This is a genomic window from Meiothermus cerbereus DSM 11376 (genome assembly GCF_000620065.1).
Classification (GTDB): domain Bacteria; phylum Deinococcota; class Deinococci; order Deinococcales; family Thermaceae; genus Meiothermus; species Meiothermus cerbereus.
The window spans coordinates 111,653-223,664 of sequence record NZ_JHVI01000001.1 but is presented as its reverse complement, the minus strand read 5'-3'; the positions used below and the strand labels follow the sequence as shown (position 1 = coordinate 223,664).

Here is a 112,012-nt window from a genome sequence, read left to right as displayed (position 1 = left end):
AGCGGCAGCTTTAAGGTGAATGTACAAGACACCACCCCTCCGGTGTTCTCGGGGGTGCCCACCGGCCAGGTCAACCTGATTGCGGCCAACATCCACGGCGCGGTGCTGGACATTGCGGGGCTGGGCATTACGGCCACCGACGTGAACAATGTCTCGCCTCTGGTAAGCATCCAGTGCACTCCGGCCGACGGCAGCACGCTAGCCATTGGAAGCCTGACCACCGTAAGCTGCACGGCCACCGACTCCTCGGCCTATCCCAGCCCCAACACCAGCGCGCCGGTCTCGTTTAACGTGTTTGTGGGCCTGAATACCAGTGGGGTAGGGTTCCTGCCGCCGCTGCGGGAGGTCGCGCCTTACAGCGCCCACAAGCGCGGCTCCACCATCCCCCACAAGTTCTATCCGCCCCGCTACGCGGATGGCACCCCCGCCACCGACCTGGCTGCTGGCCTGCGGCTGAAGCTCGTCAACACGGGCGCTGCCACCGAAACCTACGAACAAACCACCTCGGATGACTTCAGCGCCGGTTCCACGGCCTGGCGCTACGACCCCGACAGTGGGCACTACATCTTCAACCTCAAGACCGGCTCCAGCTGGGGCACCGGCCAGTACAAGACCACGGTCTCCTACGCGGGCATTCCCCTGGCCGAGACCTACTTTGAGTTGCGCCGATAGGCGCTGAGGCTTGAACGAGAGGGGGCCATGCCCCCTCTTTTGCTGTTTGGGCGGGGGGAGGTTGTGCCTGCGGGAGGCCGAGTGTGTGCGAAAATAAAAAAACCCAGGTTTCCCTGGGTTTTCTGGCTCCGCGAGCAGGGCTCGAACCTGCGACCACTCGATTAACAGTCGAGCGCTCTACCAGCTGAGCTATCGCGGACCGATGCGCCGGTAGCAGGTAAGAATATAACAGAGCTTGACCGACTTGGCAAGTGTAATCGGTCAACCCATCTGAGACTCTTGGGGAACCGACTCCGCCTGTAGTTTAGCCAGGAACTCCAGGGGAGCCAAGCCCTTGTAATCGGCCTAGTTAAGGAGCCTTTGCCAAACCTCTGCGAATTGAATAGAGTAGAAACTCGCTGAATAGGGTTTTGCTTTAGGAGAATTGCAATGGCAACCACACCGCTCGAGGGCCGTGTTCCGCCCCACAACTTGGATGCCGAGGCCAGCGTGCTGGGCTCGGTGCTGCTGGACAGCGAGGTTTTGGATCGGCTCGAGGGCTTGCTGGCCGCCGATGCCTTTTACAAAGAAGCCCATCGCAAAATTTGGGAAGCCATGGTGGCGCTGCGGGCCCGGCGCGACCCGGTGGATCTGGTAACGCTCTCGGAGGAGTTGCGCCAGAACGGCGAACTCGAGAACGTGGGGGGGCTTTCGTACCTGGTGGGCCTTTCGGAACACACCCCTACGGCCGCTTATGCCGACTACTACGGGCGCATTGTGGCCGAGAAGTGGACCTTGCGCAAGCTGATAGCTGCTGCGGGTGAGGCCATGAAGATGGCCTATGACGAAGAAGGGAGCCTCGAGGACATCCTCGACACGGCTGGGCGCAAGGTGCTCGAGGTCTCTACCCAGGGGGCCAGGTCTGAGTTCCAGAGCATGAAGGAGCTTGTTCATGAAACCTTCGAGCACATCCAGCTGCTCTACGAGAACAAGGGCCAGGTTGATGGGGTCAGGACTGGCTTCCGCGAGCTCGATGCTATGATTGGCGGTCTTACCAGCGGCTCACTCAACATCATTGCCGCCCGACCCAGTATGGGTAAGACCAGCTTTGCTCTTACCATCGCGCAAAACGTGGCCTTGCGGGGCGAGGGGGCCGGGGTGGCCATCTTCTCGCTGGAGATGCCAGCGGTGCAGCTGGTTACCCGGATGCTCTGTTCCGAGGCCCGCATTGACATGAACCGGCTGCGCCAGGGACAGCTCACCGACCGCGACTTTTCCCGCTTAGTAGATGTGGCGGGCCGCATCTCCGAGGCCGCCATCCTGATTGACGACACCTCCGACATGACCTTGATGGAACTCAGGGCTCGTGCCCGTCGCCTGCACACCCAGCATAAGCTAAGCCTGATTGTGATTGACTACTTGCAGTTGATGTCTGGCCCCGGAGGAAGCAAAAACGGCGGCGAGAACCGCCAGCAGGAGATCGCCCAGATTTCCCGTGGCCTCAAGGGCCTGGCCCGCGAGCTGAATGTCCCGGTAATCGCGCTTTCGCAGCTTTCGCGGGCGGTGGAGTCGCGCCCCAACAAGCGACCCATGCTCTCCGACCTGAGGGAATCGGGATCAATTGAGCAAGATGCCGACCTGGTGATGTTTATCTACCGCGATGACTACTACAACCCCCACTCCGAGAAGGCGGGCATCGCAGAAATAATTGTGGGCAAACAGCGCAACGGCCCCACCGGCACGGTAGAGCTGCAATTCCACGCCCAGCACGTGCGCTTCAACGACCTGGCCAAGGACGAAATCTGACCCCTGGCACTGCCGACAGTCCAAAAATTTTGTGTACAGCGACCTTTTCATGGCGCTCCCTGCGCCTGGGGCACTAAACGCAGAGGTACAATCATCGAACTTTGGGAGACTCCATAGCTTGTGGGGGGTCGTGATTGGCTTCGCAGCGGGCCTTTGACCAAGCTTGCCGCTCCATCCTGGCTACACTGCAAAGGTGCGGCTGGTTTGGTTGCTCCTGATCTTGGTTGGCGGAACCTTCTGGTTCATCCGGGAGGTGCAGGCCCGCCCCATAGCACGCCCACCGGGGGTGCTGGCCCCCCATGCCCCTTTTCAGGCCCAGCTAACCCCCGAAAGCGAGGTGCGCCTGGAAAAGCCGGGTTTTCGGTTCAGGCCGGTGGCCTATTTTGAGCTCGAGGCCCGTGTGCTTTCCAAGCGTCTCTACCGTTACGATGCTGCCTCAGCCATCTCGCCGGTAGACCTGGCTTTAGGCTGGGGGCGGATGTCCGATACTGTGGTGATCAGCAAGCTGCGCATCTGGCAGTCGGATCGCTTCTACTTTTACACCTGGTTACGTGAGCCACCCATCCCGCTGGAAGAGATGATTCTCAGCAGCGCTAACATGCACCTGATTCCAGGCAACCCCAACATTGAGCTACGCCTGAAGCGCCTCAAGCCCGGCCACATCGTTCGCATCAAGGGTTTTCTGGTCAATGTGAGCGGCCCCAACGGCTTTTACTGGAACACCTCCACCGTGCGCTACGACACCGGCAACGGGGCCTGCGAGATCGTCTGGGTGGCCGACCTGGTGGTGCGATAAAGCCCGGTGGGCTCTCTTGGTTTGGGGCCAAACTTCGTATCATACACCATTTATGCGGTGTAGCGTATGTTATTTACATAACCCCAGCGCAGGTGTTATACTCCGCGGATGGACAAGATTATCGTCCGTGGTGCCAAAGAGCACAACCTGAAGAACATTACCGTTGAACTGCCCCGCGGGCAGTTCATCGTCATTACGGGGGTCTCGGGCTCGGGCAAGAGCACCCTGGCCTTCGACACCATTTACGCCGAGGGGCAGCGGCGGTATGTGGAGTCCTTGTCTTCGTATGCGCGGCAGTTTTTGGGGGTGATGGAAAAGCCCGATGTGGAGAGCATCGAGGGGCTTTCGCCGGCCATCTCCATAGATCAGAAAACTACCTCGCACAACCCCCGCTCCACGGTGGGCACGGTCACCGAGGTGCACGACTACTTGCGCCTCCTGTTTGCGCGGGTGGGCACGGCCTACTGCCCCCACTGTGGGCGGCCCATCGAGCGGCAGTCGGCCTCGGAGATTACCGATCGGTTGTTCAAGCAGCCCGAGGGCACCAGGGCCATCCTGATGGCTCCGGTGGTGCGGGGGCGCAAGGGGGAGTACCGCAAGGATTTCCAGCAGCTCCAGAAAGAAGGCTATGCCCGCGTGCGGGTGGATGGGGTCATCTATACCCTCGAGGAGGCCCTGGGCCTCAAGCTGGAAAAATACGAGAAGCACGACATTGACCTGGTGGTGGATCGGGTGGTCTTGAAGCCGGAGGAGCGTGCGCGCATTGCCGAGTCGGTGGAGCTGGCGCTCTTGCGCGGCGAAGGGCTAATGCGCGTCCTGTACCCCGACAGCGGCAAGGAGGAGCTTTTCTCGGAGAAGTTTGCCTGCCCGGAGCACGGGAGCGTGCTCGAGGAGTTGGAGCCCCGCATCTTTTCCTTCAATGCCCCCTACGGGGCCTGCCCGGACTGCTCCGGCCTGGGCTACAACCAGGTTTTCGATGAGGAGCTGGTAGTCAACCCCGAGCTGTCGCTGGCGGAGGGGGCCATTCTCCCCTGGAGCAAAGGTCGTGACAATGGCAAGGGCTACCTGTGGGATCGGCTGCGGGCGCTTTCGGAGTACCTTGGCTTCGACATGAAGACCCCGTTCAGGCAGCTCGCGCCGGAGGCCCAGCGGGCGGTGCTGTACGGCCTGCCACAGCCTTTCGAGGTGGTCTTCCGGCGCAACGGGCGGGAGACTATGCGCTTTATGGTCAGCTACGAGGGGGTGATTCCCTGGCTGGAAAACCGATACCGCGAGACCGAGTCAGAGAGTTTGCGGGAGGCCCTCGAGGCCTACATGACCCTCAAGGCCTGTCCGGCCTGCGGAGGCACCCGCTACAAGCGCGAGGTGCTCTCGGTGCGGGTGGGGCCGTTCAACATCGCCGAGGTCTCCAACCTACCGGTGCGCGAGGCCAAGCAGTTTTTTCAGGCCGTGGCCCATAACAATCTGCTCGAGGTGGGGGCGCAGCTCCAGGCATTCCATATTCCCCTCGAGGGCCTGGCCGAGCCAGCCGAGTACCGCAACTTGAACGAGTTTCAGATGCAGGTAGCCGCACCCATCTGGCGCGAGATCCACAGCCGACTGGGCTTTTTGGAGGATGTGGGCCTGGACTACCTGACCCTCGACCGTGCGGCCAACACCCTTTCGGGCGGCGAGGCCCAGCGCATCCGGCTGGCCACCCAGGTAGGCTCGGGCCTGACTGGGGTGCTGTACGTGCTGGATGAGCCTTCCATTGGCTTGCACCCCCGCGACAACCAGCGCCTCCTGACCACCCTCAAAAAGCTGCGCGACCTGGGCAACACCTTGCTGGTGGTGGAACACGACGAAGAGACCATGCGCGAGGCCGACTGGATTGTGGACATGGGGCCGGGGGCTGGGGTGCACGGGGGCGAGGTGGTGGCAGAGGGGAAGCTCGAGGATATCCTAGCTCATCCAAATAGCCTGACCGGGGCGTACCTGCGCGGTAGCAAGCACATTGCAGTACCCAAAGCCCGCCGAAAGGGCAACGGCAAGTGGCTGGTGGTCAAGGGGGCGCGCGAACACAACCTGAAAGGGGTGACCCTAAAAATTCCCCTGGGTAAGCTTGTGGCCATCACGGGGCCCTCGGGATCGGGTAAGTCCACACTGGTGCACGACATCCTCTACGCAGCGCTGGCCCGGGATCTGATGCGGGCCAAAACCATACCCGGACGTTTCGAGGGCCTTGAGGGCCTCGAGCACCTCGACAAGGTCATCGAGATTGACCAGTCGCCCATCGGACGCACCCCCCGCTCCAACCCGGCCACCTACACCGGCATCTTCGACGAAATCCGCGACCTCTTCGCCAAGACCCCCGAAGCCCGCAAGCGCGGCTACGAGGCCGGGCGCTTCAGCTTCAACGTCAAGGGGGGGCGCTGCGAGGCCTGCGGTGGCGATGGCACCAAGAAGATTGAGATGCTCTTTTTGCCCGACCTTTACGTGCAGTGCGAGGTCTGCAAGGGCAAGCGCTACAACAAAGAGACCCTCGAGGTCAAGCTACGGGGCAAGAACATCGCCGATGTGCTGGACATGACGGTGGAGGAGGCCCTGAGTTTCTTCGAGAACATCCCCACCATTGCCCGCAAACTGCAGCTGATGGTGGATGTGGGGCTGGGCTACATGAAGCTGGGCCAGCCTTCGCCCACCCTCTCGGGCGGCGAGGCCCAACGCATCAAGCTCTCCACCGAGCTGGGCCGCCGTTCCACCGGACGCACCCTCTACATCCTAGACGAGCCCACCACCGGCCTGCACTTCGAGGATACCGCCAAGCTGCTGCACGTGTTGCACCGGCTGGTAGACGGTGGCAATACTGTAGTGGTGATTGAGCACAACATGGATGTGGTCAAGACCGCCGACTGGGTGATTGACTTGGGCCCCGAGGGCGGGGCCAGGGGCGGCCAGATCGTGGCCGAAGGCACTCCCGAGGAGGTGGCCCAGGCCAGCAGCCCTACCGGGCACTTCCTGGCCCGCATTCCCGAGATCCGGCAGAAGGTGGGTGTGGCGGCGGATTAGACCAACGGCGTGCTCAGGCCGTAGGCTTCCAGCATGCGATACATGAGCTCGCGGGTTTCTTCGTCGTCGGCGTAGTTGACGCTGTCGCTGGAAATCACCAGTACCGGCGAGAGGTCGTAGGCCCCAATCCAGGCTTCGTAGAGCCGGTTGAGCGAAGCCAGGTATTCTTGGGGAATGCGCTGCTCGTAGTCGCGCCCCCGGCGGGCGATGTGGGCCTGCAGGGTCTCGAGCGAGGCCCGCACATAAATCAGCAGGTCGGGTTTGCGCAACGCGGGTGCAATGCCGTCGTAGAGGGCCAGGTAGGTCTGCCAGTCCCGCTCCGAGAGGTGGCCCTCGAGCCACAGGTTTTGAGCGAAGATAAAGGCGTCCTCGAAGATGGTGCGATCCTGCACCACGTGCTGGGCAGGGTTGATCTGCTCGAGGTGCTGCCTGAGCCGCTTGGCCAGGAAAAACACCTGCGACTGGAAAGCCCAGCGCCCCATGTCGGCGTAAAAGTCGGCCAGGTAGGGGTTTTCGTCCACTGCTTCGTACACCGGCAACAGCCCATAGCGCTGTGCCAGCAGCCCGGTCAGGGTGGATTTGCCGGAGCCAATGTTGCCTGCAATTGCGATGTACATGGTTGTGGAGGGTCGGGTTGGTGGTCGTGGGCTATCTGCCGATGATTGCCTACGAGCGCTTCAGGTCGCTCACAGAAGGGCTGGTTGGGCCCTGAAGCTCGCTGGAGAGTCCCAGCTTTTCCTGCACGCGCTGCACCACCCAGTCCTGGTCGGCCTCGCGTTCGGCAAAGTTGAACTCCTGGGTGTCCAGAATCCACAGCGGGTGGGGGTAGGTGGCGAAGTGGCGCTCATAGAACTCGTTGAGGCGGGCCAGGTATTCTGGCTCTATCTGCTTCTCGAAGACCCGCCCCCTGCGGCGGATGCGTTCCAGAATAACCGGCAAGGGCGCACGTAGATAGATGGTCAGATCGGGGGTGGGAATCTTGGGCGACAGGCTCCTGTAGAGGTCGCTGTAAAGCTCCCATTCGGCTCCAGAAAGGTTCATGGCTGCGAATATTGCGTCCTTATCGAAGATGTAGTCGGCCACCACCCCGCCAGCAAAAAGGCTGGGCTGCGAGAGGGGTAAGAGTTGCTTGTAGCGTGAAAGCAGGAAGAACACCTGTACTTTGAAGCCATAGCGAACTGGATCCTGGTAGAAAAGGGGCAAAAATGGGTTGTCTTCTACAACCTCGTGCAAACTTTCGGCCCCCAGCCGCTCGGCCAGCAGCCTGGCCAGGGTGGTCTTACCCACTCCAATTACTCCTTCAATCGCAATATACATCTGCTTAAGGCTAAAAGCTAAAGGCCCAAAGCGGAAGACTTGACATTTGTAAGCTAGGGGATAAAGGGCTGAAAAACCCAGGGCTTTTTTTAGCGCCGCGCAATCATGGTTACTGTAACGTCGAGCCGCTGCCCGTTGCGCCAGATGGTCAAATTGACCCGATCTCCAGGGCGGTAGCGGGCAATGGTCTGGGTGACCTCGCTGGCGTTGCGCATGGCGCGCCCCCCCACGGCCAGGATAATATCGCCCAGGCTGACCAGTTTGCCGCGCTGGTCGCGCTGGGCGGGGCGCAAGCCCGCCCGTGCTGCGGGGCCGCCGGGCTGCACTTTTTCAATCATGGCTCCGCGGGTAGAGAGCAGACCAACCCGCCCCAGCAGGATGGGGTCGAGCTCGCTCAGGTCGAGCAGGGTGGCGCCCAGATTGCCGCGCTGGGGGACACCAAAGCGCTCGAGGTCGCTCACGCTTTGCCGCACCAGGTCGCCCGGAATGGCAACCCCTACCCCGCCAACACCGCTCAGGTCGCCCAGGGTGGCGTTGGCTACCCCCACCACCCGGCCCTGTAAATCCAGCACCGGGCCACCCGAGTTGCCCTGCACAATGCGCGCGTCGGTGAAGAGCAAATCGCCTATTTCTGCGCCAACTTCGGGGTCGAGGTCATTTTTTTCTGCGGCAGTGGGGCCGATTCCAGCCAGAATGCCATACGTAGCCAGGTTGCGCTGCCCGAAAGGGCTGCCGATGACCACCAGACCCATGCCCACCGGCAAATTTTGCGAGCTGGCAAAGGAGAGCTGGGCTGGGGCCGTTACCCCCTGTACGGTCAGGATGGCAATGTCAATGCCTTTGTCCACCGCAAACACCTGGGCCGGAAACGAGCGCCCATCAAATAATTCCACGCTGATATCGCGCAAATCCTGCACCACGTGGTAGTTGGTGATAATGCGGCTGGGGGCATAAAAAAACCCCGAGCCGTTGGTAGGGCCTTCGTTGCCGGTCTGCGGATCACGCAGAATGCCAAAAATTTTGACCACCGCAGGTAAAGCCCGGCGGATCACCTCCACCCGGGCCACCTCCTCGGGGGTGGTCAGGCGGGGGGCCTGGGCTAGGGCCTGTGAGAAAGCCAGCAGAATAAACACAAGAACCATGCGCATCGTCAACAAACCTTCCTCATTCTCATATGTCGGTGTTGAGTAATCAATAGCCATACCTGCGGGGCGCAACAGGGGTATTTATCGCGGGTGGCTGAGGTTTTTCGGCCTGAACGCGACCGTTTTGGGTATTCAAGAAACCTTAATCTGCTGGCAGCTCACCAGGAATAAGCCCCGCGGGGAGGGTTTGCTCTAAAGCTATGGCAGCAGCTTGAGGCCCAGGCGGGGCGGCTCGGTAGGGTAGAGGTCATCTAAAGCCACCACCGCAATGCGGGCACCGCCGCGTTTACCGGAAAGCTGAGAGGCCAGGCTTACGAACTCCTCGAGGGCAATTCCTCCCTGGGCCAGTTTTTCGGGAACCCAACCCGCCGCGGTAAGCCGATTTTCGGCCACGCGGCTCAGGGCGTTGAACTTGCGGCGTATTTCGCCCGTGCTGGCAGGAAGCACTAGGGCGGTGGAGGCCAGTACCTCACCCTGAGGAAAGGCCTGCTCGCGGGCCCGGTACTCGATGACTACCCGGGCCCGCCCATCGGCGCCAACGCTCTGGATGCGGGCCAGAAACAGTCCTGGTTTGAGGTTTGTCAGGGCCGGACTTTCCAGGACTTCCACGCCGCGCAGGCCAATAAGCCGAACCCGGCTGTCGACCCGCCGGGTGATCTCGCTCAGGGCCATTTGCTCATTGCCCGGCATTACTGGTTCTTCGGCCAGCAGGTTCATACGAAGGCTTTTATCCAGACTGGCGGCTATCACCTGGTTGCGCTCACGCAGTTGTTGTAGCTCACGCTGGGCCTCCGCGAGCTTGCTCTTGAGCTCGAGGTTATCGCGTTGAAGGGCCTCGAGCAGGCGGCTATGCTCGCTGGGGGGCGATGGGGCAGAGGCAACCCCCAGAAGGGCCACATCCCCCTCGAGGTTACGCTTTTCGGCCTCGAGCTGTTGCAGGCGGCTCTCGAGCTCACGGGTACGGGCCTGAAGGCGAGCCAGATTGGCTTTGGCTTCGTGGCTGGCGGCCTCGAACTCCCGCAGCCGCTGCTCGGCCTTGAGGGCCTGGGCCGAAAGCTCTTGACCGCTGGCCAGCAACTGCGCTTTTTCTCGCAGCAGCTTTTCTTTTTCTTGCAGCAGGTTCAGGCGAATTTGCCGGAGCTGCGCCAGGGCCTCGCGCTGGGTGGCGCTGGCGGCCTGGAGCTTTTCTACTTCCTGACGCAATTTCTCCCGCTCGACCAGGGCCTGCTCGAGGTCTTGGCGGGTTTGGCGCTGGAGTTCGACGTTCTGGGTGAGTTGCCGGGCCAGTAGGATGTTGTTTTTCTCGAACTCGTCACGCTCGGTTTTGAGCTGCTCGTACTGGCTAAAGATGCTGGCCGCACGGCTCTCCAGCCGCTCTACCTCTGTGCGCAGCCGGTTGCGTTCCTGCCGCACCGCCTCGGCCTGCAAGATGGTCTCGCGGGCGTCCTGCACCAGCAAGAAGAACGCCCCAAACGCCCCCAGGCCAATCAGCACCCCGGTGCCCACAGCGACCAGGGTTGCGGTGGCTCTGGGGCGCAACCCCAAAAAACGCCAGTGGCGCTTCCCCACCCGCTTGGCCACCAGGTCGCCCACATAGGCCACCAGGGCGGCCACAAGCACCAGAAGGAACAGGATGGCCCAGAAAGTCATAAGCGGGGAGAGGGGGAGAGGTGAGGAGGCCAGGATAATAAGCTACCGCGGCACTGCCGAACTTCCCTTTTGCTCCACACCCCCTAGCTGTTCAAGGTTTATTCGTCCTGGCGATGCCATCAAAGTTCGTACTCATCACCCAGGTAGTGCATCCGCACCCCTGCGTCGCGGGCAAACTCTTCTGGTGAGCCCTGAAAGGCCATCTGGCCGTCGTACATTAGGTAGATGCGGTCGGCGATGGCCAGGGTCTCGCGCACCGAGTGGTCGGTGATGAAGATACCCACCCCGCGCCGCTGGCGCAGCTCGGAGATGAGCTTCTGGATGTCGTGGACGTTCTTGGGATCTACGCCGGTAAAAGGCTCGTCCAGCAGGATGAAGTCGGGGTTGGTGCAAAGGGCGCGGGCAATTTCCAGCCGTCGCCGTTCGCCCCCCGAAAGGGTGTAGGCGTATTTGTCTTTGAGGTGAGCGATACCCAGCTCCTCGAGCAGCTCTAAAGCTCGCTGGGTTCGTTCGCTTTTGGAAAGGGGCTGAAACTCCAGCACCGCCAGTAGGTTTTCCATTGCGGTCATGCGACGGAAGGCCGAGGGCTCCTGGGGCAGGTAGCCCAGGCCCTGCCGAGCCCGCTTGTACATGGGCAGCCGGGAGATATCACGACCGCCCAGGCGAATTTGCCCAGCATTGGGCTCAATAAAGCCCACCAGCATGTAGAAGGTGGTGGTTTTTCCGGCCCCGTTGGGGCCAAATAGAGCCACAATCTCGCCGCGGGTGAGCTCGAGGTTCACCCCCCGCACCACTTCCCGTTTGCCGTAGCGCTTGACCAGCCCGACGGCCTCGAGGCGGGCGCTGGGAGCAGAGATGGAACCATGACTTTTTTGCAATGCCGCTTCCATTTACCCCTTTAGGGTAGCATCTTCCGCTAAGGCGGCTGTGAGAGGTATAACCAAATGCTCCCAGGCTTTCAGCTTTGGGCGCTGGGCCTTAAGCTATCGAATATGGTTGTTACGCGCATTGCACCCAGTCCTACCGGTGACCCCCACGTGGGGACGGCTTACCAGGCCCTGTTCAATTATGTTTTTGCCAAACAACAGGGGGGAAAATTTATTGTGCGCATCGAGGATACCGACCGCAACCGCTACAACCCCACCTCCGAGCGACGCATTCTGGAGATGCTGGACTGGCTGGGGCTTTCCCCTGACGAGTCGCCTGCCAAGGGCGGCCCCAACGGCCCTTATGTGCAGTCGCAGCGGTTGCACATCTACCGCGCACACGTGCAGATGCTGCTGGAGAAAGGAGCCGCCTACCGCGCCTTCGACACCCCACAAGAGCTGGCGGCGGCCCGCGAGGCCGCGCAAAAAGCCGGCCACAAGGAGCAAGGCTACAACCGACGCTACCGCGACTACCCGGTCGAGGAAGCCGAACGCCGCGCCGCTGCCGGAGAGCCCCACGTGGTGCGCTTGAAGGTGCCCCTGGAGGGAAAGACCATCGTCCACGATCTGCTGCGTGGGCCTATCGAATTCGACAACGCCGCCCTGGATGACAAGGTCATCCTCAAGGCCGACGGCTACCCCACCTACCACCTGGCCGCCATGGTCGACGACCACCTGATGGGCGTAACCCATGTGATCCGGGCCGAGGAGTGGATTACCAGCACCCCCTTCCACATCCTGATTTTGCGGGCCTTTGGCTGGGAGGAGCCGGTCTGGTGCCACACCCCCCTGCTGCGCAACCCCGACAAGTCCAAGCTTTCCAAGCGCAAGATGGACACCAGCGTGGACAGCTATAAGGCCCAGGGGTTCTTGCCCGAGGCCCTGCTCAACTACCTGGGCACCATGGCCTGGAGCATGCCCGATGGGCGGGAAATTTTTAGTCTGCAGGACATGATTGAACACTTCAGGCTCGAGCGCATCAGCCTGGGGGGGCCGGTCTTCGACCTGAACAAGCTCAGATGGATGAACGGCAAGTACATCCGCGAGGTGCTGACCTTAGACGACCTGGCCGAACGGGTCAAGCCCTTCCTCGAGCGGGCCGGGCTTTCCTACCCCTCCGAAACCTACCTCCGGCAGGTAATCGAGGCCATGCGGGCCCGTTTCGAAACCCTGCAGGAGTTTGTGGACAAATCCCTTTACTTTTTCAGCGAGGCCTACCCCATGCAGGAAAAAGCCCTGGCCAAGCTGCGCGAGGGGGCTATTTTTCTACCCGCCCTGCTTGAGCAACTAAGCCAACTGCCGGATATGCTGCCCGAAAGCACCGAGCCCCTGCTCAAGTCCTTTGCCGAGGCCAGGGGCGTCAAGGCCGCCGCGGTCATGCAGCCACTGCGGGCCGCCCTCACCGGGAGCCTCGAGACCCCCGGTATGTTCGACATCCTGGCCTTGCTGGGCAAACAGCGCGTGCTCAGGCGGCTCGAGCGGGCTATAGAGCTTGTTAAGGCCTGATTGAAGCCCGGGCGCATCCTGCTAGCCAATCCGCCGTTGCAGACCCACGCTTTGCATAATGTTGGTGGCAATTTCTTCAATGGAGGCAGTGGTGGTGTCAAGGTAAGGAATCCCCATCCGCTTGAACAATAGCTCGGCCCGGCGCACCTCGTACTCGCACTGCTCCATAGAGGCATACTGGCTATTGGGCCTGCGCTGGGTGCGAATCTGGTGCAGGCGGGCTGGGGCGATGGTCAGGCCAAACACCTTTTCCTTGTAGGCCCTAACCGGCTCGGGCAGTGTATCGCGCTCGAAGTCGTTCTCGGCGAGGGGGTAGTTGGAGGCCCGCAGGCCGTATTGCAGGCCCAAAAACAAGCAGGTAGGGGTTTTGCCTACCCGGCTGACCCCCATCAGGATTACGTCGGCCATCTGGTAGTGCCGCTCGCCGATGCCGTCGTCGGTTGCAAGCACAAAGTCCACTGCGTCAATACGGGTGAAGTAGCCATTATCGTTCACGCTGTGCAGCCGCCCTACCCGTCCTGTGGGGGGCTGGCCGAGTTCGCGCTCGAGTTCCCCCAGATAGGTGCTGAAAAGGTCGAAGTGCAGGGCAGGCGCAGCTTTGAGCTGGTCATATAGCGCCCGGTTGGCCAGGGTGGAAAACACAATGGGCCGTACCCGATCCCGCTGAAAAATTGCGTTGATTTCGTATATAAGGTCGTAAACCTGTTCTTCGGTTTCTGTAAAGGGCCGCGTTACATAACGAAACGAGACCGACTCAAACTGGGCCAGCAAACTTCGGGCCACCGATTCCGCGGTCAGGCCGGTGTGGTCTGAGACGATGAAAACCGTTCGTTCCATGGCGTGTGCTCCAGGCTCATTCATATAACAGTGTAGTTTATGTGTGTAATATCTTTTACACCAATTTTTAGGCTATACCTACACCAAAACCAACTACTCCATTTCACCATCTGCGCACACTACCATCAACTGCAACGAGGTGTGCTTATGGCTTATATCCGCTGGTTCGAAACACTGGGCATGAAAGATCTGGATCTGGTAGGGGGTAAAAATGCCTCCATTGGAGAGATGATTGCCAACCTTTCCCAGGCTGGGGTGCGGGTGCCGGGGGGGTTTGCCACTACAGCGGAGGCTTTCCGGGAGTTTTTGCACCACAACCGCCTAACGGAACGCATTGCCAGCGCCTTGCAAAACCTAAACACCGATGATGTGGACGAGCTGGCCCGGGTAGGGGCCGAGATTCGTAGCTGGGTAGAGCATGCCGAGCTACCCAAAGCCCTAGAGGTAGCCATTGTGGATGCTTACATTCGCCTCGAGTCCGCCTCTAAAGGCGGGCTTTCTGTTGCGGTGCGCTCCAGCGCCACCGCCGAAGACCTGCCCGAGGCCAGCTTTGCCGGTCAGCAGGAAACTTTTTTGAACGTGCGGGGGGTGGAGAGCGTCCTGCTGCACATCAAGAAGGTCTTTGCCTCGCTCTACAACGACCGGGCCATCGCGTACCGTGTCCACCACGGCTTCGCCCACCAGGAGGTGGCCCTTTCGGCGGGCGTACAACGCATGGTGCGCAGCGACCTGGGGGCTTCCGGGGTGGCCTTTACCCTCGATACCGAGTCGGGCTTTCGCGATGTGATCTTTGTGACCTCGAGCTACGGTTTGGGAGAACTGCTCGTGCAGGGGGCGGTCAACCCCGACGAGTTTTATGTCTACAAAAAGGGACTGGCCGAGGGCCGCAACACCATTCTGCAGCGCACCCTGGGCAGCAAGCTGCAAAAGATGGTTTTTGCCGAGGAGGGGCGGGGGGTTCAGGCGGTTGCAACGTCTGAGCTCGAGCGCCGCAGCTTCTCGCTCTCCGACGCAGATGTGCTGGAGCTGGCCCGGCAGGCCCTCCTAATCGAGCAGCACTACGGCCGACCCATGGACATTGAATGGGCCAAAGATGGCCTGGACGGTCAAATCTACATTTTGCAAGCCCGCCCCGAAACTGTGCAAAGCCGCACTGGGCGGGTGCTGGAGCGCTTCGCGATGCTGGAGCGGGCCCCGGTGTTGGTAACAGGACGTGCTGTGGGGCAGCGCATTGGCGTAGGCCCGGTGCGGATTATCAGCCACCCCCGCGAGATGAACCGGGTACAGCCTGGCGACGTGCTGGTAGCCGATATGACCGACCCGGACTGGGAACCGGTGATGAAAAAAGCCGCGGCCATCGTGACCAACCGGGGTGGGCGCACCTGTCACGCGGCCATCGTGGCCCGCGAGATGAATATTCCTGCGGTAGTCGGGGCCGGGAATGCTACCCAGGCCTTGCGCGATGGCGATGTGGTTACGGTTTCCTGCGCCGAAGGCGACACGGGCCGGGTGTATGCCGGTACCCCGCGCTATGAGGTCAAGCGCATCGAACTCGACAACATGCCGCCCATACCTACCAAGATCATGATGAATGTGGCCTCGCCCGAGCGGGCCTTTAGCTTTGCCAACCTGCCCAATGCTGGGGTGGGCCTGGCGAGGCTCGAGTTCATCATCAACAACACCATCGGCATCCACCCCAAAGCCCTTCTGCAGTTTGAGCAACTGCCCGAAGATCTCAAAGCCGAGATTACCCGGCGCACCGCGGGCTACAAAAGCCCGGTAGATTTCTACCGCGAAAAGCTGGCCGAGGGCATCAGCATGATTGCCGCCGCTTTTGCCCCCCATCCGGTGATCGTGCGTATGTCAGACTTCAAGTCCAACGAGTACGCCCACCTGCTGGGCGGTAGCCGCTACGAGCCAAAGGAAGAAAACCCCATGATTGGCTTCCGGGGGGCCTCCCGCTACCGCAGCCCGGAGTTTGCCGAGGCTTTTGCCCTGGAGTGCCAGGCCATCCGGGAAGTGCGGGAAGAAAAAGGGCTGAAAAACGTCTGGGTCATGATACCTTTTGTGCGCACGGTAGGGGAGGCCAGGCAGGTCATCGAGATTCTGGAGAAAAACGGGCTCAAACGCGGTGAAGATGGGCTTCGCCTGATCATGATGTGCGAGGTGCCCTCCAATGCCATTCTGGCCGAGCGCTTCCTGGAACTGTTCGACGGCTTCTCCATAGGCTCCAACGACCTGACCCAGCTCACCCTGGCCCTGGATCGCGACTCGGGTCTGGTGGCTGACCTGTTTAGCGAACAGGACGATGCCGTGAAATTCCTGCTCGAGCGGGCCATCAGCACGGCCAAAAAGATGGGCAAGTACATCGGCATTTGCGGCCAGGGCCCCTCCGACCATCCCGAATTTGCCCTGTGGCTGGTGCAGCAGGGCATCGAGAGCATCTCGCTTAACCCCGATAGCGTGCTGGAAACCTGGCTTTACCTGGCCGAACAGCAAAACGCTCTGGTGGGGAAAGACTAGCCCCCAAAGGCTCCTACTCCGGCTTGGCCTCGCGGGTCATCAGGCGCGACAGCTCCTGCATGGGGTCGGCCCCTTCGTAAATGACCCGGTACACCGCCTCGGTAATGGGCAGGTCGGCGCCCGTGGCCTGATCCCAGGCATGCAAGGCTTTGACCGTGTAGATGCCTTCCACCACTGACTTTTGGGCCTGAAGTTGGGCCAAAGTCTCACCCCGCACGATGCGCTCCCCGGCGGTGCGGTTACGCGAGTAAGGGCTGCTGGCCGTAGCGATCAGGTCACCTAGGCCCGAAAGTCCAATAAATGTGGCTTCCTGAGCCCCCTGGGCCACTCCGAATTTGATAATCTCACGTAATCCCCGGGTAATAAGCGAGGCTTTGGCATTGTCGCCGAGCTTCAGACCATCCACCATGCCCGCGGCCAGGGCGATCACGTTCTTGAGCGCCCCGCCGAGCTCTACCCCCACCACATCCGAGGAGGTATAGACCCGGAAGCTCCTTCCCGAGAAAACCTGCTGCACCCGATGGGCCAGTGCGGGGTCTTTGGCAGCCGTTACCGCTGCGGCAGGCAAAAACCGGGCAATCTCCTCGGCTAGGTTTGGCCCTGACAGCACCGCAATCTGTGTAACGCCTGTCACCTCCTCGATGACCTGGCTCATGCGCAGCAGGTGGTGGTCGCTAAAGTGCAGACCCTTGGCTACCGAAACATAGGCTTTTGCTTTGGGCAAAGGTCCAAGAGTTTCCCGCAGGGCTTTGGAAGGGATCGCCACAACCGCAAACTGGGCCTGATGTAAGGCTTCTTCGGCATTGGCGGTTGGATGAAGCTGTTGGGGGAAGTGTGCCCCCGGTAGATACTCGCTGTTTTGCCGATCGAGCTGCATGGCCAGGGCGTGTTCGGGCCGACGGGCCCAAAGATAAACCGGAATCCCCTTGGAGGAGACCAGCAAAGCCAGGGCCGTACCCCAGGATCCAGCTCCCAGCACGGCAATTGGGCGGGGGCTACCCGTTTGTGTTATGCGCGCTTCAGGAAAGATGGCAGATGACACGGACATAAAAAACCAACCACCATTCTGAACAAAAGCCAGGCTGATCTATATCTATATCTATTGCGGTTCTGTTTGTTTTTGCCGTCCCTGACAAAAAGCGTGGCGGGGCAAGCCTCATAGCGGGTATTTTTGCGCTATGGCCGCATAAGAACCAGTATCGAGAAGGCCTCGTACCAGGCACCCACCAGCAGGAAGAAAGCCCCCAGGTAAACCATGAGCCCCAAAGCCCGCAACCCAGCCCGGTAGCCTTCACCCCGCAGGGTTTTGAGCATCAGCACCAGCCCGCCAAAAGTGACCAGAATGTAGGCCTGGAGCTCTACCACGATGGTGGGCAGGTGCAGCAGGTAGTTGGCCAGAGGCAGGGCCACCGGGCTCAGGGCAAAGCCCAGCACAAAGTAGCGTAGGGCGTTGAACAGCAGGGCCGGAATACCCAGTAAAAGCCCCGGTACGGCAGTGGTCAGCAGGAGGCCGTTGGTGAAGTTCCAGTAAAAAATCACCACAGCAAGACCCAGGACACCCCCAGCCAGGGCGCTACCCAGACCGATTTGCTCGAGGGCCCCGCCCACCAGCTCCTGCATCAAGCGCACCAGCTGGGGGTTGGCATAAGCCACCAGCCCACCCAGGGCGAACAAGCCGTAAAGGCCAAGGTTGGTGCCGAGATACACACCCCGGTACTGGCGCACCAAGGCCCAGCCTTCGGCCCACCAGCGGGCCACAGGACCACTGCTGCGTAAGGCCACCAGCCAACCCAGCGATAAAGCCACAAAAAGCATCCAGGTCACAGGGCTTTTGAGCCAGCCCGGCAGAAGCCCCCCCTCTGGGGCAAACCCAATTCGGGTCACCTCACCATCCCGGATAGTTACCCGCACCTCGCCGCCGCGTCCGGACACGGTAGCGGGGAATTTAACAACCGTTCCCCTTGGGGTGGATTCTTCCAGGGGATCGTCCAGATTAACCGACAGCCCTGGGGGAACGGGGGGAAAGGCCATGCTGCGCTCGAGCAGCCGGACGGCCTCCTCGGTGGGCTTGCCGAGGGCTTGCATGGGGTCTACCTGGTATTTCCCGGCCTGCCAGTCCTGTACGGCCTGACGGGCGAGCTCTGCGCTGGACTGGGCCAGCCCCAGTCCCAGTAAAAGCCAGGCTGCAAAGAGCCAACTTCCCGCCTGGCGCAACCGGGTTTGTAAGGAAACAGTGCGTAACATATGCCCTAGCCTACCAAGTCTGCCTAGACTTCCTGTAAGGGCTCTCCCCGTTGGCACAACGGGCAGGCTTCGGGGGCATAGGTTGGAAAATCGAGCTGCACCAGCGAGCGGTAGGGCACGCTAAACTCGGCCCGGCCTGCACTTCGGTCTACGATAGCCCCCACCGCAACACACTGGGCTCCTCTGGCCTCGGCAGCCCGAATAGCCTGCTGTACCGAGCTGCCGGTGGTGACCACATCCTCTACGGCCAGGAAGCGTTCACCGGGGTGGATGGTAAGCCCCTCACGTACCCACATGCTTCCCTGGCCGTTCTTCTCGGCGAAGAGCGCCCGCACACCCAGGGCCTTGGCCGTTACGAAGGCGAGGATGACGCCCCCCATGGCGGGGCCAATTACAAAATTGAGCTCGAGCGTCTCGAATAGCTCGCCTAGGGCCTGTCCCACGGCCTCAGCATACAAGGGGTGCTGGAGCAGGGTGGTGGATTGCAGGAACCTGGGGGAGTGCCTGCCCGAGCGCAGTAAAAAATGACCCTCCAGCAAGGCCCCGGTCTCTTTGTAGAGGTTAAGAACATCCACAACCCCTATGCTACCCGACTGGCTTACACTGTGGGCATGAATGCCAGCCTCACCAGAGCCAGCCTGTACCTGCCGGGCGAAGAAGCCCCACAAAGCCGCCCCCTTGCTGAAATGCCCCTGCTGATACTGGTGGGCCTGACCGGGGTGGGCAAGACCAGCCTGCTAAAGCGCCTAAACTACCCCACCCTGCCCGACCGGCGCGAGCTGGTAGACCGCTATGTGTTTCCCCTGTACGGCTATGCCCAACCACCGCTAGACCGCAGTGAGCGCTTTGCCCTCACCCGGCGCTTTCGCCAGGAACACCCCGGCGGAGTAGCGGAAATCCTGCTCAATGGCCGCGCTATGCCCACCTGGCCCTTGTTGTTCGATGGTTTGCGGGGTGAGGAGGAAGTCGGTTTTGCTCTAAAGCGGCTTCCCCAGAGCTACTTCATCGTGCTGGAGGCCCGCGACCTGACCCGCCTTTCGCGCCTGCTGGGGCGAGGGGATGCCTTCGATAAGGTGCGGGTAGACAAAGGCGACCTGGCAACCTTGCGCCAACTGGCCCAGGGGGTTTTGAGCGAGGCAGAGCTCGAGGAGGCCCTGAGCTGGCAGGTTCCCCTGCAAGAACTTGCCGCTAAACTCAAAATTGTGGCCGAAGAGCGCAAAAACTACAATCCTGATGGAACCCGTAAGGTGCTGCTGGGTTCGCCACGGGCCTTATTTCTGGACACCGAAGCCCTGAGCCTCGATGAAGAAGCGGCGGCCATTCGGGCCTTTGTGGAGCGAATTCATGCCTAAAATAAAGCGAATCAGCCCCCGCCCGTTCCGCCTGCCCCTAAAGGGGGCTTTGCGCTGGGGCAAAGCCTCGGAACTAGCAGCGCTGGAGCACGTTTTGCTCGAGGTCGAGCTTTCCGATGGGGCAGTTGGCCGCGCAGAGATTCCGCCCCGCCCTACCATTTACGGCGAAACCCTGGGTACGGTGCTGGCCGCGCTGAAATACCTATCCCCACAGCTTTTGGGCCTGGAGGTCGAGGACACCGAGGCCATCCAGAATATCCTGGACAACTTCCCCAACAACCTTACTGCCAAAGCGGGCCTAGACATCGCACTGTGGGAAGCCTGGGCCCATAGCGAAGGCCAGGGGCTGTGGCAGGTTTTTGAGCCGCACCACCCGCGGGTGCGGGTGAGCTATATCCTGGGCATCGCCGACGAGGCCCAGATGCTGGCCGACGCCCGTGCGGTCTACCAAGCCGGGGTACGGGTGTTGAAGGTGAAAGTAGGGCGCGACCTACAGGGCGACCTGGCGCGAATTGCCGCGCTGAAGGAACATTTTCCCGATGTCGAACTCTATGCCGATGCCAACGAGACCCTGTCTCCCGCGGAGGCCGAAATGTACTTGCGGAAGTGGGCCGAGGCCGGGCTGCTGTATGTGGAAGAACCCTTGCCGGTGGCCGAGGTGCTGGCCCGCAAAGGCCTGCGCAAGGCCGCCATCCTGCCCCTCATTGCCGATGACTCGGCCTTTACCCTGCGCGACCTGTGGCGCGAATTGCAGCTCGAGACCTTTGACATTTTGAACCTCAAGCCGGCCCGCACCGGCTACACCCAAAGCCTGGAGATGCTGGCCCTGAACCGCTCGGAAGGCAAAAAGGCTATGGTGGGGTCGCAGGCTTTGTCCAGCTTTGGGGCTTACCACAGCGCCCTGATGGCTTTTCAGGAAGGGGTCAGTGAACCTTGTGAGCTGGCCTTTCACCTCAAGGCGGAGGGGGGGTTTTGCAACTTTCCAGCCCTGCGGGAGGGCTGGCTATACTGGGAAGACCTGACCCAGTGTCGCTTCGATCCCGATGCCTTTGAGCTATATGAACTGAGCCAGCGGTAGAACCCTATGACCTCCATTCCCGAGCGCATCCTCCGGGTGTTGCGGGTAATCTGCCCCATCCTGAACGATGCTCAGGTGGAATGGGCAGTGATGTGAACCCCGCCTGAACCGTTCCGTTAGGGATTGTTGGAGCACCATCGTTTTTCAGGCTGTTGCTGCGCGCGCTTCAGGCGGGGGCCCCAGAAAAAGAACAAATCAGAGACATTTCTTATCATTCATACCGCATATGATAAAAGCCTGTGGGCGAGCTTGAGCTACAGCGATTCCTCGAAGCTGCGTAACTTCAGTTGACTGCTGGCCCTGACGGCAAGTTCAATAGCCTTGGGCTTTCGGCCCCATCAAAAAAGCTCGAGCGCGTAGGTTACAACAGCGCTGGTCTGTCTAAAACCCAGGCGTTTGTAAAGGGCCTGGGCCGCCTTTTCGTGGTCGTGGGCGCGCACCTGCAAGCTCTGGATTTGCGGATTGCCGAAGGCCCACTCGGCAGCGGTACCCAGCAATGCACGCCCCAGGCCCCTGCCCCTGGCCTCCGGCACCACCCCAATGTAGGCGATTTCGGCCCGGGTATCGTCTAGCTCGAGCTCGGCCAGACCCACCGGCTCCCCGGTTTTGTTGGTATAGGCCATAAAAAGCTCCACATCGGAGCCAATAAAGTGCTGCCGCAGTTCCTCGTCGGTCCAGTGCAGGCGCAGGCTCCAGCCATCCTCGGCGCGGCTGTAAAGGTCGCGGTAAACCTGAGGGTCGCAGGGTTCGGCCCGCTCAACCCTGTAGCCGGCGGGAACAGGGTAGCTCAGATCGGTACGGCCAATGGTGTAAAAGTAAGTGGTGTGCTCGGCAGAAAAGCCCAGCTGCTCCAGCAGCGCTCGAGCCTGGCGGTTGCTGGCCTCGGGGAAGGCATAAAGGGTCGGAAAGCCTTCCTGGCGTGCTTTTTTGATAAGGTGCTCTAAAAGCGCCTTGCCATCGCCGGCGCGGATGATAGGACCCTCGAGCGCTGCCCCATCCCAGAAGGGCACCAAAGCGCCGTACCCCTGCACCCGACCCTCCTCCAGCCAGACCCAGGCTTTTTCGTCCTCGCCGGCCAGAACCTCCCACCACAACCCTTCGGGGGTACGCGCCTCGGGCGCCAGCGTGCGGCGCTCTGGGGCCTCATCCATCCAGCAAAACAACTCGGCGAGCTGCGAAAGGTGGGTTTGCGCTACGGGCCGGTTCATAGAACCATCCTTTGGGAGAGCCTCCGGGGCCTTAGAGTTTACGCCTTGCCGAGAGCCCCTGGTGATAACGGCGTGGCGGTTTTGGGAAACCACCTCTTGAATAACCGTATTGTACAACGCCTCTCTCTGTTAGAATCTAATGAAATGTAATGGGCAGCCATACGACCTTTGTTATCAACCCAGCAGCCGGGCGTGGGCGGGTGGGCCAGATGTTGGGGCGCCTCGAGGCCGCCATACGCCAGTACGCCCAATCCTCCGACATAGAGATCGCTATCACCGAGTTTCCCGGGCACGCCATCCAGATAGCCCAGAAGGCCCCTGCCAGCAGCCGGGTGGTGGCCGTGGGGGGCGACGGAACTGTGCACGAGGTGCTGCGGGGAATCGCCGGATCGGACAAGGCCATTGGGGTTATACCTATCGGTAGTGGCAACGACTTTGCCCGCATGGTGGGCCTGCATAAGCTGCCCCTCGAGGCCGCTCTACGCACCGCTCTGCAGGCAACCATCCGCAGGGTGGATCTGGGCCTGGTGAACAACCAGCCGTACGGGGCCAGCCTGGGCATCGGCTTTGATGCAGCGGTGGCCCGCAAGGCCCTCTCGGCCCCCACCTTTTTGCGGGGGATGCCCCGCTACTTGTACTCGATGTTTGGCGTACTCAAGGAACTCGAGCTACCCACCCTCGAGCTCATCCAGAACAACCAGACCCTCTACCAGGGCCCTAGCCTGCTGGTGGCCCTGATGAATGGCTCGACCTATGGTGGGGGTATCCCCATCGTGCCAGACGCCGTACCTACCGATGGTCTTATTTCCGTAGCGGTGGCGGGAGCGTTTAGCCGGTTGGGGGTGGTGGGGATTTTACCCCGGCTGATTATGGGCAAGCATGTGCACCACCCCCGGCTGCGCTTCTTTCGCGGGGCCGAGTTTGTGGTTCGCTTCGACCGGCCGGTTCCAGCTCATTCCGACGGGGAATTGCTCGAGCCCAGCCAGGAGTATCGGGTGCGGATGATTCCCGGAGGGCTCCAGGTTATCGCTGGGTCGGCGTAATGCGTAGCGGGATGTGACCAATAACCATGCACACCTCTATTCGGCTTGCTACATTAGAGGGGGTGCTTTGAGTCTCAAGGGAAAGGATTGGAACAGGTGAACGAGGTTGGCTGGAAACTATTTGCACCGCTCTCGATTGAAGGAGCCACGCTCCTAATTGAGCACCAGGATTTGCCCTCTGGTATGGCTGTGCGCCTGGGAGGGGCGGGGGGTGTGGTACTCAAACCCCAGGAAGCCCAGGAGCTATTGCTCAACCTGCTTACCGGCGAATCCTGGGTGAGCAGCCGTCTGGTGTGGGCAGCCCCCCGCCTGCACATTGGGCAAAAAGGCTACAACTTAAACGAACGTGCCAAACTGGCCCTGATCGAAGCCTTGCAGTCGCTTTTGGTTGAGTCCCAGGGCGTGGCGGTAAACCCCATGCCCAAGGAAACCTGGCAACGCTCCTTGCTAGAGATTACCCAGCGCCGATTTGCCAGTGTAGAGGAAGCCCTGCCCAAGCTGGGCGAGATGCTGGTTTCGCTGGGCTTCAAGGGAATCTGTTTGTGGCTGCGCGACAGCAACGCACCTCACCTGAAGCTGGTTGGACAGTACCCCGAAGCCTCTCCCCCGGACGACCTTCAGCCTGAACGCTACCCGGTCTATTTTCAGGTGCTCGAGCGCAACCTGCTGATCGCTGCCGATGATGCGCGCCAGGACGCCCGTATGACCGAGCTGCGCGACATCCTGATGAGCCGCGGCCTGGGGGCCGTTTTGCAGGTGGTGTTCCATGCGGAGGGGGGCCTGCGGGGTGTGATGTGGATCGAAAGCCTCCAGCCCCGAAAATGGAGCAACGCCGACGAGACCTTGGCCCTGGCCCTGGCCCAGGTTATCGAGCGTATCCTGCGCCCGCTCAAAGACGACATCAAAATCCAGACCCCCGAGCGCAAGTCGCTGGCGGTTAAGCGCAGCGAGTTCGAACTCAATTTAGCCCAGGCCCTCTCGATGGCCCAGCGCTACGAGCGCTCACTGGCCCTGATGCGCATTCAGGTTGAGGGCATGAACAAAGCCCAGATCGAACGGGCTGCCCGCGAAATTGCCTATACCCTGCGTCAGAGCGACTCCCTGGCGTACCTGGGTGAGCAGGGTTTTGCCCTCTTGCTCTCCGAGGTGCGCTGGACAGCCGGGGCCAGCCGGGTGGCCCACCGCTTGCTGGCCCGCTTGCGGGCTGCGCTATCGGGTCTAAAGGTGGGTATTGGTATTGCCATGTACCCCCAGGATGCCACCACCCTGGAGGGGCTCTGGAACCAGGCTGAACAAGCCTGCCAGATGGCCCTCCAGGCTGGTGGTGGTATTCGCCTCCTGACCCCCGGTGCAACCGAACTACAGGAGGCCATCTCACAAGACGGCCTAACCCTGCACTTTCAGCCGGTGTTCAACCTGAACGACCTCGAGCTGGTTGCAGTGGAGGCCCTGGCCCGCTGGCCCCGGCCCAAAGGGCTGCACCGGGCGGGTGAGTTTTTGCCCCTGGCTGAGCAGGTAGGTCTCATGAGCGCCCAGGATTGCTGGGCCCTGGACAAAGTGCTCGAGCAGGCCGCCCTCTGGAGGCCCTCTGGCGTCAACGCCCGTTTTAGCCTCAATGTTTCAACCGAAACCCTGGTTGATCCGAACTTCCCCAATGTGTTGCAGGAGATGCTCTCGGCCAGGCGCCTGCCGGCCGATATTCTCATTATCGAGGTGCGCGAAGAAGCCATCTTGAGTGACCTCGATACCACCGGTCGTAGCCTCGAGATCCTCAAGCACCTGGGCGTTTTGATTGCCCTCGATAACTTTGGCACCAACCCCCTCCCGCTTACCCAGCTCAAGCGCCTTCCCATCGACTGGATAAAACTAAACCCGCTCCTTTCGGTCTCGGAAAACGCCACACTGGCAAAGGCCGCCATCGACATGGTGCACGCGGTGGGCACCAAGGCCGTGGCCAAAGGTTTGGAGGAACAGTCTCAGCTTACCCGTATGAAGGAACTGGGCGCCGACTTCGGACAGGGGCACATCCTGGGCTGGCCTGTCCCCGCCGAAGACCTGGGGGCCCTGCTGGTCTGGGGTATTGGCTCATAAGGCTCTGCTACCATTAGCTGTATGACCGAAGGCGCAGTACTTTTTTTGCGGCTGCTGCTGTGGCTGCTCCCCGGTATCCTGGCTTTTTTGGCGGTGCGGGGTTTGCTGGCTGGCCGTACCCGTGTGGGGCTGGGCTTGATTATTGCCGGTGTGCTGGCGGCATTCCTGATCAAACCCATCCCGGTAGGCCTGGCCTTTTTCCTGATTGGCGGGCTGGCCGCACTGGGTGGGGGGCGGAACCCCCGCTATGCCCGCGAACTGCACGAGCGCATCGAAGAGTGGCGAAAATAGCCCCGGTGGACTGTTTGCGATGACCACCATTTGCAACAAGCGCTTTATGCCTGTTGTGGTTCCGGCGTGTACCAGGGCACAGCGCTTTTGAAACCACGGTTTTTTGTGAACCAGTTTTGCTGGGGTTGATGTAAAAAGCACGGGGCGCTTTAAACCCCGTGCTTCTGGATTGGCGGGCGCGGCAGGATTCGAACCCACGACCTACTGATCCGTAGTCAGTCGCTCTATCCAACTGAGCTACGCGCCCTTGTGGCATTGGTGAATACCACCAAATGCGTCCTGTAGGTTAACATAGCTGCTGCAGGCTGTCAACAAAATTTGGCTTTGCGCTAAACCCGCAAAGGCTCAAAGTGCGGCCAGAACAGCGCTTGAAGGTTCTACCTGATCAAGCAGAGGGCCTCGACCAAACCTGGGGCATGGGGCAGCCTTGGGCGATAGCTGACCAGGGCACGAAAAAGCGGCTCCCAAACTTGGGAGCCGCCACCTGACTGAAAGCAGATTAACCTCTAGCCGCTTCCAGGCTTCCGTACCGCGTCCACCAGGGCTTGGCGCCCTTGGCCAGCACCTGGTTGAGCATCTGGATATTCTTCACCCCCTGATCGGCCAGCCACGCCTCGAGGGCCTCGAGCCCTTGTTTGGCATAGACCGGGATGCCGTCCTGCCAGGTGGCCCGCCCGCACAGCACCCCGCTGAAGGGCACCCCGGCTTCGGCGGCCATCTCCAGCGACTCACGGAAGACCGCATCGCTGACCCCCGCCGAGAGATAGATGAAGGGCTTTCCGGCTGCGCTGGCGGTGTCTTTGAGGAACTGCAGGGCCTGGGCGCGGGTGTAGGCTTCTTCGCCTTTGAAGCCCAGCGTGCCGCTGGTGTAGGCGATGTTGAAGGGCAGCTCGACCTTGAGCACGTCCACCCCATAGCGGTCTTTGGAGAACTCTTCCATGTACTTGGCTACGTAGCGGGGCTTTACCTTGGCGAACTCGAGGCCCTCGCCCAGTTGGTCGTTGTAGGCAATGGGCTCGAGGAAAAAAGGCATCTCCAGCGCAGCGCACTCGGCCCCCACCCGCTCGATGAAGACGTGCTTGATGGTGTTGATTTTGGGGTCGTCTTCGGGGTTGTAGTAGAGCAAAATCTTTACTGCATCACCACCGGCTTCCTGGATGCGCCGCACGCTCAGGTCAGGCAGCAGGTCAGGTAGACGGCCCACGGTGCTGGTGTCGTAGCCCGATTTTTCGTAGGCCAGCAAAACCCCGGTGCGGGGGGCTTTGTGCTTCAGGGCGGGCAGGCCATACTCGGTATCGATCAGAATGGCCGAAGCATAGGGGGTGAGGATTTTGACCACTGCTGTTTTGAACTCGGTCAGCTCGGCATCGCTTACGTCTGCACCCCGGGCTTTGGCAATGGCCTTGCGTAAGGAACCCCGCTGATCCATTGCAGCCGCCGCAATCACCCCGTGGTCGTCGGCACAGGCCTGTATCCGTTCAAACTTACCTTTGCTTAGTCCCATAGTCTTCTCCGCCTTCAAGTCTACCCCAGGAACTGTATGCAGACTTATTTTTCTCTGGGGCCCCGCCTGAAGCGTGGGTGGCAACAGCTCGAAAATCCAGGGTGCTCTGACAATCCCTAGCGAAACGATTCAGGCGGGGTTCATATTACAACCTGTCCTGGTCCAGGATAAACTGCTACCGGAGCTGGGGCCAGCCATCTCTTTGGAGGAAGCATGTTGATTGTTGCCGGAGAAGCCCTGATAGACATGACCCCCGCTGTCCTGAATGGCAGTACGGCCTATGTGCCGCATCCTGGTGGCTCACCCTACAACGTGGCCATAGGTGCGGGCCGCCTGGGCACGCCCACTGCTTTTCTGGGGCGGATTTCGCGCGATGGCTTCGGACAGCTGCTCAAAAGCCACCTGGCCGCCAGCAAGGTGAGCTTGGCGTATGTGAAGGAAGGCGACCAGCTTACCACCCTGGCCCTGGTAACCCCTTCTGAGTCGGGCGAATTTTTCTCGTTTTACTGCGAAAATACTGCCGACCGCTTGCTATACCCTGAAGACCTGCCCCCTGTCCTACCCGCCAGCGCGGCCCTGCACTTTGGCTCGTATTCATTGGTGCTGGAGCCAGGGGCCTCGACCCTCGAGCTCCTGATGCGACGCGAGGCCCGCCGTCGGCTGATCTCGCTCGACCCCAACGTGCGCCCCTTTCTGATTCCAAACCGGGATGTCTATATCGAACGCCTGATGGGCTGGCTCGAGCAGGCTGATTTGGTCAAGGTCAGCCAGGCCGATCTGCAGTGGCTGTATCCGGGCGAGAACCCGGAAACCATCGCTCAGGAGTGGAAACAGCAAGGCCCCCTGCTGGTCATCGTAACCCAGGGCGGCCAGGGGGCTTTTGCCGTGACCAGCCGGGGCATCGCTAATGTCCAGGCTCCTCGGGTCAGCGTCGTGGACACCGTGGGTGCGGGCGATGCTTTCATGTCGGGCCTCCTGAGCTGGTTGTGGCAGCGGGGCTACTGGTCCAGAGCCGCCCTGGGGTCGCTCGAGCGCGAGCAAATTACAGACCTGCTAAACTTTGCCGCTAAAGTAGCAGCCATCACCTGTACCCGGGCCGGGGCCAACCCACCCTGGCAGGAAGAGCTGTCCCAGATGCCTGGATAAACCGTGGCTGCCGGATGCGCTTTGTTGCGGTCCTGGCTGACAAAAACAGCAAAAACCGTTCTAGAGGCGGTATTGCTCCTCGCTGACCTGCTCGAGCCACTCGGTGCTCACCCCATCCACCGCGGCCTGGATGGCCAGGTGGGTCATGGCGTGGGTGGGGCTGGCCCCGTGCCAGTGCTTTTCGCCTGGGGCAAAGTAGATGGTGTCGCCCGCTTTCATCTCGCGCACTGGCTCACCCCAGCGCTGGAACCAGCCGATACCTGCCTCCAGGTGCAAAACCTGCCCCTGGGGGTGGGTGTGCCAGGCCGTGCGGGCCCCAGGCGCAAACATGACCCGCAGCACATGCAGGTGCATGGGCGCAGGTGTAACCACCAGTTCGTTCAGGTACACCGTGCCGGTAAACCATTCGGGCTTGCCCAGGCGGGTCGGGGCCTGGGGTACAAAGGTTTTCCAGGGGTTTTCCATAGCTCAATTTACCGCCAAACTCCCAAACCGATGGCCTTGGCGGAATCGCCACGAAGTCCGTTCTGTCGCACTTCTCATACCAGATTCGGTTAGTTCGTCACCGAACGGTGACGAACTAACCCGACCGAAGGGAGTGCTCTAGGATTCAAAAAGATAGCCTCTTAGCGCTTTTTGTTTGAAGATTATCTTTTTGAATCCGGTATCACAGGCGTGGTCCCCCATCCGGGAGGCAACTGTGCTGTGCAGGATAAAGCAATCAGGTTGTGAGCGGCTCAATAATTGTGAAGAGCGCTCTAGAAAGCCCGCTCGTACTGCACCGGCCAGACTCGAGCGCCCAGAGCCTGGCCCGCCCGGTAGGGCCAGTAGGGGTCCCGCAGCAGAACCCGGCCCAGCAGAACCAGGTCGGCCTGGTTTTCCTGAAGAATGGCCTCGGCTTGTAAGGGCTCGGTAATGAGGCCCACCGCGCCTGTGGATAAACCTGTGGACAAGCGCACCTGGGCGGCAAAGGGCACCTGGTAGCCAGGGCCCACAGGGATTTTCACCCCGGCCACCGCCCCACCCGAAGAGCAGTCCAGCAAATCCACGCCGCGCTTATGCAATTCCCCGGCAAAAACCACCGTGTCGGTGATGTCCCAGCCCCCTTCTGCCCAGTCGCTGGCCGAGACCCGTACCAGCAAGGGCAGCTCGGCGGGCCAGACCGCGCGCACGGCTTCCACCACTTCCAAAGGGAAGCGCATGCGCTTCTCCCGGCTACCCCCGTAGTGGTCGGTGCGCTGGTTGGTGAGGGGCGAGAGGAAAGAATGCAGCAGATACCCGTGGGCCATGTGCAGCTCGAGTACCTCGAAACCAGCCTTCAGGGCCCGTTTTGCGGCTTGCTGGAAGGCCTGACGTACCTGCTCGAGTCCGGCTTCATCCAGCGCCTGGGGCACCGGCCAGCCCTCCTGAAAGGCGAGGGGGCTGGGGGCTACCGGTGTCCAGCGGTGGAGGGGCTTGCCGCCCTGCCAGGGGCTGGCGGTTCCGGCCTTGCGTCCGGCATGGGCAATTTGGATACCCGGCACGGCGCCCGCGTTTTTGATGCGCCGGGTTAGCTCTTGTAGGCCACCGATGTGCTCATCCGACCAGATGCCCAGGTCGTCCGGGCTGATCACCCCCCGAGCCTCCACGGCGGTCGCCTCGACGATTATTAGCCCCACACCGCCAATGGCCCGGGTGGGGTAGTGCAGCAAGTGCCAGTCGGTAACGTGTCCGGCCTGGGCCGAATACTGGCACATGGGCGACATGGCGATGCGGTTTTTCAGGGTTACGGAACGCAGTTTTAGGGGGCTAAAGAGCAGGCTCATAGCGGGGATTCTACGCCCTGGGGCAGCCCGATTTGTGGACTTTGATACATAACGCTTTTTCTTCACCAGGTGGGTGTTACGATAGACAGGGGCCAAAGGAAAAAGTTATACTAAGTACAAGAAGTTTTGTTTTGCGAGGAGGTGATGTGAAGCCAATAGCTAAAAGCCAATAGCCGCTAGCTGAGCATGCACGCTACAGGCTATGGGTTATACGCTATGGGCTATCCGCTTATGCCCATCGATTTCACCCTGACCGACGAACAAAAAGAACTGCAAAAACTGGCCCGTCGCTTTGCCAAAGAGCAGATTGCGCCAATTGCCGCTCTGTACGACGCCAAAGAGGAAGTGCCCTGGGGTGTGGTGGAAAAGCTCTACGAGGTGGGCCTGCTCAACGCCATCATTCCGGAGGAATATGGCGGCTTGGGATTGGGGATGCTGGAAGAGGTGATTATCGGTGAGGAGTTGGCCTGGGGCTGTATGGGCATCTACACCATCCCCATGGCCTCCGATCTGGGCATCACCCCCATCCTGCTGGCCGGAACCCATGAGCAGAAGCAGCGCTTTTTCAAAAAGCTCACCGAGAAACCCGCCCTGGCTGCTTTTGCCCTCTCCGAACCGGGCAACGGCTCGGACGCCGCTGCATTGCGTACCCGGGCTGTGCGTGATGGCGACCACTATGTTCTGAACGGCACCAAGACCTGGATTTCCAACGGCGGCGAGGCCGAAACGGTGGTGGTTTTTGCCACCATCGCTCCGGAGCTGCGCCACAAGGGCGTGGTGGCTCTGGTGGTGGAGAAGGGCACCCCCGGTTTTAGCGCCAACAAACTGCACGGCAAGATGGGCCAGCGGGCCAGCGGCACCTACGAGCTGGTTTTTGAAGACTGCCGGGTTCCTGCCGAGAACCTGCTGGGCCAAGAGGGCGACGGCTTCAAGATTGCCATGCAAACCCTGGACAAGACCCGCATCCCGGTGGCGGCAGGCAGTGTGGGGGTGGCCCGGCGGGCCCTCGAGGAGGCCACCCGTTACGCCAAGGAGCGCGAGGCTTTTGGCAAGCCCATTGCCGAGTTCCAGGCCATCCAGTTCAAACTGGCCGAGATGCTGATGGGCCTCGAGACCGCCCGCACCTACACCTACTACGCCGCCTGGCTGGTAGACACCCACCAGCCCCATTCCCACGCCGCCGCCATCGCCAAAGCCTACGCTTCGGAGATGGCCTTTGAGGCCGCCAACCAGGCCATTCAGATTCATGGCGGGTTTGGCTACATGCACGAATACCCGGTAGAGAAGCTCTTGCGCGACGTAAAACTGAACCAGATTTACGAGGGAACCAACGAGATTCAGCGGCTGGTTATCGCGCGGCACATACTGAGCCAATAGCGGATAGCCGATAGCTGTGAGGCCGCTTCATCATAAGCTATGGATTATCAGCTATCGGCCATTGGCGCCCTAGCACACGAGAGGTAACACATGAAATTTATTGCAGTCATACGGCAAGTACCCGACGGCGAGTCCCGCCTCAAGATTGAGGGGGGTAAGGTAGACCTCAGCGGAGCCACCATGATCCTCGACCAGATGGACGAGTGGGCGGTGGAGGAGGTCATCCGACTACAGGAAAAGCATGGCGGTGAGAGCGTGGTGGTGGCCCTGGGCCCCGAGCGCTTCGAGGAGGCCATCCGCACCGCGCTGGCCATGGGCATAGACCGGGCCATTCACCTGGTGGCCGAGGGCTACACCGACCCCATCACCCAGGCCCAGGCCCTGGCCGAGGTCATCCGGGCCGAAGCCCCCACCCTGGTCTTTACCGGCGGACAGCAGGCCGACTGGGACGCCCAGGCCCTGGGGCCGGCGCTGGCCGAGGCCCTGGGCTGGCCGGTGGTGAGCTGGACCACCATGATTGAACTGGAGGGCCAGACCCACGCCAAAGCCCGCCACGACCTCGACGAGGGCGCCGAGCTGGTGCGGGTGCCCCTGCCGGCGGTTTTTACCAGCCAGCAGGGCCTAAACGAGCCCCGCTACCCCACCCTGCCCGGCATTATGAAGGCCAAGCGCAAGGAGCTGAAAAAGCTGCCCATGAGCGTAGGGAGTAAGGTGGAGATTCTGGAGCAGACCATCCAGGAAAAGAGCCGTCTGAACAAGATGCTAGATGGCAAAGACCCCGTGGCTGCCGCCCATGAGCTGATCCGGCTGCTCCACGAGGAAGCCAAGGTGATTTAGGAGGTGCGCGTGATACTCGTAGTCTTGGAACATGACGGACAGCGCCTGCGCAAGGGCGCTTTGGAGGCCATCAGTCGGGCCCGGCAACTCAGCACTTTGGGGCCCATCGCCGGGGTGGTGATCGGTGAAAACACCCAGGCCGTGGCCCAGGAGGCCGCGCAGTACCTGCCCACCGTCTATGCTGCTGAGGTGGGGGGCTATACCGCGGAAAAGTGGGCCGAGGCGGCCTATACGGCAGTGCAAAAAAGCGGGGCTCAGGTGGTGGTGGCTACCGGAAGCCGCCAGAGCCGCACCTGGACAGCTCGGCTGGCCTACAAAATGAAGGCTGGTCTGATGGAGGATACCCTCGAGACCAGCACCGACGGCCAGCACATCATTGGCCTCCGCTACAGCTTTTTGAATCGCGTCACCGAGAAGCAAAAAGCTGCTCTGCCGGTGGTATTTACCGCCAAACCCAACACCACGCCCCCTGCCGAGCCGGCGGGCAGCGGCACGGTGGAGGTGCTCGAGGTAAACCTGCCTTTGACAGTAGAGGTGCTGGAACGCCTGAGCGAACAGAAAAAGGGGGTTTCGCTCAGCGAGGCCACGGTGGTGGTGACGGGCGGACGCGGGCTGGGCAGCCCCGAGGCTTTTGCGACGGTGGAGGAGCTCGCAGGCGCGCTGGGGGCCGCAGTGGGCGCAACTCGTGCGGTGGTGGATGCGGGCTGGCGGCCCTACAGCGAGCAGGTGGGCCAGACCGGCAAGACTGTGCAGCCCAACCTCTACATTGCCCTGGCGGTCTCGGGGGCGGTGCAACACCAGGCCGGTATGAACAAGAGCAAGTACATCGTGGCGGTCAACAAAGACGCCGAGGCCCCCATCTTCAAGATCGCCGACTACGGCATTGTGGGGGATGTGCATCAGGTGCTGCCTGCGCTGGTTGATGCGGCCAAAAAGCTAAAGGATTAGAGCGGCCTTCAGAGAGAATGGTAAAACCTCCATCATAAAAAGGCTCAACAGGTTTACTTTTTCCGCTGCCCCCAGCGGTAAAAAGCGAAGACTGCATAAGCTCGCTACAAAAGCCACACCCAAAGGGCAAGCCCGGGCTTGCCCTTTTTTACTTGCTGGTGTGCGCTGATTTGTGGCGGGTGCTCGAGGTTCAAATCAGCAGGGGAGGGCCTGGGGGCTGGAGTACACTGGCAGCGTAAAGCAATTACCCACGCTGCTCGCGCGGTTGCGTGAACTTATGGAGAGCCCTATGATTACTACACCAACAAAAGAATTAAACAGCATGACCGAAGTAATGGCCCTTTTGGAGGAAGGCCAGCGCCTGCAGAACCACCTGGCTGAGCTGGGCACAAAATTGCGCCAGGCCGCCGACGAGCTGGATAACGGCTATTCCCCTTCTCCAGACCTTGCCGCCCTGCTGGTTGCTGCCGCGCAGGCCTTTGATGGGCTGTACGAACGGGCACAGCGTGTGCTGGGCGGAGCCTTGATCGAGCCGTTGCTGCCCAGGGTGCTGGAAGCCCTCGAGGCCCATCGCAAGGCGCTGGAAGGGGCTGCTATACGTCAGAAAGCCCTCAATGTGCTGGAACAGGTGAGCAGCCTGGTCTACCGGGGCGGTGAGGAGTTCCTGCCCCTCTCGACGGTGCAGCTCGAGGCCCTGGGCCTGATGCGCCAGCAAAAAGAAGCCATCGTGCCAGGCGACACGATGGTAGCCCTGGCAAACGGCAGTCACCCCTATAACCTGCTGCTCAGGCTGGTTGTGGATAAGGCCATGAGCAACGAAGAGTGGATCAAGGTGTACCAGCGGGTGGGACAGGAGCTTGGCCTGGATCTTGCGGTAGCCGCTGCCCGCGGCCAGATTTATCTGCCCGAATAGGGGGAACCAGACCCAACCAGCCGGCTACCCTTTGCTTCTGCGATCCAGGGCCCTGGCGTGGGCCTCCAGTCCCTCCTCGCGGGCCATGCGTGCCCCGAGTGTGGCAAGGCGACGGGCCGCTTCCTGGTTCAGGCCCACCACCGGGATCACCTTGAGGAAATCCCGCAGGGATAGCCCGCCCCCAAAGCGGGCTGTGCCGCTTGTGGGCATTACGTGGCTGGGGCCCGCGATGTAGTCGCCCAGGGCCTCGCAGGAATGCTCGCCCAGAAAAATCCCTCCGGCGTTGCGTACCTGCCCCAGCACCGCCAGGGGGTCGTGTACCGAGAGGCAAAGGTGCTCGGGCGCGTACAGGTTGGCCAGCTCGAGGGCCTGCTCCAGGTTTTCTACCTGTACCAGCCCACTTCGCTTGAGGGCCTGGCGGGCGATGCTGGCCCTGGGTAGGTCGGCCAGCTGGCGCTGAAGCTCCTCCTCTACGCGTTCCAGCAGCTCCCGGTACGACGAGAGTAGCCAGGCTTCGGAGTCGGGGCCGTGTTCGGCCTGGGCCAGCAGGTCGGCGGCCAGCAGCTTGGGGTCGGCGGAGGCATCGGCGATGATGAGGGTTTCGGTGGGCCCTGGCAGGCCCTCCATGCCCACGGCTCCATATACCTCGCGCTTGGCCAGCACCACGTAGCGGTTGCCCGGGCCCATGATCTTGTCGACCCGGGGTACCGTTTCGGTGCCGTAGGCTAGCGCGGCAATGGCCTGGGCCCCGCCCATGGCAAACAGGCGGTCGGCGCCAGCCACCCAGGCCGCGGCCAGAATGCCTGGATGCACTCGAGGAGGGGAAGCCAGCACAATCTCGCCCACGCCTGCAACCTTGGCGGGAACCGCAGTCATCAAAACGGTGGAAAGCAGCGGTGCCGACCCCCCCGGCACATACACCCCTACCCGATCCAGCGGGTACACCAGCTGGCCCAGCACCCCGTCGGCTCCGGCTTCCAGGAACCCGCCCACCGGCTCCCGTCGGTAGAAGGCTTCGATGCGCTCTTTGGCGGTCTCGAGGGCGTCGCGTAAATCAGCATCCAGGTTCTCGTAGGCTTCGCGCCAGGCCCGCTTGGGAATTTCCTCCACCGGCTGCCCGTCGATCGCCAGGCTAATGCGCTGCAGGGCTACATCGCCCTCGTGCTCCACCTGATGCAAAATCGACCGCACGGTTTCTAGCGCATCGCCGTACTCCACCGTCATACGGCGGTTCTTGAAATGCTCGCGGATTTCCTCAGGGGTTTTGATCATAAGGGGCCCTTTTCATCTATTCACGTTAAAAAGCGTCCACCCGCCACCGTCGTGGGTTTTTGCTCCAGGTTGCCGAGGCGCATGCCCTTTTGTCATTGGTCATCACCGCCCGCCTGGCTTTAGCTATAACGCCTGCGCCGCCGTCGCCGCCTCGAGGCTCCATTTTGCTCTTTGGGGGGTTCACCGGACACCACCCTGGCCTTGGGGGGCTCTCCCGAGACCACTCGAGGGCGGCTCGAGTTGCGCGGGTTAGCCTCCTGGCTGCGCTCCAGCGGTTGTAAGCGCTGACCGGCCTCGAGGCGCTGTACCTGAACCAAGTCGGCCTCAAAAACGTGTTCGCCCACCTTCTGCGTGAGGCGCACGGGATAGCCCTCCTGATCAAAATAAAGCAGGCTAAGGCCTGGGCGCAAACGGTAGACCCGCACGCTTTGCGCTTTCTTCTGGCCTTCTACCTCTACCTCGATGGTCTGGTCGGGCAGGCGTTCGACATAGGCCCGCCCCCCCACCAGGGCAAACTTTTCTACCTGACCTACCTCGATGTTGAGCGCTCCTACGGCCAAAATCAGCGAGAGGGGGTCGTGCATCTCGGCTAGATAGGGCATGGCGAAGTCGTCCCTGCCCTGACTGACTGTGACCAGGCCCTCCTCGCGGGAAAACTCCACCTCCATAACCCGGGCTCCATTGCCTTCCACCCGCTCGCGGTAGCGGCGGGGCAGCCCTTGGCGGTCTAGCTCACTCTCCCAGCGTTGACGGGTTTTGGGCAGCGGTAGCTCTACGTTGGCCTCGAGCACCACCCGCAGGCCATCCCGGCGGGGCTCGAGGGTCAGACGCTGCTCGCCTGCTGTGTGTCCGGCATACCGCAGGCTGTAGTGCAGTGTTTGTAGAACTGCCCAGTCCATGTCCCTCATCCTACCAGCCCCAGGTCAAAAATCTGCACCCGATAGTAAGCTGATGATTATCAGAGCGCCAGTTCTGCAAACCCGGTTTGCGCTCAGAGGGCTAGCTACACTTTTGTGTAACCTATTTGGCGTGTACTCAAATAAGTTGTACACGTTTTTGTAAGTGTCGTTCTGCTTGATATACACCCTTCGGATTCCTGCAACCCAGGCCATACTCAAAGCAGGAGGAATTGCGATGTCCAAACTGTCCCCCGAAATGAAACTGGAAGCCGAAAAGCTTCGCCGCGAGTGGGAAACCAACCCCCGCTGGAAAGGCATTCAGCGCGATTATACCGCCGAAGATGTGGTGCGCCTGCGCCCCAGCCTTCTGCCCGAGCAGACCTTAGCCAAGGTGGGGGCCCTTCGGTTGTGGGAGCTCTTGCACACCCGCCCCTACGTGAACACCTTTGGGGCCTACACCGGAGCCCAGGCGGTGCAGATGGTGAAGGCTGGCCTCGAGGCCATCTACCTTTCGGGCTGGCAGGTGGCCGCCGACGCCAACCTGGCCTGGCAAACCTACCCCGACCAGTCGCTCTACCCGGCCAACTCGGTGCCACAGGTGGTGCGCCGCATCAACAATGCCCTCATGCGGGCCGACCAGATCGAGCGCAGCGAGGGCAAAACCGACCGCTACTGGTACGCCCCCATTGTGGCCGACGCCGAGGCCGGTTTTGGCGGGCCCCTGAACGCCTTCGAGCTGATGAAAAGCATGATCGAGGCGGGCGCGGCCGGGGTGCACTGGGAAGACCAGCTTTCCAGTGAAAAGAAGTGCGGGCACCTGGGGGGCAAAGTGCTGATCCCTACCTCGCAGCACATCCGCACCCTAAATGCGGCCCGTCTGGCTGCCGATGTGATGGGGGTTCCCAGCATCATCATCTGCCGTACCGACGCCGAAGCCGCCACCCTGCTCACCAGCGACATTGACGAGCGCGACAAGCCCTTTGTGAAAGAAGGTGAGCGCACCCCCGAGGGCTTTTATCGCATACGCAACGGCCTCGAGGCCTGCATTACCCGCGCTTTGGCCTATGCCCCCTACGCCGACTTATTGTGGATGGAGACCAGCACCCCCGACCTGGAGATTGCCCGCAAGTTTGCCGAGGCGGTGCATGCCGAGTATCCGGACAAGATGCTGGCCTACAACTGCTCGCCCAGCTTCAACTGGAAGAAAAACCTCGACGACGAGACCATCGCCAAGTTCCAGCGGGAGCTGGGGGCCATGGGCTACAAGTTTCAGTTCATCACCCTGGCTGGCTGGCACAACCTCAACTACCGCACCTTCGAGCTGGCCAAAGGCTACAAGGAGCGCGGCATGAGCGCCTTCGTGGAGCTGCAGCAGCTCGAGTTCGCCGCCGAGAAAGAAGGCTTTACCGCGGTCAAACACCAGCGCGAGGTGGGTGCGGGCTACTTCGACGAGGTGCTGATGGCCATCACCGCCGGACAGGCCTCCACCGCGGCCCTGGCGGGTTCGACCGAGGAAGCCCAGTTCCACTGATATGAACCCCACCCGAAGCGTTCTGCCAAGTCTCGCAACAGCTCATATGAACCCCGCTTGAATCGTTTCGTTAGGAATTGCTGGAGCACCATCGTTTTTCGGGCTGTTGTTACCCGCGCTTCAGGTGGGGGCCTCAAAAATCAGAACAGATCAAGCGGATTTCTTGTAAGCATTGGGCCGGTAGCGGGCAACCGCTATCGGTTTTTTGCGTCCAGATCGTCAGAGATTCCCTAAAGCACCTGCAGCCTGAACCGCGCGGCCAGGGTCTGCTGGGCCTGGCGCACCCGCAAAAAGACCTGGCGCAGCACCTGTAGCTCGCGGGGGCTGAGGGCGGCCTGGGCCACCCGGTTGGTGGGGGGCTGGCCCTGGGCCAGGGCCAGGAGCTGGTGGCGCAGGCGGAGGTGGGACAAAAACAAAAAGGCTTCGCCAAGGTCTTCGGCCTCCTCCTGGGGAATCACCCTGGCCTGGGCGGCGGCCCGCAGGCGCTCGAGGGTGGGGCGGGCCAGACTGCTGGCCTCGAGGCCATACACCCGCGCCAGCCCCACGATGGCCGCCAGGCCCCCCTTCTTGAGGTTGACCGTGCCTTCTTCGAAGCGGATGCGGCCCAGGAGGCCCAGGGGGGGCGTAAAGACCAGGGCTGAGCGGGCCAGCGCGGTGAGGAAAGGCCGGTTTTTAGAGGCCCGGCGCAGGCGGTGCTGCAGGGGCTCGAGGGAAAGCCCTCCGGCAATGCTGCGAAAGTCGAGGAATATCTGGGCTTCCAGCAGGCCCTCGCCCTCGGGAACGGCCAGCCACTGCTCGAAGCGGGCCTCCCATTCGGCCAGGGAAAAACACCAGCGGTCGGCCATGAAGCCCCCGGGGCAGGGGGGGAAGCCGGCTTGCAACAACCCCTCCAACACCTGTTGGGCCAGGGCCTGGAAGTAGTTGCTGGCGGCTGGTTCCTGGTAGGCCAGGGCGTTGTCCTGGTCGGTGAGCAAAGCCTGCTCGGTGCGGCCTTCGGAGCCCAGGGCCAGCCAGGCATAGGGGCAGGGCGGGGGCCCCAGGTTTCGCTCGGCGCGCCTCAGAAGCGTGCGGGTCAGGGCGTCGTTCAGGAGGCTTACCTGGCGGGTGATGGCCTGCACCGCAAACCCCGCGGCAAACATCTGCTGCACGATGGCCTCGAGCTGCTGGCGGTAATCCAGCAGTATGCCTTGGTGGTCTTCCTCGGTAAGCCGCTTGAGCAGGGCCAGGGGGGTCTGGAGCCAGCGCCGCAGGAAGGCCCGGTCGGTCAGGAGGCCCACCACGTGGCTTTGCTGGGTGAGGGGCAGGTGGTGGATGCCCTGCTGCTCCATGAAGAGCAGGGCTTCGTGGAGGGGGGTGCTGGCGGGCAGGGTTTTGGCCGGGCTACTGGCTACGGTGGAAGCTGGCGTGTGGTAGGGCCGCTCTTCGGCCAGCACCCGGTTGCGCAGGTCACGGTCGGTGAGGATGGCCAGCCGCTCGCCCTCCCAAAGCAGCAAGGCGCTCACGCCCCGTTCGCGCATCAGGCGGGCGGCCTGGGCCACGGTGGCCGCGGGCTCGAGCCATACCCCGGCCTCGGCTGCCTCACCTGCGGGCTGCCCCAGGTCAGGCAGGTTCAGGGCCATAGGCTGCAACAGCCGCAGCCGCTCGGCCAGCCGGGCGCTAAAGAAAAGGGCGAAGCTGGGTTTTTGCAGCAGCCCACGGAAGGCCTCCTTGCTTAGGCGCAAACAGGCGGTCTCACCCTCGGCCCGCACGGTAAGGCTGGGGGGCTGCTGACCCAGCAGGGAAGGGTAGCCAAAGGCCTCGCCGGGCTCGAGCCAGGCCACCGCCTGTCCGTCCTGTTCCAGCCGTACCGCACCCTGGTAGACCACATACAGGCCTTCGGCCTCGGTCTGGCTGGGCTCGAGGATCACCGTCCCGGGGGCAAACTGGCAGATGACCAGGGCCCCCTCGAGCCCCGCCCAGTCGGCTTCGCTAAGCGCGTCGAAGGGGGGGTACTGCTTTAAGAAGGCCCGGTAGCGAGAAAATTCCGAATCCAGCTCGCCACCTCCTTGGCGCTGGGCTCGAGGGCAAAGCTGGCTTTGGCCTCGGCGTAGCGCTCCGGCCCCACCCGAAGGCGCCGCTCTTCCAGCAGGGCTTCGGCGAAGGCTTTAGGGAACTCTGGGTGGGGCTGCAGGCCCAGTACGTTGGCCCCCACCTGGATGAAAGCATGGGGGCTGAAGGCGCTGCCGCCCAGCACCACCGCCCCAGGGGGCAGCACGGTGATCTGATCCTGGCAGGAGAGGATGAGCTGCAATTCCTGTAGGGGGGGCTCCATCCAGGGGGCCATCCGGTAGACCGAGAAGCGGTGCACCCCCACCCCCCAGCCCAAAGGCCAGCGCTCCACCCGCCCCCCCAGGGCCTGCCCGATCATCTGGTGGCCGAAGCACACCCCCACCAGCTTGCTGGAGGAAGCCGCTACCGCCCGCACAAACGCCTCTAAAGGGGGAATCCAGGGCAGAGGGTCGTAGACCGAGGCCCTCGAGCCTGTAATCAGGTAGCCCTGGAAGTCCTCCACCCGGGCCGGATACTGCCCTGCCCGCACGTCGAAGGGGGTGAGGGTCTGGCCCAGCAGCCGCTCGAACATGGCCGGATAATCGCCAGCGATCCCCTCCAGACCTGCCGGGGGTTCGTCGCAGACCAGTACGGCGAGCCTCATAGCTTACGCAAATGATACGACTTGGGCCGGGTGAGCTGCTCGTAGCCCAACAGCGAGAGCGAGCAGCCCCGCCCCGACTCCTTGACCCCGGTCCAGGCCAGGGCCGGGTCGAGGTAGTCGCAGCGGTTGAGGAAGACCGTGCCGGTCTCGAGGCCCGTCCCAAGCTGGAGCGCGGCCCCTTCGTCTTTGCTCCAGATGGAGGCGGTGAGGCCGTAGGGGGAGTCGTTCATGAGGGCAAGGGCCTCCTCGTCGCTTTTAACCGGCATGATGCCCACCACCGGGCCAAAGCTCTCCTCCACCATCACCCGCATCTGGTGGTTTACGTTCACCAGCACCTGGGGGGCCAGGTAGGGGGTGCCGGGGGCATCGGCGGGAAAGGCTTTGGGGTCAATCAGGGCCTTCGCCCCCTGGGCGATGGCCTCGGCAATCTGGCCCCGTACGAACTCGGCGGCCTCGGTGCGTACCATGGGGCCCAGGGTGGTCTCGGGGTCTAAGGGGTTGCCCAGCCTGAGCTTTAGGGTCTCGGCCACAAAAGCCTCCACGAAGGGCTGGTAGAGGGATTCGTGCACGTAGATGCGCTCCACCCCGCAGCAGGACTGGCCCGAGTTGAACATGGCCCCATCCACCAGGTTGACCACGCTGTACTCGAGGTCGGCGTCGGGCCGCACATAGGCCGGGTCCTTGCCGCCGAGCTCGAGGGCCACCCCCTTGAAGTGCCCGGCTGCTGCCCTTTCGACCGCACGGCCCCCTGCCACCGAACCGGTAAAAGCCACAAAGGCCACCCGCGGGTCGGCGATGGCCTGGGCGGTGAGGTCGTGGTCCATGTGCAGGTACTGAAATACCCCCTCCGGCAGCCCGGCCTCCTGGAAGGCCCAGGCGTAGCGCTCGGCCACCAGGGGGGTCTGGGCGGAGTGCTTGAGCACCACCGCGTTTCCGGCCAGGATGGCCGGCACGATGGTGTTGACCGAGGTCAGGTAGGGGTAGTTCCAGGGGGCCAGCACCAGCACCACCCCCAGCGGTTCGCGCCGGATGAAGCGGGTGAAGCCCGGCAGGGCTTCGGCGGGGATGTCCTGTAGGGCTGACGGGGCGATGCGGGCCATGTAGCGGGCCCGCTCGGCAAACCCGCCCTGAATCTCCTTGGGGCTGTAGCGGATGGGCCGGCCCATCTGCCAGGTGAGCTCCTCGGCCACCGCCTCCACCGCCCCCAGCATGACCTCGACCATGCGCTGCACGATGGCCAGCCGCTCGTCCAGGGGGGTCTGGGCCCAGGCTTTTTGGGCCCGGGAGGCGCGGGCCAGGGTTTGCTCGAGTTCCTCTGGCCCGGCCAGGCTTCGTTCCACGTAAATGCGCCCGTCTACGGGGCTGATGGTTCGCTGAATCGCCATGGCCTCACTCCGGGGTGACGTAGGCGGCGGTGATGCCCCCATCCACCAGCAAGGCTGCTCCGGTCATGAAGGAAGAGGCCGGGCTGGCCAGGTACAAAGCGGCCTGGGCAATCTCGGCAGCCTGGCCGAAGCGGCCCATGGGGATATGCACCAGCCGGCGCTGGCGCTTTTCGGGGGTGTCCAGGTACTTCATCAAGAGCTCGGTCTGCAAGGGCCCCGGGCACAGCGCATTGACCCGGATGCCCTGGCGGGCGTGAATCACCGCCAGCTCGCGGGTCATGGAGAGCACCGCGCCCTTGCTGGCGGTGTAGGCCAGCTGGGGGGTAGCGGCCCCCATAAAGGCCACAAAGGAAGCGGTGTTGATGATGCTGCCGCCCCCGGCCCGGCGCAAAGCCGGGATGCCGTACTTGCAGCCCAGGAACACCCCTTTTACGTTGACCGCAAAGGTCAGATCCCAGACCGCCTCGCTGGTGTGGATGGCGTCGTCGTCCTCGGCGTGGGAGATGCCTGCATTGTTGAAGAGAATCTCGAGCCGCCCAAAGACCCGCTCGGCCTCGGACACCATTCGTTCAGCGTCCTGGGCCTTGGACACGTCGGCCTGCACGAAGTGGGCCTGGCCGCCGGCGCTTTGGATGACCTCCACGGTTTCCTGGCCTTTTTCGGAGAGATCCACCGCCACCACCTTGGCCCCCTCGCGGGCGAAGAGCAACGCGGCCTCGCGGCCAATTCCGCTGGCGGCACCGGTAATTAGAGCTACCTTGTCGGCTAGTTGCACCTTGAACCTCCCTCAAATTCGTTCGAAATACCGCTTGCGTTCCCAGTCGGTTACGGCCCGGTTATAGGCCTGCCACTCACTTCGGAAGAAGTGGGTGTAGTGCTCGTGGGCGGCCTCGCCCAGGGTGGCTTTGGCAAAAGCGCTACTGGCAAACCCCTCTGCGGCCTCACCCAGGGTGTAGGGTACGCGCGGCAGGTGGCGGGCCTGGTAGATGTCGCCCTGGAAGATGGGGGGCGGGGTGAGGCCCTGTTCCAGGCCGTCGAGGCCCGAGGCCAGCGCGGCGGTGAGGGCCAGGTAGGGGTTCAGGTCGGCCCCCCCAATCCGGCACTCGATGCGCAACGAAGCCCCCCGCCCCACCACGCGGAACCCGGCGGTGCGGTTGTCGTAGCTCCAGGCCAGCCGGGTGGGGGCCCAGGAGCCGTCCTCGTAGCGCTTGTAGCTGTTGACGGTGGGGGCGTAGAAGGGCATGAAGTCGGGGATGTGCGCTATCCAGCCAGCCAGAAACTGCCCGAAGACCTCGGAGCCCCGCACCGGCCCGTATTCTTCCTCGCCCGCAAAGGCGTTCTGGCCGTCCTTCCATAGCGAGAGATGGATATGGCAGGAAGAACCCGCCTGGCCGTGGTGGGGCTTGGCCATAAAGGTCAGCGAGAGGCCCATGGTCTCGGCCACCTCTTTCAGACACTGCTTGAAGAGGACGTGCCGGTCGGCCATCTCCAGGGCCTCGGCGTAGCGCACGTTCACCTCGTGCTGGCCCAGCCCCCACTCCCCCTTGGAGTTCTCGACCGGGATGCCCGAGGCCTTCAGGTGTTGCCGCACCGCGCGGGTAAAGGGCTCCTCGCGGGTGCCCTGCAGCAGGTGGTAGTCCTCCAGGTAGTACCCGGCGGGCTCGAGCCCGGCGTATCCCTGCTGCTGGGCCTGGCGGTAGGAGACCCGGTAGAGGTAGTACTCCAGCTCCGAGGCCGCCTTCACGGTGTAGCCCAGGGCCCTGGCCCGCTCGAGCTGCCGTTTGAGCATGGTGCGGGGGGCCACTTCAATCAGGCTATGGCTGCGCTCGTCCTCGAGGTCGCATAGCACAATAGCGCTCTTCTCGAGCCAGCTCGCAGGCCGCAGAGTGGCCAGGTCGGGCACCAGGTGAAAGTCGCCATAGCCCAGCTCCCAGTTGGCAAAGCGGTAGCCCTGCACCGGCTCCATCTCCATGTCGGTGGTAAGCAAGTAGTCACAGCCGTGGGTGCCGTGCTGGGCCACTTCCTCCAGAAAGTACTCGGCCTCAAAGCGCTTGCCCATCAGCCGCCCGTAGTGGTCGGGGAAGCCCACCAGAACCGTATCAATCTCGCCTGTGTTTACCTTTTGAGCCAGCCAACTGAGATTTCCTGCGGCGTTTTCCGCCATCTGTACCTCCTAGGGTTTAGCGAATCTCCCGCTGGGCCTCTGCGATCAGAGCGGCCTCTTCCTCGGGGGCCTGGGCCACCAGGCGGAAGCGGCTGTAGAACCAGTAGTAGGCCATCATCAGCACCACAAAAACCGCCGTGCCCACCACCCCAGGCCGGTAGCTTTCCACCGCAAAGGTGGCGCCCAGGCAAATCAGGGCCAGAATCGCGCCCACCCAGGCCCCCGGTACGCCCAAAGGGCTTTTGTAGGGGCGGGGCAGGTCGGGGCGGGAACGGGCCAGGCGGATGTAGGCGAACATCACCATGGCGTAGGAGATCACCGCACCAAAAACGGCCATATTGAGCAGGGCGGCCCCCACGCTGTCGGAAAAGGTGCTGATCAGCACGCACATCAAGAAGCCCACCACCGCGCCCAGAACCAGGGCAAAATGCGGGGTGTGGTAGCGGCTCACGATGGACAGCCCGGTGGGCAGGTAGCCAGCCCGCGAAAGGGCAAAGATCAGCCGCCCGTAGGCGTAGATGATGGCGTGGAAGCTGGCCACCAGGCCGGTGATGGCAATTAGGGTTAGGAAGGTGCTGGTGGCGGCGTCCCCAAATACCGCCTTAAAGCCGAGTTCCAAAGGAGCATCCGACTCGCCCACTTCCTTGGCACCTGCTACACCGGTGTTGAGGATGAGGGTTAGCACTGAAAGCACCAATAGGGTGATGATGCCCAGGATGAGGGCTTTAGGCATATCCCGCACCACGTCGTGCGACTCCTCGGCGGCCAGGGGAAGCTGTTCGATGGCCAGGTAGAACCAGATGGCAAAGGGCAGCGCGGCAAAAACCCCATACCAGCCAAAGGGGAGGAAGCTCGAGCCCCCCTCTTGCGGCGCGATGTTGAAAACCTTGTCCCAGCTAAACGCGCCGGAGAAGCCCGCCGCAACGTAGAAGAAAACCAGCACCCCCAGCGCCAGCAGGGTTACGATCAGCGAGACCCGTAGCGTCAGGGCGGTACCACGGATGTTTATACCCACAAAGAGGGCGTAGAAGGCCGCCCACCAGATCCAGGCTGGTACGCCGGGGATCAGGGCGTTCATATAACCGGCGATGCCCACCACAATCACCGCCGGGGTAATCACGTACTCGATCAGGTCGGTGACCCCGTTCAGGTAGGCCCAGTTGGGGCCAAAGGCGTTGCGCGTAAAAGAGTAGAAGCCCCCCGCATGGGGCAGAGCCGTAGAGAGCTCGGCGATAGAAAGCACCATGGTGACGTACATGATGGCTACGACCACTGTCGCCAGCAACAGGCCTCCGAAGCCCCCGGCGGCCAGCCCGAAGTTCCAGCCGAAGAAGTCGCCCGAGATGACCGCCCCCACCCCCAGGCCCCACAAAAGCACCCAGCCTGCACTCTTGCGCAAGCGCCGCTTTTCCAGATAGGTGTTGTCTACGTCTACATAGTGCGCCCCGCGCACCTCTTTGGGTTTGTTTTCCATAGCTGAACCACCTCCCGCCAGTTCGCTTCAAGCCTGCTCGTGTAAAACCCGTGCACCGATGAGTTTGGCCAGTTCTTTCACCCCCTCCTCCAGGCCCTCGGCGGTCTGAGCTCCAAAGCACAGGCGAAAGTGCATGGTCTGGTCGGCCTGTACTAAAAAAGCCTCGCCGGGGGTGATGGCCACCCCCTGGGCCAGGGCCTGGTGGTGCAGCTCGAGGTTGGAAAAAAGCCGAGGCAGGCTCACCCAGCAGGAAAATCCTCCCTCCGGATGGCTCCAGGACACCTCCGCGGGCATATGGCGTTCCAGGGCCTGTAGCAGTACGTCCCGGCGTTTCTGGTAGGTGGGCAAAACATGCTTTAGGTGCTGCTTCAGCCCTCCCTGACGGACAAACTGGGCCGTGGCCCGTTGCAAGAGGGGCGGAGGGCCGGTGATGTCGGAGACGTTGTGCAAGGAGATGAAGCGCTCGAGCAACTCCGGTGGGGCGACCAGGTAGCCGATGCGCAGGCCCGGCATCAGCACTTTGGAGAGGCTGGCCAGATGCACCACCCGGGCCTCCAGACCCATGCGCTGGGCCAGGGCCAGCAGGGGGGTAGGGGGGGTCTTTTCGTAGGACAGAAGGCCCAGGGTGTCGTCTTCCACCAGGGTAAAGCCGTAGGTTCGGGCCAGCTCGAGCAGCCCCTGAAGCCGGGCTTCCTGGAAGCGCAGCCCGGTGGGGTTGTGGTAGCTGGGAATGGTGTAGTAAAAGCGCGGACGGTGGCGCTTCAAAAGTGCCTCGAGCACCTCCAGCCGGGGGCCCTGGGGGTCGAGCGGCACGGGCAGGGGCTTGAGGCGAAACTGTTTGAGAATGCCCAGCAGGCCCAGGTAGGTGGGTTCTTCCAGCAAGACCTCCTCGCCCGGTTCGGCCAGGGCCCGGCAGACCAGGGCCAGCCCCTGCAACCCCCCTACCGTAACCAGCACCTCCTGGGGGTCGGCCCCGACGCCCCGCTGCTCCAGCAGTTCGCTCAGGGCCACCCGAAGCTCGGGCTCGCCCATCAGCGAGCCGTAGCCAAAAACCTCCTGGGCTAAGGGCTTCAGGCCCTCCAGACAGGCCCAGAAGGCCTGGTAAGGAAACAATGCCGGGTCGGCGGTGGCCAGGGCCAGGTTGTGCAGCACCCGGGCGTGCTGCAGGCGGTGCAGGTCGGAGAGCACCAAGTCGGGCTCCAACCGCTCGCCAAAGCTGAGTGCGGCGGTGGGCCGGGCTTGTGAACTCACAAAGGTACCCCGCCCCACCACCGACTCGATGAGCCCATCGCTTTGCAGTTCCCGGTAGGCGTTGTGGATGGTGAGACGGGTGGTGCCCACCTCGCGGGCCAGGGCCCGTACCGTGGGCAGCCTAGTACCGGGGGGGAGCTCGCCCTTGGCAATGCGGGTGCGGAACTCCTCGGCGATATGGCGGTATAAAGCCATATGTTTGTCATGCCGCAGCTTGACCCGCACCCCCATACGCTCTCCTTTGTGATGGAGGGCATTATATGCACAGGGCCAAGACGGGGAAAAGATACAAGTTGCCCGATTGTGCTAGGACAATCCAGGGGCAGCCTGGGTTGAGACCTATCCGGCCTCGAGCTGCTCCGTCACCTCGGCCCAGCGGGCAAAAGCCTGCTCGAGGAGGGCCTCGAGCCGCCCTTGTTCCTCGGCGATGCGGGCGTACTCGAGGTGGTGCAAGCTGGGTTCGTTGGCTTTGCTCAACACCGCCTGAAGCTGGGCCTCGAGTTCGGCTATCTCGGCTTCCAGCCGCTCCTTCTCGCGCTCGAGGTGCCAGCGGCCCTTGACCCTGCCTGCGGTTTTGCTTGCGGGCTGGCCAATGTTTTGGGCGGCGGGGCGCTCGGGGCTTTTGGGCACCACCTCGGCTTTGCGGCGCTCGAGGTACTCGCTGGGGGGGCCGGGGTAATCCACAAAATGACCGGCGTAAACGTGCCAGGTTCGGCTGGCGAGCTTATCCAGAAAGGCCAGGTCGTGCGATACCAGAATCAACGTGCCGGTGTAGCTCAGAAGGGCCTGCTCGAGGGCCTCCACGGTTTCCAGGTCGAGGTGGTTGGTGGGTTCGTCCAGGACCAGCAGGCTGGCCTGCTGCAAGGAGAGCGAGAGCAAAGCCAGCCGGGCCCGCTCGCCGCCCGAAAGGTGCTCGACTTGCTTGAACTGGGCATCGTAGGGAAACCTCCAGGCCCCCAAAGCGGCATGGGCTTTTTCGCCCAGCATCCGGTAGAGGGTTTCGAACAGGGTAAGCTGGGGGTCGAAGCCGGAGAGCTTCTGGTCGTAGTAGCCCACCCGTACCCCTGGCCCGGTTTTAACCCGCCCCGCCGGGTGGTCGGAAGGAAGCAGGCCCAAAAGCACCCTGAGCAGGGTGGTCTTGCCGGCCCCGTTGGGGCCAATCAGGGCGATGCGCTCGCCTTTTCGCACCAGCAGGTGGGGAATGTAAAAAAGTGGGCGTCCCCCGAGGGTTTTTTGCAGCTCCCAGCCCTCCAAAACCCGCTCAGCCGTTGCTGGCTGCTCGAGGGGGAAGCGAATCTGCAGGGTGGGGTCGTTCGCATCGGGCGCGGCCATGGCCTCCTGCATGAACTGCGCCAGACGGGCTTCCAGACTGTGCAGGCGGCGGGCGTGTTTGGCGCTGCTGTGGGCCCAGCGCTGGGCCTGCTCCAGAATGGCCTCGCGCCGTTCCTTCTCCTTGAGCCAGTGGGCGTATTCGCGGGCTTCCTGTTCTTCCTCTAGGGCGCGCTCGTGGCGAAAGGCCGAGTAGTTGCCTTCGTACAGCCTGATTTGCCCACCACGCAACCAGGCCACCCGCTGGGTCACCCGGTCGAGGAAGCGCCGGTCGTGCGAAACCGTGACGGTGGCCCCCCCAAACGACTGCAAGAAATCCACCAGCCAGTCGGTCATCTCGAGGTCGAGGTGGTTGGTGGGCTCATCCAGCAACAGCGCATCCGCCCCCGATAAGAGCAGCGCCCCCAGGGCCAGCCGCCGGGCCTCGCCGCCCGAGAGGACGCTGGCCTTCTCCTGCTCGCGCCCCTCGAAGCGCAAACCCTTGAGCACTGCATTGTAGCGGGCCCGCTGCTGGTAGCCGCCAATGGCCTGATAGCGCTCGTGCAGCACTTCCCAGTGGTGGTAGACCTCGAGGTCGGCCAGGCGGCCCTCGAGCTGGGCCAGTTCGGCTTCCATAGCCTGCACCCGGGCAAACCCCCGCTTTAGCACCGACTCCACGGTGTCGGAGGGGCTGTACTGAGGGTCCTGGGGCAAAAGCTCTAGGTGCACCCCCTCGGTACGGTGGATGCGACCTGCGCTGGGCTCGAGGTTCCCTGCCAACAGGCACATCAGGGTGGTTTTACCCGAGCCGTTGGCCCCCACCAGGGCCAGCCGGTCGCCGTGGCGCAATTCCAGGTTCACCCCCGCCAGCAGGTCGCGGGCCCCCAGGGTGTACTCGAGGTTTTCGGCAAATACAATCCGCACATCAGCCAGTTTAGCAAGGGATACCTTTCGCTGGCCCGCTCAGGCGAACAGCGCAATTGCCCATAAGAAACCTTTTCTACTGCTACCAAACATGGGTTGGATGGTCGCACGCATTCAGCCGACAAAGCGGCTTTGACGGGTTCATATCAGCGGCCACTTCTGGCCATTCGCAGGCCCCGCAAGGCCACAGTTGCGCTTACCAGCAGAAAAGCCCAGAACCCGATTCCAGTGGGCCAAAAAGCAATTAACGCATAGGCATACCCCACCAGGGCGCCTACGGGAAGGGGATACCAGCTTTGCCGATGGCTTTTCCAGTACAGTTGCCAGTACAGGCCCGCTACAGCCAGACCAAGCGCCACTGCCACTAAGGTGATGATGGGATATAAAAAGACGAAAAAACCTAGGGTGGGTGCGATGCCGCCCCCCCCACGAAAGCCGAAGTACAGAGGCCAGTTATGCCCCGCCACCACCGCTGCGCCCATCGGCGGCAAAGCCCAGGGGGTTTGCAGAAACCCGCTCAAATAGGCCACCAGACTTCCCTTGGCAATGTCTGCCACGGCCACCAGCACCCCCCAAGCAGGCCCCAGCTGCCGCCAGGTGCCGCTGGCGCCGGGGGTGTCGCGTTCGGCCAGGTCGATACCTCTGATGGCGCCCACAATGCGCCCAAAGCTAAGCGAACCCACCAGATAGGCCAGCACCACCCAAAGCAAATCCATAGACTGCCTTTATGCTACCGTGCTTTTCGCCAGCGGCAGCCCAGCCGAGGGGAAGCAACAGTGAACTCCTGGCGCGGCAATTTTCCGGTTTGGATTGTGTGGTAGACTGTGTTTGGCTTACTAAAGAAAGCGCTTCCAAACATAAAAGGAACCTGACGTGGCCAAACGTAAACCTACCATCCACGAAGTCGCCTACCTTGCCAAGGTGGGGATCGGTACGGTCAGCCGAGTACTCAACAACCACCCTTCGGTGCGTCCTGCGACGCGAGAACGCGTGCTGGCGGCCATGGCCAGTCTTGGCTATAGCCCCAACCCCCACGCGCGGCGGGTTGCTGGGGGGCGTAGCTACACCATTTCGCTCATCCTTCCGGTAATCTCCACTGAGTTTTATAACCGACTGCTCGAGGGCATTGAGCAGGTTTTGAGTGAAGAGCGCTACGAGATTGCCCTTTTCCCCATCTTCTCACCCCAACGCTTGCAGCGTTACCTGGAGAGCCGCTCGCTGGCGTACCAGACCGATGGGTTGCTGGTAGCCTCGCAGGGCCTGGCCCACCTGCTGCCCGACCAGAGATTCCCTACCGAGCGTCCTGTGGTGCTGGTAGATGCCTACAGCCCTCGTTACGACTCGGCCTACGTCGACAACTACCTGGGGGGGCAGATGGCGGCCCAGCACCTGGCGCAATTTCCTGGTGAGCTATTTGCCATTCAGATGCAGGAAGAGCTCGATGAGGTCATGCGCCATACCGTAGGGCAGGAGCGTGTCGCTGGGTTCCGAGATGGGCTAAAGCGGGCTGGCCGGAAGCTGCCCGATTCACACGTATTTGTGTCGCGCTTTTCTGCCGAGGGTGGGCGGCTGGCCTTGCAGCACTTTATGCGGCAGTCCAAACCGCCCTACAACATTTTCGCCGGGGCCGACCTGCTGGCTTTGGGGGTTCTTGAAGAGGCCGAGCGACAGGGCCTCGAGCTGGGTGAACAGGTGCGCCTGCTGGGCTTCGACGGTCATCCCTGGACCGAGGCCAGGGGGCTCTCCACCCTTTCGCAGCCCATCGAGGACATGGGGGGCGAGGCCGCCCGCCTGTTGCTCGATCGCATCCGGGGCTATAAGGGCAGCCCCAGGGCCCGGCGCTTTGAACCCGCCCTGATTGTGCGCCGCTCAACACAGCCCCAGCGGAACTATGCCGACTAGAACAGTGGCCCTCGAGGGCCACTTTATACCTCCAGCCAGACCTGCCCGTCCTCGAGCTTAACCTTGTAGGCCTTCACCGGACGCGGCGCGGGCAGGGTGGCCTTGCCGGTACGCAGGTTGAATTTGGCGCCGTGGCGGGTGCATTGGATGGTATCGCCTTCTACCGGGCCATCGGAGAGCGGGTTCTTGTCGTGGGTGCAGATGTCCGAGATGGCAAAAATCTCCTGGCCGGTGTAAAGCAACAGCACCGGGGTTTTCTCGCCCTCGACCTTGACCACCAGACGGCCATTCTGGAACTGCTCGAGCTTGGCAACAGGAATCCACATAAACTCATCGAAGGTCTTGCCCGACTACGGATTTTCTCCCATCCTGGGGCCCCTGCGGAAAGCGCAAATGGGTGTTTGAACAGGAAAACGTGGGGGTCGAAGCTTCCCGTGGGGCACCTAGACGCGCACCTTCTCCTCGATGATGCTCTCGATGTATTGCCGCAGCGGCTCGATGGGGATTCGGGTCAGCACATCGGTCATGTGCCCCTTGACCAGAATCTGCTGGGCCATGTGGCGCGGGAGGCCCCGGCTCATCAGGTAGAAGAGTTCCTCTGGGGCCACCGGCGCGGTAGAGGAGCCGTGGGAGCACTTGACGTCGTTGGCCCCAATCTCGAGCTGGGGCACGCTGTCGCTGCGGGCATCCTCCGATAGGAGCAGGTTGCGGTTGGTCTGGTAGGCGTCGGTTTTCTGGGCCCCCGGCTCCACCTTGATCAAGCCCGCGTATACCGTGCGGCTCTGGTCTTTGGCCGCGCCCTTATAGAGCACGTCGGAATAGGCGTGGTCGGCCACGTGGTGCTGCAGCGTGTAATGGTCTACGTGCTCGTGGCCGGTGGTGAAGTACAGGCCCAGCATCTCGGAGGACGAACCCGGCCCCAGCATCTCCGACTGCACCTCGGCCCGGCTGATGGAGGCCCCCATGTTCACCACCAGGTCGTTGAGGGCCGCATCGCGCTCGAGGTGGGCCCGCTGGCGGTGGAAGTGGTAGAAGCCCTGACCCAAAAGTTGGATGTGGGCATGGCGTACCTTGGCCCCATTGCCCACGATGATTTCGGTGGAAGATGTGTTCACCGAAGGGGCTACTTTGGCGGGCGAGATGTACTCCTCGATGTAGACCGCCTGGCTGTTCACGTCCCCCACAATCAGGGTGCGCGAGCCGGAGAGATGGCCGCCCTCCAGGTACTTAAAGACCCCTATGGGCTTGCTCAGCTCCACATTTTTGGGGATGTACAAAAACACCCCGTGGGTGAAAAGGGCTGCGTTGAGGGCAGGAATTTTGGAGTTCTCGGGGCGGTTTTGCTGGGTGCCTACCAGGTCGTGCCAGTTCACAGCCTTGAAGAGGTTTTCTTCCACCAGCCTGGGGTGGTGGGCGATGGCCTGGTGCAGGCTGGTGAAGATCACCCCCTGGGCCTTCAGCTCTTCGGGCAGTTCGACGTGCACCAGGTCGGCCCCCACGAAGACCGCGTAGCCGGAGAGCTGGGCCTGGGCCAGACGCTCTTTGACCGCCTGGGGAATCTCGCTTGCGCTCCCCTTGGGAAGCTCGAGCGGCAGTTCCTCGAAGGGCACCTCGGTGATGTCGGTGTACTTCCACTCCTCGGTGCGGGTGGTGGGGTAGGGCAGCTTGGCAAAGGTTTCCCAGGCTTCCAGGCGCTTGGCCTGAAGCCACTGGGGCTCACCGAGTTTTTGGGAGACCTCAAGCACGAGGTTGCGCGAAAGGGTAGAGGTCAATTCCATACTAGCCCACCGACCCTTCCATCTCGAGCTCAATCAAGCGGTTCAGCTCCACCGCGTATTCCAGGGGCAATTCCTTGGCCACTGGCTCGATGAACCCACGCACAATCAGGGCCGCGGCCTCGTCCTCGGGCAGGCCCCGGCTCTGCAGGTAGAAGATCTGCTCGTCGTTGAGGCGGCTCACGGTGGCCTCGTGGCCCACGGTGGCGGTGTCGTCTTCGATCTCCATGTAGGGGTAGGTGTCGGTGCGGGACTCCTCGTTGATCAGGAGGGCGTCGCACTCCACATTAACCTTGACGTGTTTGGCCCCTTCGTAGACCTTAATCAGGCCCCGGTAGCTGCTGCGGCCCGAGCCTTTGGAGATGCTCTTGGACACGATGGAGCCGCCGGTGTGGGAGGCCGCAAAGATCAGCTTGCCGCCCGCGTCCTGGTGCTGACCTGTATTGGCAAAAGCGATGGAGAGGATGTCCGAGCGGGCCCCTTCCTCCACCAGGTAGCTGCTGGGGTACTTCATGGTCACCTTGGAGCCCAGGTTGCCGTCGAGCCACATGTGGTAGGCGTCTTTCTTCACCAAAGCCCGCTGGGTGACCAGGTTGTACATGTTGTGCGACCAGTTCTGGATGGTGGTGTAACGGCTCTTGGCCCCCTGGTTGACCACGATCTCGATGACCCCGGAGTGGAAGGAGTCGGTGGTGTAGGTGGGGGCGGTGCAGCCCTCGATGTAGTGCATTTCGGCGCCTTCGTCCAACACGATGATGGTGCGCTCAAACTGGCCCAGCTCGGCGGTATTGACCCGGAAGTAGGCCTGCAAAGGCAGGTCTACCTTCACGCCCTTGGGCACATACACAAAGCTCCCGCCCGACCAGACCGCACTGTTGAGGGCGGCATACTTGTTGTCCTCCGGCGGAATCACCGTGGCGAAGTACTCGCGGAAGAGGTCTTCGTGGTGCTTGAGCCCTTCCTCGATGGAGACGAAGATGACGCCCAGGCGCTGCAGCTCTTCTTTGACCTGGTGGTACACCATCTCCGAGTCGTACTGCGCCCCCACCCCGGCCAGCACCTTGCGCTCGGCCTCGGGGATGCCCAGCTTCTCGTAGGTGCGACGAATCTCCTCCGGCACCTCGTCCCAGCTACGGGCGTCGCGCTTCTCTGTGGGTTTGGCGTAGAAGTAGATCTCGTCCATGTTGAGGCCCGAGAGATCGGCCCCCCAGGTCGGCACGGGCTTGGACTGGTAGATTTCCAGCGCTTTGAGGCGGAACTCGAGCATCCAGGCGGGCTCGTCTTTGTGGTAGCTGATGGCCTCCACCACGCGGCGGCTCAGCCCCTTCTCGGCCTTCCAGACGGGTTTTACCTCGTCCACAAAGCCGTACTTGTATTCATTCCCAATGTCTTCAATCAGGATGTTGTCGGACATACTAGCTCCTTTGCGCCTAGGGTTCTGATGGCGCAACCCGCACCATCAGTTCGATACGGCCAGTTCCTTGACCCAGTCGTAACCCTGCTCCTCGAGCTTCAAGGCCAGCTCAGGGCCGCCCGAGGTGACGATGCGGCCATCGATCATCACGTGCACCGCATCCGGCACGATGTAGTTGAGCAAGCGCTGGTAGTGGGTGATCAGCAGTGCGCCAAAGTTGGGCCCGCGCATGGCGTTCACGCCCTTGGCCACCACCTTCAAAGCGTCGATGTCCAGCCCCGAATCGGTTTCGTCCAGAATGGCGTAGGTAGGCTCCAAGACCATCATGTGCATGATCTCGTTGCGCTTCTTTTCGCCCCCCGAGAAGCCGTCGTTGAGGTAGCGGGTCAGGATGCTCTCGTCCCACTCGAGGGTCTGTAGGGCCTTTTGCAGCTTGCCGTAAAACTCCATCATGTTGACTTCGCCACCCTTTTTGGCTTGCAGGGCCAGGCGCAAAAAGTTGGCGTTGGAAACCCCCGGCACTTCAACCGGGTACTGGAAAGCCAGGAACAACCCTTTGCGGGCACGCTCGTCGGCTTCCATCTCGAGGATGCTCTCGCCATCTACCAGGATGTCGCCTTTGGTGATCTCGTAGCTGGGGTCGCCGGCAATAATCTTGCCCAGGGTGCTTTTGCCCGCCCCGTTGGGCCCCATGATGGCGTGTACCTGGCCTTTGGGCAGAATCAGATTGACCCCGTTCAGGATGGTTTCGCCGTCCACGATTTTAGCGTGCAGGTTGCGGATTTCCAGTTGGTTTGCCATGCTTATTCCCCTTCTAGCAGCTTGATTCACTTCAGAACAACCGGTTCTTACTGCGAATCACTCGCAATAAGAGTATAGGTTCTGCTCTCTAAAAAGTATAGTAGTTTAGTCGGGATTCGGATGCCCCAGGTTACAAATCTGACTGGTGTGGGGCAGGCTTGGCTGGCCCTACACATCCCAGTAGTCGTCGGGGTAGGGCAGACCCACCGCCTCGGCGAAAGCCTGCAGCCCCAGCCGGTCGGGGGCTTCTAGGTGGTAACGGAAGTTCCACAGGTAGTGCTGCATCAGCCGCTCGGGAACGCCCAGGCGCTGGGCTTCGCTGCCGGCCACCGCGGCCAGGTTGCCCAGTCCTAGCGAACGGGCTGCCCGCAGGCGACGGACAATGTCGGGGGGTGGCGGGGCGTTTTTGCGGGTAGCCCAGATCCCAAACACAAAGGGCAGCCGGGTGCGCTCAAACCACTTCATCGAGAGGTCGCTGATGTGGATGCCTTCAACTTGGTTGGGCACCTGGTGCACCGATTCGGGAATGACCGAGAGCAGACCAAAGTAGGCGGTGATGGCCCGGTCGCCAATCAGCAGTACAGCATCAAAGCGCTCTAACAGCTCCAGGCCACCTTGCTCGGGGGTGTACCGGGCCTCTATGCCATCGGCCTGAAGCAGGTACTGCAAAAGCCGTACCGAGGTGGCGCTTTCGGTGGTCAGGGCAATGTGCTTTAGCTTGCTCCAGGGTGCGCGGTGAAACAGGTTGACCGAGTACACCGGCCCCAGGTCGGCCACGCTAAAGTCGGGCAGAGGGCGCAGTTGGCCTGCGTTTTGCAGGTAGAAGTACGAGGAGACCAGGCTCAGGTCTACCGATCCCTCCAGAAGCCAGCGGTTGAGGTCGGTGGGAACGCCATAGCGAAAAGCCACCCCGTCCCCTTCGTCCAAAAAGTGATAGAGCGGCGCGGTGTTGGCGTAGCGGGGAACCCCAAGTACGTACATAGCGGTGACAAAAGCTCTGGAATGACCTGCCGAAACGGCGCTAGGCCCGCGGTGCGGGGTCGTAGATGCGCAGCTCGTTGTATAGCGCATCCCGCTCCACCGGCACTCGTCCGGCGGCCTGAATGAGCTGCACCATTTTTTGACGGGAGAGCCCCAGGGGAGAGGTGGCTCCTGCAGCATGGGCAATGTGTTCTTCGATGATGGTGCCGTCGATGTCCGAAACCCCCCAGTCGAGCGAGACCTGTACCAGGTCGGAGGAGATCATCACCCAGTAGCCTTTAATGTGGTCGAAGTTGTCCAGGTAAAGCCGCGCTATGGCCAGGTTGCGCAGGTCGTCAAGGCCGGTGGTGAACTCGGTCTTGCCCAGGTTGAAGGCCAGGGCGTTGGCGTCGGGCTGGAAGGCCAGGGGGATGAAGCTGTAAAAGCCGCCGGTCTCGTCCTGCAGCCGGCGCAGCCGATCCATGTGCTCGAGGCGTTCTTCCAGGGTTTCGATGTGGCCGTAGAGCATGGTGGCGTTGGTGCGGATGCCCAGGCTGTGGGCCTCGCGGTGGATTTGCAGCCACTTGTCGGCCTTGACCTTATTTTTGGCGATCTGCTTGCGTACCCGCTCGGCGAAGATTTCCGCCCCGCCGCCCGGCAGGGCCACCAGGCCGGCTTCCTTGAGCTCGCGCAGCACCTCGAGGGTAGGCTTTTTACTGATTTTCGAGAGGTGCTCAATTTCTGCAGCGGTAAAGGCCTTGACCTGGATGCCGGGGAAGTTCTCGTTTAAGGCCCGCACCATCTCGGGGTAGTAGCTCCAGGGGCGGGTGGGATGATGGCCGCTGGACATATGTAGCTCGGTCAGGCCGGGCTCCCACTTCTCGCGCACCTTAGCCACCACCTCCTCCACGCTGTAGTCCCAGGCCCGCGCCTCACCTTTTTTAGCGGCAAAGGCGCAAAAGGTGCAGCCCACATAACAGATGTTGGTGAACTCGAGCCGCAGCGAGTGTACAAAGTAGGTTTTGTCGCCATGCTTGCGCTCGCGCACCCGGTTGGCCAGCCGCATTAGGGTGTTGTAGTCGGGGGTATGGTAGAGCACCATCCCGTCTTCGAAGGTCAAGCGCTCCCCTGCCTCCACTTTTTCGACTATGGGAAGAAGCCTGGAATCGCGCACAGGGGCATGTTGCCAGGCCCCAACGAAGGAAGCAACCGCGTTCATCACAACCAATCGTATCACTGCCTGCCCCAAAGACCATGGGCCTGACCAACGATTGGCCGCACCACCGGACGCTTGCTGTGCTGTTCAGAACGAAGCGGTCAAGTTTGCCCTTCTCACGTAACGGTTATATGCACCGCTAAACCCCAAACAGTTTTCTATGGTGAAAACTGCCATCGCTTGCCGATGGCGATATGCGAGGGAGATTGGCGTGAAATTCGACAAAGAGCCCATATGCCGCGCAGCCCTGGGGCTGATCGACTCGCACCAGATAACCTCGGTGCTGGGTGAGTCCTGTGCGAGCCTAAAAGTTGTAGAAGAGGGGTCGCTGCTGACGAGAAAGCTGGAGAAACCCGTTCCGGCGCAGAGCACGGCCCGTTTGTGGGCCCAAGAAAGGGGGTTGCTAGGAGAAGTGGAGCTGTGTTTAGGGGGGATGTTCTGCCTTCCGCTTCCTGCTGCTGGTCGGCTCGAGGTGGTTCTGGATGAGCACCCCTTTGGGATACGCTCGGTGGATGTGTGTTGACAGCAAGTTTTTGGCGAAAAGCAGTATTGGCACGGTGCAGGAGGATGGCGACATGGTGCTCGTGGATATTCTTAGGTGGTGCGGTTGCCACAAGGCCCGGATACTTTGTTTTGCAGATGCCGATATGCTAAAACAATTTTGGTATACCAAATCGGTTTTACCGCATGCGCTTGCCATGCCCAGTTGGTCAAAACAGCGCGTGTTGTAGGTTGACAAAATGGTCTTGACGGAGCGCCACCAAACAGTGAACTGGCCCGGTTCTGGAGGAAAACTCCTGCATCTAACCGCTGTTGTCAAACAAACATTATTGAAGAGGGTATTGTCATGGAAGAACGTTCCCCACGTAGTTTGCGTCTATCTCGAGTGTTCCCGGCAACCAAAGCCAATCGGACACTGCCGGTTCCCGCTGGGCTGATAAACAGTTTGTTGAAAGGTGGTGCAGCGGCGGCTTTTGGGCTGGCCCTGGAGGAGTTGTGGCGCAAGTTGCCGAAGGTGCAGGCATTTTTGTGGGTTCGGGATGCTTCGAACCACTTTAGATTGCAGGCTGTTGCCGGGGTTCCCAGAGCAGCCCTCGAGGGCTTTGAAGAAGTCCAGGAGGCTTCGCTTAAGTCGGCCTGCCTGGGTTCGCCAGAAGACTGGCTGGGCGGAGCGGTGCATCTAGACACCCAGCAACACATTCTGTACCGGGTGTTTGGGGAAAGGCCTGGTGGGGCTGCGCTCGCCCTGCAGGAGCCGCCGGCCAACCTGACCCTACCCCTGGTTGCCGACCAACAGGTATGGGCAGTGCTGCACCTGCACGCACAGGCCCAGCACCTCGGCCAGGCCGAAGCGAAATGGGTGGGGCAGTTTTTCTCCGGGGTTGCGCCAATTCTGCGTGAGGTGTACCTGCGCGAGCAGGCCCAGCGAGAGTCGCTCTGGCTATCGGTCATTAATGACCTGTTGCGAACCTCACGGGAGCAACCGCTCGAGCTGGCCTTGCAGGAGGCTCTCGAGCAGGCCACCCGACTCGCAGGGGCGGAAGGGGCGCGCCTGATTGCCTTTGAAGGGCAGGCTATCCGCACCATTGCTCAAGCGGGTTGGGGTGCGGGGTTGCCGGTGGAGGCGGCCATTACCCGCCAGCTGAGCGAACAGCTACACAAAGGCCAGCAGGTGAACATTCCCCGTTACCACTTGTACCCCAGCCAGCACCCGGAACTGGTAGAAGCTGGGCTGTGCAGCTTGTTCATGCTGCCCATTCGGCGCCGTGGCAGCGAAACCAGCGCTCTGCTTCTCTTTAGCGCCCAGCCGTGGTTGCCCGACGCTCTGACCCAGACGCTACTTGGCGATTTGGCCGAGGCCATTGGATTGGTGCAGGTCGAGTGGGCTTTGCGGCGTGAGCTGGCCTGGGCAGCCTATACCGACCCCCTGACTGGTCTGGGCAACCGCCGGGCTTTTGAACGCGACCTGGAAAAACTTACTGCGCGGCCCAGCGGTCGGGTGGTGGTGCTGATAGTGCTCGACCTGGATGACTTCAAAGCCATTAACGATACCTATGGCCACCTGCATGCCGACCATCTGCTGGTACGGCTGGGGGGGGTGCTGCGCTCCAGGGCCAGGGCTGGCGACCGGGCCTTCCGCTTGGGGGGCGATGAATTCGCACTGATTATCGAGGGCTCGAGTTCCCTCAGCCCACAACGCATCGCGGAGCGATACCGGGCCATGCTCGAGGAGATCCGGGTTTCCGATAGGACTTACCTGCGAGTGAGCCTTGGTTATGCGGTTTACCCGACCGAGGTCGGCGATCCCCAAAGCCTGTGGCGCCTCGCCGACGACCAGATGTACAAAGACAAAGCACGACGCAAGGGTCGCATCCCGTTGCTTGCAGCGGGGCTCGAGCCGACCCGGTGGATGTTGCAGATCGAGACCCCCCTGTTTCGCCTGGTCAGTCGCCTGGCGCAGGTGCTAAATATGCAGCCGGAGGAGCGACAGGTTTTACAGGCTGGTTGCTATCTGCTCGAGCTGGCTATGGGGCGGGTGGCGCCAGCGCTGGAGGTGCAGATCCCCGAAGGCCTGTTGCGCGAGGCAGCACGGATCTTGATGTACCTGCACAGCCCCTGGGATGGGGTTCAGCGATCCCAAGGGCTGTCGAATGAGCGCATTCCTCGAGCTGCCCATGTGCTGCAAGTAGCCCAATACTTTATCGCGGCAATAGAGGCCGTGGAGGGAAGGTCTGCGCGAAGCATAGAAGAAGCCTTGCGGGAAATTGCTGCCCAAACCCAGCAGCGCTTCGACCCAATGGTGGTCGAGGCCTTATTTGCGCTCAGGGATTGGCTCAGTAACGAGCTGACCGCCTAGCTTTACAAAAACTCTTGTGGGGTGGTCTCTAGCGCTGTGACGACTCCCCGTTCTGAAGAACAGGGCTTCGCGGTTCTCACGGGGCTGCCAGTGCAGCGCCCATCCCCGCAGGCTTCGTCCGAGCCCAGAAAAACCTTGACTCCATATCGGCAGGCGAGCGGGCCAACCGTCCGACGCAGGCGCTTTTTCGTTGCGTAGCCTGTGGGTGCTCTGGGCCTGCGGACTACTTCGCGGCTTGCAATATTGCAAGCCGGGCTGCCGTCATCCAGCCGAACGCGGGGGTATGAGATGCTGTTCGTGGTTATCGTGCCACCTGCAAGCCTCGGACTTCAGTCCGGGGTAGATGACTAATGGTCGCTTCTATTGGCGCCAGTGAGCGCTTCGAGTATTGCTTCTGGTGTGTCCACCAGGGTCATGAGTTTCAAATCTTGGGGGTCAATGACCCCTGCAGGAAGCATGGTGTCCTTCATCCAGTCCAGCAATCCTTTCCAGTAAGCTGAGTCCAGCGCAAAAATGGGGAAAGGGTGTACTTTGCCGGTCTGCACCAGCACCAGCACCTCGGCCAGCTCATCCAGGCTGCCAAAACCCCCAGGCATTACCACAAAGGCCTTGGCGTAGCGCACCAGCATAAGCTTGCGGGCGAAAAAGTAGCGGAAGCTAAGGCTGTGGGTCTGGAAGGGGTTGGCCCGCTGCTCATGGGGCAGCTGGATGTTGAGCCCCACCGAGATGCCCCCGGCGTTGTAGGCACCTCGGTTGGCTGCCTCCATTAACCCAGGCCCTCCGCCCGTAACCACACCAAAACCTGCTTCGGCCAGCCGCTGGCCCAGCAGCAGGGCTTGCTGGTAATAGGGGTTTTCCGAACCAAGGCGGGCTGAACCAAACACCGTTACCAGCGGTACGCCAAGCTCTCCCAAAGCTTCAAACCCCTCCACAATTTCGGCCATGATGCGCCATAGCCGCCAGGAGTCTTGGTGTTGCAGCAGGTCTATCTCGGGTTGTTTCATGGTTTAACTTTATCGCGCTTGTTCTTGACAATCCGGCTATGGGCATAGAATAGGGTGACACCTAGGAGGAAGATGTGAAGCGTTTGCTGGCTTCTTTGGTTTTGGTGGCAGGAATGGCTTCGGCCCAGACCGAGATTTCTTTCTGGCACAGCATGGATGGCCCGGCTGAGCGGACGATTGCACAGTTTGCAAACGCCTTTAATGCCTCCCAGCGAAACTACCGGGTCACCCCACGCCTGATTGGCGATTACCGCGAAGGGGAGACCCGCTTGCTGGCAGCGCTACGTGCTGGCGGTGCGCCGGTGATGTTCCAGGCCGAGATTCTGCTGTTCCCGCGCCTGGTGGCCGAGGGGGTGGTGTTGCCGCTGGATGAGCTGGCGAATGCCTTGCCCAAGGCCTTTACCGACGATTTGTTCGAGGCGGCCTGGGATTACGGCCTGATTAACAACCGCCGCTATGGCCTGCCCTTTAACACCTCCACGCCGGTGCTGTTCTTCAACGAGAATCAGCTTCGGGCCAAGGGACTCAAAGTGCCCAGCAACTGGCGCGAGTTTGAACAGGCCGCCAGGGGGCTCACCAGCCGAACCTCCAAGGGGTTTATTGCGTTGAGCGAGTCCTGGACCTTTGAGGCCCAGGTTACCAGCCGGGGGGGCAACCTGGTCACCCCCGATGGCCGGCCCAACTTCACCTCCCGCGAGGTGGTGGAGGCCCTCGAGTTCCTTCAGCGTTTGGGGCGCGAGGGCAGTATTAGCGTGCGCAACCTCTCCGAAAGCTTTTTTGCACAGACCGACTTTATCCGCACCAAGGGCATGATGGTCATGGCCTCGATTGCCAACTGGCCCGCCGCCGAGAACGCATCCTTTGCCTTCAAACTGGGTGTGGCCCCCATCCCGCGTGAGCCCAATGGAAAGGTTCCGCTGGGTGGGGCGCAGCTGGTGGTGCTGCGTGGGGCCAGTGCCGAGCAGCAGCGGGGGGCTTTCGAGTTCTGGCGCTTCCTAATGGAGCCACAGAACATCAAGACCTGGGTTGAAGCCAGCTACTACGTACCCTTGCGCAAGTCGGCCACGCCCTTGCTGGAAGCCTTCTACCGCGAGAACCCTTACCGCAAGGTGGCCTTTGAACAGGTGGCGGTGGCCCAGCCCCGCCCACGGGTGCCTCAGTTTGCCATCTGGCGCAATTTCCTGGAAGAAGCCCTGGAGAAAGCCCTCAAAGGCAACGTACCGGCCCGCCAGGTCCTCGAGGAGGCCCAGCGTAAGGCCGAGGCGGCCCGCTGAGGGAAAAAGCTCACATCTCGTCTTGGAGCAGTGCGTCCAGGCTCTGCTGCTGGCGGATCACCTCCCAGCCCTGGTCTGTCCACAAAAGCTCGGCGGGGCGGGGGGTGTCGAGATAGTTGCTGCTCATGCTGCTGGCGTAGGCCCCCGCTTGCAGAATGGCCAGCAGGTCGCCTTCCCTGGGCTCGGGCAGGGTTATGTCGCGGGCCAGCACATCGCCCGATTCGCAGGCGGGGCCAGCCAGGTCGTAGGTGGCCTGGCGGGGGTTGTAGTACAGCGGTTCAACCGGGTGTACCGCGCCATAGAGCATGGGCCGAATGAGCTGACTCATGCCTGCGTCAATGAGCAGATAATTGCGCCGGGTACGCTTGACTCCCCAGCAGCGTGTAACCAGCACCCCGGCTTCGGCCACCAGATAACGGCCCGGCTCGAGCCAAACCTCGACGTTGTGCTTTTGGGCCAGCGCAGCAACCTGTGCCCCCAGCTCGGCCAGCTCGAGGCCCAGCCCAAACCCCCCGCCCAGGTTCATAACCTGAAAGGGGCCGTGGGTCTGGTAGAGCGCGTCCATCACGGCGTAGCCCGCCTGGTAGTCCTGGGGGTGCTTTAGGGCCGATCCCAGGTGGATGTGCAAACCCAGCACCTCGAGCTGGTTTTGCTGTGCCAATTCCAGGGCCTGCCCAATGTCCTCGGGCAACAGGCCAAATTTGCTGTCGCCCCGCCCTGTGGCCAGGTGGTCGTGGGTGACGATGGGCAGATCGGGGTTGACCCGCAGAAGAACCTGGGCCCTGGGCAGCAGCTTACCAACCCGCTTGAGGTCGGCCAGAGAGTCAAGGCCTAGAATCGGAATGCCCATGCGACTCAATGCTTCCAGCATGGCCGGGGTTTTAACCGGCCCATTGAGCAGCACCTCGTTGCGACGGAAACCGGCTTGGTAGGCCCGGTACACCTCGCCCAGGCTTACCGCCTCCACAAAAATGCCCCGCTCCAGCAAGCGCCGCAAGAGCCCCAAGCGGGGATTGGCCTTCATGGCATAGAAAATCTCAGCTTGGGGAAACGAGCTTTGCAGGCGCCCCAAGCGCTCCAGGATGCTGGGCCAGTCGTAGGCATAAAAGGGAGTCTCAAAGCGAGCCGCAGCTTCCTTGAGGGCCTCTTTAAACTCTGGGCGCAGGGCAGTGTAGGATTGGGACATGCTCATTGGTGTAACCCCTCAGTCGCGCAGTGTGGAAGGTCTTTTTCGAACCAAGATCTGGGGTCTGCTCGAGCCCTACCTCAAGGCCCTCGAGAGCCAGGGTGCCAGCATTGTAATCCTTCCTCCCCAGGCCGACGATAAGCTACCTGCCTTGTTGCGCAAGCTGGACGGGGTGCTGCTTCCGGGAGGAGTGGATGTGGATCCGGCCCATTTTGCCGAGGAGCCCATTCCCGAGCTGGGGGAGGTGAGCCTCGAGCGCGATGCGATCGAGCTGTTTGTAGCCCGTTATACCGCTCAGCACGGCATTCCCACCCTGGGGGTTTGCCGTGGTGTTCAGGTGATGAACGTAGCCCTGGGGGGCAGCCTTTACCAGGACCTTCCTGCCCAGGGGTTTCGTGCCGTGCAGCATAGCCAGAAAGCGGAGCCGCCCGCGCTGGGCCACAGTGTCGAGCAGACCGAGCAGAGCCCCCTGAATAAGCTCTTCGCGCAGCGCTTTCGGGTTAACTCGTATCACCATCAGGCCCTCAAAGGCCTGGCCCCTGGCCTGCGTATGGTGGCTACTGCTCCAGATGGCATTGTGGAGGCGGTGCAGCTCGAGGGCCACCCCTTCTACCTGGGGGTACAGTGGCATCCCGAACTGCTGCCCGAGCAATGGGGTATTTTCCACCTGCTGATTGAGGCCGCAGCCCACCACCCGGTTGGTTGAGCGGTGGCTTGTAAGGTCTTTGTGCACAGACCGTGGACGGGGTTTGAGCAAGCGGCATCGCACCCTTCACAGACATTGTGGCAACTGTGCTGTGCAGGACAAAGCAATCAAGTTGTGGGCAGCTCAATATTTGTGAAGAGCGCTCTAATCTAATACCAGATTCGGTTAGTTCGTCACCGAACGGTGATGAACTAACCCGACCGAAGGGAGTGCTCTAGGATTCAAAAAGATAGCCTCTTAGCGCTTTTTGTTTGAAGATTATCTTTTTGAATCCGGTATAACTGCCTTCCAGTGTCGTTTTGAACAACCCCAAAACCTTGTCGGCTATACACTGGGTTGAGAACGGGTATCTTATGGTTTTAACTGGAGGTCAGGGCTTGTCGCTGTATCAGAGTCTTAGTAAGTCCCTCGAGCCGATTTTAGGGGAGCGCACCCGGGTGGTTCTGGAGGAAGGGGTGCGCCGGTTGGGCATAAGTCCCGATAAACTAGATGCACCCCAGGCCGAGACGATTCTCAAACGCCTGGTTTACCGCGAACTACAGACCAAAATGAGCCCCAATGCGGCCCGTAGCCGCATCGAAGAAATACTAAAGGAACTGGGTATTGGGGGCGAGAAGGCCGCCAGCGCGGGGGAAGGCGGGCTGTCGGCCCACGCCAGAGGGGTACTGGTGGATCTCGAGGCGGGTCTGAAGCGCTTCAGCCTCTACCTGGACTGGCCCGAGGTAGGGCGCTTGCGCGGGGTAATCAATGTGATTAAGCAGGACCCGGAAGCCTCGGCGGTGCGGTCTTTGTTGCGTGAGGGGCAGGAGGTGCTGGCCCAGCTCGAGGAAAAGCTTCAGGCCGCTTTGCTGCGCCAGACCCGAGATATCACCGAGCTCGAGATGAGCTTGCAGCGGGTGCAGAGCGTAGGTGGCCCCAAAGTGCGTCGCCTGGAAAACCTGATCCGGGTAATCCAGGAGGCCCACGCACAAGAGACCCTGGCCGCAGCCGAGGTGCAGCGGGCGCGGGCCCTGGCCGCCGACATGCGCAAGCTGGTGGAGTCCTCGGTGGTGCAAAACCCGACCAGCGAAGCGACCATAACCCTGGACACCATCGAGGATATCCCGCAGATGGACAGCCCTACCGAGCCACAGGTGGTGCTCGAGGATTCCACCATCGAAGCGCCGGTCGTGCTGGGTGAGGCCGCCGATGGCTTTGACGATGAAGCCCTGGTCATCGACCTCGATTTCGACGCCCTGTCTGCCGAGCAGTTGTCGCGCATCCGCGAGATTGATGTGGCCGAGGATGCCCGTCAGCTCGAGCCGCTCAAGGAGCGTTACGCGGCCTTATTGAGCCAGCCCCACCTGGCCAGCCAACTGGCCGACCTGGAAGCCCAGCTGGCGGGCGGAAATCCCCTGGGCGAGCGCCTGGATGCCTTTGCCGAGCTGCTCAAAGCCGCCCACGCAGAGGCCCTGGCCGAAGCCCGGGTGCGCTACGAGTGGCTGGCCGATCGGCTGGGTCGCCTCGAGCTGCCCTCAGGCCGTACCGCCCCCCTTCAGGCCCGCCTGGCAGTGGTGCTGGAGACCCTGCACGCGGGTGGAATTCCACCCGAACTCGCCGAGCTCGAGCGCAACCTGGAAAGCCTCGAGGCTGAAGAAAAAACCAACCGCGAAAACCGGGAGCGCCAGGCCCGCCTCGAGGCCGCCCTGGTTACCCTGCGGGCCGAGGCGGAGCAGGCCCTTTCGCCTTTTCGTGGGCACGATCAGGTGGAGTCTTTTTTGCTGAGTCTGGCCGCGCCAGACATCTCCGAGTCGGCCCTGACCACCTTACGCCAGGAGCTTTCCGAGCTTTTATCCCAGCTAGCCAAAGAGCGCGAGGAAGACAGCCTCAAGCGCATGGGCCTGCGGGCCACCCTGCAGGCTTTGCCCAACCTGGAAGCCCTCGAGCTGGACAGGAAGAACCTGATGCAGCAGGTTGAGCAAGGGGTGGGGCGCCTGGCCGAACTCGAGCCCGCCGTGCAAGCCCTGGTCGAACGCGCCAGGGGGTTGGTGTCGAGCAGACTGGAGGCCCTCGAGGCCCGTATCTTGGAGCTTGAGCGAATCCTCAAAGAGTCGCTGATCGAACTCAAGCAACCCCTACAGGCCAGCCGTGAAGCGCTGATGCAGGGTCGTGTCCCCGATCCTGCCCTTCTGGAGCGGGCCTTGGATGACCTGGTCGTGGCCCGACGGGCTGCAATCGCTGAGGAGCTTTCACGTTACGAGATGGTAGCCCGCAGCATGAAGGGCCTGGGCGGTGAGGAACTCGAGGAGAAAGTTACCCAGGCCAGGGCCTGCCTGCAGGCCGGTGAGCTGCCCGACCTGAGCGAGATTCACGCCCTCCTGGGTCGCCTGCGCCGGGCCCAGGAAACCCTGCGCACCGAGATGAGCGCACGCATCGAGTCTGTGCTCGAGGCCTACAACACCCACAAAGGGGTAGGGGGCGAGACAGCCCTGCGGCTCAAACCCCTGTGCGACTTCCTCCGCTCAGCCGCCGAGCGCCTGCCCCGCCTGGGGGTAAGCGGCCTGCTGGAGGTACGGCGGGCCCTAGAGGAAGCCGAGCGCTTAGGGGCCCAGCTGGCCCAGGAATACGCAGCAGCGCAGAGTGTGCTTCAGGAGCTGAAGGGGGCCGACCTCGAGTCCTTGCTGGAGGTGTTCGAGGTCTCCCCCCAGCCCGAACCTGCCCAACCCACCCCCCAGGCAACTCCTGCTCCTTCCGACCAGCCCGAGGTGCTGAGGCAGTTTCATATGCGAGGCGTGGAGGCGGTAGCCCTGGTGGAGGCGGGCCGGGCAACGGTGGGCAGCCTGCCCTTTGCTGCCAGTAGCGCCCAGACCATCTTCGATGACCTGCTCAACCTGGCCAATGAGCTATCGGGGCAATCGGCCCGGCTTTCTGTTATCACGCTCCCCCAGTGGGTGCTGGTGCTGGTGCCTCTGCAGAAAAAAGGGCTGGTTATCCTGGCCGAAAAAGCCCTGCTCTCGCGCCTATTGCTGCTCATCGAGCGCCACCGCGACGAACTCGAGGCGCTGTAGTGGCGTGCTGGGTTTTGGGTAGCAGTTGCGGCCATCCTGCTTTTCTTCAGTTTCATCAGTCGCCGCTACCGTGCACGTACTGCAATTCGTACAACTTGGCGTAATAGCCGCCTTTTCGCAGCAGCTCCTCGTGGCTGCCTTCCTCCAGCAGTTTGCCTTTGCGGAATACCAGAATCCGGTCTACGTGACGAATGGTCGAAAGGCGGTGGGCAATCACAATCGAGGTGCGGCCTTCCATTACCCGCTCCAGGGCAGCCTGAATTTTCTGCTCGGTTTCGGAGTCCACATTGGCGGTGGCCTCGTCCAGGATCAGCAGGATGTCGGGATTGTGCAGGATGGCCCGGGCCAGGGCCAGCAGTTGCTTTTGGCCGGTCGAGAGTCCCCCGCCCCGCTCGTGCAGGACGGTTTGATAGCCTTGCGGCAGCTTCTGAATAAACTCATCGGCGCCCACAAACGCGCACACTTCCTGGATGCGCTTTAGGGAAATGCGCTCGTCGCCCAGCCTCAGGTTCGACTCAATGGTGCCGCTAAATAAAAAGGGGTCTTGCAAAACAATGCCAATGGCCCGGCGCAAATCGCGCTGGCGGTAATCCCGCACATCCACACCATCAATCTTGACTGCCCCCCGCTGCACATCATAAAAGCGGGCGATCAGGCTAATTACGCTGGTTTTGCCAGCCCCGGTCGCGCCCACCAGGGCAATCTTTTCTCCAGGTCGTACCCGAAAGCTCACCCCGCGCAGCACCCAGTCCCAATCGTCTGCTGGCTTCTGGCCAGAAGCGGGGGCCTCGAGCCGCTCCGAAGATAATCCGCCCCGCTCGGCCTGGCTCCCTGGCTCCAACGGGGCCTCGCCCCGCTTGCCGTAAGCAAACCAGACGTCCTCAAAATCAATCTGGCCCCGAAAGCGCTCAACCGCTATGGCCCCTGGTTTGTCGGCCACCTCTTCTTTGCTGTCCAGGAGCCCAAAAATGCGCTCAGCCGAGGCCATGGCCGCCTGGAAGATGTTGAATTTGTCGGAGAGGTCTTGCAGGGGCTGGAAGAGCTGGCGCACGTAATCGGTAAAGGCTACCAGCAAGCCCAGGGTAATGGCTTGTTGTATAACCTGGCCTCCTCCGTACCACAGCACCAGGGCCACGGTGATTTCCCCCATAAAGCCCACTAGAGGAAAAAACAGGGCAAACCACTTAATGATGTCTACCCAGGCTTTGCGTAAGTCTGCCGAAAGCAAGTTGAATTGCGCTTCGTTTTTGGGCTCCCGACCAAAGAGCTGGGTGGTCTGTACCCCGGCTAGATTTTCCTGCAGCGAGGCGTTAACCTTGGCCAGCCGCAGCCGCATGGCCCGGTAGGACTCGCGCATTCCATTGCGAATCCAGGTGGTAACGGCCAGGAAGATGGGCATGATGGCAAAGGCCACCAGGGCCAGGCGCCAGTCTAGTACCAGCATGAAGGTCATCAGACCGATGATTAATGCAAAATCGGCGATGAGCCCGACCAGGCCGCCGGTGATGAACTGGTTGATGGCGTCCACGTCGGAGGTGATGCGGGTCATCAGGCGGCCCACCGGGTTACGGTCAAAATAGCCCAGGTGCATGCGCTGGAGCTTGGCAAAAATCTCTGAGCGCAGGTCGAACAGGATGTGCTGCCCCACCCAGCTAATCAGGTAGGTCTGGGCGTAGTTGGCTATGAAATCCACCACCCGCACCGCCAGAAAAACCGCGCTAATGAGCAGCAGGGTCTCGTAGCGTTGGGCCAGGGGCAGCACCTCGCGCGGCAGGATGGCGTTGTCGATGGCGTATTTGATAAAAAGCGGGGTCGAGGCTGCCGTAAGGGTACTCACGACCAGCGCCAGCAAAGCCAGCCCTATCTGCTTCCAGTAGGGCCGGACGTACTTTAGAATGCGCCGGGCTAGTTTGGCATCAAAACTCTTCTTAAAGGCTTCTTCTTCGTGCATAAGACTCCGCTGCTGATGGTTGCTAATGGCTGGTAGCTCTTCCTGGCAATGAGTCAGGGGCGCTAATCTACCTCCGCTTGCAGGCGCTGGATTCTATCCAGCTCGGCATAGATGCCCCCTGTGGCCAGCAGCATCTCGTGGGTGCCTTCTTCGGCAATTTTGCCGTGATCCAGCACCACAATCCAGTCGGCGTACTGCAAGGTGGAGGTGCGGTGGCCAATCAGAATGGTGGTTTGTTGTCCCAGCACGCCTTTGAGCCCCGAAAGAATACGCGACTCGGTCTCGGTATCTACAGCGCTCATGGCGTCATCAAGAATCAGAATTGAGGGCTTGCGGGCCAGGGCCCGGGCCAGTGCGACCCGCTGGCGCTGCCCGCCCGAGAGGGTCACGCCGCGCTCACCCAGGGAGGTGTGGTAGCCTTTGGGAAAGCTCATAATATCGTCGTGAACGCCGGCCAGCTTAGCAGCCCAGGTGGCCCGCTCGAGGTCTACCTCTGGTAGCCCAAAGCAGATGTTTTCGACCAGGGTGTCAGAAAACAGGAAGGGCTCCTGTGGCACCATTCCGATGGCTGCTCGTAAGGCCGCGAGGGGCAGCTCTTTTACGTCGGAGCCACCCACCAGCACCCGGCCTGTGGTGGGCTCCAGGATGCGTGGAATCAGGCTTACCAGAAGGGTCTTGCCGCTTCCGGTACGTCCGGTGATGCCCAGGGTGGTGCCCTCGGGAATGGTCAGGGTGATGCCATCCAGCACCTTGCGCCCGCCCAGCTCCAGGCTTACCTCCTCAAACTTGACCTCTCCCCGTAGGTGCAAAGGAGCCAAAGAGCGCTTGGAAGAATCCGGTGTATCGGTGATGCGGGCGGGTTCGCGCCAAAACTCCTCCAGCCGCTTGTAGCTGGTCGAGCCCCGCTGGAAGATGGTGAGCGTCCAGCCCAACCCCACAATGGGCCAGCCCAGCATCATCAGGTAAGCGTTGAACTGCACGAACTGCCCGGTGGTCATCTCGCCCCGGATGACCATCCCGCCACCCATCCACAGCACAATCAGGGCGGCAAAGCCCATCAGCAGGCCCATCAGGGCCCGCACCGGGCCCTCCACACGGGTCAGGGCAAGGCTTTTGGCGATATAGTCCTTGTTGAGGGCCTGAAAGGTCTCGAGCTCGCGGTCTTCCAGGGCAAAGCCCTTGACCACCCGGATGCCGGAGAAATTTTCCTGTGCGCGGGTAGAAATGCGGTCGAAAGACTCCTGGCTTTCGCGGTAGCGCCGGTCAATCAGGCGCAATACGTAGTACATGACCCCAAAGATGATGGGAAATACCAGCGATAGGGCTAGGGCCAGCGGCACGCTCACCAGGTACATGGCCACGATGGCAAACACCACAAACATCAGCAGGCGGCTGCCCATGTTGATGCCGCCACCCAGCATCTCGCGCACCGCGCCCAGGTCGGTGGTGAATTTGTTCATCAGATCGCCGATGCGGTTTTTGCTGTAAAAATAGCTGTCCAGGGCCAGGGCTTTTTTGAACAGATCCATGCGCAGGTCGTGCTCGATATAGCGGCTGGCCACCACCAGGAGTTGCCGGTTGGCCCAAGAGAAAATAGCCGCGGCCACTGCTGCGCCCAGGATGGCCCATACCCAGACCAGGTAGGCCTCGCCTGCCTGAATGGCATCGATGGCATGGCGCAGGAAGTAGGGCGACAAAGAAGCCATCCCTACCGAGGCAATGCCCGCCAGCATACCCCACAGATACTGCGATCCGTAGCGCCTCAGGTAAGGCATCAGGGCTATTAGGGGACCAAAAACTGACCGGTCAGTTTTAGAGGATGAATCAAGCTGACCCGGAGTACTCATTTCTACCACCTTACTCCTCCCAATGTTTTTACAGCGTATGCCTAAACCTATTTGGGCGCAAAGCTAGGTGCAAGGCACGGAAACACGATTGTATCAAACCTGTAGGTCTTTAGCTAGTTCGGCGGCAACCTGGGGCCAGGGGGCCTCGAGGCCCACCAGACGCCAGGGTTTCGGGGGTGGGGTTTTTTTGAGCACCCGGCGCAGGGGGGTGGGCAGGGGCAGGTACTCGGCATCATGAACATATAAAAGCCCCTTGACTTTGCCCAGCCTCGAGAGGTAGCGGTGCATTCCGGCGGCCTCGAGGTCGGTGGGTAGGACGAGGCCTAGCTCGAGGTGCCTTCCCTCCTGGCGAAGCTCAGCCGGCGCCTTATCGGCCAGGAACGGGTGGAGTCCATACTCGGCCAACCCGCGCCCGAGGGCCGCCAGCCAGTCGGGGTCACTGAGCAGCATGGGCTGGGCCACCACCCCAATCAGGTGGGTTCCAGACTGCTTCAGAGGTGGAAAGGGAGCGTTTAGCAGATGCTTGGTGCGTTCCAGCGCCCGCCGGGCCAGCATGGGGTTTTGGGTCAGGTGCTGCCCAATTTTTGCGGCCAGACCGGCTACCTCGAGCGAGACCTCAGCCGGAACCACCAGGGTGGGTGGCAGGCCCGGCACAAGCCGCTCCAGGGTTGCCGCCAGGTCTACCAGCCAGGGTGAAGGGCCGACTTTACGGGCTTCAACGCCAAGCTGCACGTCGGGCAGCAGGAGAAAGTCTACCCCCTGGTTCTTCAGGCTGAAGACCTGGCTTAGCACCCGCCGAATTGGCTGGGGGACAGGCAAGTCTACTGTAATTGCTTCGGGACGAACAACCTCTACCTCCAAGGCTTGCAAATAAGACTCCCAGAAAGGCAGGTAGCGATTGGCAAGCCAGCTACTCAAGACACCTACACGCACCCGACTATCCTATCGCACTCTGTGGTCTGGTGAAGGCCGGTTGTACCCAAAGCCAAATCCCAAGGGGCCATCTTTTTGCATCCTGGAGCGCAACCCCATTACCTTTGGCAAAAAACGCCTCCCGTGGTTCAGGCTGCTTCGGCGCCGGGCTGGTCATATGAACCCCGCCTGAATCGTTCCGTTAGGGATTGTTGGAGCACCATCGTTTTTCAGGCTGTTGCTACCCGCGCTTCAGGCGGGGGCCCCAGAAAAAGAACAAATCAAAGACATTTCTTATCATTCCGAATTCACCACCGAGGCTTCCTTTGTTTCATTGTGCTCAGGAGGATTTTCTTCGATGCGCGACAAAAATTGGCTAAGCGCCTCCAGGCTCTCGAACTGATGAAGTAACCCGCGTTGCTCGTCCTTGAGAACCACCCAAACGCCGCTTTGGTCTTGCCAGAGTTGCAACAAAAAGGTCTGGTTCTTCGGCATAGCCCCTCTTGTGCCTCAGAGGGTAGCAGGGAAGCCGTTACAAAGCCGTTATGTTTGGAGAAGCTGCCGCACAAAGCTTCGGAGGGCGTGCATTCCTAAGCGTAGGGAGTTGGGCTCTACCCATTCTTCGGGGGTGTGGGCACCGCCCCCCTGGTAGACGCTCAGGGTAATGGCAGGAATGCCTGCTTCTACCCCCGCCGAGGCATCGGTAGAACCAGCGGTGAACTGGGCCTCGAGGCCTATCTCCATAAAGGCCCGACGGGCCGCTTCCAGCATGGCTTCGGTGGCGGTCATGCCAGCAGGACGCTCACCCAGTACGTCAATTTCCATGCGCAGGCCGAACTTGCGAGCAGCTTCCATCAAAATTTCGCGCACCTGTGCAACCATCCGGCCCAGCTCTAAGGCCTCTAGTGCCCGCAGATCGAGCTCGAGGCCCACCTCCTGCGGGATGGCATTGATGGCTTCGCCACCCCACAACCTTCCCACATTCAGGCTGGTATTACTGCTACGCTTTAGGGCGTACATCTCAGCCAGGGCCTGCCCCAGCGCCGGCACGGGTGATGGGGCCTCCCGGTCGCCCCAGGCATGGCCACCCGGCCCTATAAAACGGGCCCGCATCCGGTGCGAACCCGCCGAGCGACTCACAACACCTGGCAGGTACCCATCCACTGCAACCACCTGTTGGGGCCGCAGGTGCTTGACCAGGTGCCGGGCTCCCCGAAGGTTGCCCAGCCCTTCCTCGCCCACGCTAAAAGCCACGGTGCAGCCCAGAGCCACCAGCTCCTGGGACAGCGCCAGCAAGACAGCTACCCCTGAGGAGTTGTCGCCCACAGCGGGCCCGTACCAGCGGCTTTTTTCCCGCCGCAAGGGGGCGGGGGGAAGCACGGTATCGAGGTGGGCAACCAGTAAAGTGGGGCCCTGGCCTGCCCAAACGTTGCCCAGCTCATCGGTTTGGGGCGTCAGTCCCTGGGCCTGGAGTTGTCGGGCTACCCAGGCCCCACGGGCCGCATCGCCGCCAATTTCAGCAATTTCCCCCAGCAGGGCTATGGGATCGCGGCTGGTTTCTGTGGTAAAGTCGCTCATTGGCTTCAGATAATACTGGCTCGAGGCCCACCGCACCGCGGGCGGGGCAGGCACACCTACTGCTCGTTGTTTTTTTCTGCCAGACCCTCGCGCAGGGCGTAGAGGGCGGCCTGGGTGCGGTTGTTGAGGTGGAGTTTCTGGAAAATGTCCGACAGGCGGTTACGCACGGTTTTTTCCGAGAGCGAAAGCTCGGAAGCGATCTCGAGGTTGGTGTAGCCCTGGGCTACCAGGCGCAAAATCTGCACCTCGCGTTCCGATAGTTCGGCGTGTTCTTTGGGGATGGCTTCTTGTTTGGCCTTGAAGTCCTGGATGATCTGCTCAGCCATCTCGGCATCCAGCAAGACCTCGCCCTGATAAACCCGCCGAATGGCTTCCAGCAGCTCCTTGGCATCGGCATCCTTGAGCATGTACCCCCGGGCTCCGGCCTTCACCGCCTCAAAGACGTAGCTGTCCTGGCGGTACATGGTTAGCATGATTACTTTGGCCTGGGGCCATTCCTTGAGGATTTCCTGGGTGGCCTGTACGCCATCCAGGCCGGGCATTTGGATGTCCATCAGGATGATGTCGGGGTGGGCCTCGAGGGCGTGGCGCAGGGCCTCGCGCCCGTCCTTGGCCTCGCCCATGACCTTAAAGTCAGGCTCCGCTTCCAGCAGGCTTTTGAGCCCCTGACGGAAGAGGGCGTGATCGTCGGCGAGTAAGATGCGAATCATTAGTATGCATTGTACACAGAAGCCTGACTCAACCGGCGTACAAGGGAATGTTCAAATATAGCCAGGAGGTTTGATGATGAACGGATGGGCTTTGTTGCTGCTTGCGATTGTGTCGGAAGTGATTGGCTCGACGGGTCTCAAGGCTTCGCAGGGCTTTAGCAAGCCGCTGCCCTCATTAGTGGTGGTGCTGGGCTATGCCAGCGCCTTCTACTTTCTGAGCCTGGCGCTCAAGACCATCCCGCTCAATACCGCCTACGCGGTCTGGTCGGGGCTGGGCACCGCCCTGATTGCAGTACTGGGCTGGCTGGTGCTCAAAGAGCCCATGAACGGCGCAATTGCCCTGGGCATCGTGCTGATTATTGTGGGGGTGGTGATTTTGAACCTGGCCTCGAGGGGGCATGGGTAGCGGGTAGGCTGCGCCTGCTTCACATCCCCCTGGGCTGTCCGGTAGCTCCCAAGACCTGAGGCCAGAGTTCGCTTTGGGGGTCAATCTGTTTGCGCTTTTGTGTGGCCATCGCAACGGGCACATGGGTAAAGTGCTGGTTCCAGTAGCCCACCATCATGCCGGTGCGGCCGCTCATCCCGGCGTGTACGGTATGCTACCCTCAACCGGCTAGTGGACTCTGGCCAGCGAGGCGAGTTTTCCCGCTTTGCGACACGGAAAATTGATGCCTCTGGTGAGCCAGACCACCAGAGTGTACCCTGAGACCATGCGCCATCCCAACCCAAAGGCAGGCCTGGGCGTTTTATTGGTAGACGACCATGCGGTGGTGCGCCAGGGGTTGCGTATTTTTTTGGCAACCGATGAGGGGCTTTATGTGGTGGGTGAGGCCCAGAATGGCCAGGAAGCGCTCGAGAAAGTGGCCGAGCTACACCCGGATGTGGTGCTGATGGACTTGCTGATGCCGGTAATGGACGGGGTGCGTGCAACCCGCGAGATCAAAGCGCGCTTTCCCGAGGTGGAGGTCATCGCCCTGACCAGCGTGCTGGAAGACCAGTGGGTGGCCGAGGCTATACACGCAGGTGCAACGGGTTATCTGCTCAAGGACACCCAGCCCGAGGAACTGATTGAGGCCATTTATGCCGCGGGCCGGGGTGAGGTGCGGCTGCACCCCGAGGCGGCCCGACGGCTAGCCCAGGAAGTGCGTACCGCCGAGATGCGCGAAGCCCTGACCCCCAGGGAAACCGAAATACTGCGGCTGATAGCCCAGGGGCTTTCCAACAAGCGCATCGCCCAACAACTGAGCCTGTCCGAACTCACTGTCAAGACCCACGTCTCCAACCTGCTTTCCAAGCTGGGGCTATCCTCACGCACCCAGGCCGCCTTGTTTGCCATCCGGGAGGGGCTAATTGGGCCTGGTTGATTTCCTGCACCGACCCTGGGCCAGAACCCTGGCCGGGTTTTTGGAGGCGGTTCAAGAGGCTGTCCTGATTGCCTCAGCAGAGCGCAGGCTGGTCTATGCCAACCGGGCCGCCCTGGACTTGCTGGGCTACAGCCTGGAGGAGCTCCAGGCCAAAGAGACGCTGGACTGGGTTGCGCTGCCCTACCGCAAGGGGCTGGCCCGAGCGATGTGGCCTGGCAGCCCTGCACAGCCCGGCACCCTCGAGCTTGCCTTTGTGCAGAAGGACGGGAGCTGGCGGTATGCGCGCTGTTCCTTTCTGTACCTGGAGATGGAGGGCCAAATGTACAGCGCGACCATTGCGCAAAACATTGCCCAGCCCTGCCAGACCCGGCAGAGCCTTACGGACGCGGACGTGCCTTATGTTGCCCAGAATGCCATTGAAGTAGAACGCCTCGCAAGCAAGCGTCTCGAGGCACTCTACCAGGCCGACGAAAAGCTCTACGCTTCGCTCGAGCTCGATCAGGTGTTGCAGGCCCTGGCCGATGTGTGCGTGGATCTGCTGGGCGCCGACAAGAGCTGCATCCTGACCTGGGATGAAACCCACCAGCGCCTGATAACCCGGGCCCAGCGGGGCTTTACTTCCCAGTTTGTGCAGCTTATAAACGAGTACGCGGGACACGGCCTGATAGTCTATGCGGCCCGCGGTGGGGAAACGGTGGTGGTGCAGGACACCCACCAGGACGGCTCGGTGGTTCGGCAGATAACTGACCCCGAGGGCATCCGGGCTTTTATGCATATCCCCATACGGCTCGAGGGCCAGGTGTTTGGGGTTTTTAGCGTAAACAACCTGCAGCCCCACACCTTTGGCCCCGAAGAACAGCGGGTTTTTACCTCGCTGGCGCGACGGGCGGCCCTTGCCATTCAGAACGCCCGGCTCTATGCCCAGGCCCAGGGCAAGGCGGTTCTGGAAGAACGCCAGAAGCTGGCCCGAGACCTGCACGACTCGGTTTCGCAGACCATCTACGGCATTGTCTTGGGGGTGCGCAGTGCCAAAGCCCAGCTTGCCCAGCACCCCGAGCAGGTTCCGGCAACGCTGGACTTCGTGCTGAAGTTGGCCGAGGCGGCTACGGCCGAGATGCGGGCCCTGATTTTTGAGTTACGCCCGGACTCCCTAAAGCACCAGGGATTGGTTGCAGCGCTAGCCAGGCAGGTAGCGGCCACACGGGCCCGGCATGGCCTGTATATCGAGACCCGCCTGGGTTCCGAGCCACCCCTGAGCCTGGAGGCTAAAGAAGCCCTGTACCGGGTGGCCCAGGAAGCCCTCCACAACGTGGTCCAGCACGCCCAGGCCCACAAGGTGTACCTGCGCCTGGAGCAGCACGACAGCAAGGTCGAGCTCGAGATCCGCGACGATGGGGTGGGCTTTGATAGCCAGCGCGAGTATCCCGGCCACCTGGGCCTGGTTTCCATGCGGGAACGCATCGAGCGTCTGGGGGGGCGCTTTTACATAGCCAGCAGCCCCGGCGCAGGCACTACGCTGAGGGCAGAGCTGAACCTGCCCTCAAGCTGATCGTCTTCGTCGTGCTAAAACGTAGTAGCGTAGAGAAGTGCAAGAGTCGCTATGGCATTTGCTGGCCGCTACCCTGATTGGCTTTGCAGTGGGCCTCGAGCGTGAGCGGGCGAAGGTAGAGCGCCAGGGCTCGACCATCGGGGGGGTGCGCACCTTCACCCTGCTGGGGCTGCTGGGAGGGGTAAGCGCCCTTGGGCAAAACCAGTGGTTGCCGGCGGTGGGGCTGGCGGCGGTGGCCGGGCTGGCGGTGTATACCCTCAAAAACAGCCGCGATGCTACCAGCCAGGTAGCGGCCCTGCTGGTGTATATGCTGGGGGTGCTGTGCGGTTTGGGTACGGTGCTGCCGGCCCTGTTCACCGGGGCCCTGCTGCTGGGTTTCCTGGCCTTTCACGATGAACTTCACGCTTTTGCCGGGGGGGTACAGCGGGGCGAGGTGGAGGCAGCGGTGTTGCTGGCGCTGCTCCTTGGGGTGGTTTACCCGCTGCTTCCTGACGCCAACTATGGCCCTTATGGGGTCTGGAATCCCCGCGAAATCTGGCAGGTGGTTCTGCTGGTGGCCGGGGTTAACTTTGTGGGTTATCTGGCCTTGCGCTTGCTGGGCTCTAAAGGCCTGTGGGTAGCGGCTTTGCTGGGTGGTCTGGTTTCGTCCACTGCGGTTACCCTTTCGATGGTGACCCAGAGCCGCGCCAACCCCAGCCGTAACCCGCTCTGGGCCAGCGGAGTGGTGCTGGCCTCCCAGATGATGCTGGGGCGTATTCTGGTCTGGAGCGCTACCGCCCCGGCCCTCTTGCAGTTGCTCTGGCTCCCGGTGCTTTTGTGGCTACTGTGGGGGTTGCTGGTCGCGGCCTGGCTGACTGGGCGCGACCGGGAAGCACCGGAAAGCGTGCCGGTACAAAACCCCCTGCAGCTCCAGGGCGCACTGCTCTTTGCAGGGGTTTATGCGCTGGTCAAGCTACTGACTAAAGTGGGCCTCGAGGTCTTCGGTAATGCTGGGGTCTACGTGGTAAGCGCCCTTTCGGGAGTGGCCGATGTGGACGCCATCTCGCTCTCGCTGGCCCGCCTGACGGCCAACGAACAACTGATGCTGTCGGTTGCTTCCATCGCCATCGTGGTGGCTGCCCTGAGCAACACCGTATTCAAAACCGCGCTGTCATTTGGAACCCGGGGACTCGGCTTATATGTGGCGCTGGGGCTGCTTCCGGGCGGGCTGCTGGCTTTGCTGATGGTGCTTTGAGCTAGGCCTCACTTACCAAAGCGCCGCTCACGTTTCTGGTAGTCGCGTACTGCCCGCAGAAAATCTACCTTGCGGAAGGCAGGCCAGAACGCATCGAAGAAGTAGTATTCGCTGTACGCAGCCTGCCACAGCAGGAAGCCCGATAGACGAATCTCGCCCGAGGTGCGAATAATGAAGTCGGGGTCGGGTACGCCGGCAGTATAAAGCCGCTCAGAGATGTGCTCGAGGTCCAGCTCGGCGGCCAGCTTTTCCAGCGACTTGCCGGTCTGGGCAGCTTCCAGCAACAGGCTTTTGACGGCATCTACAATTTCTTCCCGCCCACCGTAGCCCATGGCGATGTTCAGGAGCATGCCGTTGTGGTGCTCGGTGGCTTTTTCTAGCTCCTCCAGTGCTTCCAGCACCTTAGGGGGGAAGCGGTCGTGCCGCCCAATCACCTTGACCCGCACCTTGTTGGCGTGGATACGGGGATCCTGGGCCATGCGCCTGGCCTCCTTTACGAAGAGCTGCATGAGGGTCTCTACCTCGACCTGGCTGCGGTTGAAGTTGTCGGTAGAGAAGACCCAGATGGTCACGGTGGGAATGTTGAGCTCCAAACACCACTCCAGGACCTCGTAGGCCTTCTGCACCCCGAATTCGTGGCCGTGGTGCCCGTCCAGGCCCAGCTCCCTGGCAAAGCGACGGTTGCCGTCCAGGATCAGCCCCAGATGCCTGGGGGCATGCCCCCGTCGCACCTCGGCCTCGATGCGCTTTTCGTACCACCAGTACAGGGGCTTGAGAGCAGCGCTAAATAGGTCGATCATTTGTTTTCGCAGAGAGCGTTTTGGAATGCGCGCAGGGGAAGTCAGGGCCATGAGCCACCTCAACCCTCATATCTTATCCGGAAGTTTGCCGGTTTCGATGTGCAAATGGGCGCAGGGGAATCACAGCCGGCTAAGCCAGAAAAAACCCCGCTTCGGGTTGCGGAAAAATAGATCGTGCCTGGTGTGCTCATCTTGGCCGCACGGTACTGAGTTTCTCCAGAGTTGAAATGCAAGATGCTGTTCCGAAAGATCGCTTTTAGGAATTGCGCCAGGTACGCATAGACTCATTCTGCGGGGCTTTGCCAATCTACCCTGGCGCAACTTGGATGGGCATGGGCGATAGCAATGAAATGCAAGCGCACGCGCCGCTGGTCACAAACAAAAACCCCCAATCGGCTCAGGGGGTTGTTGTGGTATGGCGTTGTTTCTGGTGCCAAGGGGCGGAATCGAACCGCCGACACTGCGATTTTCAGTCGCATGCTCTACCGACTGAGCTACCTTGGCATAAGATGCGCCGGACGCAGCTCATGGCACGGCGCAAGTTTGGCGCTCCGGACGGGACTTGAACCCGCGATCTCCCACGTGACAGGCGGGTATGTTAACCAACTACACCACCGGAGCAAGTTGTTGCGCTGTATCGGAATCGCCCGTACAGGCACATAGGATAATAGCGGTTGGCCTATTGGGTGTCAAGCATGTTGACCTGGAAAGAGGTGCTTGCCGAGCATAAAACCCTTCGTGGGATTGGTAAGGACAGCCTGCTGGTTGACCGGGGTGAATCGGGCTATAAAAACCGTTTTTTGCCCGATGGTTCCATTCTCTATCCTGGCGAAGGGCTTTGGGGTAATCAGCAGCCTCGTGGAGGTAACCGGATTTTGCTGGATGCGCTCGAGCAACGTAAGCCCATGCGCCTTTATCTGCGCGAGGGAACCAACCGCTGGGTCAGGCTGGGTTTGTACCGGGTTGCATCGGTGGACTATAGGTGGGAAGAAGGCGAGAGGCGCTATGTCTATTGGTTCAGGCTGGTGCCATTGAAGGCCGCGACCTGAGCCAGAAAGGCCCGAAGTTTGTTGGGGTCTTTGCGGCCTGGCTCGAGCTCGACCCCACTGCTTACGTCCACTGCGTAGGGCGCTAAATCCAGCACCGAGCGCAGGTTTTCTGGCGTCAAGCCCCCGGCCACAATCAAGCGCGGATGTTGCCGGAGGGGTAAAAGCCACTCCAGCGGATAGGTCTGTCCACTGCCAGGGCTTACCCCGTCTACCAGGAGGGCATCGGCGGGGTAAGTTAACCACTCAGGCGAGGCAGGCCCGGATATCCGAATGGCCTTGATAACCGGGAAAAAGCGTCGCACCTGCTCGGCCCATCCGGGCGGTTCGGCCCCGTGGAGCTGGGCTACCTGGAGCCGGGCGGCCTCCATCTGCCTCAGCACCTCCTCGGGTGGGGTGTCCACAAACACCCCGACCCGAACAGCAAAAGGCCCCAGTGCGCTGGAAATGGGCCGAATTTGCTCGGGTTCTATATAGCGCCGGGTGCCTGGGGCCAGGATAAAGCCCAGGGCCCAGGCCCCCAGGTTTTCGGCCAAGAGGGCGTCTTCCTGGCGGGTAATCCCGCATATTTTGGCCCGCACCATCAGACTTCTCCCGCTTCCCATAGCTGCTGAAAACTTTTGGGGCTGGGCGAAAGCCCGGCGCGGCCTTCGGTCCAGGCCTTGAGCACTGGCAGTACGCTATTGTCCAGCGCTTTTTCGGGTAGAAGTCGCAGGGCCCTGGTGGCCAGACGGTAGGCCCAGGGGTTGGTCATGGCCAGGGCATAGGCCTGGATGGCGGCTGCCTCGAGCCTGGGGGTAAGCCCCTGCTCCACCGCGCGGTTGCGCCAGGTGAGCAGCAGCCTGGGGATAGGAATCCGCACCGGGCAGGCCTGGAAGCAGGCCCCGCAAAGCGAAGAAGCATAGGGGAGGGGCTTGGTGTCCTCGAGGCCCACCAGCCCGGGCGCGAGGATGGCCCCAATGGGCCCGCTGTAGACGTAGCCGTATGGGTGTCCGCCGGTCTGACGGTAGACCGGGCAGGCGTTCAGGCAGGCTGCACAGCGCACGCAGCGCAGGGTTTCCCAGGCTTCTGGGTCGGCCAGCAGGCTGCTGCGCCCGTTGTCGACAAAAACCACGTGCACTTCCTGGGGACCGTCGGGTTCGTCTGGTTTTTTAGGGCCCTGGATAAGCGAAACAAAAGTACCCAGCCGCTGGCCCGTGGCCGCGCGGGCGGTGAGCGAGAGGAAAACCGAAAGGTCGCTGAAGCGAGGCAGGAGCTTCTCGATCCCCACCAGGGCCACATGGATGCGCGGGGCCGAGGTGGCAAGCCGGATGTTGCCCTCGTTTTCGATCAGGGCCAGGGTGCCGGTTTCGGCCACCACGAAGTTTCCACCGGAGATGCCCATATCGGCCTGCAAAAACCCATCGCGCAGGAGCTTGCGGGCTACGGCGGCCAGGTCTTCGGGGCTGGCCTCCAGCGGGGTTTGGAAGCGCTCGTGGAACAGGCGCCGAATCTGCTCCAAGTTCAGGTGGATGGCCGGGCCCACGATGTGGGAGGGGGGCTGGTGCAAAAGCTGGATGATGTACTCGCCCAGGTCGGTCTCCAGCACCTCGAGGCCCATCCCTTCCAGCAAGGGGTTGATGCCCAGCTCCTCCGAAACCATGGTCTTGGCCTTGACCACTTTGCGCGCCCCCGCTTTGCGGGCGATTCCGGCCACGATGCGCTGTGCCTCAACGGCGTCTTCGGCCCAGTGCACCTGCACACCGTTTTGCTTTAGCTTTTCCTCGGCCTGGAGCAGATACCTGTCCAGGTTCATGAGCAGGTGGTTCTTTACACCTTCGGCCCAGCGCCGCCAGGCTTCGGCCTCTACCTCGGCGTAAGCCTGCCGCCTTTTGCTATCGAAGCTCAGGGTGGCTCCCGTAACCGACGCGCGTACCTCGGGGTGCTCGCGCAGCAGCCGGGCCGCCTCTTGCGGGTAACGGTTCGCGCTTACTTTCATCCCACCGCCTCCCACAGCACCGTGGCCAGGGGGCGCACGGGCAGGTTCAGGTTTTGGTTTTGCATACGGCCCATCAGGTGCAGAATGCAGCCGCCATCGGCGCTGGTCAGGAAGTCTATCTGGCCTGGCGGCAGGGTAGAAAGTTTGCGGTCGGCCATGCCCAGCGCCACCTCGGGCAGCTTTACCGAAAATAGCCCGCCAAAGCCGCAACACTCCTCAGCAGCCACCCAGTCCACAAGCTCGGCCCCGCTGCCGCGCAGCAGGGTTAGGGGCTCTTGTCTGATGCCCAGCTCGCGCAAGGCGTGGCATCCGTGGTGGTAGGCAATGCGTTTGCCCTGCAGGCCCTGGCCCAGCTGGCTGACGCCCAGCACTTTTACGATGAACTCGGCCAGCTCGTAGGTTTTGCGGCTCAGGGCATCGGCTCGGGTGAACATTTTGGGGCGGTCACGGTAGAGCTCAGGATAGAAGTTACGCAGCATGGCCGTGCAGGAGCCTGAAGGAAGCACCACGTACTCGGCCTCCTCGAGCACATCCAGCGTATGGTCGGCCACCTGGCGGGCCTGGGCCCAGTAACCTGCGTTGTAGGCGGGCTGGCCGCAGCAGGTCTGCCCGCTGGGAAACTCCACCGTGCAGCCCAGGTGGCGCAGAAGCCGAACCGCTGCCACGCCTGCATCAGCAAAAAACTGATCGGCCAGGCAGGTAACGAACAGGGCAACTTTCATGTTGGGTGGATTATATCCAAACAAACCCACAGCGGGTGTGGTTCGGTATGATGGGTTTTCAGGGGGTTTGTTGTGCGACGCAAAATTTTGCTTACCACCTCGAGCCAGCTCGAGGGCTACCAGATCACCGAGTACCTCGATGTGGTGTTTGGTGAGGCCATCGTGGGGGCCAACATCTTCCGCGACCTGTTGGCCTCTGTGCGCGACATTGTGGGGGGGCGCAGTGGGGCCTACGAAGCCGAGCTGCGTAAGGCCCGCGAGATTGCTTTGGGGGAGCTCGAGCAGGCCGCCGCAGCCATGGGCGCCGACGCAGTAATTGCCATTGATGTGGACTACGAGACCGTGGGCCAGGGCAACATGCTGATGGTCACGGCCTCCGGTACGGCGGTGCGAACCAGCCGGAGGTACTGATACCTGAAGCATTCCGCTAAGTGGGCCAAAGCATCCTGGCGGGCTGTTGCCGGTGGGGCCCAGCGAAAAGAACGAACCAGAGCGCTCTTCACAAATATTGAGCTCCTCACTGCTTGATTGTTTTGTCCTGGTCAGCACAGTTGCCTCCCGGATGGGAGGCAACGTCTGTGAAGAGTGCGATAGAATCGCTGCTATGCAAATCCCCCCCTTTTTGCGTGGTGAGATAGAGGGTGTGCACTGGCTGGTCTCGGTGTGGCTGCGGAACCTGGATGAAGTAGAGGAGACGGTGCAGAAGTGGGCTGGTAATCTTACGCCAGAAGGGTTTTGGTGGGTGCCTGCACCCGAAACCAACCCCATTGGAGGGCTGGTGCAGCATATTGGGGGTTCTTCCTACCGCCTGCTGCTGCGCGGTACCGCCCAGGAAATACCTGAAGCCCTGCGCATCCGCCCCGCCGAGGAGATGGCCCCAAGCGGGCGGGCGCCGGAGGAGGTACTGGCCGAGTTTGAGCAGAACCTCGAGCGGGTTCGGGTCGGCCTGCGGGCACTGGAAGCCGAAGACCTGATGCGTACTGTCCGGGTAGGCCCCCACCAGGTAAAAGCGGTTTATGTGCTCGACCACATCGCTGCCCATGCCCAGCACCACGCGGGCCAGATTATTACCACCCGCAAGCTGTGGGAAGCGAGAAACCGCTAGAAATAATACCGGATTCAAAAAGATAATCTTCAAATAAAAAGCGCTAAGAGGCTATCTTTTTGAATCCTAGAGCACACCCCTCGCTGCGCTCGGCGAAGAAAGCGTATCCCTTCGGTCGGGTTAGTTCGACACCGTTCGGTGACGAACTAACCGAATCTGGTATAACCTGAGCATTGTCGCCTCCAGATCGGTCAGGTTCCTGCGGGGGCAAGGCCTAGCCAGTGCCAACCTTGCATTGACAGATTTATATATATCAATGTATATTGCGACCATGCCCACCCTAGCCCCCCCACAAGAAGTAAGCCTGGAGGAAAGCTCCCTCGAGGTAGCCGCCGCGCTTTTCAAAGCCCTCTCCGACCCGGCCCGGCTCAGGATTCTGGCCCATCTGACCCATAGTCCGAATGGCGCTTGCTGCGGCCCCGAGCCCGGGGTGTGTGCCTGCGACCTCGAGGCTGTGACTGGGCTTTCGCAGCCCACCGTTTCGCACCATATGAAGTGCCTGGTCTCGGCCCGGCTGGTCAAAGGCGAAAAACGCGGCAGGTGGATGTACTACCAGATTGACCCTAGAGGTTTTGCCCTGATCAAGGCCTTTTTGCCCAGCATTGGCGGGTAATCGTTCCAAAGAGGAGGAAGGTATGACCACACAGGAACTGCTCGAAACCCTGGCTTCGCACCAAGACAAGTCGCTGGTCTTCGAAGCCAGCGGACAGCGGATCGCCCCCGGCTACCACGTCACCGAGGTGATGAACGTGACCTACGAAAGCATGGACTGCGGCGGGCAGGCCAACTTCTGGCGCGAGACCGTGGTGCAACTGATGGGACCCGGCCCAAAGGACAAACCCGAGTTCATGACGGTGGCGAAGTTTTTGAACATCTACCATCGGGTGGCAGCCTCGGTGCCGGTGCGGGGGGAGGCCGAGATCCGCTTCGAGTATGGCGATGTCCTGCAGCCGGCCGTCCACTACCATGTGGCTCAGATGGCCCTCGAGGGCGAGCATCTGGTGGTGCGCCTGGTTGCCCCCGGCGTAACCTGCAAGGCCCGCGACCGGGCCGTCGGCTGCTGCGGGCCAGTTGGGCTCGAGGTTGCCACCCCTGCGGCCACACGCTGCTGCTAGTGTGGTCTGGGGAGAATAAAATAACTTCAATCCGAAAAGAGGAATCATGATTACCTACTGCACCGCTACCTCGGACGACCTGCCCGAGATCATGGCCTTACTGAACGCCGCTCATCTACCTCAGGTAGGTCTGGAAGAACACATTCTGAACTTCATGCTGGCCCTCGAGGGCGACAAGGTGGTGGGCTGCGCCGGCCTGGAAGTGCATCAGGACAGCGGCCTGCTGCGTTCGGTGGTGGTGGCACCGGCGTACCGCTCCCAGGGGGTAGGGGCCAAGCTAACCCAGGGCATGATGGATTTAGCCCGACAGAAAAACCTCACCTCGCTCTCCCTCCTCACCGAGACCGCAGCCGACTTCTTTCTGCGCTTCGGCTTCGTAGAGGTTAAGCGTGTCGAGCTGCCTGCCGCCTTGCAGAGCTCCCAGGAACTCCAGGGGGCTTGCCCCGAAACCGCCATCGCCATGACACTCCTGCTGCAAGAAACCCCTGAAGCATAAAGCCAGCCAAACCCAGGGGGTTAGCCTGCCGCGGGTACTGGATGCAGAACCCCCCCTTGTTCCACACGACCGACCCCAACGCGTTGAACCCTCGCGCCTAGAGCGGGTAATCGTCCACCCATGGCCCATTCCTCACCTTTCTCTGCCTATCATGGCTGGCGCATGGCCTGGGCGCTGGCCGTTACTCAGACCATTGGGTTTGGGGTGCTCTACTACGCTTTTGGCGTATTCGTGAAGCCCATGGAGTCCGAGCTAGGCTGGAGCCGGGCCGAGACTTCGGCGGCCTTCTCGCTGGCCCTGCTGGTCTCGGGGCTGGCGGCCCTGCCGGTGGGGCGCTGGTTCGACCGGCACGGGGCCAGGGCCCTCATGACGGCAGGCTCCATCTGGGGGGCCTTGTTGATTTGGGGCTGGGCCCATGTACAGAGCCTTGCGGCGTTTTACTTGCTCTGGGCGGGCCTGGGCCTGGCGATGGCGATGGTGCTCTATGAGGTGGCCTTTGCCGTGCTGGCGGTCTGGTTTCGCCGCTACCGGCCCCGGGCCATGCTGGTCGTAACCCTGATGGCCGGGCTGGCCAGCACCATTTTTGTGCCGCTTACTACCTGGTTGGTACAGATCATTGGCTGGCGCGAAGCGCTGGAGATTCTGGCCCTCATTTTTGCCCTGGGCACCATTCCCCTGCACGCACTGGTCTTGCGGCGGCGTCCGGAGGACATTGGACAGATGCCGGATGGCGAGTACTTTGAGGGAGGTTCGGCCCCCCCCAGACAAGAGACTAGCGTGGGGGCCAGGGAGGCCCTGCGCCAGCCCACGTTTTGGTGGCTGACGCTGGGTTTTGCCCTGTCCAGGGCTACCAGCATCGCCCTCACCGCCCACATGGTGCCCTTGCTCTCAGAGAAAGGCTTTACCCCGGCCCTGGTAGCTCTGGCGGTGGGTGCGGTGGGGGTAGTGCAACTGGTAGGGCGCCTGGTCTATACCCCTTTTAGTGAGCGGGTCTCGCTTTTCCAGCTTAGCGCAGCGTTCATGGCCTGCTACGCGCTGGGTTTGCTGGGCTTGCAGCTTTTGCCGGGGATGCTGGGGCTTTGGGCCTTTGTGCTGTTTTTTGGTCTGGCCAACGGCTCCATCTCCCTGGCCAAGCCAGCCCTCATCGCCGAGACCTACGGCCCCCAACACTACGGCACCATCAGCGGCAGCATGAGCTCTGTGGTCGCGATAGTCCAGACGCTTGCTCCATTCGCCGCCGGTGCGCTGCACGGGCTTTCAGGCGACTACACCCTGGCACTCTGGCTTTTTGCCATGCTGGCTTTTCTTTCGGCCATGGCGATATGGCAGGCCCGCCCCAAAGCGGCTTTGTTGCAATCGTGAAACCTTCTCTGACACTGCCATGAAAATTGCCCGATAATCTTCCTTGATGCGTATTTTAGTCCTTTGCACCCACAACTCGGCCCGCAGCCAGATGGCGGAGGGCTGGTTGCGGCACTGGGCCGGGCGGCTCGAGCTGCCCGCCGAAATCTGGTCGGCAGGTACCGAGAAAACCTTTGTGAAGCCCGATGCCATTCGAGCCATGCAGGAAGTGGGCATAGACCTCAGCGCCCACACCTCCAAAACCCTCTACGACCTGCCCGATCCGTGGAACTTTGACCTCGTTCTCACCGTGTGCGACTCGGCTGCCGAGAACTGCCCGGTCTACCCCGCCCGAACCCAAAGGCTACACGTATCCTTTCCCGATCCATCGGGCAAGGGCCAGGGGGCCTGGCGAGCGGTGCGGGATGCCCTGGGTCGGATGTCTGAACACCTGATTCGGTGCCTCAAGCAAGGCCAGACCCCCAGCGAGGCCGAGCTGCAGGAGGCCGCAGGGCTACAACAGCTCACCTGATGGAGGCGAGATGAAGCGGCGCAAACTCTCGGTTCTGTTTCTGTGCAGCCACAACTCGGCCCGCAGCCAGATGGCTGAGGCCCTACTGCGACACTATGCGGGTGAGCACTTTGAGGTCTACAGCGCCGGGCTTCACCCCAGCGAGATTAACCCCTTCACCCGCCAGGTGCTTTCGGAAATGGGTCTGGACATGGCCGGCCAGTACGCCAAAAGCCTGATGGAGTACTGGGGCGGCAAGTTCAACTTCACCTACCTGTTTGTGGTCTGCGACCGGGCCGAGCAGGAGTGCCCACTCTTTCCTTTCAGCATCTATCGCCTTTACTGGCCCTTCGAAGACCCCAGCGCCGCCCAGGGTTCCGACGAGCACAAGCTCGAGCGCTTCCGTGCCGTGCGCGATCAGATTGCTGCCAAGATTCGCGGCTGGCTGCGGGAGCTCGAGACGCAGCACATCCTTCCCAGCACTACCTCTACCCACTAAAAGCAATCTCTGCTACGGGCTATACTGAAGCCCATGCGCAGCCTGCAACGCCGGATCCAAGATTTCCTGGCCGAACCTTTGCCCGACGAGATAGCCCTAAACCACAACCCCGAGTCCCTCACCGAGCTGGTGCTGAACACCTATGCCAGCGGCCAGCCTTTCGACACCGGTCTGATTAAGATGGCCCAAATCTGCCTGGGTGAGCTCGACCATGCCATCGCGGAAGCGGCCAGCGAGCAAGGACGAACCTAATTCGCCACGGTGTCAAGTACGAAAACACCACCCTCTTCGAGGGCTACCCGGCCAAGCGCCCCTGGTACTACAACGCCTCCGACGTCTATCAGGAGGTGCTGCCCTCGGCGGCCCAGGGCTACCCCTACCCCATCAAGATTCTCTTCCACTACATGGGCTCCCCGGCTTATGCCCTCCCGGCAGGCCAGACCCAGATCGAGGCCATGCTAAACCCTGACAAAATCGGGCTGATTGTGGCTTCGGATATCGTGGTGGGGGAAACCTATGCCTACGCCGACTACATCTTCCCCGACCTGTCGTACCTCGAGCGCTGGGAGTTCCACGGCTCGCACCCCAACGTGATCTGGAAAACCCAGCCCCTGCGCCAGCCCACCATTGCCCCCATCCCTGAAACCGTGCGGGTTTTTGGTGAGGAGATGCCCCTCTCCATGGAGGCCCTGCTCTTGGGACTGGCCGAAAAGCTGGGCCTTCCGGGCTTTGGCGAGAAAGGTTTCGCCAACGGTATGCCCTTCAAGCGGCCTGAAGACTTCTACCTTAAGATGGTGGCCAACCTGGCCTACGGTGATTCCAAAGACGGCAGCAAAGCGGTTCCCGAGGCTAGTGACGAAGAGTTGGAACTTTTTGTTCGCGCCCGTCGGCACCTGCCCGCTTCGGTCTTCGACCTCGATAAATGGAAAGCAGCTATTGGCGAGGAACACTGGCGGCGTGCGGTATATGTCATGAACCGGGGCGGACGCTTCGAAGACTTCAAAAAGGCCTTTGCGGAAGACGGCACAGTAGCGCATAAATACGGCAAGCAGATCAACCTGTACCTGGAGAAGCAGGCCGGGGCCAAAGATGCCATGACTGGGAAGCCCTACTACCCCATCGCAGCCTACTTCCCCGCCTACCTGGATGCCACCGGCCAGCCCATTGCCGATGCGGAGGAAGGCTACGAGCTGACCCTGCTGACCCACCGCATCATTACCATGACCAAGAGCCGCACTGTCTCGAACTACTGGCTGCTGAATGTGCAACCGGAGAACTTTATCGCCGTACCCAAAGAGGATGCCCAGCGGCTGGGACTGCGCGATGGGCAGATGGTCAAGGTGGTCTCCAAGAGCAACCCCGAAGGGGTTTGGGATCTCGGCAACGGGCTCAAGAAGCCCATGATCGGCAAGGTCAAGGTGGTGGCGGGGCTGCGTCCGGGCAACGTGGCCTTCTCGCTGGGCTACGGACACTGGGTCTATGGCGCTACCGATCTGGTAATCAACGGTCAGGTGATCAAGGGCGACCCCCGCCGGGCCACGGGCATTCACGCCAACGCCGCGATGCGGGTAGACCCGCTCCTCAAAGACGTGACCCTCTCCGACCTGACCGGTGGCAGCGCGGTTTTCTACGACAGCAAGGTGCGCCTACAACCTGTGTAGTGGTTGGCTTTTATGGGCGCCGGGGTTCGTCGCCGCAAGGTGGCGAACCCCTGTGGTTTGCGCTATGGGACATCCGCCCTTGAACATCTCGGAATGCTTTGATATATTTCAAAAATGATTGAATCAATGATTGCTGAATCAATCAACCCAGCATCTCGGAGTGGGTTGCAGAGGGGCTTTCAGGCCCTTTCCGACCCCACCCGGCTGCGCATACTGGGGTTGCTGGAAGGGGGTACGCGCTGCGTCTGTGAACTCCAGAGCGGCCTTTCCGAGATTGCCCCGAACCTGCTCTCGCACCACCTACGGGTTCTGCGGGAGGCCGGGCTGGTGCACGCGGTGCGACGGGGGCGCTGGATTGACTACTCTCTGAACGCCGAAGCCCTCGAGCAGCTCCGAAAAGCCATCCCCCGCCCCAAGGCCTTTGCGGCGGCTTGTGTTTGCGAGGATATATGAATACCCTACGCCTGAGTAAACCCTCACCCTGGATTGGCCTTGGGCTGGCCGCGCTGGCCTGGGTGGTGCTATACCGCTCCATTCTTCCCTTTTGGGACTGGGTGGTGTACCAAGTGCTGGGCCTGGCCGCCGAGACCCGCTTGGGCGAGGCGGTTCACTTCTTCCTATACGACACCAGCAAAATTCTCCTGCTGCTGTGCGCCATCATCTTTGTGGTAGCGGTGATACGGAGCTTTTTTAGTGTGGAGCGCACTCGAGCCTTGCTGGGTGGCCGTCGGCTTGGGGTGGGCAACCTGCTGGCCGCCGTTTTGGGGGTAGTTACCCCTTTTTGTTCGTGCAGCGCGGTTCCGGCGTTCATCGGGTTTGTTTCGGCGGGGGTGCCGCTGGGCATCACCCTGACCTTTCTGATTGCCAGCCCCATGGTCAACGAGGTGGCGCTGGTGCTGCTCTATGGCCTGTTTGGCTGGCAAATTGCCGCGTTGTACCTGGTCTCGGGGCTGACCCTGGCGGTGGTGGCTGGGCTGGTGCTGGGGCGTATGGGCCTCGAGCGCTACGTGGAGCCTATTGTGTATCAGACCAAGGTGGGCAAAACCAGCCTCGACCCCGCCCTGGGCCTGAGTTGGGAGCAGCGTTTTGAGGTGGGCCTTGCAGAAGTGCGTAACATCCTGGGCAAGATCTGGCCCTACCTGCTGCTGGGTATTGGCCTGGGTGCGGTGATTCATGGCTGGGTTCCCGCCGACCTGTTCGTTCGCTACGCCGGGGCCAACAACCCCCTGGCCGTTCCGGTGGCGGTTTTGCTGGGTATCCCGCTTTACTCCAATGCCGCAGGTATCCTGCCTTTGATAGAAGTTCTGCACCAAAAAGGCATTTCGATGGGCACCCTGCTGTCTTTCATGATGGCGGTGGTGGCCCTCTCGCTGCCCGAAATGATCTTGCTGCGGCAGGTGCTCAAGCCCCGCTTAATCGTGATCTGGGTGTCGGTAGTGGGCATGGGCATTATTCTTACCGGCTACCTGTTCAATGCAGTTTTGTAGGAGGCAACTTATGAATATCGAAACCGGCCTTACGAAAACCTCGAGCCAGGCCCGCATTAAGGTGCTGGGCACAGGGTGCAAGAATTGCAAGCTGCTCGAGACCCACGTCAAACTGGCCCTCGAGCGCATGGGAAAGAACCTCGAGGTGGAAAAAGTGACCGAGATTCCCCAAATCCTGGCCTATGGGGTGATGAAAACCCCCGCGCTAGTCGTAGGGGACGAGGTAGTGGTATCGGGCTTTGTGCCTTCCCCCAGGCAAATCCAGGAGATGCTCGAGGCTCGGATAGCTTAACCGACCTCGAGCTTTAGCGCTCTGTGGGTTTGCTTGAGCGAGGTAAGGTCGTGCAGCATTCCCTCGATGCCCGAAGGGTGCAAGCGATAGTACGACCAGCGGCCTGCCCGTACCACCTCGATTAAGCCCGCTTCCCGCAGGATTTTTAGATGGTGGCTTACCGTAGCCGCAGAAAGCCCCAGTCGCTCCGTGAGATGACAAAAGCAAGCCCCTAAGGCTGTACCACAGCGGGGGTCGCGCACGGTGTGTTCGTCGGGCAACTCGGCCAAAAGCCTTACCAACCTTACTCGGGCCGGATCGGCCAGGGCCTTGAAACGCCGCACTGCCATTTCCTCATTCATCAAGTAATCAGGATAGCCGAACAAAAGCCCTTTTACCAGGCAGAACCGCTGCGAAACACACCCAGCACAACGGGGTTTGTCGCGCTGGATGAATAAGAAATGTCTTTGATTTGTTCTTTTTATGGGGCCCCCGCCTGAAGCGCGGGCAGCAACAGCCTGAAAAGCGATGATGCTCCAACCTGTCCCTAGCGAAAAGATTCAGGCGGGGTTCATATGATGCCGTGTGGATTGGAATCTGTACGTTATTCTTATGGAATTATAACTTCGGCTTATATCAACAATGCACATGAGAGGCACGAAACAAGCCCCGCTTTGACAACTATTTGACAGGGAAGGTCGGCATCAAGGGATTGGTGGCGTGTTGCGACTTGATGCAACACGATATTGACATTTATCTATTCATTTCGAAGATAATAGAAGCCGTCCGATTAGCTTCGAACAATGGACAAATTGACCACAGAGTGGAGGTACTTATGGTGGTAAACCGTAGGCGTGTGGTACAGGTGTTGGGTGGGGTCACGATGGCCTCGCTCACTGGTGCGGGAAAGGCCCAGTTCTGGTTCGCCCCCAGCCTGACCTACCCCGCCATTAAGGTTGGCAATGTCAACAACCTTAAGGACAACCAACCGGTCTTTTTCAACTACCCCGATGCCCGCTCACAGGGCATCCTGGTCAAGCTGGGTAGGCCGGCCATCGGGGGTGTGGGCCGCGGGCGCGATATTGTGGCATTTTCGGCGGCCTGTACGCACATGGGCTGTGGGGTGATCTATAAGGACGGGCGCTTTCTCTGCCCCTGCCACTACTCCATGTTCGACCCGGCCAAGGCGGCTGCTGTTTACCAGGGCCTGGCCAGCACCGGACTGCCACAGATTCAACTGAACGTGGCGCAAAACGGCGACATCTTCGCTCGAGCCGTCAACGGCCTGATCTGGGGCCGCGTAAAGAACATTTGAGGGAGGAACCATGAGCAACATTGGACGCCGCGACGCACTGCCCATACCTCCGACCAACGCAGAGGTAAAAAACACCGTCTGCCAGTACTGCACGGTGGGGTGCGGTTATAAGGTCTATACCTGGCCGGTGGGCTCGCAGGGGGGGCTGGCTGCCAACCAGAACGCTTTTGGGGTGGATTTGCGCAACCCGCAAAACCCCTTGGGGGGGCTGGTTTACACCGAAACCATGCACTCCATCGTGACCCGCAAGGATGGCCGCCAGTACCACGTGGTGGTTGTGCCGGCCAACGACTCGCCCATCAACTTCAAACGTGACCACTCCTCCCGCGGTGCTACCAATGCTGTGGCTACCTGGAGCGATGCCCGGGCGACCCGCGAGCGGCTCAAGTACCCCTTGCTGCGCATGGGTGACCAGTTCCAGGTCATCACCTGGGACGAAGCCCTGACCATTCTGGCTGGGGTGGCTAAAGGCATCCGCGACCGCGACGGCAACGACGACGCTATCGCTGTCAAGGCCTTCGACCACGGTGGCTCGGGGGCGGGCTTCGAGAACAACTGGGGTGTGGGCTCGCTCTTCTTCAAAGGCTTCAGCGTTAAGCACATCGCCATCCACAACCGCCCGGCCTATAACTCCGAGGTCTGGGGTAGCCGCGAGCGTGGGGTACACGAGCTCAACTACGACGCCATTGATGCCCGCCTGGCCGACACCATCGTGCTGTGGGGGGCCAACCCCTTCGAGACCGCCAGCGTCTTCTACACCGAGCACATGCTGCCCAACTTCCAAGGGGCCACCCTGGCCGAAAAACAGAAAGAGCTGAGCCGCGGGGAGCCGGTCGAGGCAGGGTATCTGATCGTTGTTGATCCCCGCCGTACCAGCAGCCTGACCGTGGCCGAGACCGCCGCCAGCGGCCGTACCCTGCACCTGGCCCCCAACCTGGGCACCGACTACATCCTGGCCAACGCCATCGCACGGGTGATGTGGGAGCGTAAGTACTACGATCAGCGCTTCCTCGAGACCCGTACCGATATGGCCAAGTTTGAGGAGTACAAGGCCAAGAGCCTCAAGGTGGGCGTGCCCTACGCGCAGTTCATGGCCGAGGTGGAAAAAATTACCGGCGTTAAGCGGGCCGACATCGAAAAGGCCGCCGACTGGATTGCCAAACCCAAAGCCAGAGGCTTTGCCCGCCGCACCCTGACCATCTACGAAAAAGGCATCATCTGGAACATGAAAAACTACGACCAGGTGGCGGCCATTGTGCAGATGGCGGTGCTGGGCAACAACATAGGCCGGGCCGGTACCGGCTGCGGGCGCCTGGGCGGTCACCAGGAAGGCTATGTGCGGCCGCCTTCGCCCACCCCAGGCTCGGTGTACAACGGTGGGCCACCCGTCAACGTGGACAAATACCTCACCGACGGCAATGGCAAACTCTATTGGGTGATCGGCACCAACCCCTACCTCTCCACCCCCAACAACCAGCTTTTCCGCAAGCGCATCCGCGAGCGCACCAAAGCCTTGTCGGACTACCTTGGCCAGTCCGGCGAACCCGGCACCACCCAGGCCTTGGTCAACAAGATTGTGGAAGGCCTGTATGCCACCAACGGGCTTTTTATGGTGGTGCAAGACCTCTACCTGATCCACACCGCCCAGGATGCCCACCTCGTACTCCCGGCCAGCGCCTGGGGCGAGGCCAACCAGACCTCCATCAACTGCAACAGCCGCCTGCTGCGCTTATACGAGAAGTTCATGGACCCGCCCGGCGAGGCCAAGCAGGACTGGGAAATTTGCAAGCTGGTGGGCCTCAAGATGGCCGAGCTGTACAGGGCTGAAGGTAAGGAAGAGGAGGCTAAACGCTTCGAATTTGGCAAAAACTGGAACAAAGATGAAGACGTGTTCCTGGATGGCGGCAACTCCTACCCCAACAACGCCATCCCGGCCTCCGAAGAAGCCACCCTGCCCGCCGAATGCTACAAGGGCGTGACCTATGCCTTCTTGCGCCAGGTGGGCCAGCAGGGCATCCGCACGCCGGTGCGGATCGAAAACGGCAAACCCGTGGGCACCCTGCGCCGCTACAGCGTGAAGTTCGGCACCAAGGACGGCAAGTTTAGCTGGTATGGCACCGACGACTGGGAAGGCTACCCCGAAGAAGTGGCCAAGTACCTCGAGGGTGACAAGGCCAAGCAATACCCCTTCTGGATGACCACCGGGCGGGCCCAGGCCCTCTGGCAGACCATGTACAACGACCGCTTCCTGCCCGAGAAAATGAGCGCCGTGCCGATGCCCTACATCGAGATCAGCCGCCAGGATGCCCAGGCCCTGGGGATCAAGGGGGGTGATCTGGTGCAGGTCTGGAACGAGGAGGGCAACGGCACCTTCCTGGTTTACGTGACCGATGCGGTCAAGCCGGGCATGATCTTTGCCCTGCAGTATCACCACCTGGGCACTTCCAACAGCATGACCTCGGGCTATACCGACCCCAAGACCACCATCCCCTGGTATAAGGGTACGCGCGTGGCCATCCGCAAGGTGCGTGGCTCCTTGCCCGATTTGCAACAAACCACCAGCTTCTTGCAGCAAAACAAGTTCGACTAAGTCATACCAGATTCGGTTAGTTCGTCACCGAACGGTGACGAACTAACCCGACCAAAGGGATGCGCTTTCTTCGCCGAGCGCAGCGAGGGGTGTGCTCTAGGATTCAAAAAGATAACCTCTTAGCGCTTTTTGTCTGAAGAATATCTTTTTGAATCCGGTATCAGACTCAGGCCTTGTCCCACCCGACCATGGGTGGGACTTTTTTGCTCCGACTCGAGGGGCTTATGGCCCCCGACCCAACTTTTCCCTTTGCTTGGGCGGGCAGGGCACATCCCCGTAGCTACAAAACACGCAGCAGTCCCCCGGCTTGGGCCGCATCCAGTAACCACACTGTTCGCACCGATAAAAATGCTGGCAGGCCTCCTCCGGCATGGAAAGCAGCTCGGCATGGCCACAGGAAGGACACCGAAGAGTAGATTGCAGCACGACCATGTATCATTTTACCGCACGCTTTCAAGCGCGATGGGTCTGGCATAATACATAAGTGCCTCTACTCCTGCTTGTCGCTCTTTGGCTGACCATGCCGACCCAGGCTGGCGCGGTGTTTCTTTCCGGTGCGCGCCACGAGTACCAGCGCTACAACAACTGCGGTCCGGCCACCCTAGGTATGGCCCTGAGTTACTGGGGCAGTTCGCTCAACCAGTACCAGATTGCCCCGGTGCTCAAGCCCAACAAAAACGACAAGAACGTGAGCCCCGAGGAGCTGGCCGCTTTTGCCCGCAAACAGGGGTTTGGTGTGCACCTGGGGGTAGCCGGTGACCTGAACCTGCTCAAGCGCCTCTTGGCCGGGGGTTTTCCGGTGATTATCGAGACCTGGTTCGTGACCCCCGACCACGGCGGGATGGGGCACTACCGCCTGCTGGTGGGCTACAACGATAGCCAGGGCCACTTTAACGCCTTCGATAGCTACTACGGCCCCAAGGTGACGCTGGCTTATGGCGAGGTGGATCGGCTCTGGCAGGTGTTCAACCGCACCTACCTGGTGGTCTACCCCCCAAGCCGCAAGGGGCAGGTTGCCGCATTGCTGGGTTCGCGCATAAACGAGCGTACAGAACTTCAGATGGCCCTCGAGCTCGCCCAGCGTGAAACCCAGGCCAACCCCAACAATGCCTTCGCCTGGTTCAACCTGGGCAGCACCCTGCTGCAACTTGGGAAGGCCGAGGAAGCCGCTAAAGCCTACGACCAATCGCGCCGCATTGCGCCCGACCGTACCCTCGACCCGCGTCGCCCAGCCAATGCACTAAACAACTGGCCCTGGCGGATGCTGTGGTACCAGTTTGGCCCCTACGAGGCCTATTTCAAAACCGGGCGCTACCTGGAGGTCGTCACTTTGGCCAATGATGTGCTGGGCCGGGTAGACGACCACGAGGAAAGCTACTACTGGCGCGGCCTGGCCCGCCAGGCCCAGGGCAACCTGGAAGCAGCCCGGGCCGATTTTCAAGCGGCGTTGCGCTACAAGCCTGGCTACCTCGAGGCCGCTATGGCTTTGCAAGCCTTGCGAACGCAGGGCAATCGCTAAGCTACCTCGAGTAATTCGGTGCTTCTTTGGTAATCGTCACCCCGTGGGGATGGCTCTCGATCAAGCCGGCGTTGGAAATCCGGGTGAAGCGAGTTTCTTTGCGGAAAGCCTCGAGGTTAGGCGTGCCGCAGTAGCCCATCGAGGCCCTGAGCCCCCCCACCACCTGATAGAGCACGTCGCTTACCGGGCCTTTGTAGGGCACCATACCCTCGATGCCTTCTGGAACCAGTTTTTTGGCCTCTACCTGGGCCAAGCCTGCGCTACGTGGGGGTGTGCCCGAGTCCTGGAAGTAGCGGTCGGCCGAGCCCTGGCGCATGGCCCCCATGCTGCCCATGCCGCGGTAGAGCTTGTAGCGGCGGCCGTCCTTGAGCACTTCTTCACCGGGGGCCTCCTGGGTACCGGCCAGCATCGAGCCCAACATCACTGTATGCGCCCCGGCGGCCAGGGCCTTGGCCACATCGCCGGAGTACTTGATGCCGCCGTCGGCAATCACCGGCACATCCAGGCCCTCGAGCCCTGCCACCGCTTCCATAATGGCGGTAATCTGAGGCACCCCTACCCCGGTCACGACCCTTGTGGTGCAGATGGAGCCCGGCCCAATGCCCACCTTTACCGCATCGGCCCCGGCCTCGGCCAAGGCCCGCGCCCCTTCGGCGGTGGCCACGTTCCCGGCGATGATCTGCACCGCCTCGCCAAAGGTCTGCTTGAGGTTTCGCAGGGCTTCCAGGATGCCCCGGCTGTGCCCGTGGGCGCTGTCCAGCACCAGCACGTCTACCCCGGCCTCCACCAGGGCCTGGGCCCTGGCCTCGAGGTCTTTGGAGACCCCTACCGCCGCCCCCACCAGCAAGCGGCCCTGGGCGTCCTTGGCCGCAAAGGGGAACTTCTGGCGCTTGGTGAGGTCTTTGAGGGTCAGCAGGCCCCGCAGCCGCCCCTCATGGTCTACCAGCGGCAGCTTTTCGATTTTGTGCTGGCGCAGCAGGGCTTCGGCCTCTTCCAGGATGGTGCCGGGCGGCGCGGTAACCAGGCGCTCAACCGGGGTCATCACCTCGGAGACCAGCCGCCCCATGTCGCGCTCGAAGCGCAGGTCGCGGTTGGTGACCAATCCCAGCAGCTTGCCGTAGAAGTCCACCACCGGCAGCCCCCCGATCCTGAACTCGCGCATCAGGCGCTCGGCGTCCTCGAGGGTGGCGTTGGGGGCCAGCGTGACCGGGTCTTGAATCATCCCGGCCTCGCTGCGCTTGACCTTGCGCACCATGGCGGCCTGTTCTTCGGGGCTCATGTTTTTGTGGATGACCCCCAGACCCCCCTCGCGGGCCATGGCAATAGCCATCTCGGCCTCGGTGACGGTGTCCATGGCTGCGGAGAGGATGGGGATGTTGAGCCACAGTTTCTTGCTGAGCTGGGTGCGGGTGTCCACCTCGCGGGGCAGCACCTCGGAGTAAGCCGGGATGAGCAGCACATCGTCGAAGGTCAGGCCTTCTTGCTGGATTTTTTCTGTTCTAGAACGGGGTTTGCTGGGGGTCTCGAGCATATTCCTAGCAGTATAGCAGCCTCGGATGAAAGCAAAAACATGTCCCCTTGGGTAAGCAGAGCCTACCCATCCTTGGCGTGTGTCGGGCGGTTACCTCGAGCCCACCGCTTCCTTCTTGGGGCTCTCGCCTAGGGCGTTTTGGCCGGTCAGCTCGCGGCCCAGGATCAGGGTGTGGATGTCGTGGGTGCCCTCGTAGGTGTCCACAGTCTCGAGGTTCAGCATATGGCGGATGCTGTGGTACTCCAGGGTGATGCCGCTGCCCCCCAAAATTTCGCGGGCGGCCCGGGCGGCGTTGAGCGCGGCCCGCACGTTGTCGCGCTTGCCCAGGCTGACCTGGGCGGGTTTGAGGGTGCCGGCGTCCTTGAGCTGGGCTAAGCGCCAGGCCAGCAACAGACCCTTGGTGTGGTCAGCAGCCATACGCACCAGCTTTTCCTGCACCAGCTGGCGGCTGGCGATGGGGGCCCCAAAGGTGACGCGGCTTTGAGCGAACTCGAGGGCCTCGGTATACACCGCCTCCAAAGCCCCCAGCGCCCCCCAGGCGATGCCAAAACGGGCCTGTGTCAGGCAAGAAAGCGGCCCCTTGAGGCCCTTCACCCCCGGCAGCATGGCGCTGGCCGGCACCCGCACGTCCTCCAGCACCAGCTCGCTGGTCACGGAGGCCCGCAGGCTGGCCTTGTGCTGGATTTTGTTGGCCCTAAAGCCCTTGGTATCGGTGGGCACGATAAAGCCGCGCACTATCCCCTCGTCGTCCTTGGCCCAGATGATGGCGATGTGGGCCAGGTTGCCGTTGGTAATCCACATCTTGGAGCCATTCAGGATGTAGTCGCCCCCGTCGCGCCGGGCGCGGGTCTTCATGTTGGCGTCGGGGTCGCTGCCGCCATCGGGCTCGGTCAGGCCAAAGCAGCCCACATACTCGCCCGTGGCCAGTTTGGGCAGGTATTCGCGTTTTTGCTCCTCGGAGCCATAGGCCCAGATGGGGTACATTACCAGGCTGCTCTGCACGCTGCAAAAGCTGCGCAGGCCGGAGTCGATGCGCTCGAGCTCGTAGCCCACCACCCCGTAGGCCGCCGCGCTGGCCCCCATCCCGCCGTACTCGCTGGGGATGGTGGTGCCCAGAAAGCCCATCTCGCCAAACTTTCGGATGAGGTGCACCGGAAACTCGGCGTTCTCCCACCACTCCGCAATGTGGGGCAGGGCCTCGGCCTCGAGAAACTTGCGGGCCGCTTTCTGAATCTCGCGCTCTTCGGGGGTGAGCAGCTCGGTTACCTGGTAAAAGTCGAACATAGCAGACCTCGTTTCCCGATTGTACTTCAGGCCCTCACCACAGACTGCTTTTTACCGAAGATGCAATTACACGCAGGTTTCAAGGCAGATACATCTGACGCAGCTCGAGGATTTCCCGTCTGGCCTCGTTCACCTTGATGTAGAACGGGGTGTACTTGTCAAAAGACCAGCCGAAGTTTTTTCCGCCCAGGCCCTGGATGAGCTGCTGGGGGGTGGCCTGGAAGTATTCACCGGCGTTTTTGAGCAGGTAAATTTTGGTGCTGCGGGTAAAGCGGAAGGTGCGGATCAAGGGGTTCTGGTTGGACACCTCGATGCCTGCGGGGCAGTCGTCGCGGTTGCAGTCCTTGACCTCGACGTAATCGAGCTTAATGGTCCAGACCCCCTGCACCTGCCGGAAGTCGGTGATAAGGGCCTCGCGGTTTTGCACCTGGGCCAGCCCCAAACTGGAAAGAAGCAGCAAAAAGAACCCTACGATACGCATATTTTCACCTTTCTCCCATTCTTAGGTAGCCAAACCACAGCGCCAGCAGGGCTGGAATCAGGGTTACGGCCCCCACCAGCAGCAGCCACAAAGGGCCTTCGGCGCTACCCAGGTAGTCGTTTTGCCGCTGGGTGATGGCCAGGTAGACTGGGCGGCTGGCCAGGAGCACCAGAAACCCCGCATGCAGGAGCATCAAGCCCATGTACAAAAAGCCCCCGATCCCGATGGGCACCTCGGCGGGGTTTGAAGCATCGAACTTGGGGAAAGCGGCTCCCAGCCCCACCCCCAAAGCAGCGGCGCTGATGGCCGAGGCTAGGCCCAGAATCAGGGAAATCTGGGTGAGGTTGTCGTCCAGGCCGATCACCCGCGGCGAGTAGTAGCCCAGGGCCAGACCCAGCGGCAGCAGGAAAAACAGGGCCAGGCCCAAGCGGGTGAGTAGGATGGTGGACTTGGCTACCGGGCCGGTTTGCAGCATCCAGTAGCCCTGGCCCTCGAGGCTCAAGAGCGGGTAGGCCAGCCGCACCCCCACCCCGCCGATCACAAAGCCCTGGAAGGCCAGGTGCATAAAGCCCGCCACCACCTGAAAGCGGGTGTCGCCCAGGGGGAGGTATTGCAGGCTGGTGGTGTACAAAAGCACCAGCACCCCCACCAGAATGAGCTGGGAAGCCTGGTTGGCGTCGCGGAAAAACAGCCGCAGGTCGCGGGCCCACAGTGCGCCCACCCGGCTCGATAGTGACCAGCGATCCAGCAGGCCTGGGCGCAGGATGCCGCGCTCGCGCACGGTGCCTTCCAGGGCCCGCACCCAACCCTGCTGGTAGGCATAGCCCGCCACCAGCCCGGCCAGCAGCAGCAGCCCACCCGACAGGGCCAAAAGTAGCCAAAACTGCGGCTCGAGCTCGCCCCGCACCAGCCCCTTAAGGGCCTGCTGGGCCAGGGCCGAGGGCAAAAAGGGCGCACTGGGGTCGCGGAAGGTCTGGAGGAAGCGGTCGAGTTCCTCGGGGTTGGCAAAGTTGGTTTGCAGCAAAACCTCGGGCCGCAGCGCCCGCAGCAAAAAGATAAGCAGCCCGCCCAGCACCGCGCCCAGGGCCGCCGCCCATTCCCGCGCACGCCCTGCCGGAGCGAAGCGCACCAGCGGCAAAGCCAGCCCCACCCCCAGCACCACCGGGAAGGCAAACAAAGCCAGCATCAGCAAAGCCGCCCCAAGATAAAAAACCGGCGCAGCGCCGTAGTGCGCACCGTAGGCAAAGAGCACCGGCAGCACCAGCAGCAAAGGAAGCAGGGCGGTGGTGGCAAACACCTCGCCCACCTTAAAGAGGAAGACCCGGCTGGCTTTTTGCGGTAGGGTGAGGTGCAGGGGCAGGTCTTCGGAGGTGTAGAGCACGGCCACCGCGTTGGGCAGGGCCGACAGCACCACCGAGCTCGAGAGCACCAGCAGCAGGCTGCCCAGGATGCGGTCTACCAGCACATCGCGGGTAAAAGCCGCGGCCAGGCGGTTCACGAAGGTGCTGCTACCAAAAAGCTCGTTGGAAATGAAGTTCAAAAACCAGCTTGTGCCCCACCAGGCCCCATACGCCAGCAGAGCCCCCAGCAAAACCCCCACCAGGGCCGAGGCGGGCGACTGACGAAACCCATTCCACAAAAGCTGCAAGCGCAGGGTCAGCATGCGCCTTCAGTGTAGACGAGCCAGGGCAATTGGTGGGTGCGTTTGCGCCAGCAGACAAATGCCCCTAGCGGCCTCTGGGCTTGGGTGCATTAGACTGGAATAAATGTTAGTCAAAGACGTAATGCACAGTCCGGTACTGACAGTGGACGTTTCGGTGACGCTCGAGGCGGCCTACCACATCATGTTGCAGCGCAACATTCGGCACATTCCGGTGATGCGGGAAGGCCGTCTGGTGGGGATGATTACCGACCGCGATATTCGGCTGGCCACCAGCCCTTTTGCCGCAGGGGGCGCACAGCCTATAGACACGCCGGTAGGACAGGTGATGGCCCACCCAGTGGTCACGGGCGACCCCCTCGACCCGGTGGAAGAGGCGGCGAGGGTCATGCGCCAGCGCAAGATTGGGGCCCTGCCCATCCTGGAGGGCGATCGGCTGGTGGGTATCGTAACCGGAATTGACCTGTTGGAGGCGCTCTTGCGGCTGACCGGGGTAGAAAAGCCCAGCGGGCGGCTCGAGGTCTGCCTCGACGACCGGCCCGGCGAGCTGGCCCGCCTGAGCGGGGAGCTGGCCCAACAGAACATCAACATCCATTCCCTGCTCACCTACCCCTGCGGCGAGGGCAGCGTGACCACGGTGGTGCGGGTGGGTACCCTGGATACGCGCAAAATCGCTCGAGAGTTGCGTCAGCAGGGCTATGATGTGCGCTGGCCTCCTGAAATGCCCAGCAAGACTTTATGAGCGTTCCCGTTATCTACAGCCCCCAGTACCAGCTCTACAATTTTGGGCCCCAGCATCCTTTTAGCCCGGTGCGCCTGGAGATGCTACTGGATTTGCTCGAGCACCTGGGCCATCCGCTGCATTTTGTGGAGCCCGCACAGGCCACCCGCGAGGAGGTGCGCAGCGTGCACCTGGAATCCTTCGTGCGGCGGGTGGAGGCCGCCTCGCGGGGCGAACGCTCGCCCGACTTCGAACACTACGGTATCGGAACCGCCGACACCCCCATCTTTCCCGGCATGGATGAGGCGGCCCGCTGGCTGGTGGGGGGCACCCTAACCGCCGCCCGGATGGTCTCGAGTGGGCAAGCCAAGGAAGTTTTGCAACTGGGGGGTGGCCTGCACCATGCCCAGAAAGACCTGGCCTCGGGTTTCTGTGTCTACAACGACCTTTCGGTGGCTATTCGCCACCTCACCCAGCAGGGCCTGCGGGTGGCCTACATCGACATTGACGTACACCACGGCGATGGGGTGCAGTGGATTCACTACGACGAGCCAGGTGTGCTCACCTTCTCGATCCATGAGTCGGGCCGCTACCTCTACCCCGGTACCGGCCACACCCACGAGATTGGTAAGGCCGATGGCACCGGGCGCAAGCTGAACATCCCTTTGGAACCCTTTACCGAGGATGAGTCTTACCTAGAGGTCTTGCAGATGGGCCTCGAGCCAGCCCTGCGCTGGTTCCGCCCCGATGTGCTGGTGGTGCAGTGTGGCGCCGACGCACATTTCCAGGATCCGCTGGCCGAAATCTTGCTAACCACCCAGGCCTACGCCAAAATCTTTCCCCTGCTGCGCCAGTACGCTGCGGCTTTTGCGGGGGGGCGGGCCGTTTACACCCTGGGCGGGGGTTATAGCCTCGATGCCACCAGCCGCATCTGGGCTTTGCTGTACCTAACCCTGCAAGACCTGCCGCTGCCCGACCACCTGCCCGAACCCTGGCTCAGGCGCTGGGGTACGCAGCTAGGGCACTTCCTGACCCATACCCTCTTTGACCCCCAGGGGGCCTACCCCGAAATACCCCGCAAGGCCGAAATTGAGCGCCGCAACCGCCAGATTGCCGAGCGGATGTTGGAGTCAGTGCGGCCGTATTGGATTTGAGAGCGGTGCCCACGAATACCCAGTAGCCATGGATGCCAAACAGCTAACATGTGGGCATGGAATAAGCGCAAAGCCATAGGTTCCAGCGAGGTGAGTTGTGCATTTACAGCAGGGTTTGTACCAGCACTACAAAGGAAAGCACTACTGGGTGCACGGTCTGGCCCGCCATTCCGAAACCGAAGAGTGGTTTGTGGTCTACGAAACCCGCTACGGCCTCGAGCCCGAAACCATGTGGGTACGCCCCCTGAGCATGTTCTTGGAAGATGTGGAAGTGGAGGGGAAGCGCCTTCCCCGATTCCGCTATGTGGGCGAGGCCGATTCGTGAAGACGAGCGCGTTTTTGAGGCCTGACCCTTTACGTGGTGCCCTCTAACCGATACCCTTAGCCCTGTGCAGCGGATTTTCTGGCTGGCCTGGCGCGATCTGGTGCTGGAGTTTCGGGGGCGAACAGGCATCTTGTCGGCAGTGTTTTTCCTGGCGGTGATGCTTTTTATCCTGGCCATGGCTTTTGGGCCCAACCCCCAAGACCTGCAAAAAGCAGGCCCAGGGGTGCTGTGGGTGGCCCTGGCTTTTGCCGGCAGCCTGCTGGCCGGACGGGCCTTTGGCCTCGAGGTCGAGGACGGCACCCTCGACGATCTGCTCCTGACCCCCGGCAGCCGGGAGTGGATCTACTTCGGGAAGCTCCTGTTCCAGTTCGCCTTGCTGCTGGTGGTGGGGCTGGCGCTCTTGGTTCTGACGGCGGGGCTTTTCTACTTACCCATGCAAAACTGGTATTGGTACGTTCTAACCTTGATGCTGGGTTCGTTGGGCTATGCCTCTATCTCCACCTTCTATGCGGGCATGCTGGCCCGTCTGCGGGGGCGTGAGGTGCTCCTGCCGCTGTTGCTCTTTCCGCTGGTGATTCCGGTGGTGCTGGCGGCGGTGCGCTTCACCCAGGGGCTGGCCCAGGGTGTTCCGGTGGCCGAGCTTTTAGACTGGCTGCGCTTGCTGCTGGTTTTTGATGTGATTTACGTGACGGTGTGTGCGATGGTCTTCCCGTACATGCTCGAGGGGTAGGTTATGGCGGCCATTACCAAAGGTAAAGTGCGCTACAGAGGTGGCTTCTGAGGGTAATCTGGAAGCGTTGAGCGCAACCTACGAATGCACCTAGACCGGATAGATGTAACGTGGTTTACGCAGCTTAATCTGTTTCAGGTCAGAATACATATGAAGATAGAGGAGAGGACTCGAATGCAGCTAGCACACTCCAACCAAACCAACCGCCTGGATGGCCTGACCCTGGGTATCCTGGGCCTGGGTGTGGTGGGCGCGGTGGTGGGGTTTATCATGGCCATGGGTTCGCCCCCCGACCAGAGCCAGGGCTATGTGGCCCGAATCTTTCACCTGCACGTCCCGATGGCCTGGATGGCCTATCTGGCCAGTTTTGCCGCGCTGGGCTACTCGGTGGCCTATCTGGTGCGGCGCCGGGCCCACCACGACCGTGTGGCGGCGGCAACGGTGGAGGTAGGCCTCATCTTCATGGCCCTGGCGCTGCTGACCGGGATGCTTTGGGCCCGGCCCACCTGGGGGGTGTACTGGGACTGGGAGCCCCGCCTGACCACCACGGCCATTTTGTTTGCCATCTATGTGGGGTATGTGGTGGTGCGGGGTGCCATCGAAGACCCCGAACTGCGGGCCAAGGCCGCCGCGGGGGTGGCGATTCTGGGCTCCATTAACGTGCCCATCAGCTATATGTCGGTCAAGTGGTGGCGTAGCCTGCACCAGACCCAGTCCATCGACCTTACCACCGGGAAAATCAATGTGGATGCGGCCATCCTGATTCCCATGCTGGTCAACCTAGCGGCCTTTACGCTGCTGTTTATTGGGCTGGTGCGGCTGCGCGGCATTATTGCCGCCCGCGAAGCCGCCAAAGAGGAGGCCTGAGATGCCCGATAACCCCCTGTGGAACCCGGCCAACCCCTTTGTGGTCTGGACTTATGCGGTGGTCTATGCTTCGGTGTTTGGCTATTTGGGCTACCTGATCTGGCGCTATCAGAGGAATAAATAAGGGGCAGCTTCCTCGAGGTACATATGAAACCGAAATACATGGTTGGACTAGCGGTGGTGGGTGTAGCCCTGGCCTACCTGATTTTTGGAGGCCTGGGCCAGAACCTGGTCTACTTCATCACCCCCAGCGAATACTTTCAGCAAGCAGAGCGCTACCAGAACCGCGCGGTGCGTCTGGGGGGCTTGGTGAAGGAAGGCTCGCTTTCCTATAACCCCCAGACTCTCGAGCTGCGCTTTGTGGTAACCGACGGGGTCAAGGAGATTCCCATCCGCTCCTCAGGCACCACCCCTCCGGCCCTCTTTGGCGAAAACCGTGGGGTGGTGGTGGAGGGCAGGTTTGAAGGCGAAACCTTTGTAAGCCAGAACCTCCTGGTCAAGCACTCCGAAACCTACCAGGCCCCCAAGGAAGGCTGGACGCCCGAGCAGGTGCGCAAGCTCATCGAGGAGACCCAGTGATGGGGGTTGGCGTGACACCTGGACTTTTGGGCGGTGTAGCCCTTGTGGCTGCCCTTATCCTCTCGGTGCTGGGCCTGGTGCTGGCAACCCTGGCCTACACCTTGCGGGATGGGCGCTACCTCGAGGCCGCCAAGCGCCTCTCGGCCCTTAGTTTGCTGGCCGCAGTGGTTAGTTTTGGTGCGCTCGAGTGGGCCATCCTGACCAACGACTTTAGCGTCTCATACGTGGCCAACCACAGCTCGGCCAACAATCCCCTGTGGGTCAAGCTGGTCACACCCTGGGCAGCCCTGGAGGGTTCCATTTTGCTGTGGGCCATGCTCCAGACGGCTTACACCTGGCTGGTTAGCCTGCGGGCGGGCCATAGCCTGGATGTCTGGCGGGCGCCGATGGCGCTGGGCACGCTGTTTGCGGTACAGGTTTTTTTCTTTGCGGTGATGGTCTTTGTGGCCCACCCTTTCGATGCTGTGCCCAACCCGCCCCCCGATGGCCGGGGCACCAACCCCCTGCTGCAAAACCACTGGATGATGGCGGTGCACCCAGTCTTGATGTACCTGGGTTTTGTGGGGCTGTCGGTGCCTTTTGCCTACGCGGTGGCCGCTATGGTGGCCCGGCGCTACCAGAGCTGGATTTTCGAGACCCGCTGGTGGACGCTGGTGGCTTGGGGCTTCCTGACGGCTGCTATTTTCACCGGAAAGTGGTGGAGCTACGAGATTCTGGGCTGGGGGGGCTACTGGGCCTGGGATCCGGTCGAGAACGCCTCCATCATTCCCTGGCTGCTGGCTACGGCCTTCCTTCACACCGCCCAGGTGCAAGAGCGTAAAGGGCTTTTCAAGGGTTGGAATTTCGCTTTCGTTACCCTGGCCTTTGCCGCTACGGTGTTTGGTACCTTCCTCACCCGTTCGGGGGTCATCCAGTCGGTGCATGCTTTTGCCAGCGGGCCGGTGGGGGCCTGGTTCTTGCTGTTTTTGCTGGGCGTGATGGCCGTGGGACTGGGCTTGCTGGCCCGGGTTTCCTCCGAGATACGCGAGGCGGGCGAGGTGCGTTGGAACAGCCGCGAAGGAGCCTTGCTGGCCGGTGCTTTGTTCTTTGGCACCTTTGCTTTTGTGGTGGTGCTGGGCACTTTGTGGCCGTTGGTGGTGGAGCTTGTAAGTGGGGCCAAAGTCTCGGTAGGGGCGCCTTTCTTCAACCAGGTCTCGGTTCCGCTGGGTATCTTTATGCTGCTCTTGATGGGCGTTGGCCCGGTATTGCCCTGGCGTAACTCCAGCGCCCAGGTTTTGCGTAACCTGATGGCGATGCTCATCGCGCTGGGCGTGGGAACCCTGCTGGGCCTGCTGCTGGGTCTGAGCGTGGGGGTCTCGCTGGCCATAGGGCTTTTTGCCTACAACCTGACCGCCATCTGGCTGATGGTGGCCCAGGGCGTGCGGGAGCGGGCTCGCGCACTGGGCATCTCACCGGCACAGGCCCTGGTGGAGCTGGCTGGTAGCCACAAGCGCCGTTTTGGCTCGCACATCGTGCACTTTGGGGTGGCCCTGGCCGCACTGACCATTGCCTTTAGCCAGACCTACCGGGTTACCGAGCAAAAGACCCTTCAGGTAGGGGAGATCTGGCAGACTCGAGGCCTGGAGGTTCGCCTGCTTCCCCTCGAGGTTCGGGAAGAGCCCAACCGCTTTGCCGCCATCGCGCCCATCGAGGTGCGCTCGACCAGCCGGGAGGGCTGGGGTGCGGATGGGCGCTATCAGGCCCGGCTCAACTTCTACCCGCAGATGGGCTCGCCGCTGGCCACACCGGTGGTCAAATACTCGCTCTATAACGACTACTACTTTGTTTTGATGCAGTTTGACCAGGAAAAAGGGCAGTGGGCCACCATCAAGATTATCGTTACACCCATGGTTTGGTGGCTGTGGGTGGCAGGTTTGATTATCGTTTTGGGGACACTGTATATCCTCTGGCCCAGTGGGGCCAGGGCCACCAGTCGGCAGATGTCCCCAATGGCAGGAGATTAATGCAAGTGTTAACACAAGAGGTGTGTGGTGCTTAGGTTCTGGCCAATTTGGGTCTTGTTGCTGGGGGGGCTGTTTTACTGGGGCATGCAGCGCCCCAATCCCAACGAGCTTAAATCGGTGTTGAAGGGCAAGCCTGCACCCACCTTCAGCTTGCCGCTGCTCGAGCCTTACCGGGCCCAGTATGGGGCGGAAATGGGCATTAAGCAGGGCCTGAATAAGCCGGTTTTCCTCAACATATGGGCTAGCTGGTGCGTTCCCTGCCGCACCGAGGCCCCGCTGCTGGAGCGATACCACCAGCGCTACAAAGACCAGGTGCTGTTTTTGGGGGTCAACGTACAGGACAAAGAAAGCGAGGCCCTTAAGTTTATTCAGCAGTACGGGCTGAGCTTTCCCAGCGTCTACGACGAGCGTGGGCGTATTGGCATCGAGTATGGCTACTACGGCGTGCCCGAGACCTTCATTATTGACCGCAACGGCATTGTGCTGGATCGCCACACCGGCGAGCTGGGTGAGGCCCAGTTGCAGGACTATTTGAGGAAGGTGTTGCCATGAGGCCCTGGGGTAAAAGCGCGGTGATCGGGCCCTTGCTGGTCATTGGCTGCTGGCTGCTGGCCTCTGTGCTGGCCCAGCCCGCCCCCAACACCCCGCCCCCCGACTTCTCTCCCAGGGTTTTCGAGATTGCCCGCGAGCTGCGCTGTCCGGTTTGCCAGGGTGAGTCGGCGGCGGAGTCCAATGCCGGAATTGCGGTGGAGATGCGCCGCATCATTGCCGAGCAGCTGGCCCAGGGCAAGTCGGAGGCCGAGATCCGGGCGTTTTTTATTGAGCGCTATGGCGACTGGATTCTCTACGAGCCCCCAGCCCGGGGCCTGACCCTTTGGGTCTGGCTTTCGCCGCTCTTGGGGCTGGGCCTACTGGGCTTTGGCTTGTGGCGCTACCTGGTTCGGGTTGGGGCCCAGGCTAAAGCGTCCGTTACCGATGTTTCTGACGAAGAAATCGCCCGCCTCGAGGCCGAACTACAACCCCCTGAGCGACAACCATGATAATTGCCTACCTTCTACTTGCTTTGTTGTTTGTGTTGGCTCTGGCTTATGCGCTCAGGCCCCTGCGCGCCCAGGCCCAGCCCTTTCCCCAAAGCCCGCGCCCACAGGAGCTCAGGGCCGAGCTCGAGGTGCTCAAATCGCTGGCCCGGGAAGCCGAGGGCGAGGAACGTAAACGCCTGCTGGCCCAGGCCGTGCGGCTGGAGCACCAGCTGGCCGAGCTGGGCCAGGAAAACCCCATCCCGCGCCGCCTGAGCCCGGTTACGCTGGGGGCCATAACCCTGAGCCTGGTGGCCCTGGGGGTGGGTCTTTGGGCCTACACGGTGCCGCGGCTGCCCGGCGAGACCATCATTACCAGCCGCAATGAGGCCCGCGAACTGGGCAACCTGCAACGCCGGGCCGAGCAAAGCGGAAAGGCCGCCGACTGGCTGGCCTATGCCAACAAAGCCTACGAACTGCAGGATTTCGAGCGGGCCGTGCAGGGCTATCTGAGGGTGATCGAGCTCGAGCCCCGCAACGCCAATGCCGTGCGCCGGATTGGCATCCTGCTGTTTATGAGCGGGAGGCCCGAGGAGGGGGCGCAGGCCCTCGAGCTGGCAGTGCGGGCCGAGCCCGGCGTGGCGGAGGGCTGGTTGTTTCTGGGCAATGCCTACTTTCAACTGGGCCGTCCTGCGGAGGCCATCGTGGCCTGGGAAGGCTATTTGAAGGCCGGCGGCCAGGCCAGGGAACAGGTGCAGAACCTGATTCAGACTGCCAAAAGCCAGCTAGGCGCTACCTCCAAGGGGCAACAGGTGTACCTGAGCAAGTGCGCGGCCTGCCACGGGGCCCAGGCCCAGGGGGGTTCGGGGCCTCGCCTGCAAGGAAATCCCATCAACAAGGTGCCGGAGGCGGTGCGGGAGATTGTCCTCAAGGGCCGGGGCCAGATGCCGGCGGTCGCCCTTAGCGACGAGGAGATGCAGGCTTTGCTGCAATACCTGGGAGGATTGTAGCCACATTTGTCCACCTGCTCGAGCCACGGTGTCCAATACCAGATTCGGTTAGTTCGTCACCGAACAGTGACGAACTAACCCGACCGAAGGGATGCGCTTTCTTCGCCGAGCGCAGCGAGGGGTGTGCTCTAGGATTCAAAAAGATAGCCTCTTAGCGCTTTTTGTTTGAAGATTATCTTTTTGAATCCGGTATAACCTCCTACACGAAGCCATGCTCCGTTAGGATAACCTCTATGGAAAAGCCCAATCCGCAAAACCTGCGCCGCATTAATCGGCGGGATTTGCTGTGGATTGTTCCCAGCGCCATCACGGCAGGTTTTTTTGGCTGGCTGGCCTGGCGCACCTACGTCATCCACTTCACCAAAACCGGGGTGGCCGAACCCCGCTGGCGTGAGGGCCCACGGCTGCAGGCGGCTACCTTAGACGAGCTGGCGGCACACTGGCACTTCAAATACTTTGACTACCAGTATGGCGGCAGCCCCCTCAAGGCGGTGGTGTTTCGGCTTTCGGAACCGGTGGTGGGAGGCCTGACGGTAGGGGAGGCCCACTTCCTGGCCCTGTCGCGCATCTGCACCCACCAGGGCTGTGTGGTCAACTATGTGGATAACCCCGAGTTGGGCTCCATTGCCTACAACTACCGCACCGACCATCCCTTCCTGGGCTGCCCCTGCCACTTTGGGGCCTATGAGCCTTTGCAAGGGGGCAAAGCTGTGTACGGCCCGCCGCGCTTCCCCTTGCCCCGCCTGCGTCTGGAAGAGGAAAACGGGGTCCTTTATGCAACGGGCTACGAGATTCCCTTTCGCCCCTTGGAGCAGGGCTAAGCCGGTACAACCCGCACAAACTTATCCTTGCCACGTTGCAGCACCACGGGTTTGTTGAGGACAACCTCCAGCTTGGGGTCGCTGAGCACCTCACCATCCAACCGCAAACCCTTTTGTTCGATGAGTCGCCGGGCTTCGCCGTTGGAATTGGTCAGACCGGCCAGGGTAAAAAGCTTGACGATGGCAATCCTGCCTTCGTGCAGCGCGCTGGGGGGTAGCACGACTTCGGGCATCTCCTGGGGGATGCCCCCGTGGGCAATTTCGTAGTAGCGGGCTTCGGCATGTTGCACCACCTGGGCGGCGCCTTCCTGGTCGTGCCCGTAGGCATCCCAGCTATATCCCAGCGATTGGTAGAAGGCTTTGTCCAGCCGAGCGGGGATAAGCGGTAGGGCGTAGGCCCCGGTGAGCAGCCGGGCCAGTACCCGGTGGGCCCCTACAGGCCCGCCCTTCTCCAGTAGCTCTTTTATTTCTTCTGGGTTCAGGTCGGTGCAGAGTTCAAAGTAGGTTTGCAGGTACTGGTCTTCAACCTTCATCAATTTGCGGAAGATGTCGCTGGGCTCTTCGGTGATGCCAATGTAGTTGTCGTAGCTTTTGGACATCTTCTGCCCATCGCCCCCGATCAGCAGCGGCATGATGAAGGCCACCTGCTTTTCCAGGCCATAGGCCTCCTGCACCTCACGCCCGACCAGCAGGTTGAACTTCTGGTCGGTGCCGCCCATCTCCACATCACAGGCGATGGGCACCGAGTCGTACCCCTGGGCAAAGGGGTAAAGGAACTCGTGAATCGAGATGGGAATCCCCTCGGTGTAGCGCTTCTTGAAGTCCTCGCGCTCGAGCATCTGAGCTACCGTGAGCAGCGAGGTGAGCTTGATGACCTCTTTGAAGCCCAGGTTTTCCAGCCACTCTGAGTTGTAGCGCAGCTCGAAGCGCGCGGGGTCGTTGGTGATGAGAATTTTGCCCACCTGTTCCACGTAGCTTTTGGCATTGGCCCGGGTTTCCTCCAGGGTAAGGGGCGGGCGGGTTTTGCTGCGGCCTGAGGGGTCGCCAATCATGGCGGTAAAGTCGCCGATGATGATGACCACCTTGTGGCCGAGCTCCTGAAACTGCCGCATTTTGCGCAACACCACCGCATGGCCAAAGTGAAT

The 112,012-nt window shown here is 61.5% G+C and carries 106 protein-coding genes and 4 tRNA genes (2 of these 110 cut by a window edge); 56 read left to right on the top strand and 54 right to left on the bottom strand.

Annotated elements, in window-relative coordinates:
- Positions 1-672 carry the end of an HYR domain-containing protein gene (locus tag Q355_RS15200; protein ID WP_036258380.1) on the top strand. It extends 792 nt beyond the left edge of the window, so the window shows 672 of its 1,464 coding nt (coding positions 793-1,464); the start codon falls outside the window, past its left edge; its stop codon occupies positions 670-672.
- Between the two features lie 123 nt (positions 673-795).
- Here Q355_RS15200 and Q355_RS0101115 read toward each other — a convergent pair.
- A tRNA-Asn gene (locus tag Q355_RS0101115) sits at positions 796-871 on the bottom strand.
- Positions 872-1,101: 230 nt separating this feature from the next.
- Here Q355_RS0101115 and dnaB point away from each other — a divergent pair.
- From dnaB to uvrA, 3 genes are all read left to right on the top strand, one after another.
- Positions 1,102-2,457: a replicative DNA helicase gene (dnaB, locus tag Q355_RS0101110; RefSeq protein WP_027876080.1), complete on the top strand. Its 1,356-nt coding sequence runs from the start codon at positions 1,102-1,104 to the stop codon at positions 2,455-2,457.
- A 193-nt stretch (positions 2,458-2,650) separates the two neighbouring features.
- Complete coding sequence (locus Q355_RS0101105) at positions 2,651-3,253, top strand: hypothetical protein (RefSeq protein WP_027876079.1); 603 nt, start codon at positions 2,651-2,653, stop codon at positions 3,251-3,253.
- A gap of 108 nt (positions 3,254-3,361) precedes the next feature.
- Positions 3,362-6,301 (top strand): excinuclease ABC subunit UvrA, encoded by a 2,940-nt coding sequence (uvrA, locus tag Q355_RS0101100; protein ID WP_027876078.1) that lies wholly within the window; start codon positions 3,362-3,364, stop codon positions 6,299-6,301.
- Here uvrA and Q355_RS0101095 read toward each other — a convergent pair.
- From Q355_RS0101095 to lptB, 5 genes are all read right to left on the bottom strand, one after another.
- Positions 6,298-6,918, bottom strand: coding sequence for a deoxynucleoside kinase (locus Q355_RS0101095; RefSeq protein WP_027876077.1), 621 nt, complete (start codon positions 6,916-6,918; stop codon positions 6,298-6,300). The two genes, uvrA and Q355_RS0101095, sit on opposite strands and share 4 nt — an antisense overlap.
- A 49-nt stretch (positions 6,919-6,967) precedes the next feature.
- Positions 6,968-7,618: a deoxynucleoside kinase gene (locus Q355_RS15195; RefSeq protein WP_051529252.1), complete on the bottom strand. Its 651-nt coding sequence runs from the start codon at positions 7,616-7,618 to the stop codon at positions 6,968-6,970.
- 89 nt (positions 7,619-7,707) lie between these two features.
- Positions 7,708-8,766, bottom strand: a complete 1,059-nt coding sequence (locus Q355_RS0101085) for a S1C family serine protease (protein WP_027876076.1) — start codon at positions 8,764-8,766, stop codon at positions 7,708-7,710.
- A 195-nt stretch (positions 8,767-8,961) separates the two neighbouring features.
- Positions 8,962-10,413 (bottom strand): DUF3084 domain-containing protein, encoded by a 1,452-nt coding sequence (locus tag Q355_RS0101080; RefSeq protein ID WP_027876075.1) that lies wholly within the window; start codon positions 10,411-10,413, stop codon positions 8,962-8,964.
- 119 nt (positions 10,414-10,532) lie between these two features.
- Positions 10,533-11,303, bottom strand: coding sequence for an LPS export ABC transporter ATP-binding protein (gene lptB, locus Q355_RS0101075; protein WP_051529251.1), 771 nt, complete (start codon positions 11,301-11,303; stop codon positions 10,533-10,535).
- 102 nt (positions 11,304-11,405) lie between these two features.
- On the opposite strand from lptB, the gene gltX reads away from it, so the two are divergent.
- The gene (gltX, locus tag Q355_RS0101070; RefSeq protein WP_027876073.1) at positions 11,406-12,845 is read left to right on the top strand and encodes a glutamate--tRNA ligase; all 1,440 of its coding nucleotides are present in this window, start codon (positions 11,406-11,408) and stop codon (positions 12,843-12,845) included.
- 21 nt (positions 12,846-12,866) lie between these two features.
- Here the strand turns inward: gltX and Q355_RS0101065 are convergent, their stop codons facing one another.
- Entirely contained in the window at positions 12,867-13,682 is an 816-nt protein-coding gene (locus tag Q355_RS0101065) for a pyruvate, water dikinase regulatory protein (protein ID WP_027876072.1), read from the bottom strand.
- Between the two features lie 147 nt (positions 13,683-13,829).
- Between Q355_RS0101065 and ppsA the strand changes: the two genes are divergently transcribed.
- The gene (ppsA, locus tag Q355_RS0101060; RefSeq protein ID WP_027876071.1) at positions 13,830-16,205 is read left to right on the top strand and encodes a phosphoenolpyruvate synthase; all 2,376 of its coding nucleotides are present in this window, start codon (positions 13,830-13,832) and stop codon (positions 16,203-16,205) included.
- Between the two features lie 13 nt (positions 16,206-16,218).
- Here the strand turns inward: ppsA and Q355_RS0101055 are convergent, their stop codons facing one another.
- From Q355_RS0101055 to pyrE, 3 genes are all read right to left on the bottom strand, one after another.
- The gene (locus Q355_RS0101055; protein WP_084495984.1) at positions 16,219-17,253 is read right to left on the bottom strand and encodes an NAD(P)H-dependent glycerol-3-phosphate dehydrogenase; all 1,035 of its coding nucleotides are present in this window, start codon (positions 17,251-17,253) and stop codon (positions 16,219-16,221) included.
- Between the two features lie 128 nt (positions 17,254-17,381).
- On the bottom strand, positions 17,382-18,449 hold the full coding sequence (locus tag Q355_RS0101050; RefSeq protein WP_036258378.1) for a stage II sporulation protein M: 1,068 nt from the start codon (positions 18,447-18,449) through the stop codon (positions 17,382-17,384).
- Positions 18,450-18,472: 23 nt separating this feature from the next.
- On the bottom strand, positions 18,473-19,024 hold the full coding sequence (gene pyrE / locus Q355_RS0101045; protein ID WP_027876068.1) for an orotate phosphoribosyltransferase: 552 nt from the start codon (positions 19,022-19,024) through the stop codon (positions 18,473-18,475).
- Between the two features lie 36 nt (positions 19,025-19,060).
- Here pyrE and Q355_RS0101040 point away from each other — a divergent pair, with 36 nt between their 5' ends.
- Complete coding sequence (locus tag Q355_RS0101040; RefSeq protein ID WP_051529250.1) at positions 19,061-19,801, top strand: DEAD/DEAH box helicase family protein; 741 nt, start codon at positions 19,061-19,063, stop codon at positions 19,799-19,801.
- Positions 19,794-20,879, top strand: coding sequence for an enolase C-terminal domain-like protein (locus Q355_RS0101035; protein WP_027876066.1), 1,086 nt, complete (start codon positions 19,794-19,796; stop codon positions 20,877-20,879). The genes Q355_RS0101040 and Q355_RS0101035 overlap by 8 nt, the downstream gene beginning before the upstream one ends.
- A gap of 338 nt (positions 20,880-21,217) precedes the next feature.
- Here the strand turns inward: Q355_RS0101035 and Q355_RS0101025 are convergent, their stop codons facing one another.
- Entirely contained in the window at positions 21,218-22,087 is an 870-nt protein-coding gene (locus Q355_RS0101025) for a GNAT family N-acetyltransferase (RefSeq protein WP_027876065.1), read from the bottom strand.
- Positions 22,088-22,236: 149 nt separating this feature from the next.
- On the opposite strand from Q355_RS0101025, the gene Q355_RS0101020 reads away from it, so the two are divergent.
- The 3 genes from Q355_RS0101020 (at position 22,237) to Q355_RS0101010 (ending at position 25,512) form a co-directional block, all read left to right on the top strand.
- Positions 22,237-23,130: a diacylglycerol/lipid kinase family protein gene (locus tag Q355_RS0101020; RefSeq protein ID WP_027876064.1), complete on the top strand. Its 894-nt coding sequence runs from the start codon at positions 22,237-22,239 to the stop codon at positions 23,128-23,130.
- Positions 23,131-23,226: 96 nt separating this feature from the next.
- Positions 23,227-25,221, top strand: a complete 1,995-nt coding sequence (locus tag Q355_RS0101015; protein ID WP_027876063.1) for a GGDEF domain-containing phosphodiesterase — start codon at positions 23,227-23,229, stop codon at positions 25,219-25,221.
- Between the two features lie 21 nt (positions 25,222-25,242).
- Complete coding sequence (locus Q355_RS0101010) at positions 25,243-25,512, top strand: hypothetical protein (protein WP_027876062.1); 270 nt, start codon at positions 25,243-25,245, stop codon at positions 25,510-25,512.
- Positions 25,513-25,682: 170 nt separating this feature from the next.
- Here Q355_RS0101010 and Q355_RS0101005 read toward each other — a convergent pair.
- Both Q355_RS0101005 and Q355_RS0101000 read right to left on the bottom strand, forming a co-directional pair.
- A tRNA-Arg gene (locus tag Q355_RS0101005) sits at positions 25,683-25,759 on the bottom strand.
- A 252-nt stretch (positions 25,760-26,011) separates the two neighbouring features.
- A complete protein-coding gene (locus tag Q355_RS0101000) occupies positions 26,012-27,016 on the bottom strand; it encodes a tagatose 1,6-diphosphate aldolase (protein WP_027876061.1) in 1,005 nt (334 codons plus the stop codon).
- Positions 27,017-27,229: 213 nt separating this feature from the next.
- Between Q355_RS0101000 and Q355_RS0100995 the strand changes: the two genes are divergently transcribed.
- Complete coding sequence (locus Q355_RS0100995; protein ID WP_027876060.1) at positions 27,230-28,162, top strand: carbohydrate kinase family protein; 933 nt, start codon at positions 27,230-27,232, stop codon at positions 28,160-28,162.
- 60 nt (positions 28,163-28,222) lie between these two features.
- Here the strand turns inward: Q355_RS0100995 and Q355_RS0100990 are convergent, their stop codons facing one another.
- Both Q355_RS0100990 and Q355_RS0100985 read right to left on the bottom strand, forming a co-directional pair.
- Positions 28,223-28,627, bottom strand: coding sequence for a (R)-mandelonitrile lyase (locus Q355_RS0100990; RefSeq protein WP_027876059.1), 405 nt, complete (start codon positions 28,625-28,627; stop codon positions 28,223-28,225).
- Between the two features lie 293 nt (positions 28,628-28,920).
- Positions 28,921-29,967 (bottom strand): NADH:flavin oxidoreductase/NADH oxidase, encoded by a 1,047-nt coding sequence (locus Q355_RS0100985; protein WP_027876058.1) that lies wholly within the window; start codon positions 29,965-29,967, stop codon positions 28,921-28,923.
- 231 nt (positions 29,968-30,198) lie between these two features.
- Between Q355_RS0100985 and Q355_RS0100980 the strand changes: the two genes are divergently transcribed.
- The 4 genes from Q355_RS0100980 (at position 30,199) to Q355_RS0100965 (ending at position 34,042) form a co-directional block, all read left to right on the top strand.
- Positions 30,199-31,344, top strand: coding sequence for an acyl-CoA dehydrogenase family protein (locus tag Q355_RS0100980; RefSeq protein WP_027876057.1), 1,146 nt, complete (start codon positions 30,199-30,201; stop codon positions 31,342-31,344).
- A gap of 90 nt (positions 31,345-31,434) precedes the next feature.
- The gene (locus tag Q355_RS0100975) at positions 31,435-32,181 is read left to right on the top strand and encodes an electron transfer flavoprotein subunit beta/FixA family protein (RefSeq protein WP_027876056.1); all 747 of its coding nucleotides are present in this window, start codon (positions 31,435-31,437) and stop codon (positions 32,179-32,181) included.
- Between the two features lie 9 nt (positions 32,182-32,190).
- Positions 32,191-33,129, top strand: a complete 939-nt coding sequence (locus tag Q355_RS0100970) for an electron transfer flavoprotein subunit alpha/FixB family protein (protein WP_027876055.1) — start codon at positions 32,191-32,193, stop codon at positions 33,127-33,129.
- Positions 33,130-33,451: 322 nt separating this feature from the next.
- Complete coding sequence (locus Q355_RS0100965) at positions 33,452-34,042, top strand: hypothetical protein (RefSeq protein ID WP_027876054.1); 591 nt, start codon at positions 33,452-33,454, stop codon at positions 34,040-34,042.
- 24 nt (positions 34,043-34,066) lie between these two features.
- Here the strand turns inward: Q355_RS0100965 and hisD are convergent, their stop codons facing one another.
- The gene (hisD, locus tag Q355_RS0100960; protein ID WP_027876053.1) at positions 34,067-35,314 is read right to left on the bottom strand and encodes a histidinol dehydrogenase; all 1,248 of its coding nucleotides are present in this window, start codon (positions 35,312-35,314) and stop codon (positions 34,067-34,069) included.
- A 119-nt stretch (positions 35,315-35,433) separates the two neighbouring features.
- Complete coding sequence (locus Q355_RS0100955; RefSeq protein WP_027876052.1) at positions 35,434-36,213, bottom strand: DUF3108 domain-containing protein; 780 nt, start codon at positions 36,211-36,213, stop codon at positions 35,434-35,436.
- Between the two features lie 235 nt (positions 36,214-36,448).
- Here Q355_RS0100955 and aceA point away from each other — a divergent pair, with 235 nt between their 5' ends.
- Positions 36,449-37,744 carry an isocitrate lyase gene (aceA, locus tag Q355_RS0100950; protein WP_027876051.1) on the top strand — a complete coding sequence of 432 codons (1,296 nt, stop codon included), beginning with the start codon at positions 36,449-36,451 and terminating at the stop codon, positions 37,742-37,744.
- 230 nt (positions 37,745-37,974) lie between these two features.
- On the opposite strand, the gene Q355_RS0100945 is transcribed toward aceA, so the two are convergent.
- The 9 genes from Q355_RS0100945 to Q355_RS0100905 form a co-directional block, all read right to left on the bottom strand.
- Positions 37,975-39,675, bottom strand: a complete 1,701-nt coding sequence (locus Q355_RS0100945; protein WP_281171984.1) for a DUF294 nucleotidyltransferase-like domain-containing protein — start codon at positions 39,673-39,675, stop codon at positions 37,975-37,977.
- Positions 39,676-39,740: 65 nt separating this feature from the next.
- Entirely contained in the window at positions 39,741-40,436 is a 696-nt protein-coding gene (locus Q355_RS0100940; RefSeq protein WP_027876049.1) for a glutamine amidotransferase-related protein, read from the bottom strand.
- Complete coding sequence (locus tag Q355_RS0100935) at positions 40,433-41,821, bottom strand: aldehyde dehydrogenase family protein (RefSeq protein ID WP_027876048.1); 1,389 nt, start codon at positions 41,819-41,821, stop codon at positions 40,433-40,435. Before Q355_RS0100935 ends, Q355_RS0100940 begins: the two co-directional genes overlap by 4 nt.
- A 4-nt stretch (positions 41,822-41,825) precedes the next feature.
- Entirely contained in the window at positions 41,826-42,596 is a 771-nt protein-coding gene (locus Q355_RS0100930) for a glucose 1-dehydrogenase (RefSeq protein ID WP_027876047.1), read from the bottom strand.
- 12 nt (positions 42,597-42,608) lie between these two features.
- Positions 42,609-43,985 carry a glutamine synthetase family protein gene (locus tag Q355_RS0100925; protein WP_027876046.1) on the bottom strand — a complete coding sequence of 459 codons (1,377 nt, stop codon included), beginning with the start codon at positions 43,983-43,985 and terminating at the stop codon, positions 42,609-42,611.
- A gap of 16 nt (positions 43,986-44,001) precedes the next feature.
- Positions 44,002-45,459 carry an ethanolamine permease gene (gene eat, locus Q355_RS0100920; RefSeq protein WP_027876045.1) on the bottom strand — a complete coding sequence of 486 codons (1,458 nt, stop codon included), beginning with the start codon at positions 45,457-45,459 and terminating at the stop codon, positions 44,002-44,004.
- Between the two features lie 27 nt (positions 45,460-45,486).
- Complete coding sequence (locus Q355_RS0100915; protein WP_245597442.1) at positions 45,487-46,905, bottom strand: aminotransferase-like domain-containing protein; 1,419 nt, start codon at positions 46,903-46,905, stop codon at positions 45,487-45,489.
- Between the two features lie 144 nt (positions 46,906-47,049).
- Positions 47,050-48,942, bottom strand: coding sequence for a ribosomal protection-like ABC-F family protein (abc-f, locus tag Q355_RS0100910; RefSeq protein ID WP_027876043.1), 1,893 nt, complete (start codon positions 48,940-48,942; stop codon positions 47,050-47,052).
- A gap of 146 nt (positions 48,943-49,088) precedes the next feature.
- Positions 49,089-49,658, bottom strand: a complete 570-nt coding sequence (locus tag Q355_RS0100905) for a glycerol-3-phosphate acyltransferase (RefSeq protein ID WP_027876042.1) — start codon at positions 49,656-49,658, stop codon at positions 49,089-49,091.
- 157 nt (positions 49,659-49,815) lie between these two features.
- Between Q355_RS0100905 and Q355_RS0100900 the strand changes: the two genes are divergently transcribed.
- Positions 49,816-50,844: a LacI family DNA-binding transcriptional regulator gene (locus Q355_RS0100900; protein WP_027876041.1), complete on the top strand. Its 1,029-nt coding sequence runs from the start codon at positions 49,816-49,818 to the stop codon at positions 50,842-50,844.
- Between the two features lie 23 nt (positions 50,845-50,867).
- Here Q355_RS0100900 and Q355_RS0100895 read toward each other — a convergent pair whose 3' ends face one another.
- The 6 genes from Q355_RS0100895 to mqnE all read right to left on the bottom strand — a co-directional run bounded on the left by Q355_RS0100895 (position 50,868) and on the right by mqnE (position 57,013).
- On the bottom strand, positions 50,868-51,170 hold the full coding sequence (locus Q355_RS0100895; RefSeq protein WP_027876040.1) for a Rieske (2Fe-2S) protein: 303 nt from the start codon (positions 51,168-51,170) through the stop codon (positions 50,868-50,870).
- Between the two features lie 117 nt (positions 51,171-51,287).
- A complete protein-coding gene (gene sufD, locus Q355_RS0100890) occupies positions 51,288-52,622 on the bottom strand; it encodes a Fe-S cluster assembly protein SufD (protein WP_051529248.1) in 1,335 nt (444 codons plus the stop codon).
- A 1-nt stretch (position 52,623) separates the two neighbouring features.
- The gene (sufB, locus tag Q355_RS0100885; RefSeq protein ID WP_027876038.1) at positions 52,624-54,033 is read right to left on the bottom strand and encodes a Fe-S cluster assembly protein SufB; all 1,410 of its coding nucleotides are present in this window, start codon (positions 54,031-54,033) and stop codon (positions 52,624-52,626) included.
- A gap of 45 nt (positions 54,034-54,078) precedes the next feature.
- The gene (sufC, locus tag Q355_RS0100880; RefSeq protein WP_027876037.1) at positions 54,079-54,834 is read right to left on the bottom strand and encodes a Fe-S cluster assembly ATPase SufC; all 756 of its coding nucleotides are present in this window, start codon (positions 54,832-54,834) and stop codon (positions 54,079-54,081) included.
- A gap of 168 nt (positions 54,835-55,002) precedes the next feature.
- A complete protein-coding gene (locus Q355_RS0100875) occupies positions 55,003-55,815 on the bottom strand; it encodes a menaquinone biosynthetic enzyme MqnA/MqnD family protein (protein ID WP_027876036.1) in 813 nt (270 codons plus the stop codon).
- A gap of 40 nt (positions 55,816-55,855) precedes the next feature.
- Complete coding sequence (gene mqnE / locus Q355_RS0100870; RefSeq protein ID WP_051529247.1) at positions 55,856-57,013, bottom strand: aminofutalosine synthase MqnE; 1,158 nt, start codon at positions 57,011-57,013, stop codon at positions 55,856-55,858.
- Between the two features lie 479 nt (positions 57,014-57,492).
- Between mqnE and Q355_RS0100860 the strand changes: the two genes are divergently transcribed.
- Together Q355_RS0100860 and Q355_RS0100855 are read left to right on the top strand one after the other, a co-directional pair.
- A complete protein-coding gene (locus Q355_RS0100860; protein WP_156941847.1) occupies positions 57,493-57,741 on the top strand; it encodes a hypothetical protein in 249 nt (82 codons plus the stop codon).
- Positions 57,742-57,857: 116 nt separating this feature from the next.
- Positions 57,858-59,867: a GGDEF domain-containing protein gene (locus tag Q355_RS0100855; protein WP_084495982.1), complete on the top strand. Its 2,010-nt coding sequence runs from the start codon at positions 57,858-57,860 to the stop codon at positions 59,865-59,867.
- A 347-nt stretch (positions 59,868-60,214) separates the two neighbouring features.
- Here the strand turns inward: Q355_RS0100855 and Q355_RS0100850 are convergent, their stop codons facing one another.
- Complete coding sequence (locus Q355_RS0100850) at positions 60,215-60,871, bottom strand: LOG family protein (protein WP_027876031.1); 657 nt, start codon at positions 60,869-60,871, stop codon at positions 60,215-60,217.
- A 74-nt stretch (positions 60,872-60,945) separates the two neighbouring features.
- On the opposite strand from Q355_RS0100850, the gene Q355_RS0100845 reads away from it, so the two are divergent.
- On the top strand, positions 60,946-62,145 hold the full coding sequence (locus Q355_RS0100845) for an ABC transporter substrate-binding protein (RefSeq protein ID WP_027876030.1): 1,200 nt from the start codon (positions 60,946-60,948) through the stop codon (positions 62,143-62,145).
- A 10-nt stretch (positions 62,146-62,155) separates the two neighbouring features.
- Here the strand turns inward: Q355_RS0100845 and lysA are convergent, their stop codons facing one another.
- On the bottom strand, positions 62,156-63,331 hold the full coding sequence (lysA, locus tag Q355_RS0100840; protein ID WP_036258377.1) for a diaminopimelate decarboxylase: 1,176 nt from the start codon (positions 63,329-63,331) through the stop codon (positions 62,156-62,158).
- Between lysA and Q355_RS0100835 the strand changes: the two genes are divergently transcribed.
- Positions 63,330-64,037 carry a gamma-glutamyl-gamma-aminobutyrate hydrolase family protein gene (locus tag Q355_RS0100835; RefSeq protein ID WP_027876028.1) on the top strand — a complete coding sequence of 236 codons (708 nt, stop codon included), beginning with the start codon at positions 63,330-63,332 and terminating at the stop codon, positions 64,035-64,037. The genes lysA and Q355_RS0100835 overlap by 2 nt on opposite strands.
- A 377-nt stretch (positions 64,038-64,414) precedes the next feature.
- Positions 64,415-67,084, top strand: coding sequence for a coiled-coil domain-containing protein (locus Q355_RS0100830; protein WP_245597441.1), 2,670 nt, complete (start codon positions 64,415-64,417; stop codon positions 67,082-67,084).
- 55 nt (positions 67,085-67,139) lie between these two features.
- On the opposite strand, the gene Q355_RS0100825 is transcribed toward Q355_RS0100830, so the two are convergent.
- The 6 genes from Q355_RS0100825 to Q355_RS0100800 form a co-directional block, all read right to left on the bottom strand.
- Complete coding sequence (locus Q355_RS0100825) at positions 67,140-69,035, bottom strand: ABC transporter ATP-binding protein (protein ID WP_027876026.1); 1,896 nt, start codon at positions 69,033-69,035, stop codon at positions 67,140-67,142.
- Between the two features lie 62 nt (positions 69,036-69,097).
- A complete protein-coding gene (locus tag Q355_RS0100820; RefSeq protein ID WP_036258374.1) occupies positions 69,098-70,810 on the bottom strand; it encodes an ABC transporter ATP-binding protein in 1,713 nt (570 codons plus the stop codon).
- Positions 70,811-70,975: 165 nt separating this feature from the next.
- On the bottom strand, positions 70,976-71,800 hold the full coding sequence (locus tag Q355_RS0100815) for a hypothetical protein (RefSeq protein ID WP_245597440.1): 825 nt from the start codon (positions 71,798-71,800) through the stop codon (positions 70,976-70,978).
- Positions 71,801-72,091: 291 nt separating this feature from the next.
- Positions 72,092-72,289, bottom strand: coding sequence for a hypothetical protein (locus tag Q355_RS0100810; protein ID WP_027876023.1), 198 nt, complete (start codon positions 72,287-72,289; stop codon positions 72,092-72,094).
- Positions 72,290-72,337: 48 nt separating this feature from the next.
- Positions 72,338-73,372, bottom strand: coding sequence for a M20/M25/M40 family metallo-hydrolase (locus Q355_RS0100805; RefSeq protein WP_027876022.1), 1,035 nt, complete (start codon positions 73,370-73,372; stop codon positions 72,338-72,340).
- Positions 73,373-73,428: 56 nt separating this feature from the next.
- Positions 73,429-74,082, bottom strand: coding sequence for a response regulator transcription factor (locus Q355_RS0100800; RefSeq protein WP_027876021.1), 654 nt, complete (start codon positions 74,080-74,082; stop codon positions 73,429-73,431).
- A gap of 76 nt (positions 74,083-74,158) precedes the next feature.
- Between Q355_RS0100800 and Q355_RS0100795 the strand changes: the two genes are divergently transcribed.
- Positions 74,159-74,488: a DMT family transporter gene (locus Q355_RS0100795; protein WP_027876020.1), complete on the top strand. Its 330-nt coding sequence runs from the start codon at positions 74,159-74,161 to the stop codon at positions 74,486-74,488.
- A gap of 19 nt (positions 74,489-74,507) precedes the next feature.
- Here Q355_RS0100795 and Q355_RS16625 read toward each other — a convergent pair whose 3' ends face one another.
- Positions 74,508-74,663, bottom strand: coding sequence for a hypothetical protein (locus Q355_RS16625; RefSeq protein ID WP_156941846.1), 156 nt, complete (start codon positions 74,661-74,663; stop codon positions 74,508-74,510).
- A gap of 129 nt (positions 74,664-74,792) precedes the next feature.
- Here Q355_RS16625 and Q355_RS0100785 point away from each other — a divergent pair, with 129 nt between their 5' ends.
- Genes Q355_RS0100785 through Q355_RS0100775 form a run of 3 tightly spaced genes read left to right on the top strand, consistent with a single transcriptional unit; the run spans position 74,793 to position 78,229 of the window.
- Positions 74,793-75,446, top strand: coding sequence for a response regulator (locus Q355_RS0100785; RefSeq protein ID WP_027876019.1), 654 nt, complete (start codon positions 74,793-74,795; stop codon positions 75,444-75,446).
- Positions 75,433-76,995, top strand: coding sequence for a GAF domain-containing protein (locus Q355_RS16125; protein ID WP_051529246.1), 1,563 nt, complete (start codon positions 75,433-75,435; stop codon positions 76,993-76,995). Before Q355_RS0100785 ends, Q355_RS16125 begins: the two co-directional genes overlap by 14 nt.
- Positions 76,996-77,032: 37 nt before the next feature.
- Positions 77,033-78,229 carry an MgtC/SapB family protein gene (locus Q355_RS0100775; protein WP_027876018.1) on the top strand — a complete coding sequence of 399 codons (1,197 nt, stop codon included), beginning with the start codon at positions 77,033-77,035 and terminating at the stop codon, positions 78,227-78,229.
- An 8-nt stretch (positions 78,230-78,237) separates the two neighbouring features.
- On the opposite strand, the gene Q355_RS0100770 is transcribed toward Q355_RS0100775, so the two are convergent.
- The 3 genes from Q355_RS0100770 to Q355_RS0100760 form a co-directional block, all read right to left on the bottom strand.
- A complete protein-coding gene (locus Q355_RS0100770; RefSeq protein ID WP_084495980.1) occupies positions 78,238-79,080 on the bottom strand; it encodes an isoprenyl transferase in 843 nt (280 codons plus the stop codon).
- Positions 79,081-79,457: 377 nt separating this feature from the next.
- Positions 79,458-79,533, bottom strand: a tRNA-Phe gene (locus tag Q355_RS0100765).
- A gap of 40 nt (positions 79,534-79,573) precedes the next feature.
- Positions 79,574-79,650, bottom strand: a tRNA-Asp gene (locus tag Q355_RS0100760).
- A 74-nt stretch (positions 79,651-79,724) separates the two neighbouring features.
- Between Q355_RS0100760 and Q355_RS0100755 the strand changes: the two genes are divergently transcribed.
- Entirely contained in the window at positions 79,725-80,078 is a 354-nt protein-coding gene (locus Q355_RS0100755; protein ID WP_027876016.1) for an SRA domain-containing endonuclease, read from the top strand.
- Here the strand turns inward: Q355_RS0100755 and Q355_RS0100750 are convergent.
- From Q355_RS0100750 to Q355_RS0100740, 3 genes are read right to left on the bottom strand one after another with little or no spacing between them, the layout of a single operon-like run.
- Positions 80,039-80,659, bottom strand: coding sequence for a phosphoribosylanthranilate isomerase (locus tag Q355_RS0100750; protein WP_036258371.1), 621 nt, complete (start codon positions 80,657-80,659; stop codon positions 80,039-80,041). The genes Q355_RS0100755 and Q355_RS0100750 overlap by 40 nt on opposite strands.
- Complete coding sequence (locus Q355_RS0100745; protein WP_027876014.1) at positions 80,659-82,053, bottom strand: LutB/LldF family L-lactate oxidation iron-sulfur protein; 1,395 nt, start codon at positions 82,051-82,053, stop codon at positions 80,659-80,661. Before Q355_RS0100745 ends, Q355_RS0100750 begins: the two co-directional genes overlap by 1 nt.
- Positions 82,050-82,775 carry a (Fe-S)-binding protein gene (locus Q355_RS0100740; RefSeq protein WP_027876013.1) on the bottom strand — a complete coding sequence of 242 codons (726 nt, stop codon included), beginning with the start codon at positions 82,773-82,775 and terminating at the stop codon, positions 82,050-82,052. The genes Q355_RS0100745 and Q355_RS0100740 overlap by 4 nt, the downstream gene beginning before the upstream one ends.
- A gap of 84 nt (positions 82,776-82,859) precedes the next feature.
- Between Q355_RS0100740 and Q355_RS0100735 the strand changes: the two genes are divergently transcribed.
- From Q355_RS0100735 to Q355_RS0100675, 13 genes are all read left to right on the top strand, one after another.
- The gene (locus Q355_RS0100735; RefSeq protein WP_027876012.1) at positions 82,860-83,186 is read left to right on the top strand and encodes a heavy metal-binding domain-containing protein; all 327 of its coding nucleotides are present in this window, start codon (positions 82,860-82,862) and stop codon (positions 83,184-83,186) included.
- A gap of 193 nt (positions 83,187-83,379) precedes the next feature.
- Positions 83,380-83,880, top strand: a complete 501-nt coding sequence (locus Q355_RS0100730) for a DinB family protein (RefSeq protein ID WP_036258369.1) — start codon at positions 83,380-83,382, stop codon at positions 83,878-83,880.
- Between the two features lie 271 nt (positions 83,881-84,151).
- Complete coding sequence (locus Q355_RS0100725; RefSeq protein WP_245597439.1) at positions 84,152-84,493, top strand: ArsR/SmtB family transcription factor; 342 nt, start codon at positions 84,152-84,154, stop codon at positions 84,491-84,493.
- Positions 84,494-84,515: 22 nt separating this feature from the next.
- Entirely contained in the window at positions 84,516-84,995 is a 480-nt protein-coding gene (locus Q355_RS0100720; RefSeq protein ID WP_027876009.1) for a DUF6428 family protein, read from the top strand.
- A 46-nt stretch (positions 84,996-85,041) separates the two neighbouring features.
- Entirely contained in the window at positions 85,042-85,491 is a 450-nt protein-coding gene (gene arsN2 / locus Q355_RS0100715) for an arsenic resistance N-acetyltransferase ArsN2 (RefSeq protein WP_027876008.1), read from the top strand.
- A gap of 162 nt (positions 85,492-85,653) precedes the next feature.
- Positions 85,654-86,853 (top strand): MFS transporter, encoded by a 1,200-nt coding sequence (locus Q355_RS0100710; protein ID WP_245597438.1) that lies wholly within the window; start codon positions 85,654-85,656, stop codon positions 86,851-86,853.
- Positions 86,854-86,899: 46 nt separating this feature from the next.
- Complete coding sequence (locus Q355_RS0100705) at positions 86,900-87,364, top strand: arsenate reductase ArsC (RefSeq protein WP_027876006.1); 465 nt, start codon at positions 86,900-86,902, stop codon at positions 87,362-87,364.
- 10 nt (positions 87,365-87,374) lie between these two features.
- Positions 87,375-87,842 (top strand): arsenate reductase ArsC, encoded by a 468-nt coding sequence (locus Q355_RS0100700; protein ID WP_027876005.1) that lies wholly within the window; start codon positions 87,375-87,377, stop codon positions 87,840-87,842.
- A 33-nt stretch (positions 87,843-87,875) separates the two neighbouring features.
- Entirely contained in the window at positions 87,876-88,094 is a 219-nt protein-coding gene (locus Q355_RS0100695) for a hypothetical protein (protein WP_027876004.1), read from the top strand.
- Positions 88,095-88,189: 95 nt separating this feature from the next.
- Positions 88,190-89,503 (top strand): molybdopterin-dependent oxidoreductase family protein, encoded by a 1,314-nt coding sequence (locus Q355_RS15185; protein WP_051529245.1) that lies wholly within the window; start codon positions 88,190-88,192, stop codon positions 89,501-89,503.
- Positions 89,504-89,617: 114 nt separating this feature from the next.
- A complete protein-coding gene (locus Q355_RS0100685; protein ID WP_245597437.1) occupies positions 89,618-89,956 on the top strand; it encodes an ArsR/SmtB family transcription factor in 339 nt (112 codons plus the stop codon).
- Positions 89,953-90,990 carry a permease gene (locus Q355_RS0100680; RefSeq protein ID WP_027876002.1) on the top strand — a complete coding sequence of 346 codons (1,038 nt, stop codon included), beginning with the start codon at positions 89,953-89,955 and terminating at the stop codon, positions 90,988-90,990. The genes Q355_RS0100685 and Q355_RS0100680 overlap by 4 nt, the downstream gene beginning before the upstream one ends.
- Positions 90,991-91,000: 10 nt before the next feature.
- A complete protein-coding gene (locus Q355_RS0100675) occupies positions 91,001-91,282 on the top strand; it encodes a thioredoxin family protein (RefSeq protein WP_051529244.1) in 282 nt (93 codons plus the stop codon).
- Here the strand turns inward: Q355_RS0100675 and Q355_RS0100670 are convergent.
- Positions 91,279-91,623, bottom strand: coding sequence for an ArsR/SmtB family transcription factor (locus Q355_RS0100670; RefSeq protein ID WP_027876000.1), 345 nt, complete (start codon positions 91,621-91,623; stop codon positions 91,279-91,281). The two genes, Q355_RS0100675 and Q355_RS0100670, sit on opposite strands and share 4 nt — an antisense overlap.
- 473 nt (positions 91,624-92,096) lie before the next feature.
- Here Q355_RS0100670 and Q355_RS0100665 point away from each other — a divergent pair, with 473 nt between their 5' ends.
- Positions 92,097-92,576, top strand: coding sequence for an arsenate reductase (azurin) small subunit (locus Q355_RS0100665; protein WP_027875999.1), 480 nt, complete (start codon positions 92,097-92,099; stop codon positions 92,574-92,576).
- Positions 92,577-92,586: 10 nt separating this feature from the next.
- The gene (locus Q355_RS0100660; protein ID WP_027875998.1) at positions 92,587-95,166 is read left to right on the top strand and encodes an arsenate reductase (azurin) large subunit; all 2,580 of its coding nucleotides are present in this window, start codon (positions 92,587-92,589) and stop codon (positions 95,164-95,166) included.
- A gap of 222 nt (positions 95,167-95,388) precedes the next feature.
- On the opposite strand, the gene Q355_RS17200 is transcribed toward Q355_RS0100660, so the two are convergent.
- Positions 95,389-95,598, bottom strand: a complete 210-nt coding sequence (locus tag Q355_RS17200) for a GDCCVxC domain-containing (seleno)protein (protein ID WP_084495975.1) — start codon at positions 95,596-95,598, stop codon at positions 95,389-95,391.
- A gap of 52 nt (positions 95,599-95,650) precedes the next feature.
- Between Q355_RS17200 and Q355_RS0100655 the strand changes: the two genes are divergently transcribed.
- Complete coding sequence (locus Q355_RS0100655) at positions 95,651-96,685, top strand: C39 family peptidase (RefSeq protein WP_245597436.1); 1,035 nt, start codon at positions 95,651-95,653, stop codon at positions 96,683-96,685.
- Position 96,686: 1 nt separating this feature from the next.
- On the opposite strand, the gene guaB is transcribed toward Q355_RS0100655, so the two are convergent.
- The 4 genes from guaB to Q355_RS0100635 all read right to left on the bottom strand — a co-directional run bounded on the left by guaB (position 96,687) and on the right by Q355_RS0100635 (position 101,644).
- Positions 96,687-98,216: an IMP dehydrogenase gene (gene guaB, locus Q355_RS0100650; RefSeq protein ID WP_051529243.1), complete on the bottom strand. Its 1,530-nt coding sequence runs from the start codon at positions 98,214-98,216 to the stop codon at positions 96,687-96,689.
- Positions 98,217-98,306: 90 nt separating this feature from the next.
- Positions 98,307-99,500, bottom strand: coding sequence for an acyl-CoA dehydrogenase family protein (locus tag Q355_RS0100645; RefSeq protein ID WP_027875995.1), 1,194 nt, complete (start codon positions 99,498-99,500; stop codon positions 98,307-98,309).
- A gap of 79 nt (positions 99,501-99,579) precedes the next feature.
- Positions 99,580-99,981, bottom strand: a complete 402-nt coding sequence (locus tag Q355_RS0100640) for a hypothetical protein (protein WP_027875994.1) — start codon at positions 99,979-99,981, stop codon at positions 99,580-99,582.
- 4 nt (positions 99,982-99,985) lie between these two features.
- Positions 99,986-101,644, bottom strand: coding sequence for a putative ABC transporter permease subunit (locus tag Q355_RS0100635; protein WP_027875993.1), 1,659 nt, complete (start codon positions 101,642-101,644; stop codon positions 99,986-99,988).
- Positions 101,645-101,747: 103 nt separating this feature from the next.
- Between Q355_RS0100635 and Q355_RS0100630 the strand changes: the two genes are divergently transcribed.
- From Q355_RS0100630 to Q355_RS0100575, 12 genes are all read left to right on the top strand, one after another.
- Positions 101,748-102,383: a CBS and ACT domain-containing protein gene (locus Q355_RS0100630; protein ID WP_027875992.1), complete on the top strand. Its 636-nt coding sequence runs from the start codon at positions 101,748-101,750 to the stop codon at positions 102,381-102,383.
- Positions 102,380-103,516 (top strand): acetoin utilization protein AcuC, encoded by a 1,137-nt coding sequence (locus Q355_RS0100625; RefSeq protein WP_027875991.1) that lies wholly within the window; start codon positions 102,380-102,382, stop codon positions 103,514-103,516. The genes Q355_RS0100630 and Q355_RS0100625 overlap by 4 nt, the downstream gene beginning before the upstream one ends.
- Before the next feature lie 97 nt (positions 103,517-103,613).
- A complete protein-coding gene (locus Q355_RS0100620) occupies positions 103,614-103,841 on the top strand; it encodes a DUF1653 domain-containing protein (RefSeq protein WP_027875990.1) in 228 nt (75 codons plus the stop codon).
- A gap of 64 nt (positions 103,842-103,905) precedes the next feature.
- Positions 103,906-104,571, top strand: a complete 666-nt coding sequence (locus Q355_RS0100615) for a heme exporter protein CcmB (protein ID WP_027875989.1) — start codon at positions 103,906-103,908, stop codon at positions 104,569-104,571.
- 174 nt (positions 104,572-104,745) lie between these two features.
- Complete coding sequence (gene ccsA / locus Q355_RS0100610) at positions 104,746-105,438, top strand: cytochrome c biogenesis protein CcsA (protein ID WP_027875988.1); 693 nt, start codon at positions 104,746-104,748, stop codon at positions 105,436-105,438.
- 1 nt (position 105,439) lies between these two features.
- Positions 105,440-105,562 carry a hypothetical protein gene (locus Q355_RS17195; protein ID WP_281171979.1) on the top strand — a complete coding sequence of 41 codons (123 nt, stop codon included), beginning with the start codon at positions 105,440-105,442 and terminating at the stop codon, positions 105,560-105,562.
- A 23-nt stretch (positions 105,563-105,585) separates the two neighbouring features.
- Complete coding sequence (ccmE, locus tag Q355_RS0100600; RefSeq protein WP_027875987.1) at positions 105,586-106,017, top strand: cytochrome c maturation protein CcmE; 432 nt, start codon at positions 105,586-105,588, stop codon at positions 106,015-106,017.
- A gap of 11 nt (positions 106,018-106,028) precedes the next feature.
- A complete protein-coding gene (locus Q355_RS0100595) occupies positions 106,029-108,020 on the top strand; it encodes a heme lyase CcmF/NrfE family subunit (RefSeq protein ID WP_027875986.1) in 1,992 nt (663 codons plus the stop codon).
- 84 nt (positions 108,021-108,104) lie between these two features.
- Complete coding sequence (locus tag Q355_RS0100590) at positions 108,105-108,572, top strand: TlpA family protein disulfide reductase (protein WP_051529254.1); 468 nt, start codon at positions 108,105-108,107, stop codon at positions 108,570-108,572.
- Entirely contained in the window at positions 108,569-109,060 is a 492-nt protein-coding gene (locus Q355_RS0100585) for a cytochrome c-type biogenesis protein (RefSeq protein ID WP_027875984.1), read from the top strand. Before Q355_RS0100590 ends, Q355_RS0100585 begins: the two co-directional genes overlap by 4 nt.
- On the top strand, positions 109,057-110,046 hold the full coding sequence (locus tag Q355_RS0100580; RefSeq protein ID WP_084495973.1) for a c-type cytochrome: 990 nt from the start codon (positions 109,057-109,059) through the stop codon (positions 110,044-110,046). The genes Q355_RS0100585 and Q355_RS0100580 overlap by 4 nt, the downstream gene beginning before the upstream one ends.
- A 233-nt stretch (positions 110,047-110,279) precedes the next feature.
- Positions 110,280-110,867: a Rieske 2Fe-2S domain-containing protein gene (locus Q355_RS0100575; RefSeq protein ID WP_084495971.1), complete on the top strand. Its 588-nt coding sequence runs from the start codon at positions 110,280-110,282 to the stop codon at positions 110,865-110,867.
- On the opposite strand, the gene tyrS is transcribed toward Q355_RS0100575, so the two are convergent.
- On the bottom strand, positions 110,864-112,012 hold the 3' portion of the coding sequence (gene tyrS, locus Q355_RS0100570; protein WP_036258361.1) for a tyrosine--tRNA ligase. The gene runs 135 nt beyond the window's last position; only the last 1,149 of its 1,284 coding nucleotides appear in the window; its start codon lies off the right edge, out of view — the gene reads right to left on this strand; the stop codon is at positions 110,864-110,866. The two genes, Q355_RS0100575 and tyrS, sit on opposite strands and share 4 nt — an antisense overlap.

What these genes read in the sequence shown, in the direction of transcription:
- Q355_RS0100585 (WP_027875984.1), top strand. Translation starts at nt 108,569, where the DNA reads ATGAGGCCCTGGGGTAAAAGCGCGGTGATCGGGCCCTTGCTGGTCATT.
- Q355_RS0101000 (WP_027876061.1), bottom strand. Translation starts at nt 27,016, where the DNA reads ATGGGACTAAGCAAAGGTAAGTTTGAACGGATACAGGCCTGTGCCGAC.
- ccmE (WP_027875987.1), top strand. Translation starts at nt 105,586, where the DNA reads ATGAAACCGAAATACATGGTTGGACTAGCGGTGGTGGGTGTAGCCCTG.
- eat (WP_027876045.1), bottom strand. Translation starts at nt 45,459, where the DNA reads ATGGAAAACAAACCCAAAGAGGTGCGCGGGGCGCACTATGTAGACGTA.
- uvrA (WP_027876078.1), top strand. Translation starts at nt 3,362, where the DNA reads ATGGACAAGATTATCGTCCGTGGTGCCAAAGAGCACAACCTGAAGAAC.
- Q355_RS0101025 (WP_027876065.1), bottom strand. Translation starts at nt 22,087, where the DNA reads ATGAACCGGCCCGTAGCGCAAACCCACCTTTCGCAGCTCGCCGAGTTG.
- Q355_RS0100855 (WP_084495982.1), top strand. Translation starts at nt 57,858, where the DNA reads ATGGAAGAACGTTCCCCACGTAGTTTGCGTCTATCTCGAGTGTTCCCG.
- Q355_RS0100745 (WP_027876014.1), bottom strand. Translation starts at nt 82,053, where the DNA reads ATGAAAGTAAGCGCGAACCGTTACCCGCAAGAGGCGGCCCGGCTGCTG.
- Q355_RS0100625 (WP_027875991.1), top strand. Translation starts at nt 102,380, where the DNA reads ATGAGCGTTCCCGTTATCTACAGCCCCCAGTACCAGCTCTACAATTTT.
- Q355_RS0100800 (WP_027876021.1), bottom strand. Translation starts at nt 74,082, where the DNA reads ATGATTCGCATCTTACTCGCCGACGATCACGCCCTCTTCCGTCAGGGG.
- Q355_RS0100675 (WP_051529244.1), top strand. Translation starts at nt 91,001, where the DNA reads ATGAATATCGAAACCGGCCTTACGAAAACCTCGAGCCAGGCCCGCATT.
- Q355_RS0100990 (WP_027876059.1), bottom strand. Translation starts at nt 28,627, where the DNA reads ATGGAAAACCCCTGGAAAACCTTTGTACCCCAGGCCCCGACCCGCCTG.
- Q355_RS0100825 (WP_027876026.1), bottom strand. Translation starts at nt 69,035, where the DNA reads ATGCACGAAGAAGAAGCCTTTAAGAAGAGTTTTGATGCCAAACTAGCC.
- lysA (WP_036258377.1), bottom strand. Translation starts at nt 63,331, where the DNA reads ATGTCCCAATCCTACACTGCCCTGCGCCCAGAGTTTAAAGAGGCCCTC.
- Q355_RS0100590 (WP_051529254.1), top strand. Translation starts at nt 108,105, where the DNA reads ATGCAGCGCCCCAATCCCAACGAGCTTAAATCGGTGTTGAAGGGCAAG.
- sufD (WP_051529248.1), bottom strand. Translation starts at nt 52,622, where the DNA reads ATGGAATTGACCTCTACCCTTTCGCGCAACCTCGTGCTTGAGGTCTCC.
- Q355_RS0100860 (WP_156941847.1), top strand. Translation starts at nt 57,493, where the DNA reads ATGAGCACCCCTTTGGGATACGCTCGGTGGATGTGTGTTGACAGCAAG.
- sufB (WP_027876038.1), bottom strand. Translation starts at nt 54,033, where the DNA reads ATGTCCGACAACATCCTGATTGAAGACATTGGGAATGAATACAAGTAC.
- Q355_RS0100965 (WP_027876054.1), top strand. Translation starts at nt 33,452, where the DNA reads ATGACCGAAGTAATGGCCCTTTTGGAGGAAGGCCAGCGCCTGCAGAAC.
- ppsA (WP_027876071.1), top strand. Translation starts at nt 13,830, where the DNA reads ATGGCTTATATCCGCTGGTTCGAAACACTGGGCATGAAAGATCTGGAT.
- Q355_RS0100725 (WP_245597439.1), top strand. Translation starts at nt 84,152, where the DNA reads ATGCCCACCCTAGCCCCCCCACAAGAAGTAAGCCTGGAGGAAAGCTCC.
- Q355_RS0100795 (WP_027876020.1), top strand. Translation starts at nt 74,159, where the DNA reads ATGAACGGATGGGCTTTGTTGCTGCTTGCGATTGTGTCGGAAGTGATT.
- Q355_RS0100665 (WP_027875999.1), top strand. Translation starts at nt 92,097, where the DNA reads ATGGTGGTAAACCGTAGGCGTGTGGTACAGGTGTTGGGTGGGGTCACG.
- Q355_RS0100680 (WP_027876002.1), top strand. Translation starts at nt 89,953, where the DNA reads ATGAATACCCTACGCCTGAGTAAACCCTCACCCTGGATTGGCCTTGGG.
- dnaB (WP_027876080.1), top strand. Translation starts at nt 1,102, where the DNA reads ATGGCAACCACACCGCTCGAGGGCCGTGTTCCGCCCCACAACTTGGAT.
- Q355_RS0100805 (WP_027876022.1), bottom strand. Translation starts at nt 73,372, where the DNA reads ATGAGCGACTTTACCACAGAAACCAGCCGCGATCCCATAGCCCTGCTG.
- hisD (WP_027876053.1), bottom strand. Translation starts at nt 35,314, where the DNA reads ATGATCAAAACCCCTGAGGAAATCCGCGAGCATTTCAAGAACCGCCGT.
- Q355_RS0100935 (WP_027876048.1), bottom strand. Translation starts at nt 41,821, where the DNA reads ATGGCGATTCAGCGAACCATCAGCCCCGTAGACGGGCGCATTTACGTG.
- Q355_RS0100835 (WP_027876028.1), top strand. Translation starts at nt 63,330, where the DNA reads ATGCTCATTGGTGTAACCCCTCAGTCGCGCAGTGTGGAAGGTCTTTTT.
- Q355_RS0101040 (WP_051529250.1), top strand. Translation starts at nt 19,061, where the DNA reads ATGAATGCCAGCCTCACCAGAGCCAGCCTGTACCTGCCGGGCGAAGAA.
- Q355_RS0100740 (WP_027876013.1), bottom strand. Translation starts at nt 82,775, where the DNA reads ATGAAAGTTGCCCTGTTCGTTACCTGCCTGGCCGATCAGTTTTTTGCT.
- Q355_RS0100995 (WP_027876060.1), top strand. Translation starts at nt 27,230, where the DNA reads ATGTTGATTGTTGCCGGAGAAGCCCTGATAGACATGACCCCCGCTGTC.
- Q355_RS0100915 (WP_245597442.1), bottom strand. Translation starts at nt 46,905, where the DNA reads ATGGCTTTATACCGCCATATCGCCGAGGAGTTCCGCACCCGCATTGCC.
- Q355_RS0100850 (WP_027876031.1), bottom strand. Translation starts at nt 60,871, where the DNA reads ATGAAACAACCCGAGATAGACCTGCTGCAACACCAAGACTCCTGGCGG.
- guaB (WP_051529243.1), bottom strand. Translation starts at nt 98,216, where the DNA reads ATGCTCGAGACCCCCAGCAAACCCCGTTCTAGAACAGAAAAAATCCAG.
- gltX (WP_027876073.1), top strand. Translation starts at nt 11,406, where the DNA reads ATGGTTGTTACGCGCATTGCACCCAGTCCTACCGGTGACCCCCACGTG.
- Q355_RS0100710 (WP_245597438.1), top strand. Translation starts at nt 85,654, where the DNA reads ATGGCCTGGGCGCTGGCCGTTACTCAGACCATTGGGTTTGGGGTGCTC.
- Q355_RS17195 (WP_281171979.1), top strand. Translation starts at nt 105,440, where the DNA reads ATGCCCGATAACCCCCTGTGGAACCCGGCCAACCCCTTTGTGGTCTGG.
- Q355_RS0100985 (WP_027876058.1), bottom strand. Translation starts at nt 29,967, where the DNA reads ATGAGCCTGCTCTTTAGCCCCCTAAAACTGCGTTCCGTAACCCTGAAA.
- Q355_RS0100750 (WP_036258371.1), bottom strand. Translation starts at nt 80,659, where the DNA reads ATGGTGCGGGCCAAAATATGCGGGATTACCCGCCAGGAAGACGCCCTC.
- Q355_RS0101085 (WP_027876076.1), bottom strand. Translation starts at nt 8,766, where the DNA reads ATGCGCATGGTTCTTGTGTTTATTCTGCTGGCTTTCTCACAGGCCCTA.
- Q355_RS0100975 (WP_027876056.1), top strand. Translation starts at nt 31,435, where the DNA reads ATGAAATTTATTGCAGTCATACGGCAAGTACCCGACGGCGAGTCCCGC.
- Q355_RS0100940 (WP_027876049.1), bottom strand. Translation starts at nt 40,436, where the DNA reads ATGAGGCTCGCCGTACTGGTCTGCGACGAACCCCCGGCAGGTCTGGAG.
- Q355_RS0101050 (WP_036258378.1), bottom strand. Translation starts at nt 18,449, where the DNA reads ATGTTACGCACTGTTTCCTTACAAACCCGGTTGCGCCAGGCGGGAAGT.
- Q355_RS15195 (WP_051529252.1), bottom strand. Translation starts at nt 7,618, where the DNA reads ATGTATATTGCGATTGAAGGAGTAATTGGAGTGGGTAAGACCACCCTG.
- Q355_RS0100705 (WP_027876006.1), top strand. Translation starts at nt 86,900, where the DNA reads ATGCGTATTTTAGTCCTTTGCACCCACAACTCGGCCCGCAGCCAGATG.
- Q355_RS0100905 (WP_027876042.1), bottom strand. Translation starts at nt 49,658, where the DNA reads ATGGATTTGCTTTGGGTGGTGCTGGCCTATCTGGTGGGTTCGCTTAGC.
- Q355_RS0100645 (WP_027875995.1), bottom strand. Translation starts at nt 99,500, where the DNA reads ATGTTCGACTTTTACCAGGTAACCGAGCTGCTCACCCCCGAAGAGCGC.
- Q355_RS0100895 (WP_027876040.1), bottom strand. Translation starts at nt 51,170, where the DNA reads ATGTGGATTCCTGTTGCCAAGCTCGAGCAGTTCCAGAATGGCCGTCTG.
- Q355_RS0101055 (WP_084495984.1), bottom strand. Translation starts at nt 17,253, where the DNA reads ATGTCCGTGTCATCTGCCATCTTTCCTGAAGCGCGCATAACACAAACG.
- Q355_RS0101095 (WP_027876077.1), bottom strand. Translation starts at nt 6,918, where the DNA reads ATGTACATCGCAATTGCAGGCAACATTGGCTCCGGCAAATCCACCCTG.
- Q355_RS0100810 (WP_027876023.1), bottom strand. Translation starts at nt 72,289, where the DNA reads ATGCCGAAGAACCAGACCTTTTTGTTGCAACTCTGGCAAGACCAAAGC.
- Q355_RS16625 (WP_156941846.1), bottom strand. Translation starts at nt 74,663, where the DNA reads ATGAGCGGCCGCACCGGCATGATGGTGGGCTACTGGAACCAGCACTTT.
- Q355_RS0100785 (WP_027876019.1), top strand. Translation starts at nt 74,793, where the DNA reads ATGCGCCATCCCAACCCAAAGGCAGGCCTGGGCGTTTTATTGGTAGAC.
- Q355_RS0100730 (WP_036258369.1), top strand. Translation starts at nt 83,380, where the DNA reads ATGCAAATCCCCCCCTTTTTGCGTGGTGAGATAGAGGGTGTGCACTGG.
- Q355_RS0100670 (WP_027876000.1), bottom strand. Translation starts at nt 91,623, where the DNA reads ATGAATGAGGAAATGGCAGTGCGGCGTTTCAAGGCCCTGGCCGATCCG.
- Q355_RS0100770 (WP_084495980.1), bottom strand. Translation starts at nt 79,080, where the DNA reads ATGGCCCTGACTTCCCCTGCGCGCATTCCAAAACGCTCTCTGCGAAAA.
- arsN2 (WP_027876008.1), top strand. Translation starts at nt 85,042, where the DNA reads ATGATTACCTACTGCACCGCTACCTCGGACGACCTGCCCGAGATCATG.
- Q355_RS0100720 (WP_027876009.1), top strand. Translation starts at nt 84,516, where the DNA reads ATGACCACACAGGAACTGCTCGAAACCCTGGCTTCGCACCAAGACAAG.
- mqnE (WP_051529247.1), bottom strand. Translation starts at nt 57,013, where the DNA reads ATGAACGCGGTTGCTTCCTTCGTTGGGGCCTGGCAACATGCCCCTGTG.
- aceA (WP_027876051.1), top strand. Translation starts at nt 36,449, where the DNA reads ATGTCCAAACTGTCCCCCGAAATGAAACTGGAAGCCGAAAAGCTTCGC.
- Q355_RS0101010 (WP_027876062.1), top strand. Translation starts at nt 25,243, where the DNA reads ATGACCGAAGGCGCAGTACTTTTTTTGCGGCTGCTGCTGTGGCTGCTC.
- Q355_RS0100925 (WP_027876046.1), bottom strand. Translation starts at nt 43,985, where the DNA reads ATGGCGGAAAACGCCGCAGGAAATCTCAGTTGGCTGGCTCAAAAGGTA.
- Q355_RS0100980 (WP_027876057.1), top strand. Translation starts at nt 30,199, where the DNA reads ATGCCCATCGATTTCACCCTGACCGACGAACAAAAAGAACTGCAAAAA.
- lptB (WP_051529251.1), bottom strand. Translation starts at nt 11,303, where the DNA reads ATGGAAGCGGCATTGCAAAAAAGTCATGGTTCCATCTCTGCTCCCAGC.
- Q355_RS0100700 (WP_027876005.1), top strand. Translation starts at nt 87,375, where the DNA reads ATGAAGCGGCGCAAACTCTCGGTTCTGTTTCTGTGCAGCCACAACTCG.
- Q355_RS0100955 (WP_027876052.1), bottom strand. Translation starts at nt 36,213, where the DNA reads ATGGACTGGGCAGTTCTACAAACACTGCACTACAGCCTGCGGTATGCC.
- ccsA (WP_027875988.1), top strand. Translation starts at nt 104,746, where the DNA reads ATGCAGCTAGCACACTCCAACCAAACCAACCGCCTGGATGGCCTGACC.
- Q355_RS0100755 (WP_027876016.1), top strand. Translation starts at nt 79,725, where the DNA reads ATGTTGACCTGGAAAGAGGTGCTTGCCGAGCATAAAACCCTTCGTGGG.
- Q355_RS17200 (WP_084495975.1), bottom strand. Translation starts at nt 95,598, where the DNA reads ATGGTCGTGCTGCAATCTACTCTTCGGTGTCCTTCCTGTGGCCATGCC.
- Q355_RS0101020 (WP_027876064.1), top strand. Translation starts at nt 22,237, where the DNA reads ATGGGCAGCCATACGACCTTTGTTATCAACCCAGCAGCCGGGCGTGGG.
- Q355_RS0100575 (WP_084495971.1), top strand. Translation starts at nt 110,280, where the DNA reads ATGGAAAAGCCCAATCCGCAAAACCTGCGCCGCATTAATCGGCGGGAT.
- Q355_RS0100685 (WP_245597437.1), top strand. Translation starts at nt 89,618, where the DNA reads ATGATTGAATCAATGATTGCTGAATCAATCAACCCAGCATCTCGGAGT.
- Q355_RS0101080 (WP_027876075.1), bottom strand. Translation starts at nt 10,413, where the DNA reads ATGACTTTCTGGGCCATCCTGTTCCTTCTGGTGCTTGTGGCCGCCCTG.
- Q355_RS0100820 (WP_036258374.1), bottom strand. Translation starts at nt 70,810, where the DNA reads ATGCCTTACCTGAGGCGCTACGGATCGCAGTATCTGTGGGGTATGCTG.
- Q355_RS0100875 (WP_027876036.1), bottom strand. Translation starts at nt 55,815, where the DNA reads ATGTACGTACTTGGGGTTCCCCGCTACGCCAACACCGCGCCGCTCTAT.
- Q355_RS0100635 (WP_027875993.1), bottom strand. Translation starts at nt 101,644, where the DNA reads ATGCTGACCCTGCGCTTGCAGCTTTTGTGGAATGGGTTTCGTCAGTCG.
- Q355_RS0100630 (WP_027875992.1), top strand. Translation starts at nt 101,748, where the DNA reads ATGTTAGTCAAAGACGTAATGCACAGTCCGGTACTGACAGTGGACGTT.
- Q355_RS0101065 (WP_027876072.1), bottom strand. Translation starts at nt 13,682, where the DNA reads ATGGAACGAACGGTTTTCATCGTCTCAGACCACACCGGCCTGACCGCG.
- Q355_RS0100660 (WP_027875998.1), top strand. Translation starts at nt 92,587, where the DNA reads ATGAGCAACATTGGACGCCGCGACGCACTGCCCATACCTCCGACCAAC.
- Q355_RS0100695 (WP_027876004.1), top strand. Translation starts at nt 87,876, where the DNA reads ATGCGCAGCCTGCAACGCCGGATCCAAGATTTCCTGGCCGAACCTTTG.
- Q355_RS0100580 (WP_084495973.1), top strand. Translation starts at nt 109,057, where the DNA reads ATGATAATTGCCTACCTTCTACTTGCTTTGTTGTTTGTGTTGGCTCTG.
- sufC (WP_027876037.1), bottom strand. Translation starts at nt 54,834, where the DNA reads ATGGCAAACCAACTGGAAATCCGCAACCTGCACGCTAAAATCGTGGAC.
- Q355_RS0101035 (WP_027876066.1), top strand. Translation starts at nt 19,794, where the DNA reads ATGCCTAAAATAAAGCGAATCAGCCCCCGCCCGTTCCGCCTGCCCCTA.
- Q355_RS0100640 (WP_027875994.1), bottom strand. Translation starts at nt 99,981, where the DNA reads ATGCGTATCGTAGGGTTCTTTTTGCTGCTTCTTTCCAGTTTGGGGCTG.